A 112,399-nucleotide genomic window follows, 5' to 3' on the forward strand; every position below is an offset into this window, starting at 1 on the left:
GTGGTGAGCACTCCGATGACAGTATGTCCGGCTCGCAGCGGAAGTATCAGCGTCGGACCGAATTCGACAGGGGCATCAGGGAACGGGTTGTGTGCCAGTTTCTGGACCGACAAACTCTGTCCTCGGCGAAAAACCTCACCGGAATTCGATGCCACTACCGGCAGGCGTTGGCCGGTGAGTGCGTCGGCGTCGATCCCGGCAGCCGCGACCACCACCAACTCGGTGACCTCATCGGCCGGTATATCGGGATCCTCGGGCCGGGCGATGAAGGTGCACGACGATTCGGTCAGCGTCAGGGCTCGCTGGACGACGAGTGCGAGGACCTCGCTCGATTCACCGGCAACCAGCAGTTCGGTAGCCACATCCCTGGTCGCTTCGAGCCACTGCTGGCGGTCGCGGGACTGCTCGTAGAGACGGGCGTTCTCGATGGCGATGCCCGCGGCCGCGGCCAACGCCTGCACCACTACCTCGTCGTCCTCGGTGAACTCCAGTCCGCCCGCTTTCTCGGTGAGGTAGAGGTTGCCGAACACTTCGCCACGGACCTGGACCGGAACGCCGAGGAAGGTGTGCATCGGCGGATGGTGTTCGGGAAAGCCGACCGAGGAGGGGTGATCCGAAAGATTGGTCAGCCGAATGGGTTTCGGTTGCTCGATGAGCAGACCCAGCACCCCGTGCCCGCGTGGCAGATCGCCGATCAGGACGCGGGTGCGGTCATCGATGCCCTCGTACACGAATTCGGCGAGCTGATTGCTCATCGGATCGGTCTCCCGAACACCCAGCGCGCCGAATTCCGCATCGACCAGTTCGATGGCGGTGTGCACGATCGTACGCAGCGTATTGTCGAGATCCAGACCGGCCGTGATGACCAGCATGGCCTCCATCAACCGATCCATCCGGTCGCGCGCATCGACGATCTGCGTGATGCGGTCTTGGACCTCGATAAGCAGTTCACGCAGCCGCAGCTGAGACAGGGTCTCAGTCACTGGTGGCCTACTGCTGTGGGCCGCCCCGGGCGACTGGCGTTCCATACCGAACATTCTTTCACGGTCGGCCCACCGAATTCGGTCGACGGCCACGAATCGACCGGTAGGTCGCCTACTGTTCCTGCTGGTTCAGTTTCGAGGCCAGTACAGCTGCCTGCGTGCGGCGTTCGACACCGAGTTTGGTCAATAACCGCGAGACGTAGTTCTTTACCGTCTTCTCCGCCAGGAACATCCGGCTCGCGATCTGCCGATTCGTCAAACCCTCACCGAGCAGGGACAAAAGTGCGCGTTCCTGTTCGGTAAGGCTCGCAAGCGGCCCGGTCTTCGCCTCCGCTTCCGCACGCAGTTTCGCCATCAGCGCCGCAGCGGCCCGGTTGTCGAGCAATGATTTGCCCGCGCCGACCTCACGGATCGCATCGATCAGCTCCAGGGTCGTGATGTCCTTGACGACGTAGCCGCTGGCTCCGGCCAGGATGGCGTTGAGCATGGCCTGCTCGTCGGTGAATGAGGTGAGGATCAGACAGCGCGGCGCCGAATCGGCGGACAGCAGTTCACGGCACAGTTCGATGCCGTTGCCATCCGGCAGGCGGACGTCGAGAACGGCGACATCGGGACGCAGCGCGGGAATTCGGGCGAGTGCCTGCGCGAACGTACCCGCTTCGCCGACCACCTCCAGGTCTGATTCCAGGGCGATGAGGTCGCCGATACCGCGGCGGACGATCTCGTGATCGTCAACCAAGAACACCCTGATCATGTCTTGCACCTCTCGCTGCAACCGAACTCACTCAGCGTACGGAGCCGCCCGCTTCGGTGTGTCGGCATTGGACCCCACCCTGGTGACCAAAGTCCCTTGATCCGTCCGATTCGGCTGCCGCGCGGCCGTCGGTCCCACTCTCGGCCGATGAGCCGCCCGAAGTCCCGTCAAGAGGGGCCGTCGTGCTCTTATCGGTGGCGCCGCGTCGGTGAGACCGTTGGTCGAAATCGATGAAGGAAGGCGACATGGACCACGGATTGCCCGATGACAGCACTGTCAACACAGCACTGGCACTCGCAGTGCGGGCGCCGTCGGTACACAATGTTCAGCCGTGGCGGTGGCGGGTCGGTGCACGTTCCATCCACCTGTACCTCGACCCTGCGCGTACACCGACCGGGACCGACCCGGATCAGCGCGATCTAGTGCTGAGTTGTGGTGCGGCACTACATCATCTGCGCATAGCGTTCGCGGCGCTCGGCTGGTCCGCGGTGGTGCATCGGCTGCCGAATCCGGCGGATCCGAACCATTTGGCCGCGATCGAGTTGGTGCGGCATCGGCCGACATCACTGGATGCCGCATTGAGCGCGACGATTTCGAGACGCCAGACCGACCGCAGGCATTATTCGTCGTGGCCGATCCCGCATGGATATCTGGGGCTGGTGACCGAACGCGCCGCAACACTGGGTGCCATCGTGACGCAGGCCGGCGACCGCCCACGCGAGGTGCTGGTAGAGACAATGCGCACCGCAGCCGCCCGGCACGCCGACGATCCGGAATATCGCTTCGAATTGGTGAATCGGTCCGGCAGGCACAGCTCGGACGACGGTGTGCCGACCAGGAACGCTTGTCGTGCGCGACCGCGTGATGAACTGTCGGCCCGCGAGTTCGCGGCACCCGCGTCAGCCGACGGTGCGCACGAACCCGATTACGCCGAACTGCTGGTGATCAGCACATCGGCCGACAATCGGCTTTCGCGGTTGCGCGCGGGCGAGGCGATCAGCGCGGTGCTGCTGACCGCCACCAATATCGGCCTGGCCACCTGCCTGCTCACCGAACCGCTCGAGCTTGCGGACCTGCGCCGCAGGGTGCGCCACGAGGTGCTCGACGACATCGCACAACCGCAGGCGATCCTGCGGGTCGGCTGGCTCCCGACCAGTGCACTGTCGTTGCCGATGACACCGCGACGGTCGGTGGCCGATGTGCTCGACCCGTTCGAGTCGGCTGCTGCCGGCTGATCCCCGACCACCGAACCCAGTCGCGCAGGCGCCGCTAAGCCGATGCGGTGCAACGCTTTACGATCGCATCCAAGGCCGCGGCCAAACCAGCGCGGGCCTCCCGCGCGATCGGCCGCAATGCGGGCTGTCGCGTATGGACGACGAGGATGTCCGGGTCGACGACTTCGACGACGGTGGCATCGTTGTGGGTGCGCACCACCACATTGCAGGGCAGCAGTAGACCGATCTCCCGGTGGATGTCCAGTGCCCGGTGCGCGAGCTGCGGGTTGCAGGCGCCGAGGATCAGGTAGTCCTCCATGTCGACGTCGAGTTTCACTCGTAGGGTGGCGCGCACGTCGATTTCGGTCAGAACGCCGAAACCCTGTTCGGCCAAGGCCGCACGCACGATGGCAACAGTGTCGGCGAACGGGGTGGGCACCCGCACGAGGAGTTCGGCGGGCGCGACCGGAATGCGGATCTCGGTGACCAGGTCGCGCGCATCGACGACCTCGTCGGGAGCAACCAGGTACACCTCGGTCGGCGGTCCCACGGGTTGGAACGACGAGGTGCGCAACCAGTTCTCCAACGCTCGGTACGCATCGCCGATGTGCTGATAGTCGCCGCGATGGGTGGTGCGGGCGAACAGGCCCGGCTCGGTCCGACGCACCATCGCCTGATCGCCGTTGTCGCCGATGGGCCCGATGGTGACCGGTAGATCGAAGTCGACCTCGGTCGAGGTGTCCGCGCGGAGGTCACCGAGGTAGGTGGTCGATGGCGAACCGACCGGAGCCAGGCCGGTGGTGGTCGCCAGTTCGTACAGCGCCCGCATCCCGGCATCAATATCGTCGCCCGCGTGGTCGGCGCGGATGGCGCGCCGCAGTTCGAGAACGGTCTGCGGGGATGCTTCATCGATCAGGATGCGGTAGGGCATCGGAGTATCCTTCGGTCTCAGACCCGATTCGTGAGGCGATCGAGTTCGGTATGCGCCAAGCGCTCACCCCAGGTTCGAGCGCGTTCCAATTCACCTTGGGCGAGGGGGCCCTGCATACCATCGACCAGAAAGTCCACCGGATCGTCGGCGAGCTCATATCCCAAGCGCCGCAATCGTTTTCCAGCTCCACGTGCGGCCGATCCCGGCAGCCACCACGGGTTGGCGGCTTTCGTGCCGAAGGCCGCGGCCCGGGAACCCCGGGGGACCGGCAGCGCCGCGTCGAGCCATTCGCGGATTCCGATATCGACCGCGATCGGCGCGTCGGTCTGCTCCGCGGCATCGCGGCGGGTTCGCGTGCGACTCAGTCCGAAGGCGTGGGTGGGTCCGCCGACCACCAGCAGATCGATTGCCGGCTCCGACATCTCCGCGGCGGCGGCGACGCAGAGCAGCTCCACTTCGGCGTATGTGCGCAATCCGTCGGCGATCGCCCGGGCGACGGCGGCGGTATTGCCGAACATCGATTCGTATACGACCCGTGCCCGCATCTCAATCTCCCAAGTTACCTATGACCTGCGGAAATAATTTCGACACTACGTCCGGACCGCAGTGGCGCACAGAGCCGAACCGACACTTCCCGAGTGACCTTCGACCGTCGACGGAAATCCGACGACGAGTGCAAGCATGAGACCGCGAGCAGGGGCCACTCGACCCATCCGGGAAATGACCTTCTTCTCTGCTCGTGCCACTGTCGAAGCGCCATGCTCGAGTACATGGCAGACGAAAGCGCTTTGCACTCGAAACAATCCGATGCGCCGATCCTCGCGGCCGTGGATGCCTCGGCGAATTCGTATCAGGCGGTCGCGTGGGCGGCGGCCGAGGCCGCGATGCGTCATCGCAGGCTGCACATTCTCACTTCGGTGGGAATCCAGATGGGTTACGGCCCCGGTGTGCTGCTGACGGAATCCGACACCGAGTGGCTGCGTCGCGACGGCGAGAGCATCCTGGCCGAGGCCACCCGCCTCGCACGGATAGCCGCACCCGACGACAATCTCGCCATCACCACCGAGGTGACCTTCGACCTGATCATTCCGACACTGATCGAACGCTCCACGCACGCCCACATGCTGGTAGTCGGCAGCTGCGGTCGCGGCGCGTTCCAGCGCGGATTACTCGGCTCGGTGACCACCGCCGCCACCCATCACGCCCACTGCCCGGTCGCGGTGATCCACGCGATCGCGGCGATCGATCCAGTATCGGCGACCCGACCGGTGCTGGTCGGGGTCGACGGCACACAGAACAGCACGCCCGCCATCGAACTCGCCTTCGAGGAGGCATCGCAACGCAACGTGGACCTGATCGCCCTGCACGCATGGAGCGACACCAGCGCGGTCGATCTGCCGCTGGTCAACTGGGAGACCGCACGCGTTTCGGCGGAGGCGGTGCTCGCCGAAAGCCTCGCGGGCTTTGCCGAACGCTATCCAGATGTGAAGGTGCATCGAATCGTGGTGGCCGACAGATCGGTTCGCTCGTTACTCGACGCATCGGCCGACGTCCAACTGGTCGTCGTCGGCTGCCGTGGCCGTGGCGGATTCGCCAGCATGGTCCTCGGTTCCACCAGCAACGGACTACTGCATTCGGTGGAGGTGCCGATAATCGTGGTGCGTTCGAACTGATCTCGAGGCGAGAGCACGGGACCAGCCTCTCCCCAGAAGGAAACCCCTGATCAACGGCCATCCATGGGTAGCTTGCCGGACACCTCTAGTGCCGATCGGCCCTCAATCCAGGGACCGGCGGCCCTGCCCGGATATGACTACCCGGCAATACGGTGGACGACAATGTGACCCACGAGCAAGGCAGCCGCAAATGACATTGGTGAGATCCGAGAACACCCTCGCCGACTTCGTCGAACCAATCGATGCGATCGTGCACCTCAGGCAAGACTTTCCCACCGTTTCGACCGAGGCACTGTCTGCCGCCGTCAACGGTGCAGAGCGAGAGCTGAACGACGTGCCGCCCGAATGGCTGCCCGAACTCGCCGAACGATTGGCGTGGTGGCGTATCAGAACAGCCACCACGGCCTCGCGTTCATGGACTCCGGGTTCGTATACCACTGGCTCGGCAGGTCAATAGTCGTAGCGACCGTGGAAGGTGCCTGCCGAGCGTTGTGGGCGGTCCCGGCGTGTGCGGCCGCGCCGCCGAGCGGCAGATCCGGTCGGCTCCGATTACGGGACGATGGTATTCGACTGTGCGGCGGGCAGACCGAGTGATTGCGCGATGGTCGCGGACCAGGCGCGGATGGCGCCCCAGTCACGCAGATCGCCGTACCGGCCACCGCCCATCAAGCGATACAGCATCCTGGCTTTCAGCGACACGCCGACGTGTTCGTAGTGTCCGGAGAACGCCTGGTATTCCCGCGGCGCTATCGAGTCGCGCAGCGCGGCGATCTTCTTCGGCACAATCCGGCCGATTCGGCTTCCGATGGGGCCGCCGAGCGCGGGGCCGAGGCCGACACTGAAGAGCCAGACATTCTTTTTCCGCAATACCTCCCGGTGCGTTCGCACGAAGGTGACGGCCGCGGGTAGGAAGTCCATATCGTGGATCGCACTACCGAGCACGACCGTGTCGAAGCGGGACAGCTCCGGTGCGTGCTCGGCGTCACTGAGCTCCACCTCGGCGCCCTGCTCGTCCAGCTCTGCGGCAATGAACTCAGCGATATCGCGGGTCGATCCCTTTTCGGTCGCGTATACGACCGCGATGCGAGGTGCGTTCGATTCCATACCCTCAGCGTCGCGCAAAAGCCCGACCGCTGGTCAGAGCCGTGATACCCGCCGGTCGAGGACCAACGGCCCCATTCAGTGCGTCGCGGCGGCGGGCCCAAGAGCGCGATGGTGCCGCGCGACATGTCGGGTCGCCTGCGGGACGATGTGGGCCGGTCCCTCGGCGTGCAGAATCCGGTGTGCCTCCTGGGCCGCGGTAGAGGTCCGGTTCACGTCCGACGTGTCGATAGGGGTTAGCGCGCCGTGCCGAGTGGAGTGGCAGACCCGCCGCGGGCACCTCGCCCGCACGCGAACCCGACTTCGCGGAACTACTCTCGTATCCAGGGAGCTGTCGGTGGGCCGGCGTCGACCACGGCGCTGCTGACGGTGCCACTGATTCCGCCGAAGGCGCGAGTTCCGTGGTCACCCGCTGCCGACTCGGCTGGTGCGTCGGACACGGTAACGGCTTCTTCGGCCAGGGTTCGCTCGGCGCGCTGTTTGATGCCGAGCAGCATCTTGCGCTCCATAACCCAACTGCCGGGCTCCATGATGAACCGGTTGAACACGCGGGTGGGTAGCGCCGAGTCGGGCAGTGTGATGCGATTTCGGCTGACCAGTCGAGTGCCTTCGGCGCTCGGATAGAGCCCGAACGCCCATACCCAGTGCCCGTCCGCCGAGGCGAACACCAGTGCCCGCCCTGGTTCGAGAACGCCCACTCGCATCCGCGGACCCTTCTCACCGAGCGCGAAAGTGTCACCGACGGTGAGGTTTTGCAACTCCGGAACAACTGTATCGGCGCTGTGCATATTCAGTCCGAGCAGGTTCTCGATCCAGTCGTAGGTGTAGGCACCGCCTCGTCCGGGACCCATCTGGACCAGCCAGGGCCAGATCCGTGTTGGGTCGGCGTCGATCGTAATCGACCTGGTGGCAACGACATCCGGGGCGGTGATCAGGTCGTCGCCGGGCATCGGGCGCTCGACCTCGTCCTTGGTGGAGCCCCAGGTGAGGCAGCGATCACGGAGGATCACTTGATAGCCCACCGCCAATCCGGCCAGGTATGTGCCGATTCCGATCGTGCAAGCAGTGACTGTTTTCATATCCGGTAGCGTCCACCGAAATCAGCGGCGGGCACAGGGTCGTTCGGCAACGGAGGAGACGACCTTGGTCGCTGTTATGTCGACGGCATTGCCTGGCCAGCGACCGATCGTCGCGCGTCGCGATTCGGTCGACGCGAATCGGTGTCGTCCCGATGTCCCGTGGAATGCAGGGGCACTTCCCATTCTTGGCCCGAACAGAGCGTCGTCTCGATGTCCTCGATACATACGCGGATGGGGGACGCTGTGCTCGGCAACAGGCGAACTGTCGCCTGGGTGCGAGTGAGTGTGATGGTGAGCGGTTGCCCGCGGTAGCTGAGGGTGAATTCGGTTCTGGACAGTTCAGCGGGCAGCACCGGGTGCAGCCGCAGCACGTCGTGGCGGGTCTCGACGCCGCCGTAGCAGCGGATCACCATATCCGCGGTGCCCGCCATCGCGCCGATATGGACACCCTCGCGGGTGGTACCGCCTTGGGTATCGGCGAGGTCGGCGTCGAGTGCTTCAGTGAACAGCGACCAGGAGCGGGCGCGGTCGGTGCGGGCGAGGACCCAGGCGTGGGCCAGGCGGCTCAACGTCGAACCGTGACTGGTGCGCGTGAGGTAGTAGTCGACGGTGCGAGGGATGAGTTCCGGGGGGAGTTCGTAGCCGAGACGGTCGAAGAGTGCGCGCAACTCCTCGGCCGAGAACAGGTAGAACAGCATGAGCACATCGGCCTGTTTGGAGAGCTTGAACCGATTGGTGGTGTCGCCCTCGGCCTGTAGGATCAGGTCCAGGCGGCCGATTTCGCCGTACTTGGATCGGTAAGCGTCCCAGTCGAATTCGGCTAGCTTCTCGTAGCCTTCGAACTGGCTGATGACGCCGTCGTGGAACGGGACACGCAGGCGTGCGCTGATCCGATCCCACTGTGCCGGTTCTTGCGGCGTGAGCCGCAGCCGATCCCACAGTGGATCGCAATCGGTACCGTTGAGCAGCGCGACCGCATCGTGGGCACGCATGAGGACCCAAGCGGTCAGCACGTTCGTATACGCGTTATTGCGCACGCCACGTCCTGGCGCGTCCGGATAGCCGTCGTGGTATTCGTCCGGACCCATTACACCGGTGATATCGAAGCGGTCCTCGACCGGATCGTGCACGGCCAGACTCGCGAACAGGCGAGCCACTTCGACCAGGATCTCCGCGCCGCAATCGGTGAGAAAACCCAGATCCGCAGTGGCCTGGAAGTACTGCCACACGCTGTAGGCGAGCGCGAGCCCAACGTGGCGCTGGCGGTGCGAATTGTCCGACATCCATTGACCGTCCCGAATATTGAACAAACGGTCCGGGGTCTCCTCGCGCCCGTCGCTGCCGCTCTGCCAGGGAAACAGGGCGCCGGCCAGTCCCTCGGCCCTGGCCGCGGCCTGTGCTCTCGGCAACCGCCGGTGCCGGTAGCGCAGGAAGGCGCGGGTCAGCTCGGGCCGACGCAGTGTCAGCACCGGGTAGACGAATAGCTCGTCCCAAAAGATATGTCCGCGATAGGCTTCGCCGTGCAGACCGCGCGCGGGCAGACCCACATCGGCGTCCGGGCCAACCCCTACGGTCGCCTGCAACATGTGAAAGATGTGCAGATTCAGCGCAAGTCGACGATCGCGACCGTCCTCGAGGCGAATGCCGAACCGGTCCCACAGCCGCGCCCACGCGTCGACGTGCGCGGCAAGCAGATCCGCGAACGCGGGTGCCCGCGCGATCCGGTACTCGACATCCGACGTGGCCGTGGATAGACCGCGGTCTCGCGAGGTCGCCACCACCGCGATCTTCTCGATCGTGACCGGGTTGCCCGGGCGCAGCGTCACGGTGAATTCGTGTCCGGGACAAGACTTGTCAGCGAGCGATTCGCGAGCTGACACCTCGGCATCGGTGTGCGTGCGGGCGGCCACGGCGACGATAATGCTCGATTGATCGGTGATCGCCTCGTACAGCACAGTGTCGGAATCCAATTCCCGATATCCGATCGGCGCCAGATGATCGTGTGCCAATGCGCGGTCGGCCGCGACATTGCGATTCGCCACGTGTCCGTTGATCGTCGAGGTGATGACGACGGCTCCGGTCCAATTCTCGGCTTCGATGGTGAACTGCAGTGCCGCGAGTCGCGGATCGGACAGCGACTGGAATTGCCGGGAGATGACCCGGGTGGTTCGTCCGGCGTCGTCGCGGTACCGATCGACCCGGGTGAGTACGCCCGCCCGCAGATTCAGATTCTGATGATGGCTGAGCATATCGGGCATGCCAGGGCGCAGCGGCGGACCGCCGACCGGACGGACGGTCAGGAAGGTCCAGTCCGGAGCATTGACCAGATGTTCGGATTCGACTGTGCCGCCATGTAGTTCGGAGCAGTGGCGATTGTAGATACCGGCGAGATAAGTGCCCGGATAGTGGACCGAGTCGGCTGTGCTGCCAGGCACCGCAGCCCGCGTACCCCAGTATCCATTTCCCAACGCGCACAAGGCTTCCCGAGTCCCCTCCCGGGCCGGATCGAATCCGTCGTAGACCAGATTCCAGCCGCCGGCGCCCACGATGGTCGCGCCGGCGCACCACCGCGCGTTCGGATATTCGATCGCGGTCACGCCGTCGCCCGGTATGAGGTGCAGGTCGGCGAGATCGGTGACGATGACGTCCGCGCCCGCATCGGTCAGTTGCGCGCCGGCGCCGGTGTGGTCGACGCCGACGACGAGCCCGAACCCGCCCGCGGCAGCGGCCCGAACCCCAGCAGTAGCGTCCTGCATGACGATGGCGTCGATGGGCTCGATATGCAAGCGGTGGGCGGCCGCGACGAGCATTGCCGGATCGGGCTTGCTGGGCAGTTTCATGCGGAGCGCGTCGGTGCCGTCGACGCGCACGGTGAACAGCTCCGCGATGCCCGCCGCCTCGAGTACCGCAGCACAGTTGCGGCTCGCGGTAACCAAAGCCGTCGGAACCCGTACCGCGCGCAGTTGTTCGAGCAGCTTCCTGGCATCGGGGAAAACCCGCACACCCACCTGTGCCAGCGCGGTCGTGAACAGCTGCTGCTTGCGGGCGGTCAAGCCTGCGACAGTCAATTGGTCGCCGTCGTCGGTGATTTCACCTTCGGAAACCGTGAGTCCGCGTGAGCCGAGGAACGAGCGCACGCCGTCCTCGTGGCTGCGGCCGTCGACCCACTTGCGGTAGTCGAGTTGGGCATCGAACGGCGGCTGCACAGTGCTGGTGAGCTTCGGCAGCACCGCATCGAACAGCGATTTCCACGCCGCCGCGTGGACGGCGGCGGTATCGGTGACCACTGCGTCCATATCGAAGATGACCGCACCGTAGTCATTGGCGGTGCGCCCCGGGGCCGAGGGAAGGTTATCCAGCCGCATCGCCGGATTTCACCCCCTGGTTGTCGAGAAAAATCGGGTGGGGGCCCACACCGAGTGCACTACACCGATGGTCCGCATCCGACGCAGGCTCGGCAGGTGCCGTTGGTCCCGGTGACATGGGATTGAACGGACAAAGATCATCGCGTACGACGCCCTTCGGTCAGTCGGGCACGGGTTTGTCCTGACTGCGGCGCGCGTCCAGTTCGACCACGCTGTCCCGGTGCGGCAGGCGGCGGGCGGTGGCGTGGGCCAGCAGTTCGGCGATGCCTTCGCGGATGCCGTCAGCGATGACCTCGATATCGGGTGTGGTGTCGTAGTCGCCGGTGATGCCGAAGGCCAGGTTGTCGCCGTAGCTGAGGATGGCGATCGCGGTGCGCAGCCGCATGGCGATCGGTATGCACGGCAGCAGTTCCAGCACCTGACTGCCCTGCATGGTCAGCGGTCGCCGTGGGCCGGGCACGTTGGTTGCCAGCGCCCCGACGCCGCGCTGGGGGAATCGCGCCGCGAGCCGGACGGTCCATGCGAGGGGGGCGAACGGGAGCCGCGCGGCCAGCGCCAACATCGAATTCTCGGCCTGTGCCCCGCCTTTGGACTTGTGCTCGGCCATCCGGTCATGGATTCTGCCGAGTCGTTCGACAGGGTCGGCCATGTCGATCGGCAGATGTGGCAGCAGGACCGAAACCCGGTTGTCGAGTACATATTTCGCGTCCGCCGGGCGCATCGACACCGGCACCATGATGCGGAGTTTATCGCTGGTCGGCGCCTCGCCGCGGCGGGTGAGCAGGGTCCGGTAGGCCGAGGCGACCGCGGCCAGCACGATGTCGTTGACCGTCACACCGAACGCCGCGCTGATATCGCGCACCTCGGCGAGCGAGGTACGCACGGCAACGTATCGACGCTGTTGTCCGATGGGCCCGTTCAGCGAGGATTCGGCAGCCGGGCTGATAGCGGCCATCGCGATCGGGGCAAGGCTGCGCAGCGTGCCGACAACGAAGCGGGGTGCATCGAGCGGTATCCGCAGGGTCTTGACCGTCCAGTCGAATAATCCGGCCGCAGTATCGCTCTGGTGATCCTGTCTCGGCGCGCGAGTGGGCGCCTTGTCGGCGGGCCGGTCGCAAAAGCCCTCGAACAGCGAGATGCCCGAGACCCCGTCGACGAGGCTGTGGTGTGCTCGCACGATCAGCGCCCAACGGTCATCGGCTAGATGTTCGACGACGGTGCACTGCCACAGCGGATGGTCGCGGTCGAGCCGCTCCGCGAGTTCGGTCGCGATCAGCTCGAACAGCGTCGCCTCATCGCTCGGTTCGGGCAACGCGGCCCATCGGATATGGCGCGCCACATCGAAGTTCGGATCGTCTTCCCACACCGGTGCGACGAGGTCCAAGGGGGCGCGCCGGACCCGCTGCCGCAGCCGGGTGTTGTCCGCGAGTCGCTCAGCCATCGCTTCGGTGAATTCGGCTCGCTTCGGTGCGGTGCCGGAAATGATGGCGACCGCACCGATACCAAGGCTGATATGCCGGTCGGAATCCTCGAGTTCCATGAACCCCGAATCCAGCGGATGTAGTTCGGTCATACCGACCACCTTCGGCGGCAGCCGCCAACCATCACTGTGGTCGCCTGAGAAACTGCCTCTGCTACACCTCGATTGTCGTGATATCCCGGCTGCTCGTAGCAGATGCGAAGGTAACTCACCGAGGTGACCGTCGTCATGAATTCTGGCCGACCCGGCCGTTCATCCCGCGCCATTCCCGGTCCAAGGTCGCGCGGTCGCACGCGTCGGCCGCAGCAGATCACATCGGTCGACCCGATTGTCTCTCCTGCGCTGAGCGGTCCATAGGTGGTGTCCGGCGGGGCAGGTCCTTGCACGGCAACGCACCATTGCGGGTGTGGAGACGCCGCGCGCTCATTTCTCCTTGTGTGGTGGGTTGAGCTTGGTGGCCAGTACAGCGGCTTGGGTGCGTCGTTCGACGCCGAGCTTGGTCAAGAGCCGGGAGACATAGTTCTTTACGGTCTTCTCGGCCAGGAACATATGGCTTGCGATCTGTCGGTTGGTCAGTCCCTCGCCGAGCAGTTCGAGCAGCGTTCGTTCCTGGTCGGTGAGCGTGGCCAGCGGCCCGGTCTTGGCCGTGGCTTCCTCGCGCAGTTTCGCCATGAGCGCGGCGGCGGCCCGATTGTCGAGCAGGGATTTGCCCGCGCCGACTTCACGAATCGCGTCGATCAGCTCGAGAGTGTCGATGTCCTTGACCACGTAGCCGCTGGCCCCGGCCAGGATGGCGTCGAGCATGGCCTGTTCGTCGGTGAACGAGGTGAGGATCAGGCAGCGGAACTCGGGATGCTGGTTCAGCAGTTCACGGCATAGTTCGATGCCGTTGCCATCGGGCAGGCGCACGTCGAGGACCACGACGTCGGGACGCAGGGCCGGGATGCGCGCCATCGCGTGGGATACGCTCCCGGCCTCGCCGACGACTTCGAGATCGGGCTCGGCACTGATCAGGTCGGCCACACCGCGACGCACGATATGGTGGTCGTCCACTAGAAACACCCTGGTCATTGCGCTGTGTCTCTATGCAGCATTCACTCAGCGTAGGGTGCTGCTCGTGATCGCGGGCGGAGTTCGTCCGCTGATCAGCGACCGAAGGTGTCGTCCCGCCCGGGGGCGCGCAATCGTACGCATTCGGGGCCGTCAGAGCTGGATGCCGACTCGCGCGATGCCGTTCTGGCGGTAGGCCGTCACGGTGAAGTCCGTGTCGGCGACCAACCGCATCATCCTGGTATTCGCCGGAATCAACTCTGCGACGAATCGTGCGATGCCGCGCTCACGCGCGAGGTGCACCAGGCGGTGCAGGAGTTCGGGGCCGAATGCGCCGGTCCGGTCGTCCTGATGGTGGTCGATGACAATCGCGACCTCGGCAGTCTCGGTCGTGCCGAGCACGACGAAGCTACCGAGGCCGACGATCCGATCGCCGGCGAAAGCGCCGAGCACACAATGCGCCCCATCGCGCAGGGCGAGGGCGCGAGCGACGTTGGGTAACTCCGTCGGACGTGGCACGAGATTTCGGAAGAGACCGTCCGCATCGGGCATCCCAGCGTGCAGATCCGCGACGGTCGCGGCATCGGCTGGGCCGAGCGGGCGGATGGTGATCGTTTCGGTCGAGGTGATCATGCCGTGGACTCCCAGCAGCCGAGATCGAAGTCTTTCTCGAGCAAAGCATCGCTGAAGAGGGCCGGATCGGGGATGGGCCGAAGGTCCCCAATCGAAGGACCGAACAGCACTTTGAGCTCTGGGCCCGGTCCATGCTCGATCCGTTGCCTGTCCATCGAATCGCTCCATGAGCGCCAGCACGTCGGCGACGGCGGTGTCGACATCGACCGACGATCCAGGGCTGTGCGACCAAAGCCGCCCGCGGTCAGGACCTAAGACCGCATCGCCGCCCGGCCGGCCACGTGCATCGTGGACCCAGGAGATAATTATTAAGGAGCGATATGAGCAACTACGGCACGACGGTCCGGGACGAGCTGCGTACGCCCACCCGCGAGCTGCGGCGCGCGCTCCCGCAGGTGTACGCCGGTTACAAGCAGTTGCATGATGCGGCGCTCGCCGCCGGTGAGTTGGATACCAAAACCAAAGAGCTGATCGCTCTTGCCATCGCGGTGAGCAAGGAATGCGACGGCTGCATCGCCGCGCACGCGCACGCCGCGGTTCTACGCGGCGCGACCCCTGCGGAGGCGGCCGAGGCCATCGGCGTCAGCTTCCTGATGAACGGCGGCCCCGCAACCGTCTATGGCGCCCGCGCCTACGCGGCGTTTACCGAGTTCTACAGCGAACGCACGGACTAGCGGCGCCGTACATCCACCGAGAATTTGTGTTCGAGGTCGACATCGACGCCGAACTCGCCCGGCTCGGCATGCCTGCGCGGGGGGCGGTGAGCGTGTGCTGTCGTCTTGTTGCGCCGACCACCGCGATATCGCTCGAGTCGACGGCAGCCCAGCGAGCGGCCTCCATGGCGGTTTCGGAGAAATTTGCCGACGACGCGGAGAGCTGACGGCATTGGCGGACATAGGATGTCGCTACCTTCCCGCACAAGCGGGCCCTACTGCGGGTGCACGACCGTGACCGGACACTGCGCGTGCTGAACCAGCGCATTGCTCGTGGAGCCGAGCAGCAGTCCGCGGAATCCGCCACGTCCTCGGCTGCCCACCACGAGCAGTTGAGCGGACTTCGACCAGTCGAGCAGCGGTCGGCGCGGCCCGGATAGGTACACCTTTCGGATGATCTGGATGTTCGGGTACTTCGCCTGCCACTGCACGAGCTGCCCGGCCAGGAGCGCGTGTCCTGCGATCTCGATGTCGCGGTCGGAGGGGATGTAGGGGAATGGGGTGAAGATGTCGAGATACCGTTCGCTGCTGGCATGAACCGCGACGAGTTGGGTTTCACGCGCGTCCGCCTCGGCGAACGCGACCGCCATCGCGGCTTCGCTGACCGGGCTCCCGTCCACGCCTAGGACGACGGGACCGACGTTGCGAGTCTGCTGATCGGTGCCGGTGTCGCGGACTACCACTATGGGGCCGTGACCGTGGCTGGTCACCGCAAGCAGGGTGCTGCCGAGGTGGGCGAGTGTTCCGGCGGTGCCCGCCGCACCGATCGCGACAAGATGCGCGGTTTCGGATCGATGGATCAGCAACTGGGCCGGGTTTGCCTCGGAAACTTCGGTTTCCACGGCGAGTGTTGAGTCGACCCGATGGGCCAGGCGCTGGGCCGTCAGCACGTAGTCTTGCCCGCGTTGGCGGATCTTCTCGAGCATATGGGGCACTATCACCTCGTAAGCTCGCAACGCCGCACCGATCGAGGAGAGATCGAGGCCGTGCACGATGCGTAGTCGGCGTTGCCGTTGCGAGGCCGTTTCTGCCGCCCAGCGGACGGCGAGGTCGGATGCCGCTGAACCGTCGACGCCGACGACTACTTCGGCCGAGGTCAGTCGGTGCGGATCATCGTTGTTCGGGGTCATGAGCGCGCTGTCCCTTCGGTTCCAAAGGCTCGATCGCGGTGGTGCTGTCGATGTGGATGAGGGCGTCGAATTGGTCGGCGGGTCTGGTGTGCAAGTAGTGGCTCCGGCGTTCGGCGGCGGGGCGGTAGACCACGCCGATGGCACGCTGTAGGCGCGGTTGCCGCAGCAGGTCGGTAGCCTCGCCCGGAATGTCCATGCGGAGCAGGAATTCCGGGTTGCCGGTGTCGTGTAGCAGCTCTTCCATGCTGGATGACAGTGCGGGGCGGATGGTTTCGCGGATGGCGGGCCCGCCCCACTCCGGCGCGGCGGTAACCGTGCCCGAGCAGGTGCTGAAGCCGATAATGCGGCAGGCGTCGCCGTGGCGCTCACGGATCAGCTGGCCGAGGCTGAGTTCACCTTCGCTGCCCAGTTCGGTGGCGCGGGCATCGCCGACGTGGGAGTTGTTCGCCCACACCACGATTCGGGCTGGTGTACCGTCGTCGCGACCCAGATGAGCGACGAGCGCGTCGAGGGTGTCGGCCATATGCCGCTCGCGCAGATTCCACAAGGACATCCGGTCACCGAACATGGCCCGGTAGTAGGCCTCGGCGTCGCGCACCGACCAGGCATTGCGCAATGCGTTGAACAGTTCGTCGGCGCCGAAAGCTTCCAGTTCGCCGCGGGCGATCTCGACGCGCTGTAGTTCGAGCAGTTGCCGGATCACTTGTGCCTCACAGGATTTGCCCGCGCCGAAGGCGGCGGCGAATCCGTAGGCCTGGCCGTCGTCGCCCGCGACGTAGTCGAAACAGCCGTAGCGAATCTTGGCGCGCTGCGCAGCCTGCGGATCGCCCCGGTCGAGGTAGTCCACGACCTTGTGCATGGAGCGATGCAGGCTGTAGAGGTCGAGTCCGTAGAAGCCGGCCTGCGGCTGGTCGTCGTGTTGTTGCTCGCCGTTGTGCACGCGCAGCCAGATGACGAAGTCGTGGACCTCGGTGTTGCGCCACATCCAGGTCGGGAATCGATCGAACCCGCGCAGTGCCTGTTCGGCGGTGCTGTCGCTGCCGCGCCCGTGCACGTACTGGTTCACCCGGTAGGCGTCGGGCCAGTCCGCCTCGGCGGCGACGGCGGTGAAGCCCTTCTCCTCGATCAGCCAGCGCGTGATCGCCGCGCGGGCCCGGTAGAACTCGTGTGTGCCGTGCGAACTTTCGCCGATCAGCACGAACCGGGCATCGCCGATGATTTCCTCGAGCACCTGAGTGGTTGGGAGGCCCTCGGGTGCGTCGATGGCGGCGGCGCGGATGGTCGCCGCTGTGTCGACGGGCGGGACCGCGACGCCGGTGGTCGAGATGCCGAGCAGAGTACGCACCTGCGCGTCGGTGACCTGGGTGAAGTCCCAGAACCATTCACCGACCGCGCGGAACGGCGATGGCATTGTCGCGCAAACCATTTCGTCGACCGAGGCACCGAGTTCCAGGCAGGTCGACTCCGGCGCGGCGGGGAGCGCGACAACAATCCGCTTCGGCTCGCCCGCCCGGATCACTTCGATGGCCGCGAACATGCTCGCGCCGGTGGCCAACCCGTCGTCCACCAGGATCACCGTCCGCCCGGCCACCTCGATCGGGCCTCGGTCGGCGCGATAGGCGGCCTCGCGCCGGATCATCTCCTGGGCCTCGTCGCGGGCGATGCCACGCACCTGATCGGCGGTCAGCCGCAGTGCGCGCACCATATCCTCATTGAGGACGATGCGGCCGCCGGTGGAGAGTGCGCCGATCGCGAACTCGGGGTGGCCCGGGGCGCCGAGTTTGCGCACGACCAGTGCGTCCATCGGTGCGCTCAGCGCGGCGGCGACCTCCCAGGCGACCGAAATACCGCCGCGCGGCAGTCCGAGCACCAGGACATCTGGATCGCCGCGATAATGTTCGAGTAGACCGGCGAGCACCCGGCCCGCTTCATGCCGATTCCGGAAGATCGGCCGCGGCGTTTTTCGCTCGACTTGCGTAGGGCTCATCGAAAGCCTCCTATCACCGCAAATGGGCCGAATTATCGTGTCAGAGTGCCGTATTCGGTGCCCGAAATCATTCCGGTCGGCGGGCGGGCAGGCCGAGCGCGCTGCGCTGGACGGCGAGGCTGAGATCCGTCGCGGTGACCACTCCGATGAGTCGGCCGTGCGGGTCGATCGCGGTAATGACGTCGAAGTCGGGTCGCAGGACCACCGTAGACCAGTGCGCGCCGACTCGGATGCCCGAGACCCGGCTCAGCGGGATCGTTGCACGCAGCATGTCAGCGCTCGGGCGTCTCGGCGCCGACCAGACCTTCGGCGAGCAGAATGCGGTGTGCTTGCTGGGCCGCCTGCGTCGATCGGTCGCGGTCGGGTTCCTCGACGGGCAGCCGTTCGATGCCGCGCGCCAGCATGGCAACGGCGTCGCCGAGGGCTTGGACGCGGTCTTGGAGACTGGCAAGCGGATCGACCGTCTGCGTCTCGGCGACCGCCTGCCATTCGATCAGCGATTCGTCGATGGTCATTCGCGCACCGCACAGCACGCCGTACAGCTGCATCGGCAGGACCGCGAACATCCGGTCCAACTGTCCGGGAGAGAACAGGTCCGACAATGCCGCCGTGACCGCGCCCGCGACCGGGCCGACTTCGTCCTCGTCGACGCCCGACTCCCTGGCGAACTGCCTGAGGAATTCGGTGCTGCCATGCCGGACGGGCACATGGCTGGGCACCCAGCCCTCGTAGTAGGCACCGCGCAGTATCTCGGGCAATTGCGCCGCCAGATGCGCCGAGCTGCTGACGCCGATGCGGTCGCGCACAGTGTGCAGCCAGGCGCGCAGCGCCCGGTAGGCGAAAGCTCGATCGTCGGTATCGAGACTGTCGGCGACAGTGCGGAGCCAGTCGTGGGCAGTCTGCACGGCGGGCGCGAGGGGATCGTCATGGTGCGACATGGTTGGCCTCCTGAATGCTGACCGGGTGCGGTGGTGGGTTCTTATCGCTCAGCCTGTGTCCCGCGCGGCCATCATCCAAGGGCCGAAGGTTGCCCCTGTGTGAGCCGATGGTCCCGGTTTCGGCTCCGCCGCGTGAACGAGTGGGCTGATCGGTCTGTGCTCGGCTGGCCGAAGTCTCCTAGGTGGATGTTCCGAGTCGAATGCGGCGACAGGTGTGGCCCGGGACTCGGCCGCGGCCCAGCCGGCGGGCCTCCCGCGCTGGGCACATCGATGTAGACGGTTCGACCGCCGAACTGCTCAAGGCCATCGCACCCTACGACGTGGTTGACATTGTCAGCCATGAACCGGATCTCGAAGAGGTCTTCCTCACCTACTACGGACAGGAGTGAAGACCACGCGGCGCAACGTCTATCTGAAAAGTCTGCGCGATCCGGCATGGGCTGATCGGCTGGAGCATCGGGATCGTCGCGCTCGTACTGCTGGAAAGCGCTTTGTGGCCGTCGATCCCGGATGCGCGGCGAGCCGGTGGCGGCCACTCCCAAAGGTGAATGCGAGTTCGGAACGAAGTTGCGAACTCGCAGATAGAGATATGTTTTCCGACCTGTTCTCCGACGAAGTCGCACCCCGACAATGTGCCCGGCGTCACAGTCCGAATCGGCTGTGACGTATTGACCATCGCCGCTCGGTCCAGCATGGTGGCGGGAGGTTAACAAGCGCTCAGTAACTTGCGTGAAAGGTTCACACTCATGCCCGAAGCCGTCATCGTCTCTGTCGCCCGGTCACCGATCGGTCGCGCTGGCAAGGGGGCGTTGCGAGACCTCCGGCCCGACGACTTGGCGACGCAGATCGTGCAGGCCGCGCTGGCGAAGGTGCCGGCCCTCGGCCCGAACGACATCGACGATCTGATGCTCGGTTGTGGCCAGCCCGCCGGTGAGTCGGGCTTCAATCTCGGGCGCGTGGTGGCGGTTCTGGCGGGCCTGGATCGAGTGCCGGGCACAACGGTCAACCGGTACTGCTCGTCGAGTTTGCAGACAACCCGGATGGCGATGCATGCGATTCGCGCCGGAGAAGGCGACGTCTTCATCTCCGCCGGTGTGGAGACCGTGAGCCGCTACATCAAGGGCAACGCCGACGGCCTGCCCGACACCGAGAACCCGATGTTCGCCGACGCGGTGGGCCGGACCGCGAAATTCGCTGCGGGAGGTGAGTTCTGGACCGATCCGCGCACGGAGGATCTGCTGCCCGACATCTATATCGCGATGGGACAGACCGCCGAGAACGTGGCACAGCTGTGCGGTGTGACCCGTGCCGAACAAGACGCTTTCGGCGTGCGCAGCCAGAACCTCGCCGAGGTCGCCATCGCCAACGGGTTCTGGGAGCGTGACATCACTGCGATCACGCTGCCCGACGGCAGCGTTGTCTCGAAGGACGATGGCCCGCGGTCCGGAGTCACCCTGGACAGGGTCGCCGAACTGAAGCCGGTATTCCGGCCCGATGGCACGGTGACGGCCGCCAACTGCTGCCCGCTCAACGACGGTGCCGCCGCGGTCGTGATCATGTCCGACACCAAGGCCGCCGAGCTGGGCCTGACGCCGCTGGCTCGGATCGTTGCGACCGGAGTCAGCGCGCTGTCCCCCGAAATCATGGGCTTGGGGCCGGTGGAGGCGTCCAAGCAGGCGCTGGCTCGTGCCGGGATGACCATCGACGATATCGACCTGGTCGAAATCAACGAAGCCTTCGCCGCACAGGTTATTCCCTCGGCGCGGGAGTTGGGTGTCGACTTCGACAAGCTCAATATCAACGGCGGCTCGATCGCGGTCGGTCACCCATTCGGCATGACCGGCGCCCGCATCACCAGCACGCTGATCAACTCCCTGCAGTTCCACGACAAGCAGATCGGTTTGGAAACCATGTGCGTCGGTGGCGGTCAAGGCATGGCGATGGTGCTCGAGCGCCTGTCATAACCGGCACACATTCTTCAAAGGACATATTTGTGAACAGATTCGAAGGCAAGACTGCGATCGTCACCGGTGCCAGTCGAGGCATCGGGCTCGGCATCGCGCAGCGCCTGGTCGACGAGGGGGCCAGGGTCGTGATCACCGCCCGCAAACAGGACGCGCTCGATGAAGCGGTGAAAGTACTGGGCGGCCCCGACCGGGCGCTGGCCGTCGCGGGTCGCGCTGATGACGTCGACCACCAGATCGAGACCGTCGAGCGGGCGATCGACACGTTCGGTAGCGCCGATCTCCTCGTCAACAACACCGGCATCAACCCGGCTTTCGGGCCGATGGTCGATCTGTCGCTGGAGGTAGCCCGCAAGATCGTCGAGGTCAACTGTCTGGCCGCGCTGTCATGGGTTCAGCAGACGTATCGGGCCTGGATGAAGGACTACGGTGGCGCGATCGTGAATGTGTCGTCGGTGGCCGGTATCAAGCCCGCGCCGGGTATCGGCTTCTACGGTTCCAGCAAGGCGATGCTCACGCACATCACCCAGGAACTCGCGGTCGAGCTCGGCCCGAACCTGCGGGTCAACGCCGTCGCCCCGGCAGTGGTGAAGACGAAGTTCGCCACCGCTCTCTACGAGGGCAGGGAGGACGAGGTCGCTGCGGCCTACCCGCTGAAGCGGCTCGGCGTGCCCGAGGACATCGGCAGTGTGGTGGCGTTTCTGCTCTCCGACGACGCGAGCTGGCTGACCGGGCAGTTGCTGGTCGTGGACGGCGGCATCACTCTCACAGGTGGGGTCTGACATGGCGCGCGTTCGACGAGCATTCATGACCAATCCGATACCGCGGACCGCGGTCGTGACCGGTGCCGCTCGCGGTATCGGCGCCGACGTCGCCGGGCGGCTGGCTGGTGACGGCATGGCTGGCCGAGACGGTCGCGGTGCCGGTGCCGCGCGTGATTGCCGATCAGGAGGATGACAGATGACCAATCCCGACGCGGTTCGTAACGATCTGCGCCGCCGGGTGGAAGCCGTACTCGCGGAGCACGATCCGGCCACCACCGATGCTGTGACCTTTCACCGAGCCAGGTTCGACGCGGGTTTGGCCTGGGTTCACTTTCCGATCGGGCTCGGTGGCCGGGCCGTCGACCGGGAAGCGCAACCGTTCGTCGATGCCCTGTTCGAGCAGGCCGGATCTCCGGATAACAATGCGGCGATCAACGGTATCGGCCTGGGTATGGCCGCGCCGACGATCCTCGCCCACGGCAGCACGGAACAACAGCAGCGCTTCCTGCGTCCGCTGTGGAGCGGGGAGGAGATCTGGTGCCAGCTGTTCAGTGAACCGGGCGCCGGCTCGGACCTGGCCGCGATCGCCACCCGGGCAGTGCGCGACGGCGACGACTGGGTCGTCAACGGGCAGAAGGTATGGACCTCGGTCGCGCACAAAGCGCGGCTGGCAATCCTGGTGGCGCGCACCGATCCCAGCCAACCCAAGCACGCAGGGCTGACCTACTTCATCTGCGATATGACCGCCCCCGGAGTCGAGGTCCGGCCGCTGCGGCAGATCACCGGCGAAGCGGAATTCAACGAAGTCTTCCTCACCGACGTGCGGATCCCCGATGCGCACCGCCTGGGCAAGGAAGGGGAAGGCTGGCGAGTCGCGACCACGACGCTGAACAACGAGCGCGTCTCGATCGGGGGGCGCGCACTGCCCCGCGAGAGCGGAGTACTCGGTGTCGCCGCCGACCTCTGGCGAGAACACCCGGAAAAGCGCACCCCCGAACTGCACCACCGGTTGTTGCGATTGTGGGTGGATGCCGAGGTCTCCCGGCTGGCGGCAACCCGACTGCGTCAGCAGGTGGCCGGCGGCCAGCCCGGACCCGAAACCTCCGCCGTCAAGCTGTCGTTCGCCCGCGTCAACCAGCAGGTCGCCGGACTGGAGGTCGAACTGCACGGTGAGCACGGCCTGCGATACGACGATTGGACAATGGTGCGCCCGGACCGAGTCGATTTCGCCGGTCGGGGCGCCGGCTACCGCTTCCTGCGGGCCAAAGGCAATTCGATCGAGGGCGGAACCTCGGAAATCCTGCGCAACATCATCGCCGAACGGGTCCTCGGCCTGCCGAGCGAACACCGCGCGGACAAGGACATCGCCTGGAAGGACCTGAGCCGATGAGCGACATCCTGCTCCTCGACACCGATGTCGAGACGTCCCTGCGGAGCGCGGTACGTGACCTGCTCACGAGCCGATGTGACCCGTCCGCGATTGTGGGGGCCTACGAAGGCGATCGGACACTGACCCGGATGTTGTGGAAATCGATTGCCGACGACCTCGGGATCGCTGGTCTGCTCATCCCCGAGGACCGCGGCGGGGCCGGCGGTACGGCCCGTGACGCCGCTGTCGTACTCGAGGAGTTCGGCCGGTTCGTCGCACCGGTACCGTTTCTGACCAGCAGCGTGATCGCCGCGACCGTCCTGCTCGCGGGCGAGTCCGCGCTGGTCGGTCAGCTCGGCGGCGGTGAATGCAGCGCAGCGCTGCTGACGCCGTTCTCCACTGCGTCGGTGACGCAGGTCCCGACGCTGACAGCTGATGCGCAGGGCCGGGTGTCCGGCCGCGTCACCAGTGTCGCCGGTGCGCTCGATGCCGATGTACTGCTGGCCGCCGTGCAGACGGCGAACGGTACACAGGTGCATGCGTTGGCGGCTACCGCGGTGGCGATCGAGCCGGTGGTCTCGCTGGATATGACCCGTCCGCTGGCCGACGTCACTGTCGACTCTGTGCCCGGCCGGGTCGTTGTCGCTGCCGAATCCGGTTGGGCAGCACTGCAATCCGGTTTGATGATCGGTGCCGCACTCCTGGCGTCCGAGCAAGCGGGGATCGCGGCCTGGTGCCTGGAGACAACTGTCGAGTATCTGAAGCTGCGCCGTCAGTTCGGTCGGGTGGTCGGTGGATTCCAGGCGCTCAAGCACCGCCTTGCCGACCTCTACGTCGAGGTCGAGTCGGCTTCGGCCGCCGCGCGGTATGCCGCGGGGACATTCACGGCGGGCGACCCCGACAGTGGGATCGCCACCGCCGTCGCCGCGTCCTATTGCAGTGATATCGCGGTGCGGGCCGCCGAGGAAGCCATCCAACTGCATGGTGGGATCGGCATGACCTGGGAGCACCCGGCGCATCTGTACCTCAAGCGCGCCAAGGCCGACCAGATCGGGCTGGGAAGTCCCGGCCACCATCGGGGGGTGCTGGCCGGCCTCGTCGGGCTGCCGTTGGAATAAGGCTGAATCTGCCCAATTCCGAGAACGACCAATACAAAGGAGTAACCAGTGGCCGATCCGTATGTGGTGGTGGCGACCATGATTGCAAAGCCGGGGGAGGAGGAACTCGTCGAGCAGACCTTGACGACCGCGGCTGCGGCAGTGCACGCCGAACCGGGCTGCCTGATGTATGCGTTGCACCGGAAGACCGGGACAACGGGCCATTTCGTCATGATCGAGAAATGGGCGTCGAAAGAGGCCTTGCGTGCGCACGGTCGAAGCACCGCAATGCGCGAGATCGGGCAAGCGTTGGGCAACGCGCTCACCGGCCCGGCCGAGATCTCGGTCTTCGACCCGCTTCCGGCCGGCGACCCGGAACTCGGCGCCGTCTGACCCGGTCTGTTCTGCGTTCTGCGAAGAAGAGGAGTTTACGTGACAACAACCCAGCAGGTGCGGCTCGCGAAACGGCCGTCGGGGCTACCCGACGCGGGCACATGGAACCTGACGACCGAGGAGCTACCCGCGCTCTCCCCGGGGCAGATCCTGGTCAAGGTGGATTTCATCTCCCTCGACCCGGCGATGCGCGGCTGGCTGAACGACGTGCGATCGTATGTGCCGCCGGTCGGTGTCGGGGAGGTCATGCGATCGCTGGATATCGCGACGGTTGTCGAGTCGACGCATCCGGACTTCGCCGTCGGCGATGCCGTCAGCGGAATTTTCGGCGTGACCGAATACGCGATCCATAATGGCCGGGGGGTGCAGAAGGTCGATATGAGTACGGCGGCCGGCCCGACCTGGTTGGGGACGCTCGGAATGCCTGGGATGACAGCCTATTTCGGTTTGCTCGAGGTCGGTGGGCTGCAGGCCGGAGATACGGTGGTGGTTTCCGCGGCCGCGGGTGCTGTCGGCAGCATCGCCGGTCAGATCGCGAAGATCAAGGGCGCGAACGTGATCGGGATCGCGGGCGGCCCAGAGAAATGTCGGATGCTGACCGAGGAACTCGGTTTCGACGCGGCCATCGACTATCGGAACGAGAACGTCCTACAGCGGTTGCGGGAGGTCGCTCCGCACGGAATCGACGTCTATTTCGACAATGTCGGCGGTGACATCCTCGATGCCGCGCTTGCCAATCTTCGGCGCGGCGCCCGCGTCGTCATCTGTGGTGCGATCTCGGCATACAACGCGGAGAAACTACCTCCGGGACCTTCACGGTATATGTCGCTGTTGGTTCACCGGGCGTCCATGACGGGCTTCGTCGTTTTCGACTATGCGGACCGTTACGGTGAGGCGGTCGCGGAGATCTCCGGTTGGCTGGCCGAAGGCAGGATCAAGAGCAGGGAGCATGTCGTGGGCGGCGGGGTCGCCTGCTTCGGTGAAACCTTGAACATGCTGTTCACCGGTGCCAACACCGGCAAACTCGTGCTCACTGTGTAGAGCCATACTGTCCAGGTGACCGATACAGAGGACCTCTCGCGTGCGGACCAGACCCGCGCGCGGCTGCTCGACGCGGCGGTGGTTGCCTTCGCTGAACGCGGCTTCCACGGCTCGACGACCCGCGATATCACATCGATTGCCGGGGTGAGCACGGGTGCAATCTACGTGTACCACCGCTCCAAGGAAGAGTTGCTCTACCAGATCTCGCGCACCGGTCACCTGGACACCCTGGAGCGAATCCGCGCTGCCATCGCTTCGGCACAAGACCCCGCCGACCAACTGATCGCGTTGATGCGGGAGTTCACGATCCATCACGCACGCGCCCACACCGTGGCCCGGATCATCAACTATGAGCTCGCCGCTCTGAGCGCAGAACATCAACAGGAGATCAAGGAAATCCGGCGCTCGATCGAAGGAGAGGTCCGGAGCTTGATCCAGCGAGGTGTCGCCACCGGGGTTTTCGAGAACTCGAATTCCCACATGGCCGCCACTGCCCTGCTTTCGCTGGGAATAGATATCGCGCGCTGGTATCACGAGGGTGGCTCCTGGTCACCGGAGGACATCGGCGACTATTACGCGGAGCTTGCCCTACGGATTGTGGGCGGTCGGAAATCGAGCCCGCCCGGGCGCGCTCGATCGTGAATATCACAAGGTGATCACATGCAGACCGACGCCGCAGAATTGCTCGCGAGGATCGCGGGCGGACTGAGCCGGCATGCGCTGGGCTTGTCCGAACGTTTGACGGAGCAGATGCTCCAGATCGAGCCGGAGCTGCGCGGCGACAGCCGGGTGGAGTCACTACTGCGCGCCAGCGTCACCGGCAACGTCGTGATCGCGTTGCATATCTACGAACTGGGGCTGGACATCGACGAGATCGATGCGCCGGCGGAGGCGTTGGAGTACGCCCGTCGCATGGCCCAGCGCGATACCTCGATCACCGCGCTGCTGCGGGCCTACCGCATCGGGCAGCGGCTGTTCAACGACCACATGCTCGGCGAGGTCACCGCCGCGACGAACGACCTCGACCTGGTCACAGCGGCGGTGGCCGAAATGACCGACCGCTCGTTCGCCTATATCGATCGGGTCTCCCAACAAGTCGTGACCGCCTACCAGGACGAGCGGGAACGGTGGCTGCAGAACCAGATGGCTGTCCGCACCGCTCGGGTCCGCTCGATCCTGTCCGGACAGCGTTACGACCCGGGTGACAGCGAACGTGCGCTGGGATACCGGCTCGACCGAACCCACTTGGGCCTGGTTGTCTGGTCCGACGCGGGTGCCGATCAACTGCGTGCGGCCAAACAAGTGGCGACAGCCATCGCCGACCAGTTGGCCTGCCGAGGACAACCCCTGCTGATCCCGGCCGACGAATCGACCCTGTGGGCGTGGCTCCCGCAACCGGAACTGGGAATGGATTCCGCCGCGATGTGCACTCCGACGGCGACATGGGTGGCGGTGGGCAGACCTGCCAGCGGGCTGGAGGGCTTCCGACTGACTCATCGTCAGGCGACACAAGCGCAGGTGGTCGCGATGTCCGCGCCGCCACCGCAGCGTGCCTCGGTGTCGTGTTCGGCACAGGTCGGGCCGATCGCGCTGATGTGCTCGGATCTGGCCGCAACGCGAGCGTGGATCAGCGAAATCCTTGGGTCGCTGGCGCGTGACGACGATGCCACGGCACAGCTGCGCGAGACCGCGCGTGTCTTCCTGGAAACCAACGGCAGCTTCCAGACAACCGCCGAGCGGCTGGTACTGCACCGCAATACTGTCCAGTACCGGATCCGCAAGGCGGAGGCGGTACTGGGGCATTCACTGCGGGAGGGACGGCTGGACGTCGAGGTCGCCCTGCTGGCCTGCCGATGGTTGGGGTCGACAGTGCTGCAGCCCGTGAGTGACTGAGTCATCCGTCGTGCGGTGCGCACGATCACTCCGGCTATCTTCATGCGCTCGCGATATGGTCCACGTCACATCACCTTCCTAACGTTGCATTCACGCCAGCGAGCTGCTGCGTTAGCAAGGAGATCGACATGCACTTCGCCGCCCTCCCGGATGTACGCGCCGGGATCTTCCCCACCAAACCCTGTCTTACCGACGACGACCTGGGGCGGATCACCAACGCCGAGTTCCTCGACCTCGTGCAGAAGTACGCCGATCGGTTGTCGAAGGCGGGGATCGGTGTCGGCGATGTTGTCGCCGTAATGCTGCCCAACCGGCTCGAATTGATCGTGGCATTGTTCGCGACCTGGCGGCTGGGTGCCGCGGCGACGCCGATCGCCCCGTCACTGACCCCGGACGAGGTGGAATATCAGCTGACCGATTCCCGCGCTCGCGTACTGGTCTGCGCCGATAACGGTGAGTCCGGCAATGTCCGTGCACCGCAGCGGCTTTCGGTGCCAGAGCTGGATCGGCACGAAGGCCGCGTCGGTGGTGCGGAGGCGACCGAGTTCTCGAACGACGCGCTGGCGTTGATCATCTACACCAGCGGTACCACCGGACGCCCCAAGGGCGTCGAGCTGACGCACGCGAACATCATGGCGATGGCCGAGACGATGGTCGTGGGCATGCGGCTGACCGCTGACGACCATAGTCTGCTGATTCTGCCGCTGTTCCACGTCAACGGCATCGTGGTCAGCGTGCTGTCGCCGCTGCTCGCCGGCGGCCAGACCACTGTCGCGGGCAGGTTCTCGCCGCGGACCTTTTTCGACAGGGTCGAGGCGGCGCGGCCGACCTTTTTCTCCGCGGTGCCCGCCATCTACGCCATGCTGTCGGCGCTGCCGGTGGAGATCCGGCCCGACACCTCCTCGGTCCGGTTCGCCCTCTGCGGTGCGGCTCCGATGCCTGTCGAACTGCTCGCGCGGTTCGAGGAGCGCTACGGCGTCCCGATCTACGAAGGCTATGGCCTGTCGGAGGGGACGTGCGCGAGCACGGGCACTCCGCTCGACGGTGTCCGCAAACCCGGCACCGTCGGTATCGCCCTGCCAGGTCAGGAGATCGCCGTCGTAGACAGCGAGGGCAATTTCCTCGGTGACGGATCGGCGGGCGAGGTCGTGATCAAAGGCCCGACCGTAATGCGGGGATATTTGGGTCGGCCCGATGAGACGGCGAAGGTGATCGTCGATGGCTGGCTACACACGGGAGACGTCGGCCGCATCGACGCCGAGGGCTACCTCACCCTGGTCGACCGCATCAAGGACATGATCATCCGCGGCGGCGAGAACATCTACCCCAAGGAGATCGAGTCCGCGATCTACACCCACCCTCGGGTGCTAGAGGCCGCCGTGATCGGGCGACCGCACCCCATTTACGGCGAAGTACCCGTCGCCTTTGTGTCCTATCGCGATGGGGCCGGGATCGAGCCGGAACAGATGCTCGATCATCTTCGGAAGTCCTTGGCCGAGTACAAGATTCCCGAAGTGATCGTGGCCGTCGACGAGATCCCGAAGAACCCCGTCGGGAAGATCGACAAGCGGACTCTGCGCGCCCGCCCGGTCGAAGCGCACCTCTGACACCCCTCAGCTTCCACTCGAAAGAAATCTGCCATGGGATTCACAAAACCGGACCTTCCGGACATCGACTACGCCGAATGGAAGACCCGCCCGCGCGGCGAACGGCTCCGCACCGTCGCGGAACACTGGGTCGAGCACGGCTTCGGCACCCCTTATGCCGTCTACCTGCTCTACATCGTCAAGTGCGCCTTGTACGTCCTCGGCGCGGCAGCGGTAATCTCGCTGACCCCTGGTCTCGGAGTGCTCGCCGACATCACGTCGTGGTGGACCGAGCCGATCGTCTACCAGAAACTGGTCGTGTGGACCCTGCTGTTCGAAATCCTCGGGTTCGGGTGTGGGTTCGGGCCGCTCACCATGCGGTTCCTGCCGCCGATCGGCGGGCTGCTGCACTTCCTGCGCCCCGGCACGCTGCGCCTGCCGCCGTGGCCGGCGAAGGTGCCGTTCACCCGGGGTGACGAGCGCGGCACCATCGACGTCGTCCTGTATGCGGTCGTCCTCGGATCCGGAATCTGGGCGTTGCTCGCCCCCGGTCAGGGCACTGCACCGGTAGACGGCACTCACGTAGGCCTGCTCGATCCCACGATCGTCGTGGCTCTGGTCATCGCCCTCGGCGCGCTGGGGTTGCGGGACAAGACGGTGTTCCTGGCCGCCCGCCCCGAGCACTACCTGTTGATGCTGCTGATGTTCTTCGTCCCGTTCGCCGACATGATGATCGGATTCAAGCTGGTCATGCTGGCACTGTGGTGGGGTGCGGCCACGTCCAAGCTCAACCATCACTTCGGGCACGTGGTAGCGGTCATGATGAGCAACAGCCCGGTCATGCGGATCAAATGGCTGGAGCGCAAGATGTACCGCAACCCGCCGCAGGACCTGCGCCCGTCACGGGTCCCGGTCCTGCTGGCCCACGGCGGCACCGTCGTGGAATACCTGGTTCCCGCCTACTTGGTCTTCCTCGGCCATGGTGGCCCGCTGACCTGGGCGGCGATCATCTTCATGGCGGTCTTCCACCTGCACATCATCTCCACCGTGCCGATGGGCGTTCCGCTGGAATGGAACATCTTCTTCATCTTCAGCCTGTTCTACCTGTTCGGTCACTACGGTTACATCCATGTCTCGGGGCTTCGATCTCCGCTGGTGTTCATGCTGATCGGGTTCTCCACACTCGTTGTCATCCTCGGACATGTTCGGCCGCAATGGGTTTCGTTCCTGACGTCGATGCGCTACTACGCCGGCAACTGGGCCACCAGCACCTGGTGTTTCCGTGGGGACGCCGAGCTGAAGCTCGAGCAGCATGTGACCAAGAGCGCCGCGCTGCCGGTCATCCAGTTGACCAAGCTGTACGGCCCCGAGATCGCCGATATCCTGATCCAGACCGGGATGGGCTGGCGATCGATGCACACCCACGGCCGAGCGCTCAACGGTCTGATCCCACGGGCCGTCGACAACGAAGACGACTACGCCATCCGCGACGGAGAGATTGTCGCCGGCCCGCTGCTGGGCTGGAACTTCGGTGAAGGGCATCTGCACAACGAACAGTTGCTGGCAGCGCTGCAGCGTCGCTGCCAGTTCGAGGAAGGCGAACTGCGCATCGTCGTCCTCGAATCCCAGCCCATCCACCGGCAACGCCAGGCATATCGCATCGTCGACGCCAGGACCGGAGTCATCGAGGAGGGCTACGTGCGGGTCGAGGACATGCTGGCCCGCCAGCCGTGGCCGGAGCCGGGCGATCCGTTCCCGGTTCATCCTCTCCGCCGTGACAACCGGGTTCTGCCCTCGGCGCGTGTGCGATGACCACGGCGATCGTGGTCGGCTCCGGCCCGAACGGACTGGCCGCCGCCGTCACACTGGCCCGTCACGGCGTCGAGGTCACCGTGCTCGAGGGTGCCGCCACCATCGGCGGCGGCACCCGCTCCGGCGAGCTCACGCTGCCCGGGCTGCTGCACGACCACTGCGCGATGGCCCACCCCATGGCCGTCGGGTCGCCGTTCTTGACCGGAATCGATACGGCCCGATACGGATTGGAATGGGCGTGGCCGGAAATCGACTGCGTGCACCCACTCGACGACGGAACAGCGGGAGTGCTGTACAGGTCCCTCGAAGACACCGCCGTGGGCCTCGGCGCCGACGGCTCGATCTGGCACCGCCTGTTCGCCGGCCCCTCCGCTGGATACGATCTGTTGGCGGCCGATTTTATGCGACCGCTGCTGCGGATACCGTCACATCCGCTGCGGTTGGCACGATTCGGCATCCCGACCCTGATCCCCGCCGCCGCGCTCGGCCGGTTGTTCCGGACCGAGCGGGGACGGGCACTGTTCGCCGGGAACATGGCGCACGGCTGGCAACCACAGCACCGGATCCTCTCCGCGGCAATCGGTCTCGGCATCACCACCGCCGGCCATCGCTACGGGTGGCCGGTCGCGGTGGGCGGCTCGCGCGCAATCGCGGACGCCATGGCGGCCGCATTGACAGATCTGGGTGGAAAGATCGAGACCGGCCTGTGGGTCGAATCGCTCGATCAACTGCCGCCAGCCGACCTTGTGATGTTCGATCTCGCCCCGGCCGCGATCGCCGATGTCGCCGGTGACCGGCTGCCGTCGCGGATCTCCCGCGAGTACCGGCGATTTCAACACGGGCCCGCCGCCTACAAGGTCAGCCTGGCCGTCGAGGGCGGCATCCCGTGGACCAACCCGCACGCCCGCAAAGCGGGAAGCCTGCACGTCTGCGGCAGCGCCGCCGACGTGGTTCACGCCGAACGCGCAATCCATCGAGGCCGGCTTCCCGACCGGCCCTTCATCGTGGTCGGACAGCAGTACCTCGCAGACCCCACACGATCACGCGGAAATCTACACCCCATCGACCTGTATGCTCATGTGCCACAAGGCTATTCAGAGGACGCCACCGACGTACTGCTCGACGCGGTCGAGCGCTTCGCGCCCGGGTTCCGGGACCGCGTCGTCGCCACCACCGTGGTCGGCCCCACCGCCTTGGAGGCCTACAACCCCAACTATGTGGGCGGAGACATCCTCACCGGCGACAAGAACATTCGCCAACTACTCTTCGGCGGATCACGTATCACGCTGCGCCCCTACCATATAGCGGACCGGATGTTCATCTGCTCGGCCGCCGCCCCACCAGGGCCCGGAGCGCACGGGATGAGTGGATACAACGCAGCGGCCGCGGCGATGCGAACGTTCGCCGCCCCCAACCAAGCATCCGCGTAGCGCTCGATGTCGAGATCCATTATGACCATCGACAACAAATCGCCGCAGTGCCAGCCGGCCGGTCGGCACGACTACGGGGTGATGCCGTCGAATTGCATGACCCAGTAGGGGTTGTTCGTGGTGGTGTTCCATTGCGAGACATACAGAGTCACGTCGGTGGGTGAGGTGGAGCGGGGGTGGATGTAGCCGCCGTAGAGTTGTGGGAAGGAGCGGACCCAGAACTGCCACCACGGTACGGCGCCGTGGATCTGTTGTCTCGGATTGGTCCACACCTGGTCGATCGCCGCTGCGGTACGGGTGGAGATGCAGTAGCCGTCGACATCGAAGTAGGACATAACCCAAGTACCCGCAATGTTTTTCACACTCAGCTCCCCGATCGGGCCCATCCCCGCGAACAACGGGGTGGGGGTCGGGTTGCCCCACTGCCAGGCCGAGCCGTTGTAGCCCCAGTACTGGTAGCTGGCGCGGGTGGCGATCTGCTGCCACGGCACGCGCATCAGAATCGGCCCGTTTCGGTTGTGTGCGCGCCCCCATTCCTTGGACACGATGTAGAGGTAGCCGTCGCCGTTGTTGTTGCCGATGCCCGCGAAGGACTGCATCATGAACGGGCTCCAGCCGCCGTAGCCGTCGCTGCCGTCGTTGCGCCACACCGTCGCGTAGTCCGTCCAGGTGGTGCCGTCGTTATCGGAGTAGGCGAGCCCGCAGAACAGCGCCCCGTACCGATCGACGGAGGCGTTCCAGTCGTGGACGCTGGTGTAGGTCAACCAAGTGCGCCCGTTCGGGTCGACGAAGGCGTCGTTGGGGATGCGGGTGACCTCGATCCCGTAGCCATTGTCGGCGTTATGGGTGTAGGTGAGGACCTGTTTCGCCTGCGCCCCGCCGGCGGCGCCGGTGAAAATGGTGGTGGTGTCCGGGACGTTGGGGCTGAACAGCACGATCGGCGAGCCGAGCCAGGTGCCCGAACCTTCGCTGTCGCCGGTGAAGGCATCGCCGAACACGAATCCGGATCGCCCTGCTCCGAAATGGCTGCGGTCGTAGGGGATACCGAGATCGGCGCCACCTACCCCGAATTGCCGCGCGGTACTTCCGCTGTACCCGTTGATGGCCGTGCCCCAATGTGTCGACATCGCCGAGGTCCTCCCTGCTCATGCGTTCATTCGTTACTGGTGTGCCTAGGCGAGCGATCATCGTCACCGGGCTGACGGCCGACGTCCACCGCCAGCGCGTCGGACGGAACCGGTGCCGCAGAACCCACTGCGGCTGACCAGGTTTCGGCCGCTATGGATCCGGTCTATTTGGCTTCAGCGAGGACGAATCGGGAAAATGCCGCTGCCCGTCTGGAGTTGTCGTTGAAGACCTGCCCGGTGGTGAGATCGATGGCGTACACGCTGCGCTCGGGGACCCCGCCGTTGAAGGTGCCGAACCATGCGGTGGGCCCGGCTTGTGGTGTGTCGCAAGCTTGTACGTCCGTGAACGCTCCCTTCGGAAAGCTGAGCTCGGCGAGGTTGGTGGAGGTCAGGCCGGCCAGGGTGCCGCCGCCGGCGGCGGCTGTCGCGGCCGCCTGGACCTGTGGCACGCAGTCGGTGATCACGAAGAAGCGGCCGTTCGCGCTGGGGATTGTGGGCATGCGAGTACTCCGATCACGGCTATTGGGCGGGCGGCTGGAAGCCGGCGATGTCGAGTTTCTGCCCGATTGCCGCGACGGCGTCGACGAGGGACCGGCCGCCGAGTTGCGGCCAGCCGTTGCCTTGGTCACCGCGCATCTGGATCCACTCGTCGCGGATGCGGCCGTCGGTATCGCGAGGCAGCGGCACCTGGGTGGGCCCCGAGGGTGGCGCAAACCCGGGGAGACCGAGGGCTTGGCCGACAGTCGCAACGCCGTCGACGAGGGTGCGGCCGGCAAGTTGGGGCCAGCCGTTGCCACCGATGCCCATGAATTGAATCCACATGTCGGTGACCGGATCCGGCGCGACCACCCCGACGCCACACTGGTTGGCGAAGTCCTCCGGCGAGAATCCGTCGGCGGAGTTCATATCGCAGTTGCCGAAAGGCGAGGCGCCCTCGGGGAGGCCGCCGCCGTAGCCTTGGCCGTCGGTGTACTGGTGGGCGATCTGGCCGGGCAGGTTCGGGTTGCTGCCGTAGCCGGCGCCGATCATGTTGAGCCCGTCCGGGCGCACCGGCCACATGCTGTTGAAGTCGGACCGGTTGGCGTAGCCGATGATCCGGCGCGTCGAGCCGAGCCAGTCGGCCAGCCGCCAATAGGCGCGATTGATGCCGTCGGACTGGTCGCCGCCGGGATTGCCGCCCGATTCCACATCGATCATGGAGATCATCCTCGGGTGCGGACCGCCCGCCTGGCCGACCATGCTCCTGTGGGTGTCTGCGGTGTCGAGCCAGTTCGGTCGCCAGTAGAAGTAGACGATGAAGCAGGAAATTCGTCCGGCGTCGGCTGCGTCGGCGGCCCACGCATAGTTCGTGAAAAAGTTGTGGTCCCGGTACGTGCCATCGTTGGATCTGAACGAAAAGATTTGGTACGGGTAAGAGTCGTCGACCGGTACTTGGAACTCGGACACGTCGGCGAAAAGGGAATCAACCATGACTACCCTCCGAGAAGGTCGACCGGACCCGTGGGACCGGAATCGAGTGGTAGCTACCGATTTTCCGGCCCCGCGGCCGCGACGTCAGCAGTAGTGAACTACTGTGACCGCGTCGTAATCGGCGATGCCGCAACGAAGCCTGGTCGCCGCCTCCGGGTCAGCGGCCGCTGGTGCCCGCTACGACGGTGTGGATCCTCAGTTGGGTCGTGGTCGCCTGCGCGAGACTGCATGCTGTCCCGGCGCGTTCGAGGTAGAGCGATACGGTGTTGTCGGGCGGGTAGATTCGCAGCCCCGGCACCGACACCGGTTGACATTGCTCGGGCGGAACGTTGTGCACGTTGATTGCGAACACCAGCGCCGACGCCTGCCCACCGGGCGCCAACTGGACTGGGCCGGACGAGGCACCGTCACGCGTGGCGGGCGCGCCTACGGGTGCGCTGTCCGGGCCGATAACGTAGGAGACACCCGGGAATCCGTCGAGTACGCACGGACCGGACCCGTTGTTGGTGAACACGATCGGGAAGGCGACGGTTCCGGCGGCCGCGGTTTCCGGTCCGAGACCGGCCGCGAGATCCGACGTCCGACATTGCGTGGCAACGGCATCCGAAGTACGCGCGGCCGGTGGCGGCGCGGTCGACGGCGGCGAAACCGCATGCAGCGCCGAGTCCGCGCTGGGGCTGGTCGTCCCAGGCGGGGCCGACTGTTCGGAGCCACAACCGGTGATGGTCGCCGCCGTAGATGCGGTGAGCAGCCACCACGCCATCCGCCTTCTCCTCACAGCAGCTCACCGTACTCCGCGGGTGGACGAAAGCGCAGCGGAAACGCCATTGCCACAACCGAATACGGACCGGTCCCGGATGCTCAGGCCCAACGAGGGGCTCGTTTCGACATTTCGACAGCACCTGAACAACGGATCTAGCACCCTTTGCGCGATCAGTGATCGGTCGGGGCCGGTGCTGGCTTCCAGAAGACCAAGCCGTCACGGTGGTGGGCTTCGAGCCAGGGGGAAAGTTCCGTGCTGGAACGGATTCCGCCGTCGATGACGGCGCGGTAGATGTCGATGGAAGGGCGTTGTGGAATCGAACCGGCTTGGATCAGTGCTTTCAGTTCCAGGATCGTGCGCCTGGCCTCGGGTGTCAGTGCTGCTCGAATGGGGTCGATCAAGTCGGCGGAGCGGGGACCGGGATGATCACGGCGTAGCGACCACATGTCGATTTTCCATTCGGTGCCGTCGTCGGCGTGATAGCCGAGCCGCCAGTACAGGCCCTCGTCGGCGTCGGTGAGATGGTTGCCGAACCGCGCGTTGCGGACATCAGGGTGCAGCGCGCACTCGCGCAGCACGGCGAAGCCGTCTTCGATGCGCGGTTCGTCGCAGTAGATTTCGATATCGATATCGGGTGCCATGGCCAGTTCGTAGGCCAAGGCTCCTACCAGGACTGGTGTTCCGAATGCCCGCCAGTGCTCCAGGAGCCGGAGTCTCGCGAGAATTTCGTGTGCTTGCTGGGTTCGTTGCCGGCTCTGCTCGACAGCATCGGGCATACTTTTCTCCGCTTTCACGAGGGATTCGATGATTCTCTCGCGTTGGATCGTTCAGTCGCTCAGCAGGATTCGTTTTCGGAAGCGACCGCGCGCAACATCACGCTGATGAACCAATAGGCTTGCGCGGCAAGCAGATTCCAGTACGTGGAAGGTGGCGAAGAGGCCGACCGGTTCGCAGCCGTGCTGTTGCCCCGGCTCAACGGCGCCACCCGGAGCGTCAGGATATATCCCGCGTTCCGGCAAACCCGGCCTGCGCGTCCGGCTGGCCGGGGCCGACGCGGTCCACATCTGCACGCTGGGCGACGTGCCGATCGTCGAGGCCGGTTCGCCGCGCGACGGTTTCTATCTGTTGCGGCGACTTCTGCGTTCGGTCTCCGACGAGGGATAGCTCCGTATACGCCGATCTCGCAAATGTGCTGCCAGCCATCGGGGTTTTGGACCGTCGGTTTCGCACTGTATGCCTTCCCAGCTCAGCATCCCTTCCTTTGCTGTTTTCGGCATACGCTGGGGTTGGCGAAAGGTGAGCGCATGTTGCCTGGTTGCCGGAGAATGTCTCTTCGGATTGCCCCTACCGATGACCGATAATGATTCGCCGCGCACCCGTCGTGAGGTGATTACGCCGGTCACGGCGGAGCTGGCCGCTGCTGGCTTCGAGGATGCCGTGGAGATCGGACGCGGCGGTTTCGGGGTGGTGTATCGCTGCTGTCAGGTGTCGTTGCACCGGACAGTGGCGGTGAAGGTGTTGACAGTGCAGTTGGACACCGACAATCAAGCGCGATTCGTTCGCGAGCAGCGGGCGATCGGGCGGCTGACCGGGCACCCGAACATTGTCACCGTGCTGGAAACCAGCGCCACCGAAAGTGGACGCCGCTACCTGGTGATGCCGTATTACCCCCTGGATTCCCTGGATGCGCGGATCCGCCGGCATGGCCCACTTCCGGTGGAGCAGGTGTTGTCGATCGGGGTGAAGGTCGCCGGCGCCCTCGCCAGCGCGCATCGTCTCGATATCGTGCATCGGGACGTGAAGCCAGGAAACATCCTGCTCACCGAGTACGGCGAGCCGGTGCTGACTGATTTCGGTATCGCGCACATCGCCAGCGGGTTCCAGACCGCTGCGGGCACGTTGACCGGGTCGCCGACGTTCACCGCACCGGAGGTACTCGAAGGAGACACTCCGACGTCGGCCGTGGATGTGTACGGGCTAGGAGCCACGCTGTTCTGTGCGCTCACCGGGCATGCCGCTTTCGAACGTCGCAGCGGGGAGGACGTGGTGACGCAGTTTTTGCGGATTACCACCGAGCCGGTTCCGGACCTGCGGGACAGCGGCGTCGCGGACGAGGTGTCGGTAGTGGTGGAAGCCGCGATGAGCCGCGATCGCCATGAGCGGCCCTCGGCCGTGGCTCTGGGGGAGAGGCTTCGGCAGGTGCAGCGCCGCCTCGGATTCCCGGTGGGCGAGATGGCGTTGTGGGGCGAACCGATTCACGACGGCCCAGACCAGCAGCCACCAGCGCGGAAACCGCACTCGCCAGCGGTGAGCGGTGCTGATGGTGAAGGTAATCTGCCGCTCGAGCTGACCAGCTTTGTTGGTCGGCGCACCGAGATGTCCGAACTGAAGAATTCGCTGGTGGCGTCGCGGCTGGTGACGTTGACCGGGATCGGAGGTGTTGGGAAGACGCGGCTGGCGCTGCGGGCGGCATCGCAGGTGCGCCGCGATTTCCCCGACGGGGTGTGGTTGGTCGAGCTGGCCGATGTGTCCGACCCAGCCTTGCTGGTCGATGTGGTGGCGGCCACCCTCGGCATGCGGGACGCGGCGGCGAGTTCGTCGATTCTTGCCCGATTTCTGAGCTTGCGGGAAACACTGCTCGTGCTCGACAATTGCGAGCAAGTGGTGGCGGCCGTGGCAAAGCTGGTCGAGACGCTGCTGCGGACCTGCCCCGGGGTGCGGGTGCTGTGTACCAGTCGTGAACCGTTGGATATCGCAGGGGAAGCGGTGCTGCGCGTGTCGCCGCTGACGGTCCCGGATCCCGACCGGGAGCCGACGCTCGGTGGGCTGCCCGGTTTCGACGCGGTGACATTGTTTGCCGACCGCGCGGCAGCGGCGGTGCCGGGCTTCGAACTCGACGAGGACAACAAGGTCGCCGTGTCCCGGATTTGTGCCCGGCTGGATGGTTTGCCATTGGCGATCGAGTTGGCCGCGGCTCGGATGCGCGCGATGTCACCGGAGCAGATCCTGGCGCGGCTCACCGATCGGTACGCGCTGCTCACCCGTGGCAGTCGTACAGCCCCGACACGGCAACAGACGCTGCGGTGGTGTATCGACTGGAGCTACGGGTTGTGCACCCCGGTCGAACAGCGGTTGTGGGCCCGGCTGTCGGTGTTCGCAAGCAGCTTCGAACTCGACGCCGTCGAACAAATATGCGGCACCGACCTCGGCTCGGAACTCGACGCTGCCGGGCACAGTCCGCTCGATGTGCTGTCCGCCCTGGTCGACAAGTCGATCGTGGTTCGGAATGAATCGCATGCCGTCGTGCGTTTCTGGATGCTCGAGACGGTCCGCGACTACGGTCGGGAAAAGCTGCGTGCGTCCGGTGAAGACGCCGAGCTGCGCCGACGACACCGCGCCTGGTATCAACAATTGGCGCTGGACGCCGAGGCCGAATGGATCAGCCCCCGGCAGCTGGATTGGATCGTCCGGCTCGAACGTGAGCAACCCAATCTGCGTGAAGCGCTCGAGTCTTATCTATCCGAGAACACTCCGGCGGCGGCTGAAGCAGGGTTACGCATAGCCGCGGCGATGCACGAGTTCTGGAGCTTTCGCGGTCTGTACGGGGAAGGCCGATTATGGCTCGACCGGGTTCTCGCCCATCCCGGCGCGCAATCGACACCCGACCGTATCGCTGCGCTACGCGCCGCTTGTGAGGTTGCCGCGCCACAGGGAGATTTCCAGTCTGCCGCCGCCTTTCTGGCGGAGGGACGCGTGCTTGCCGCACAAACCTCAACCCCCACGATTCAGGGACAGCTCGCCTACGCCGCCGGCATTGTCGCACTCGCGAGCGGTAAAGCCGACGAAGCATCCACCTGTCTCGAACGCGCGGTCGAAATGCTCAGCTCGAACCAGGTGGGAGAGCTCTACGTCAGCGCGCTAGCCATCCTGGCTTGGTCATACGAACTGCGCGGCGACATGACCCGGGCGAGCGAGCTTTACAGCCGGGTATTTTCCATCACCGAAGCGCAAGGCGAACTGCTCTATCGTTCGACTGCGCTGCGCGGCTTGGGCGTTGCCGCCTGGCGACACGGCGAGCCCGACCGTGCCCGACAGTTGCTCGAGGAGGCTTTGCGCGTCAACCGACGGCCGAGCAGCCCGGTAATCGCCGCGTTCAGTCTCGAGGCGCTGGCTTGGACTGTCGCCGATCACGGCGACGTCGAGCGCGCGGCCGTTCTGATGGGAGCCGCGCAGGGCAACTGGCTGGTGGGCAGCAGCGTGCGGGCCGTCTTGCGGAGTATGTCGCGCTTTCACGAGGAATGTGTGCAATTGACGCGTCGTGCCCTCGGCGCTCGCGGATTCGATGCGGCCTTGCGGCAGGGCCGGGGGATGAGCTTGGGCGCTGCTGTCGCGTACGCGCTCGGGGAACAGTCCACCGACAAGGTGCCCGCGTCCGATGGGTCCGCGAGATTGACCAAGCGGGAGCGGCAGGTCGCCGAGCTTGTCGCCCAAGGACTCAGCAACAAGCAGATCGCCGCCAAACTGGTGATCTCGCAACGCACCGCACAAGGCCACGTCGAACACATCCTGGCCAAACTCGGATTCACCTCACGCACACAAATCGCGGCGTGGATCGTGAACGAAACCGAACAACAGAGTTCCCGACACCGATCTGAACGGTAGTGCTGCTGTATCGATCGCGAGAGCCTCAATGAATCACGTCGTGCCGCAACGTAATCCGAACCCGTCAGCGTGAGGTTCCTGAGGGATCGCCCGTTCGCGACGCTGCTTGGGGATTGCGGCAGCCCGCCCGCTAGCGGTGGCGTGGCAGCACCTGGGTACCGCGCTCCTGGTCGGCGATGCGCCGATGGACAACCGAGCCGAGTGGATGTACTCCGAGAAGATAGCGCGGATCCGTCCGCTGTGTCCGGAGGGGGTCGACCACTTCGCACAGTCTTCCAGAGGTGCGACCGGAATACGGCAGAAACCCGCCGTCAATACCGTAATGGCTGGTGAGAACCGGTGCCGATGCGGCGGACAGCACCGAGCCGGTCTGTGATGCGGTCGGTGGACCGGCGGGCGGTTCCCACCGGGAGGGGCTAGCCTCTGCGGGGTGAGCGACGGCTGTGAGCAGAACTGGTACCCGACTTCCGAGATCGGATAATTCACCGACATTGTGCGTGAAGGGATCTCGATCACGGTCGGCCAGATCGAACTGTTCGAGCCTGCGGTCGCGCAGCCGTACCGGTTGGACGACGCGACGGTGGACCACGCGATGCAGGTCTATTAGGTGACCGCCTATGAAACATCCCCGCCCTATCCTCGTCTTGGGTGAGGTAAGGATCGTGTCAGGAGCGGAAGTGCGCCACGAGATGGCAATCGGTGCACTGAGTTCGACCAACTGTCACGCCTGAAGCATTGTCACGGGAGTTGGCTCAGGATGGTTGGGTCGGTGATTTTTGTATCGTTGGCCAGAAGCAGGGCTTTGCTGAGGATCACCGACAGCATCCGGTCACCGTCGAACGGCAGGAACGAGTCCGGTTCGGTTGTTCGTGCCGAGGGGACGATGCACAGGTAGCGGTTGTTGGGGTCGATCAGGACGTTCCCTGAGCCCAGGTGGATCCGATACGAATGCTTGGTACCTCGCACGTGCAGGAATCTGTCTTCCACGGTGCATTGGTGGCCGATGGCCAGTCGGGGCAGCAGCCTGGTCAGCAGATCACGTCTGGTTTGTGCAGTCTGGTTCAGGTCGCCGAAACTGTAGTCGGTCCAGTAGTCGGCGAACCTGCCGTTCGGACCACCGTCGTACCATGTCGGATCGTTGCCGATACTGGCCACACCGACGAACAGGTCCACGTCGCGCAGTACTTCGCTCAGGACCAGTTCGGGCACGTCCGACAGTGGCAGTGGCTCGGCCGACCCATGGAAGCCGCCATGGAAAGCGCTGTTGGCAAGGTTCTGTGGTGCGTCGATCGGGTAGAACCGCACCTGGTCGGTGCGCAGGCGTAGGTAGCTGCCGGACTCCGTGATGTCGACGTCCCCAATGTCGTCGCGGTCGCCCTCCACCCAGTATTCCGCGCGCACACCCCACTGCGGCAGTTCACGGGTCGGTGGCGGCACGGAGGTGTCGGCATCCAGCAAGAGTTTGTTGCGCCATCCCCGGATAGCGGCCAACGCGTGGAACTGGTGTTGGCGCAGGATGTGCGCCGCGAAGCGGTTCGAGTAGGTGCCGGTGTGGCGTTCTGCGTCGGTGAGTAGGTAGACCTCGCGATGGGTTTGTTTGAACGGCTGCCGGATATTCTTGCATTCCAACCAGTCTCGCCATGCGAGGATCTCCTCCGTCGAGCGACCGAGCGGGTGCCACAGCTCCACGAGGTCACCACCCACCGGGTTGTCCGCCACGTCGCGCAGCGCGCCGTCTGCGTAGCCGCAGGCGACCCCGTCGACTGTCCACAACAAACGGCGGGCGATCGTGCCCACCAAGGGGTGGTCGATGTAATACTCCCGCCACGAGGGGTAATCCCAGGTGCGGCGCTCCAGGAACTGGCGATCCAGCCGTTCGACTTGCGCGGTCAGCATCTTGCCGATGTCCTTGGCCGTCGCCTCGAGTTCTTTCAATTCCTCGGCATGGTCGCGTTTCACCGAGGCCGGGACACTTTTCACCGGTTTGCTCGTGAACCAGCACAGCACCGCCTTGGTGCCGTCCACGGTCACCGTCGCCGACGCGGCGCCGAAGGCGAATTCCGCCGTGCCTACCGACGTCAGGCGGTAGTTGGGCACGGCCATCTCCTCGATCTGAGTGCGGGTCAGCCCGAGCGCGTGTGCCTTGGTCTCCAGCGCGGCGTTGATCAGCTTCAACGTGCCCTTGTAAGTCACCGTGGCGGCCAGGCGGGCCAGCTCACCCAGCGCCGCCTCGCCGCTCACCTGGCTCAGAGCGTAAACACCGGCGTTGGCCATCTTCGGGCTACGTGGTCCCAGACCCTTGATTTTGCGCAGCGACGTTTCCACCAGGCCGCCCAGGATGCGGGCGGTCGTCGACTGCGGAGGCCGATACGTCAGCAGCCACAGCAGACCGCGCACCGCGTTCGCGTTGAACGGATCGTACTCGTCGTTGAGGCCGGGATCTTCGGCGAGACGATGCCGCAGCGGCAATGTCCTGGGTCGGCCCACCAGTTCCAACAACGACAGCACCTTCTCGTCGAAGGAATCCACCGTCGCCAGCAGCGCTCGACCGGTCTTTTCCCACTGGGCGTTCGGTCTTCCCATCGTGGCGGTTGCGGCGAAGGCCAGCAGGTCGTGCCAACCCGGAGACAAGCACGCCAACTCCAGTGCATGGTCCGCCCATTGCTCACCCACATTGACCACTGGTTCGGGGCATTGCCGGGCGACCTCTGCAACACGAGAGTCCTGGTACCTCTCGCAGGCTCCGCGGCGGTACACCGCGACGACCTCAGGGCTCAAGATGCGTCCTGACGCCAGTTCCGCTAGGGCCAGAGACGAGTCGATCGCGAAAAGGCTCAACCTGCCGTGGTGGTTCGACAGGGTTTCCAGCACTGCTCGCCGTTCTTCGACCAGGATCGGCAAGGTGGGTGCGATGGTCGACGCCAAGAGCAGCAGAGAGTGCTGCTCGCGCTCCGAAGCGGTAGGGAACGCAACCGCGCAAGCGCGAGCAAGCCGTTCGACCGTCTCGGTCGGCAGTTCACGCACCTTGGCGAACAGGGCATGCCATAAGGCATAGTCGGACGCCATATGGGAGGACTCGGCGATCTGGTGTACCCGCACAATCTCGGCGCACAACCTGCCCATATCGTCCGCAGCGATGGCATCGAGGACCGCTGTCTTGTATTTGGAAGGGACGATGCTCCCCTGCAGATACTTGATCCCGTGTCGGATGTGCTCGGAAGCGGCCGGGGCCGCGGCGGCGCAGACGCGAGCCAACCGCTCGGAGGTCTCGTCCGGCAAGACGCGTGCCATGTCCGATACCGCACCCCACACGTACTTGTCGGTCTTCGTCTGATAAGCCTGCAGATACGCGCCGAAGAAGGCGTCCATATCGTCCGCGGCGACGGCGTCCCGCGCCGCGGTCTCGTACTCGGACCTCGACATTTCAGCCACCCACCAATGCGACGAGCTTCAGGAATGTGATTTCCACACCCAGTGGCAGCGCGACCACCTCGTCCAACTCCTCGATCTGTCGGTCGCCGACCAGGACCACGAAACCGTTGCGCCCGAAAGCCTGCAACGCCGCCTCGCACTGACGTTCCGGATCGACACGACCAGTCGTGCGGAACCCGCCGCGCACCACCTCGGCATCTGCCGGCCGTACCAGACCACGAAAGACACCACGAGACGCGCTGGCATTGTGCTCGGCGACCTCCTGGAATACCCGCCGCCGGATGATCTCCCGCAGTGGCAGCCGCTCCTCGGTCACCTCGAACATCCAGCCGTCGTCGCGACCCCCGGATGCCGTTTCGTCGACGACCTTCACACTCACCATGACGACAGGGTAGGCACGACCCCTGACAGAACTCGAGAACAGTTTCCCACCAGTGGCCTGCTCCAAGAATGCGTCGCTGCCACGGTGCCTGCCTCGGCCGAGGTCGAACGCGCGCCACGGCTGATGGCCGCTGGGACAGCACTTACACCCGGACAGAGGCCATCAAGACGCTTGTGAATAAGCCTCCCGCTCTCGATTCAGGTCCAGGCGGGTAGTCATGTCGAGCCGGAAGCTGGCCGGTGAGGTTTCCCGAAGAACGGCGCTCGCGGGCCATGTCAGACTGTGCCGGTGGGGAACAGGTCGCGGGGTTCGAGGTCCAGGCGCGTGACCGGCTCCCCCTCGGGTGGGGTGAGGTTGAGCACCCAGTCGCCGAAGCGGCGGATCGTGCGCGTGACGCCACAACGTCCGCTCCGACTCGTGGCCGGCCACAACTGAATCCGCGACACCGAGCATGCTGCGCACGTAGGAAACCACGGCATCGGTCTCGAAGGTGATTCGGTTGAGGTCGGGGACCCCGCGTACACCCTGTGTCCGGTGCGTCGGTGGCTCAGGGCTGCTTGCGGCGCGCGGCCGCCGCCGAGCGGGCGCGGTTCAGCTGATCCGATGACAATGCGGCGGGGCGCAGTGGCAACTCTGGGGCAGCGTCGGTTCGGAAGCCGTTGAGCTGCACGGCAAGATACCGCCGCCAGTTCTCCGGATCGACCGGTTCGGTGATTGCCGCGACGAAGTGGATCATGCCGATGATTGCGAGAACATCGACCGGTTCCATGCCTTGTACGACCACGCCGGCCTTTTTCGCGCGGTCGAGTAGCACCGCGATCGGGAGCATGAGCTCGCCGCGATGGATTTCGAAAAGGCCTGCGTCATTTTGCAACTCGGTCATCGCCGTGGCGAATCCGCGATTGCCCGCGATGATTTCGCAGGTGGCTTCCAGAAATCGCGTAAGCCCTCGCCAGGGGTCGGGGTCGCGAGTTGCCGCTTGGGCCGAGTCGATGATCTGCCGAAGGTATCCCTCGAACAACTCGTTGATCAGCTCCCGCTTGTTCGAGAACTGGCGGTAGACGGTGCCAACGCCGATACCTGCCGCGCCGGCAACGGCGTCGAGCGTAATTTCCATCCCGCGCTCGGCCAGCAACTGTTCCGCGGCGGTCAGGATGCGCTGACGGTTGCGAACCGCATCCGCCCGTTTGCGGCGAGGTTCGACGTCCCGATCGGCAGTCACGGTTTTGTGCCTACTTCGCGGTCACTGTCGGTTTCGCCGGGCGTGCCGCAAGCCCGCGGATGGCCTGGTCGACCATGAGTCGCATCCAAGATCGCTTGGCGACTCGATTCGGTTCGTACAGCCACATCAGGATGGTATCGCCAATTCTGTTCGGAACGAGCAATCAACAGGTGCCACGACGCTCCGATATGACACGAACCGTTTCGAACACACACTTCGCCGTTCGACGCTGCGGGGCTACGCGGTATCCACGCCTGCGTCGGCGCACGGTTGCCCGCGTAGAAGGTGAGACGACGATAGGTCGGCTGCTCGATGTGACATCGCTGTCGAGCAGAGGGCCCGCGGGTCGGACTCAGCTGCGGCGTTTCTCAGCGACGTCGGCCATGCCGTACATGAGTTTCTCGAGCAGGCCGATGAAGATCGTCTGTTCTGGTTTAGTGAGGGCGTTGGCCCACGCCTGCTCGCGCTCGTTGTGCTGACGGAAAGCGTCCGCGATGGCGTCATGACCCCCTTCCGTCAAGGCGATCCGCACCGCGCGGCGGTCGCGCTCGGCGCGTTCCCTCGTGACCAGGCCGTCGCGTTCCAGGGTGTTGACCAGGGCTGACACCGTGGCTCGGCTATTGCCGGACAGTTCGGCGATTCGCTTGGCCTCCAGCGGCCCGGCCAGCCACAGGACGAAGAGGATGCGGAAACCGGGCCAGCTCCAACCATGGGGGCGGTGGACCGACGCTTCGAGGTCGTAGACGAGTGCGCTGGTGACCCGGTGCAGGGTCAGCACCATCCGCATGGCCGTGGGATCGACTTGGGGGAGTTCGCGATTGGCCTTGTTCACCGCGTAGTCGACGAAGGTCAGGTAGTCGAGGTTGCGGGGTGACTCCGGAGCCGTGGTCATGAGCACAGCGTAATGACGTCCGCGCAGCCGGCGGGAGTGACGGGGAACGGGTCTTGCCAATGGTGTGGTTCAAGCTACACTCGGCTGAATTAATCAAACCATTTACTAATGGAGGGCTGATGACCACGAAGGCTTTCGCCTCTTCGGCGGATCTCGGAGAGAAGGTGCAGACGCTCGAGGTGCTCGCCGACGGCGTGTACGCGCTGACCGCCGAGGGGGATCCGAATATCGGCGCGATCGAGGGTGAGGATTTCGTCGTCTGCTTCGAGGCACTGGCCACGCCGGTCGCGGCGCGGCAGTGGCTGGCGAAGCTGCGCGAGCACACCGACAAGCCGGTCAAATACCTGATCCTGTCGCACTACCACGCGGTGCGCACACTCGGCGCCAGCGCCTACGACGCGGAAGTGGTCATCGCGCACGACAACACGCGCAAACTCATCGCCGAACGCGGACAACAGGATTGGGATTCCGAGTATGGGCGCATGCCGCGGCTTTTCAAAGAGCCCGACACCATTCCCGGACTGGCCTGGCCCACTCAGACCTTCTCCGACTCGGTCACCATCGACCTCGGTGGCAGCCGCGGCGACCTACAGCTGAAGTTCCTGGGCCGCGGACACACCGAGGGCGACATCGTGGCCTGGCTGCCCCAGCACAAGATCCTGTTCGCCGGGGACCTGGTCGAGGCCGAGGCCGCCCTGTACACCGGCGACGCCTTCCATCGAGAATGGGCCACCGGCACCCTCGACGCCGTCAAAGCACTGGGCGCCGAACAGCTCATCGGTGGCCGCGGCGCGGTGGCCCGGGGGCGCGATGCGTGCGAGGCCGCGATCGAGCAGACCCGGCACTTCCTGCGGGTCATGCTGACCGAGGTGGGCACGGTGCACCAGCGTGGCGGAACCCTGAAGGAGGCGTTCGAGGCCACGCATGTGGCGCTGTTCGACCGCTACGGGCGCTGGCCGATTTTCGAACACTGCCTGCCGTTCGATGTCTCCCGCGTGTGGGACGAATTGTCCGGTATCGAGCGGCCCGTCATCTGGACCGCCGATCGTGACCGTGAAGTCTGGAACCGGCTGCAGGACTGAGGAATTCGACATGACAACCGATAAGACGGTCGCCGTCGTCGGCAATGGGCCGGTCGGTCAGACCACCGCGCTGCTGCTGGCCCGCTGGGGTATCCCCGTGATCGTGCTGGACGCCCGGCCGCAGCGCGACGAGATCGGCTCCAAGGCCATCTGTCAGCAGCGTGACGTGCTCGATGTGTGGGAATCCATCGGTGCTGGACGCCGGATCGCGAAGGAAGGTGTCACCTGGACCACGGCCCGCACCTTCTACCGTAATCGCGAACTGTTCTCCTATGACCTGCCGGATTACGGCAAGTCGGCGTTCCCGGCGTTCGTCAATATTTCGCAGACCCGCACTGAGCAGATCCTCGACGAAGCCATCGCGGCGTCCGAACTGATCGACGTGCGCTGGGACCATACCGTCACCGGAATCGCGCAAGACGACACCGGTGTCCGCCTGCACTGCGCCACTCCGGCGGGGGAGGCGACCGTCACGGCTGCGTACGCTGTCGCGTGCGGCGGCCCGCGCAGCGATGACCTGCGCGGTGAGCTCGGCGTCGACTTCGGCGGTGAATCCTTCGATGATCGGTTCCTGATCTGCGATATCCGGGTCGATCTGCCGGACTGGGCCACCGAACGCCGCTTCTACTTCGACCCGGAGTGGAATCCCGGGCGGCAGGTGCTCATTCATCCCTGCCCGGACTCGACGTTCCGCATCGACTGGCAGGTGCCCGGCGACTACGACCTCGACGCGGAGCGAGCCAGCGGCGCGCTGGACGCGCGGATTCGCCGGATCATCGGCGACGCGGACTACGAGATCGTGTGGAACTCGGTGTACCGCTTCCACTCTCGCGTCGTCGACCGCATGCGCGTAGGCCGGGTACTGCTGGCCGGCGACTGCGCCCACCTGGTGTCGCCATTCGGCGCGCGTGGATTGAACTCCGGCGTCGCGGACGCCGAGAACGCCGCGTGGAAGCTGGCTTTCGTGCTCAACGGCTGGGCGCCGGCGGAACTGCTGGAGAGCTACCACGTCGAGAGGCACGCGGCCGCTCTGGAGAATATCGAGGTCACCACCGACACCATGAACTTCCTGGTGCCGCGCGATGACCAGCAGCGCCGGGTGCGCCGCGACACCCTCGAACGCGCGGCGGTGGATCCCGCTACCAGTGCGGCGGTCGACTCGGGTCGGCTGTCAGAGCCGTTCTGGTATGTCGATTCGCCGCTGACCACCCCGGATCCCGGCCGTCCCTTCCATGGTCGGCCGCCCCGTGGCACCGTTGCTCCCACTGCCCCGGGCATCATCGTGCCCGACGCGCCGGTCACCCTGCCCGATGGCGGGCACGGGCGGCTACGGGAGTTCGCTCGCGACGGCTTGCTGCTGCTGGCCGGACCGGGTGTGGATGTGCAGACCCTGGCGCGGTGCGCGACCACCGCCACGCTCGCGCCGATCCGGGTGCTGGAGATCGCGGCGATCGACCGCGACGGGACCCTTACTGCCGCACTGCGATCCGAACCCGGTGAAGTCTGGCTGGTGCGGCCCGACGCCTACATTGCCGCGGCACTGGTCGAACCGACTGTCGAGGAACTGACCGGTGCGATCCGGCGGGCCGGCGGTGCGCCGGCCGAGGTCGCCGTGGTGGCCTGACAGCGCGACCTTCGAGGGCTTCGTTTCAGCATGGCCGACCACCTAAACGGTCAATGCTTTGACTATAACCGAGGAGATTGACATGGCGTACTACCGCCAGGTGGGACAGATCCCACCCAAACGACACACCCAGTTCCGCACCGGCGGCGGTGCGCTGTACTACGAGGAATTGATAGGGGAGGAGGGCTTCTCCAGTGACTCGTCGCTGCTGTACCACCGGCATATCCCCTCGGCGATCCGGGAAGCGGCGACATGGGAGCCCGGAGACCTTTCGCTGACTCCCAACCATCCGCTCATCCCGCGGCATTTGCTGTTGCCCGCGCTGTTTGCAGGTGAGGAGTGGAAGTCGATCGACGTGGTGACGGGTCGTCGACTGGCACTCGGCAACGACGACGTCCGTATCTCCTATGTCGTCGCCGGTGCGGAATCACCGTTGTACCGCAACGCCATCGGCGACGAGTGTGTGTACGTCGAGTCGGGCGCGGGCCTCGTGGAGACCGTGTTCGGAGCGCTGCCGGTGCGGGAGGGCGACTACGTCGTCCTGCCCCGGGCGACCACGCACCGATGGCTGCCGGAATCAGGAAAACCGTTGCGCGCCTATGTTATCGAGGCGAACAGTCATATCGCGCCGCCCAAGCGCTACCTGTCGCGCTTCGGCCAGCTACTCGAACACGCCCCGTACTGTGAACGCGATCTGCACGGCCCCGCTGAGCCGCTGCTGTCGGAGAAGACCGACGTCGAAGTCCTCGTCAAACACCGGGGACCCAACGGGATCACCGGTACGCGCTATCTGGTTCCGCACCACCCATTCGACGTTGTCGGCTGGGACGGCTGCCTCTACCCGTATACCTTCAATATCTCCGACTTCGAGCCGATCACCGGCCGGGTGCACCAGCCGCCGCCGGTGCATCAGGTGTTCGAGGGGGACAAATTCGTCATCTGTAACTTTGTGCCGCGCAAGGTGGACTACCACCCGCTATCGGTGCCGGTGCCGTACTACCACTCGAATGTCGACTCCGACGAAGTGATGTTCTATTGCGGCGGCGACTACGAGGCGCGCAAGGGCACCGGAATCGGGCAGGGATCAATATCGCTACACCCGGGCGGGCACGCGCACGGCCCACAGCCCGGAGCGGTCGAGCGCAGCCTGGGTAAGGAATTCTTCGACGAACTCGCCGTCATGGTCGACACCTTCCGGCCGCTGCAGCTCGGCGAGGGCGCAATGGCCTGCGATGACGGCGTCTACGTCGGCAGCTGGTCGCGGGCGAACTCATGACCGGACTGCTGGACGGCCTGGTCGACGATGCCGGACTGTTCCCGCCGACCGCATTGAGCATGCCCGAAGCGGTCGCGCGGCACCGGGCCGACAGCCTTGCGACCAATCCGGTACTGACGCACCGATTCCTGTGCCCGGCGAGCCGTATCGGCGAACTTCGCGCCCAACTCGAAATCGACGACCGCATTCGCGTCGGCCTGATCGCGGACAAAGGCGTGTCCGGACTGGCCACCGTGCTGTCGGACATAGCAGCCGATCCGGCTCTCGATTTGGTGCTGATCGAGTTCCCACTCGCCGCGGCGAACGCGCCGGTGGCGGAGGCGGTCGCCCAGCTGCCGGACCGCGTGCCGATTTTCGTCGAGCCCGCGGCCTACTCCGACATCGCCGACCTCGCCCCCGAACTGGCACGGCTCGGCGTCGGCCTGAAGCTCCGTTGCGGCGGCATTCGGTCGGAATTGTTCCCCTCGGCGCCCGCACTGGCGCAGGCACTGGTCGCCGCTGCTGGAGCGGGCGTTCCCGTGAAAGCCACCGCTGGTTTGCATCACGCGGTTCGTTACACCGATGAGCGGACCGGATTCACCCACCACGGATTCCTGAATCTGGTGCTCGCCGCCGCGGCCGCTGCGGGGGGCACGGACGCGGAAGCGATCGAGGCCACCTTGCTGACCGACGACTCCCTGCGGTTGGTGCGCACCGCCACCACCCTGGATGGCGCGGCCATCATGGCCACACGCAGCCTGCTCACCAGCTACGGATCGTGCAGCACGACCATCCCGGTGGCCGAGGCCCAGGCCTTCGGACTTATTGACACGGAAAGGGTTTCACAATGACCACCACTTGGGCGCCGGTACCCGAGGGCTCCGGCTTCGGAATCGACAACCTGCCCTACGGAGTCTTCTCGCCATCGGGCGAAGTTGCCCGCGTCGGCGTCCGGATCGGCGATCACGTGCTCGATCTACGGGCCGCTCTGGGCGACCAGGTGTTCGAAAGTGCTTCGTTGAACGACTTCATGGCTTGTGGGCGGGAATTCTGGACAGCAACCCGCCGTCGGATCATCGACTTGCTCACCGACCCGATGCAACGAGCCCGCGCGGCCGAGATATTACATCCGGTGGACCAGGTCGGACTGCACCTACCGATAGAGGTAGCCGATTACGTCGACTTCTATGCCAGCGAGCACCATGCCACCAACCTGGGCACCATGTTTCGCCCGGATTCGGCTGCGCTGCTGCCGAATTGGAAGCATCTACCGGTCGGCTACCACGGCCGGGCGGGCACGGTCATCGCCTCCGGCGTTTCGGTGATTCGTCCCCGGGGGCAGCGCAAGGCTCCGTCGGATCCGGTGCCGATGTTCGGGCCGTCAGCGCGCCTCGATATCGAAGTCGAGGTGGGCTATGTGGTCGGCGCACCGAGCAAACTGGGAAAGCCGGTGTCCACCGAGGATTTCGCCGACCATGTTTTCGGGGTGTGCCTGGTCAACGACTGGTCGGCCCGCGATATCCAAGCCTGGGAATACGTACCGCTCGGGCCGTTCCTCGGCAAGTCGTTCGCCACCTCGATCTCGCCATGGATCGTTCCGTTGGAAGCACTGGCCGCCGCGCGGGTACCGACGCCGCCACAGGATCCGAAACCGTTGCCGTATCTCGCGGAGTCGGAGCCATGGGGACTGAATCTGCGGCTGGAATTCGCGCTGAACGGGCACACGGTGTCTCGGCCGCCGTACGCGCAGATGTATTGGTCTCCGGCGCAGATGCTCGCGCACATGACGATCAACGGTGCGAGCCTGCGTACGGGTGATCTGTTCGCTTCGGGCACGGTGTCCGGACCGGCTGTGGATCAGCGCGGTTCGCTGATCGAACTCACCTGGAACGGAACCGAGCCGGTGCACCTGCCCGATGGCGGCACCCGCACCTTCCTGGAAGATGGCGATATCGTGACGCTGAGCGGATCCGCCCCCGGTCCTTCCGGTGCGCTGATCAGCCTCGGCGAGGTCACCGCCCGCATTCAACCGCCGGAAGCGGCGGGTTCCTGACGCATTGTTCTGTGCGACGGCCAGTACCGCGAGTCAGTCCGGAGTACCCGCCGCTGATGCCGCGAGTCCACGGATAGCCTGGTCGACGAGCCGCTCCGCAAGCGAATCGTCTAGCGGGCCGGTACCGAAGAGCAAGTGAAAGTAGATCGGCGCGTAGATCATCTCGGCCGCATCGCCCGGTTCGATGTCGGAACGGAACACGCCCTCGTCGACCCCTCGGCGAATCAGCTTGTCCACCGCGGCGTATCGGTCGTTCCAGAACCGGGTCTTGAAATCGGCGAGGGTCGCCGGGTCGTACTGTCCCTCGGCAATGATCTGGGCGATCAGCCGCCCTTGCGGTCCGGCGTACCGCGCGACCAGTGACTTCACATGGGTTTCGAGGGCCTTGCGGACCGGAAGATCCTCCGGGATGCGGACCTGTGGCAGATGCCCCTCCATGAAGGCGTCTATGACCACGGCGGCCTTGTTGGGCCACCACCGATAGATGGTCGCCTTGCTGACCTTCGCCCGCTTGGCGATCATCTCGATGGTCAGCTTCTGGACGGTTGTCGCCCGTCTCCGATCCCGGACCAGTAGGTCCATGGTTGCGTCCAGGATCGCCTGTCGACTCGATTCGCTTCGTACAGCCACAAGTGGATGTTATCCCGAATCCATTGTCAAACACGGTATTGGCATGGTTCTATATCCATATACGATACGAAACGTTTCGGATGACATAAAGGGTGGTTAGCAATGAAGCTCAGCCGAATCTCCCGTTCGACGCCGGACGGCGACCAAACCAGGCTCGTAGCGGTCGAACCGGACCGAGACCGAGTGGTGGATCTGGCCCAGGCGTACCGCATCGGCCGTCAGCGCGGGTCGGCGTCCGACGCGGCCGCACGGCGGCTCGCGGCCGCGTACTTCCCGTCGAGCATGGCCGCCGCGATCGCGGCCGGTCCGGTATTCCTCGAGGCCGCGCATTGGGCGGTGGATCAGGCGGGTGACGATGCGTCGCTGCCGATCGGCGAGGTCGACTGGCAGCCCGCTGTCGATCCGCCGGTGATCCGCGACGGCCTGACCTTCCCGCTGCATATGAAGCAGTTCCACGAGAAGGTCGGCGGCGGTCTGCCGAACCCGCAGCTATTCAAGACTCCCGGCTACTTCAAGGGGTCCACGGGTGTGGTCTACGGGCACGACCAGGAGGTGCCCTACCCGGGCTACTCCGAATTCGTCGATTACGAACTCGAAATCGGATTGATCGTCGGAGGCTACGGCAGCAACCTCACGCCCGACGAGGCGCAGTCCAAGTTGTTCGGTCTCACCATCTTCAACGACTTCAGCGCCCGCGATGTGCAGGGCTCCGAAATGGGGATGGGTATGGGCCCGCAGAAGTGCAAGGACTTCGCCTACGGTATCGGCCCGTGGATCACGACCATGGACGAGTTCCAGGACTTCGACGCCATCACCGGCTCCGTCCATGTCAATGGCGAGGAGTGGACCAGCACCAAGGCCGACGGCATGATCTACACCCCCGCCGAACTGCTGGCCTACGTCTCCATCGGCGACAACCTGCAGCCGGGTGACCTCATCGGCTCGGGCACGCTACCCAACGGCTCCGGCCTCGAAATCGACAAGAAGCTGCGGCCGGGCGATGTCGTCGAACTCGAGATCAGTGGCGTCGGCGTGTTGCGCAACCGGCTGAGTGCCGAACCCGCGACCGCGCCGTGGTGGCCGGAGCCCCGTCCGTACCCCTTCGGCACGGCCACAGTCTGAGAGGAAACGCCCAATGACCGAAAACACCGTGATCGCGCCCGTTCGCCGGATCGTGACGGGCCACGACGAGAACGGCCGATCGATCATCGTCAGCGTCGGCGATTGCCCGAATATCTTTGTATCCGAGGATATTCCGGGATTCGGTGCGAGTGTCGCCTGGCTCACCGAACCCGGCGATATCTCCAATGCCGGCAACGAGGACACGGCCACCGCCGACACGCAGGTGCCCATGTACCCCAAGGTGGGCGGCAGCATCTTCCGGATAGCCACCTTCCCGCCGGATGCCGCATACAGCGACCGCGCGGCGAAGACGATGTTCAGCGAATTCGGTGGCGAGCACGCGCGCGCTGCGGCGCAGGAGGATTCCCGGCACTTCTGGTTCCACCGCACCGACTCCCTCGACTACGGCATCGTGCTCGACGGTGAGATCTGGCTGATGACCGACGAGGGTGAGTGCTTGATGAAACCCGGCGACGTCGTCGTCCAGCGTGGCACCAGCCATTCGTGGTCCAACCGCAGCGACAAGCCGTGCCGGATGGCGTTCATCCTGCTCGGTTCGCTGCCGCTGTTCGACGAGGCGCGGCCGTGACCAGTGATGTGGTGTGGCGGCCCAGCTCGGAGCGTGTGGCCGCCGCGGAGGTGACCCGCTTCCGGGCGGGTTTGCCCCCCGAACTCCGGGATGCCGAATACCTGGATCTGTGGCGCTGGTCGACCGAACATCCGGACCGGTTCTGGCTGGCCATCGCCGACTTCGAGGATGTCCGGCTGGGCGGCGCACCGACCGGTCCGGTCGCTCCGGACGAAATGATCGGTGGCGCTTGGTTTCCGGGCCGCACCGTCAACTACGCCGAGCACATGCTGCGCAAGGCCCCCGAGACTGCGCTGATCATTGTGGACGACGACAACCGGTCGCATGCCGTGTCGCGCGCCGAGCTGCACCGGCAGGTCGCGGCCCTGGCCGCGGCGCTGCGGTCGATGGGCGTGCTGCCCGGTGACCGGGTGGCCGCGGTACTGCCCAACCGATCCGAGGCCGTCGTCGCGCTGCTCGCGTGTGCGGCGGTCGGTGCCATCTGGTCGGTGTGTTCGCCGGAATTCGGCACCAGTGCAATCGTCTCCCGCTTCGCTCAACTGAGCCCGCGGGTACTCATCGCCGCGGACGGCTACCGGCACGGTGGGCGCGAGCACGAGCGAGCCGCCGAAATGACCGAGGTGGCAGCCGAATTGCCGGATCTCGAGCACGTGATCTGGGTGGATGATCTGCGTCCGGGGCAACGGCCCGCCTTCGATGTTCCGGTGCGAACCTGGGCTGCCGTCACCGACGCAGACATCGAACTTCAATGCACCGATCTGCCATTCGAGCATCCGCTGTGGGTGCTGTTCTCTTCCGGCACAACGGGAATCCCCAAGGGCATCGTGCACGGCCACGGCGGTGTGCTGTTGGAGCATCTGAAGATGCTGCGCATCCACAGCGATGTGCGGGCGGGCGATCACTATATGAATGTCGCCAGCACGGCCTGGGTGGTCTGGAACATGCTGATCTCCGGCCTTGGCGTCGGCGCGACGGTGGTGCTGCTCGACGGTAGCCCGGTCCGGCCCGAACTGGGCCGCGTCTGGCAGGTCGCGGCCGAACACGACGTCGACATCATGGGACTCAGCGCTGGCTATATCCACGCCTGCCTGAAGGCCGGCGTGCAGCCGCCCCGAAGCCGGTTGCGCACGCTCCAGGTGACCGGATCACCCCTGTCGGAAGCCGGATTCGATTGGGTCTACGAGCATTTCGACGATATGTGGCTGTCATCGATGAGCGGTGGCACCGACATCTGTTCCATCTTCGTCGGCGGCGTCCCGGAACTGCCGGTTCGCAAGCCGCGACTACAGGCACCGGCGCTCGGTGTCGCGGTCGCCGCATGGGACGCTGACGGTAATCCGGTGGCGGGGGAGCAGGGCGAACTGGTCATCACCAAGCCGATGCCGTCTATGCCGCTGCGATTCTGGAACGACCCGGACAACAGGCGTTACCTGGCCAGCTACTTCGAGATGTTCCCCGGCATCTGGCGCCACGGCGATTTCATCGAATTCGACGCTGACGGCAGTTCGGTGATCCATGGGCGTTCGGATTCCACATTGAACCGCCAGGGCATCCGGATCGGATCGGCGGAGATCTACCGTGTCGTCGAGGATTTCCCCGAAGTGCGGGAATCCCTGGTCGTGGGAGCCGAACTCGGCGCCGACGACTACGACATGGTGTTGTTCGTGGCGGCGATCGACGGTGTGGATCACGACGCGCTGCGGCCCCGGATCGCGGAAGCGCTGCGTACCTTGCTGTCGCCGCGGCATGTACCCGACGACATTGTGTTCATGCGCGCCATCCCGCATACGCGGACCGGGAAGAAGCTGGAGGTCCCCGTCAAGCGCATGCTCCAGGGCGCGGCCCTGACGGATGTGGTGGACCTGGGCGCGGTGGACGACAGCGGCCTGCTGCGGGAATACGAGGACTTCGCACACCGACGACACACTCTGGAGACAGTATGAGCAACGACGTCAGCTTTCACATCGGCACCTTCGCAGACGGAGACCAGCCGCCGTATCCGGGAATCGTCGTGGCCGGGCGCGTGTACGACACGCGCACAGTCCTGCCACATACGTCGACGGCGGCGATGCTTCGCGACTGGGAGCCCGTCCTACGGTCCTTGCAGGACTTCACGAATACGGTGACCGGCGACGGCCGCCCGGTGGAGGAATTGCGCGTGCTCGCGCCGGTGCAGCAGCCGGGGCAGATCTTCGCGGCGGGCGCCAACTACCGCGAGCACATCATCCAGATCACGGTCGCCCACCGCATCGGAACCCCCGGCGCGTCCGAGGCGGAACTGCGTGAGCAGGCAGCCCGGGAGACCGACGAGCGGGCCGCCCATGGCGACCCCTATGTCTGGGTCGGCGTGCCGACAGCCATCAGCGGTGCCTATGACGACGTGATCCTGCCGTCCGTGGGCGAAAACCACGACTGGGAACTGGAACTCGGCGTGATCATCGGACGCCGGACTCGCGATGTCGGCGTGGCCGAGGCCATCGACTCGGTCGCCGGATACACCATCTGCAACGACCTGACCACGCGGAGCCTGGTGCCCCGCAGCGATATTCCGATGATGGGCACCGATTGGATGCGGGCGAAGAACGCGCCCACCTTCTATCCGACCGGGCCGTATCTCACCCCGGCGAAATTCGTGTCGGACCCGCTCGATCTGGAGATCACCCTGCACCTCAACGGCGACCTGATGCAGAAGGGATCGACGAGCGACATGCTGTTCGGCCCCGCGCAGCTGATCTCCTATATCTCCCGCTACACCACGCTCGAGCCGGGCGACATGGTCATCACCGGTTCGCCTGCGGGCAACGGCTCACACCATGGGCGGTTCCTGCGCGCGGGGGACGTGATGGAGGCCGAGATCACCGGCCTCGGAAAGCAGCGCACCGTCTGTCGATCGGCCTCCACCCAGGGCTGATCGGGGGCGAGCGCACCGAGGGCCCGACCGCAGTACCACCGCGGTCGGGCCCTCGGTCGATGCCGCCGGGGCATCCAGTGCTCGGCCCCCGGCGGCACCGAATCTTCCAATGCGGCAACCGAAGAAGGTTTGGTCAGACGGTGCTGCCGCCGTCGCCGAGCAGCGTGCTGCCCGTCATGAAGGCCGACAGATCCGATGCGCAGCAGAGGACGACGCGGGCGATGTCGTCGGGAATACCGAGCGGCCACAGACCCCACATCCCGCGCGTCGAGTTCTTCATCGGCGCTAGCGCATCCGCACGCGCTTCAGCAGCAGTGCGCTACCCCCTCGATGGACAGCGCGTACCTATCGGCGGACGAGAAGGCTACCCGGGTGCTCGCGATGATGGACGGCCTGCGCATCCAATCCCTGCTCGATCCGTCTCGGGAAACCCTCGGGCTGCTCGAGGTGATCATGAAACTTGTCGTAACGCCCCGGGATCCGAAAAGGGCGGGGGCAGCGGGAAATTCGCTGCCTCCCGCCCGCTGACCGAGCCCGATATCTCACATAGGCGGTGCGACGAACTGGCCCTTGTCGGGGTCGTTGAACATCTGCTTGCTGATCCACTCGTCCGCGGTCTCCGCGATCCCCCACATATCGGAGGTTGCCGGATCGGAGACGTCGTAGATGCTGGGGTGCCAGGTGTCCTCGTCGATGGTGGCGAGCTCGGTGGTGTACTCCATAGTGTTGCCGTTGGGGTCGTGGAAGTACGTGAAGGTGTTGTCACCGGCGCGATGCCGGCCGGGGCCCCAGATCTTGGGGACTCCGGCGCGCATGAGACGCCCGCTGCCATAGAGGTATTCGTCCAGGCCGCGCAGTTCGAACGAGACATGGTTCAGCGCGGTATGCGGACCGCGGGAGACCGCGATGCTGTGGTGCTGGTCGCTGCAGCGCAGGAACCAGAACAGCCCGCCCATCCGGGGATGGGTATTCGTGTCGGACAGCCGGAAGTTCAGATGCTTCTCGTACCACGCCGTCATCTTCTCCGGCTCGGGCGAATTGAACACCACGTGCGACAGGCGCACCGGAATGTCTTCCTTCTCCTCGATCTTGCGATGCTTGCGGGTCTCCACATCCGACGACACCTCGATGGTGCGGCCCTCGAGGTCGAAGAACCGGAAACCGTAACCGCCACCGGGGGTTTGGAGGATATCCGGCTCATTGATCAGCTGCACGCCCTCCCTGCCGAGACGGGCGGCGAGTCCATCGACGGTCGCGCGGTCGGCCGCGCCGAGCGAGATCAGGTCGAGGCGTTTCTCCGCAGCCTTCCGGACCCGCACGATGTACTGCTCGGGTGAGCCTTCGGCGGCGAAGTAGCTCACGTCACGCTCGCCACCTGTGCTGGCCAAACCCCAGTGTTTCGCATAGAACTCGACTTGTTTGTCGTAGTCGGGCACGGCGATGTCGACGTGACGCAGATGGGTGATCGGACTGAACGACATTCATTTCTCCTTCGAAATTCGGTCCGCCGGCTACGAGGCCACAACGGGTGCGGCGGCCACCCGGGGCGCGGCGGTAAGGGCGGGGATTATGGTGAGCAGTTCCGCCAGTCGCGCTGCCGTATCGGCGGTGCCGAGCACGTAGCGGTCCGGCCGCACGACAATGGCCTTCGAGTCGACTGAGGCGAGGAGCTCTGCGACCTGTTCCGTGCCGGTCAGAACGACGATCTCGGGATTGGTCTCGACTTCGATCCGCGTATTCTCGGGGAGTCCGGCGAATATCTCGGCAGTGGTCGCGAGCAGAAAGCGCACGCCCACGATGTCGTCGAGGCGAGTCCCGTCGGCCAGCATGGGTTGCTGCGAGAGGTGTCCCGCATTCGGGTCGCCGGGACCGGTGTGCAGTCCCGGGCCGAGTGCCGGAAGCGGCGGATAGACGTCCTGGGGATGGCTGCGGATATGCGCATCGCGACCGGCCGCTGTCGCCGGATCGGTTGTCTGGACCAGATGCGCCATGGTGGCGGCCTTCTCCACCCAGTAGCGCGCATGGGGTAGCCGTTCGCTCTGGTAGGTGTCGAGTAGTTCCGGCGCAGCGGTGCCGCGTGCCACCGCCTTCAGCTTCCAGACCAGGTTGGTGACATCACGCATACCGGCACAGAGACCTTGGCCGAACAGTGGCGGCGCCTGGTGGGCGGCGTCGCCCGCGAGGAAGACGTTTCCGACGCGCCACTGTTCGGCGACTCGAGCGCGGAAGGTGTAGACGGCGATCCGGTCCGGCTCGAAATCGGCGACCGGCAGCACACCGCGGCTGATGCGCTCGATCGCCGGACGAGTCACGATCTCCTCGAGGTCGTCGTCCGGCATGACCTTGAATTCCATCCGGACGCGTTCGCCGGGCAGTCGAACCCACAGTCCCGGCCGGGAATGGTGTCCGAGGAAAGCCATCGTGCCGGGCAGGCCCGGGCTGTCGCGCAGCAGTCCGTCGACGACCAGCCACGGGTCGTCGGAACCCAGTTTCTCGGTCTCGATACCGAGCTGGCGCCGAACCTGGGAGTTGGCGCCGTCGCACGCGATCACCCAACGGACGCTGATGAACTCTGTTGTGCCATTGGCATTCTCGACTCGGCATCGCACGCCGTCGATGTCCTGTGTGAAGTCGAGGAGCGTGACACCCGAACACAGCCGCACGTTCGGGTATCGCTCGAGTTCGCCGCGCACAAGTGTTTCCATATCGGGCTGATGGAACATGAGATCGTCATGCCATGCCTGGGGGCCGAACTGACCGGTGGGCAGCTCGAACAGGAGCTCACCCGCCTCGTTCTCCATGCGGAATTCGGTCATCGGCTCGCAGAGCGCGCAGGCCAGCTCACCGATACCCAATGCCTGCAGTGTCCGCAGCGTTTCGCCGTCGAAATGCACGGCCCGGGCATGCGGCCAGGTTGTGGCTTCGCGCTCGATTCCGATCGCGGAGATGCCCGCACGTCCCAGCATGGCGAGAGCGATTGCCCCTACCGGTCCGCAACCGACGACAGCAACTTCGTAGTGGTACGACACCATCACTCCCTTGTGTACTAAACGTATCGTATCGAATCACAACTGTACGTCGGTGCGGCGCGGATCACAATCCCTTGGTGTCGATTCGAATTCGTGCAGGCCGCTGGGACTATTGCCCCGCACTCCGCTCACCGAGCAGGCTGCCGCGCGCCCGGAATTCGGCGATCACCTCGTCGCTACGTCGGATGGTTACGTCACAGACCAGCGTCCGCCCGGAGCGAGAGCGAACGGCCGCCTCGGCGGTCAGGACGTCACCGAGGTATGCCGGGCGCAGGTACTGGATGTCGGCGGCCGCCGTCACCGCGGGTCCGAAACTATTCGCCGCACACGCGAATACCGTGTCGGCCAGTGTGAATACCAGGCCGCCGTGCAGGATCCGGTGTCCATTGACCATGTCCGGGCGGACCGGCATGCGTGCCAGCGCGCTGCCCCGATCGGCGGACAGGATCTCGATGCCGAGCATTCTCGAGACCTGATCGGCATCCAGCAGTGCGCGCACCGTGTCGACCACGCGGCCGTTGTCGATGTCGTCGATGGCGGCGTTCACACGGACACCACGGCGGCCAGCGGAGCGGGCTCGAAAAGTTCGCCGGCTCCGGGTTCGCCGGGTGGCATCATCTCCAGCTCAGCGCGGATCGAGTAGAGGCGGCGCAGCCCGGAGGGTGCCGGGGTGAGCGACTCCGGGGTGGCGTGGAGGCTCGCGCGTGCCGAGGGTTCGGTGTATCCGCCCCGGACGAGAACATCGATCGCTTGCCCGGCCTCGGCCGTGGCGAGCCAGCGCCGGGCACGGTCCAGGCAGGACAGGTATTTGCTGATCGCTTCGGTGGATGCCAGCCCGGCGGTGCCGGCCACCAGACCCTGCCCCGGATAGTCGGGCACTTCGTCGCCAACCGCCAGCAGAACCGGCAAGCCCTCGGCTCGGGCCAGTTCGTCCAGGGGCGGGCCGAGCAGGGTTGCCGCGATGTCGCCGGCGAGCAGGGCGTCGTAACGTTCGCGCACCCCGCCCACCGGGATCAGGAGATAATCGTCGAAGTTGAGCCCGTGCGACCGCAGGACGTGCCGCAGTACGACGGCGAACCCGTTGTCGACGGCGTCCACGCCCAATTCAGCCCCCCGTAGCGAATCGATCGTGCCGAATCCCTTGCGCCCCACCAACTGCAGCGGTGTGGTCCGCTCCAACTGTGCGAGCAGCCGGACCTCGGCTCCGGTCGCATTCCAGACGATCAGATTGTCGATGGCGGTCACGGCCAGGTCGCAGTCGCCGCCGACGAGCTGGGCGCGCTGTTGGTCCGAGGATCGGGTGAGCGTGGTGTCGACCTCGACCCCGGCTTCCGTAAGGAAGCCGAGTTGGTCGGCCACGACATACAGCGGCGGGTGGACGAACACCGACTGGTGCAGTCGGACAGTCATAAGGATCTACCTTTCTGAGTCACCGGATGACGCATGGTCCTTATTCTGAACGATACGTCTAGTTCACTACCGGCTCGGCGGAGATCAGGTTCACGTTGGGCAATTTCTGCACACCGTCAGTGGGCCGCCGCCCGGAGGGAATCGTTGTTCCGGCGCCGCCACTGCGTGAATTCGCGGGGCATGCTCCAACCCAGCACCGCGGTGACGGCATCGTCACGGCGCTGGACCGCCACGAACCGGGCATCGTCGACAGCCCCCTCGACGATGTCGACCGGAAGATCCGCCTCGATTCGGCCGACCATTTGAATCCGATGGCCGAACTGGTCGGACCAGAAGTAGGGTGCGTCGAGATGCGGGGCACAAGGCGATCCGCCCGTGAGGTCAGCGAGCAATGTCCGCGCCGCGGTGGCCGCCATGCCCGAAGCTGTCGTCCAGTGCTCGATTCGGATCTGGCGGTCGCCGCGCTGGAAACGCGCCACGTCGCCAGCGGCCACGACGCCCGCGATATTGGTTCTGCCCCAGGGATCGGTCAGCACGCCGTTGTCGCAGAGCACACCGGAGCCCTCGAGCCACTCGGTATTGGGGATCGCACCGATTCCGACCAGGACCAGGTCGGCGGGCAGCCGTGTACCGTCGTCCAGTACGACTGCCGAGACCCGCTGTGCGCCATCGAATTCGGCGACGGTGTGACCGGTGATCATCTCGACGGTGTGATCGCTCATGGTCCGGCGAAGCAGATCGGAGGCCACTCGACCCAGATGGGCGTGGAAGGGCTGTTCCGCGGCTTCGACTACGGTCACCCGTTTACCCAGAGCGCCTGCTGTGGAGGCGACTTCGGCACCGATGAAGCCAGCGCCCACGATGACAACCTGCTGCGCGGACTCCATCGCCCCCCTGAGCGAGACGGCGTCGTCGAGGGTGCGCAGGACGTGAATTCCGGTCAGCTTGTCGCCCTTCGGAATTCGCCGGGCCCGCGCGCCGGTGGCGATGACGATACCGTCGACGGCCAGGGTTTCGCCGTCGCCGATGGTCACCTGCCCCGGCCGCAGGCTCGTCGCCGCCCAGCCGAGCACCCATCGTGCCGCAAGGGACTCGCGGGCAGCGCTGTCCGCCAACGCGATATCGACGGTCTCGATCTTGCCGAGAAGGAAGTCCTTGGACAGGGGCGGTCGATCGTAGGGTGGATGGGATTCGTCGCCGATGATCGTCATTTCGCCGTCGTACCCCTCCGCACGCAGGGTTTCGGCGGCGCGAAGGCCGGCCAGCGACGCGCCCACCACGGCGATATGAGTCACGATCGCTCCTCGAGGAGGAAGACTTCGCCATTCTCGACCACCACCGGGAAGGTGGCGATCGGCTCACGGGCCGGGGGGACATCGGGTGCCCCTGTCGCCAGATCGAAGCGCGATTCGTGCAGCGGGCACTCGACGCATCCGTCCTCGACCCAGCCGTCGGACAGTGCGGCCGTCTGATGGCTACAGGTGTCGGCGATACAGAAGATCTCGCCATCGGACTCGGCCACGGCCAGCGGGGTGTCGATGCCCGGCACATCGGTGACGCGGATGATGCCGTTCGCGGGGACGTCCGCGCGGTCGCACAGTTTGATTCGAATCATGGTGTCGCTCATTACTTCTCCGTCTGGTCGAACAGCACCGGCACGGATGCCGGACCCCGGAACTGCCAGCCGATGAACCGTGGTTCGGCGGCCGGCCGAATACCGGGCAGGTCGAGGATCAAGGGGACGGCGGCACGCATCATCGCGCGCACCAGGTGGCTGCCGAGGCAGAAGTGCGCGCCTACGGAGAAGCCGAGGTGATCCTCGAGTGCCGGGCGGTCGATGTCGAACTTCTCCGGATCGGCGAACTTCCGCTCGTCGTAGTCAGCGGACATGGCCAGCACCAGAACGGTGTCGCCGGCCTTCAAATCCGCTGCGGGGCCGGAGAAGTCCTGAATCAGAAGGCGCGGGTAACTGCCGACCGGTGTCAGCCACCGCACGGATTCGTCAATGGCGCGTTCGAATGCCGCACTGTCCTCGCGAACCCGCTGGCGGGTCTCGGGGTGGGTCATCAGCAGCCACGGCAGGGTAGCGATCGCGTCACGAGCGTCATTGAAACCGCCGGCGATCATGAGCTGGATATTGGCCGCGATCTCCTCGAGCGACAGCGGCTCGTCCGGGCTGGCGTGGACCATGGCCGAGACCACCGTAGCGTCGGGCTCGCGGCGAACACGTTCGATGGCCAGCCGGACCGCTTCGGTGTTCTCGGCGCGCGCGTTCTCGACGACCTTCCACACATCGGGGTCGTCGGTGTTGTTGATGAATCCGCCGATGTAGGCGTCGGACCAGCGGTGGATGTCCTCGGGTGTGGCGTCGAGGAGACCGAGCACCTCCCGCAGGCAGGCCCCGGTGAAGCCATTGGCGAAATCGGCCGCCAGCTCGGCCTGGTCGCGACCGCGAAGTGGCTCGAGGTACTGCCGGGCGAGGTCGTCGATGACCTCGGGCCAGGCGCGTTGGATCGAGCGGCGCTTGAGCGGCTCGTCACCGGAGCCACGGAGGCGTCGGTGGAGGTCTCCTTCACTGCGGATCATGGTCTGCCCGAGGGTGCGAGTGAGCAGCGCGCCCGGAATCTCGGTGGAGAAGATCTCCGGATGCGAGTCCACGAAGACGACGTCATCGAAACGGCTGACCAGCCACATTTTCATGGTTTCGGACCAGGTCCAGCGTTCGGCCTCGCGCAGGGTGGCGAAGGTGGGAAAGGGGTCGACCATCATGGCGTCGAGGTCGAGATCGATTTGCGGTGTCGGCACCGAATTCCTCCTCATCGAGGGTGTTGCACCCTCATGAGTGTGATCCGCGCCATCTCGTATGAAAAGCACATATATCGGGCATTTGACCTAAGTTATTCTTATGAAGTCGCTCGACGTCACCTTGCGCCAGCTCGAATTCTTCGTGGCAACCGTTGAACGCGGAACATTGAGCGCGGCGGCTGCGGAGTTCCACGTTTCGCAGACCGCGGTGTCATTGGCCATCAGTCAGCTCGAGAAAGCGCTCGGCGTTCAGGTGCTGGTCCGCCGACCTGCCAAAGCGCCTGCGCTCACGGCCGCGGGACGGCAGTTGCTCGTCGATGCCCGGCAGGTGCTGGGCCATGCGGGTGAGCTCGAAAGCGCCGTGCGCACCATCGGACAGGACATTTCGGGACAGCTTGCCATCGGCTGCTTCCCGACGATCACCCCGTTCGTCATGGGCAGGATTCTCGAGGAGGTGCCGATCCGCTATCCGGAACTGGAGATCGATCTCGTCGAGGACACCGTCGAGGGCCTGCAGGGGCGGCTCGCCGACGGACTGTGCGATCTGGCGATCATGTACGACATCGGCTTGGGCAGCGATGTCACGACGCTGCCGCTGTACTCCTGCCCGCCCTACGCGGTGCTGCCCGCCGGGCATCGATTCGCCACGCGACGCACTGTGGCGCTGTCCGAACTGATCGACGAGCCGATGGTGATGATCGATATGCCGCCCAGCTTGGAGTTCTTCACCGGCCGAATAACCGAGGCGGGCTATACCCCAGATATCCGCTTCCGGACCAGAAGCGTCGAGACGGTGCGCACGTTCGTAGGCCGCGGCATGGGATGGGCTGTGCTGCTGCACCGCCCGGGGACCGAGCGCAGTTACGACGGCAGCGAGGTCGCCTCGATCGATCTCGAGGGGATGGGAGCGCCGGTCGAGGTCCTGCTCGTCATGAACTCCACCGCGCGGATGACTCGACGGGCACGGGCTTTCGCGGACCTGGCTCGTGAACTGCTGCGCACCGGCCCTGCCCCGGCCCGCTGACCGGATGTCACAGCGCCACGACGCCCTTGTCGATGTCGATGCGCTGCGCATCGGTGTAGATGTTCATGGTCTCGCCGCGCAGGAAGCCCACAAGAGTGATCCCGGCGTCAGCGGCCAAGTCCACCGCCAGTGAGCTGGGGGCCGAGACCGCGCCCAGCACGGGAATGCCCGCCAGCACCGCCTTCTGCACCAGCTCGAACGAGGCCCTGCTGCTCACGATGAGGGCGAGATCCGCTGCGGGGATCCGGTTTTTGCGCACAGCCCAGCCGATCACCTTGTCGACCGCATTGTGCCGTCCGACATCCTCGCGGACCACGAGGGCGGTGCCGTCCCGCGTGAACAAACCCGCCGCGTGCAGTCCACCGGTGACGGCGAAGGCCGCCTGCTGTGACCGGAGCTCATCGGGCAGGGCGTACAGGACCGTCGAATCGATCGTGAAATCGCCGTAGCGCGGCCGGAATCGGGTGCGGGTTCGGACCTCGTCGAGCGAGGTCTTGCCGCAGAGGCCGCACGCGCTGTTGGTGATGAACCGTCGGCTCGGCAGCGGTGTGGGAGTGCGCAACCGGATATCGAGAACGTTGTACGTGTTGTGGCCGTCGGCGTCGGTTCCGGCGCAGTAACGGGCGGAGGCGATGTCATCGACCGAGTCGATGATGTTCTCGCTGAACAGGAATCCGTACGCCAGGTCGATATCGCTGCCCGGGGTGCGCATGGTGACGGTCAACGGTTCGCCGCCGATGCGCAGTTCGAGGGGTTCTTCGACGGCGAGGGTGTCGGGGCGGCGGACTTCCCCGGCGCGGGTTATCCGAATCACCTTGCGACGGGTCGTGATTCGACTCATGCTCGCACCTGACCGCTGGCTTCCAGCCGGATCGTGACGGCCTTGGAGACCGGTGTATTGGACCGTTCGGCGACGTGGTCCAGCGGGACCAGCGGATTGGTTTCGGGGTAGTAGGCGGCGGCATTGCCGCGCGGGGTGGAATAGGGGACCAGCCGAAAATCGGTGATCCGGCGTTCGATGCCGTCGGTCCACTCCGACACCAAGTCCACGAGGTCGTCCTCGGCGAAACCAAGGGCGGCGATATCGTCCGGATGCACCAGAACGACCTTGCGCCCGTTGTGGATTCCGCGATAGCGGTCGTCGAGTCCGTAGATGGTGGTGTTGTACTGGTCGTGGCTGCGCAAGGTCTGCAGGATGAGACGGCCCTCGGGGACTGGCAGCCAGTGCAGGTCGTTGACCGCGAAATTGGCCTTGCCGGTGGCGGTGTGGAACTCGCGGTTGTCGCGGGGTGGGTGCGGAAGCTGGAAGCCGTCGCGGTGACGCACTTTCTTATTGTAGTCGGCGCAGCCGGGCACCACGCGGGCGATGGCGTCGCGGATGGCGTCGTAGTCGTGCTGGAATTCCGCCCAGGGGACGGGGTGGTCGGAGCCGAGGAGTTCCTCGGCCAGTTCGCACACGATGGCGACCTCGCTGCGCATATGATCGCCGACCGGTCGCAGCCGTCCGGTGGACAGATGCACCATCGACATCGAATCCTCCACCGACACTTGCTGTTCGACTCCGGTGGCGGAGAGGTCGAGGTCGCTGCGGCCGAGAGTGGGCAGGATGAGCGCTGTGCTGCCGTGCACGACGTGGCTGCGGTTGAGTTTCGTCGAGACGTGGACGGTCAGCGCACAATTCCGCAGCGCGGACTCGGTGGCGTTCGTATCGGGAGCGGCGGACACGAAATTGCCGCCCATGCCGAAGAACACCGTGGCGCGCCCGTCCCGCATGGCGCGAATGGCGTCGACGGCGTCATAGCCGTGGCGGCGCGGGCTGGTGATGCCGAATTCGGAATCCAGTGCGGCGAGGAAGGTTTCGGGCATCTTCTCCCAGATGCCCATGGTGCGGTCGCCCTGCACGTTCGAATGCCCGCGGACCGGGCACACGCCCGCACCCGGTTTGCCGATCATGCCGCGTAGCAGCAGCAGGTTCGTGCCCTCCTCGATGGTGGCTACCCCGTGGCGCTGTTGGGTGAGGCCCATGGCCCAGCACAGAATGGTCGCCTTCGACCCGGCCAACAGTGCGGCAGCCTGTTCCAGCTGTTCGCGTGTCAAGCCGGTCGCTTCCTCGACGAGGGCGAGATCGACTGCGCGCATGTGCTTTTCGTATGAGGCGAAGCCGGCGGTCCGAGTGTCGACGAACTCCCGGTCGACCACGGTGCCAGGCGCGCGGTCCTCGGCCTCGAACATCAATCTGCCCAGCCCTTGGAACAGTGCCATATCGCCGCCGAGGCGGATTTGCAGGAATTCATCGGCGATGGTGACGCCGGTGGTGAGGCCCTTGACCGTCTGTGGATCACGGAAGCCGATCAGCCCGGTCTCGGGCAGCGGATTGATCGCGATGATCTTCGCCCCCGCCGCCTTGGCCTTCTGCAACGCCGACAGCATGCGCGGGTGGTTGGTGCCGGGATTCTGTCCAGCCACCACGATCAGATCGGCCTTCTCGAAGTCGTCGATCGACACCGAGCCCTTGCCGATACCGATGGAGCCGGTCAGCGCGGTGCCGGAGGATTCGTGGCACATGTTCGAGCAGTCCGGCAGGTTGTTGGTGCCGAAGCTACGCACGAGCAGTTGATAGAGGAACGCGGTCTCGTTGGCGGTGCGGCCGGAGGTGTAGAACAGAGCATCGTCAGGAGAAGTGAGGTCGCGCAACTTGGCCGCGATCAATCGGTAGGCGTCGGCCCAGTCGATGGGTGAGTAGTGAGTGTCGCCGGGCCGCAAGGCCATTGGATGGGTCAGGCGTCCCTGCTGGCCGAGCCAGTACCCGGTCTTCTCCGCAAGCTCCCGCACCGAATGCCGGGCGAAGAATTCCGGTCCGACGGTGCGCAGCGTCGCCTCTTCCGCGACGGCCTTCGCTCCGTTCTCGCAGAACTCGGCCCGGCGGCGGTGCCCGGCAGGCTCCGGCCATGCGCAGCCCGGGCAGTCGAAGCCGTGTCGCTGGTTGACGCGGGTCAGGGTGCGCGCCGTGCGGAGCACACCCATCTCCGCGACGGCACGGTCCAAGGCCACCGTCACCGCTGTCACGCCCGCCGCCTGGGTTTTCGGGGCGGTGACGGAGAGCTCGGACTCGTCGAAGTCCCGTGTCGGCGCGTTGCGGTTCATGGCGGGAATTCACTCTCTCTTTCGAAATGCGAAGGGGCGCTGGGCAGATCAGAACCCGCGGGCGATCCACTCCGCCAGGTGGGGTGCTTCGGCGCCGATGGTCGTGCCGTCACCGTGGCCGGTATAGACACGGGTGTGCTCCGGGAGCGTGAGCAGGCGATCGCGGATGGAACCGATAATGGTGGGGAAATCCGAGAAGGACCGGCCGGTGGCCCCCGGTCCGCCCGCGAACAAGGTGTCGCCCGAGAACAGGGTGTCGGCCTCGGGGATGTACAGGCAAACCGACCCCGGTGAGTGGCCGGGCGCGTGGATGACGTGCAGCTCCGTCCCCGCTATGGCAATGCGCTGTCCGTCGGTGAGCGGCCAGTATGACTCACCTGGGTGTGTCAGCTGCCAGAGCGAGTCGTCTCCGGGGTGCACCAGAACGGGCGCATAGACATCTTCGGCGAGTTGTGGGGCGAAGGTGACGTGGTCGTTGTGCCCGTGGGTGCATACGACGGCGACGACATCGCGGTCGCCGATGGCCTCCATGACTGGTTTGGCGTCATGGGCCGCGTCGATGACGATCACTTGGTCGTCATCGCCCACCACCCAGACATTGTTGTCGACATCCCAGGAACCGCCATCGAGTTCGAAGACTCCGGAAGTCACCACCCGCTCGATGCGGAGCCGGCCACTCACAGCACGACCACCGACCGCAGCACCTTGCCCTCGTGCATGGTGTGGAACGCCTGCTCCACCTCGCCGAGTGTGATGCGTTCGGTGACGAACTTGTCCAAGGGCAGGCGTCCCTGCCGATACAGGTCGATCAGCATCGGGAAGTCCCGGTCCGGCAGACAGTCGCCATACCAGGAGGATTTGAGCGCTCCTCCGCGGGAGAAGAAGTCGATCATCGGCATCTCCATCCGCATATCCGGGGTGGGGACGCCCACCAGCACCACGGTGCCGGCCAGATCGCGCGCATAGAACGCCTGCCGCCAGGTTTCGGGGCGGCCCACAGCATCGATGACCACGTCGGCACCGAACCCGCCGGTGAGCTCCTGGACGGCGGCTACCGTGTCGGTGGTGGCGGCATTGACGGTGTGGGTGGCACCGAGGTCGGTAGCCCACGCCAATTTCCGCTCGTCGCGATCCACGGCGATGATCGTGGACGCTCCAGCCAGCCGTGCACCGACGATGGCGGCATCCCCGACGCCGCCACAGCCGATCACCGCCACCGAATCCCCACGGCCGACATTCCCGGTATTGAGCGCGGCGCCGAGGCCGGCCATGACGCCGCAGCCGATCAAGCCGGCGACCGCCGGATCGGCGGCGGGGTCGACCTTGGTGCATTGGCCGGCATGGACGAGGGTCTTCTCGGCGAACGCGCCGATACCGAGCGCTGGGGTGAGTTCGGTTCCGTCGGTCAGCGTCATCTTCTGCGTGGCGTTGAAGGTGTCGAAACAGTACTGCGGACGGCCCCGCCGGCAGGCCCGGCAGCTGCCACACACGGCCCGCCAATTCAGAATCACGAAATCCCCGACCTCGACGGAATCGACTCCCGCGCCGACGCTTTCGACCGTGCCCGCCGCTTCGTGGCCGAGCAGGAAGGGAAATTCGTCGTTGATACCGCCCTCCCGATAGGTGAGGTCGGTATGGCACACGCCGCACGCGGCGACGGCGACGACGACCTCGCCCGGCCCGGGGTCGGGGATGATGATGTCGGTCAACTCGACCGGTGCCCCCGGTTTACGGGCGATGACTCCACGAACCTGCTGCGGCATAACTGGCTGTTCCTCCGATGAATGATCGAGCCATGCGTTCACGCGCATGCTTAGGCAGCGACGCTAGCTCCGGGCGATCCGATCGCGGACCTGGCCGGACGGATAGTGCGACCTATCCCTTTGGCGGGCTGACTCGTGCTCGACTCATTCTATACGGACCGTTTCGTTTTGCAATCGACGACGTGAGAACTCCGGTACCCTTGCCCCCTGTGGAGCGAGTGTGCGCCCTCGAAGGGCTGCGGAAAGTGGTCGATGGTCCACTCACCGACATCGCCCGCCGACTCTCGCGCTTCCTCGCCGAACAGTGGCCGCATCGCGCACTGGTGATCTTCACCCGGGAATGCACCGGCCGTCCACGCAAGCTCGCAGGTGCCGCCGACATCATCGATCGAATCACCATCGCTGAGCTCGAGGAGCTGAAATCGGCGGTCGCACCGGGCGGTTCCTATGCGGGGTCGGCCACCCTGAACGGCGAGGGCCGGTGGGTCTGGGCGATTCGGGACACCTCGAACACCTTGCTGGTGCTGGTCCCGCGCACGCCAGGGGAGCTACCCGACCAGGCGGAGTTGGCGGCGGCATTCGGGATCGTCGCGACATCGATTCGGCAACAGGTGATCCATGCGAGCCCGGAGTACCTTGCCGAATCGCGTGCGGCGTCGGATGCGAGGGCTCGCACCACCACGGAACTGACCGCCTCACATGAAGCAGCACTGGCGGGCATTCTCGTGGCCCTGCGATCGTCGGGCCTGGACGACCATCAGGCCCGGACAGTAGCGACGGGCGCCGCCTCGGATGCGCTGATCGCACTGCGGTCCCGGCAGGCCACTGATCGGGCATTCGCCGAGGAACCGCCGGTCGCGGCGTTCGAGCGGATGCAGCGCGAAATCGGATCCCTAGTGCGTCACCGGCGGGTAGAAACGGAATTCGTCGCGCCACCACTGGACGGACGACCGATTCCAGGTGAGGTCGCTGTCGGCGCCCGCGCGATGACGCAGGCCGCAGTGTTCGCCCTGGCCACTCAACCCGATCTCGACCGCCTGCGCATCGCCTGGGGATGTGAATCGGGTGCGCTCGTCGTCGATATCCGAGATCGCGCCGCGGGCCGCTGGAACTCGAACACGTTGCGACGCAACCTCGAAGGCCGGGTGCATACACTGCGCGCGGATCTGGAGATCGAGTCCGTGCCGGGCTGGGGGAGCCGGGTGCTGATCCGGCTTCCGCTCGACCCACCGCCGTCACAGCCCGACCAGCCGGAACTGGCGCGCTTGAACGCCCGCGAGCGAGAGGTGCTCGCGCTGGTCGCGGAAGGTAAGCGCAACAAGGCCATAGCGGTGCAGCTGGGTGTTGCCGAGAGCACGGTCAAATTTCATGTCACGGCGCTGCTCAGGAAGCTCGCGGTGTCCTCGCGTGGAGAGGCTGCGGCGATCGGCATGCGGGCCGGACTCGCTCCGTAGCCGCGCGACGTCACGCCGATACCGTTGGTTCCCAACCGGTTTCGAGCAGGGCGACTTCGAGTGCCGAACCCGGCGAAATCCGGTAGCCGTCCGGCATCACCCGCAGGTGGACCGCGAGCAGGTGATCACGGGTGGCCGCCATCGCCTCCTCGACTTCGCCTGCCGCACACGCGCCGAGTATGCGTTCGTGCTCGGCCACGGCATTGCCTCGCCGGAGGTCGAAGTGCATTCGGATGCGCTCGGCCTGCGAGGACAGGTCGCTCGTCATGCGCGACAGCGTCTTTGAGCCGCCCGCTTCGTACAGCGCCTGATGAAACGCGCAGTTGAACCGTCCGAAGGAGGTCTGCGCGGCAGTCGGGCCGGCCATGGCCCGGGTCAGTTCCGCATTGGCCTCCCGCATGCGGTCCAGGTTCTCCGGGCGCAGACGAGGCACCGCGATGCGGGTGGCGAACGTCTCCAGATGGATGCGCAGCGCGGCGATGTCCTCCGCCTCGGCCAGATCGATGCCGGTCACCACCACGCCCCGGTAGGGGAGTCGCTCGATCAGCCCTTGCGCCTCCAGTTGCAGGAGTGCCTCGCGCACCGGGGTGCGGCTGACGCCGAGGGATTCGGCGACTTCGGTCGGGTCGATGCGGTCTCCGGGAGCCAGTTCGCCACCGACGATCCGTTCACGCAGTCGATCGCAGACTTTGTCCGCGACCCGTCGATGGATCGAATCCATATTCACCACTCCCTGTGCTGTCGCCAGCTCGTGGCTGTCCAGCAGATCCAATATCCAATGTCCAACGCTATGGTGCATCATATCCGCATCCGATACGATCCGTTTAGTATCGCTACCGCTTGGAGAGGAAGGGGAGACGATTGACGCTCCTGCTGGATGACACCACGGTGCAGTCGGTCTTCGACTGGAAGACGGCGATCGCCGCGCTGAGTGAGGCGTACGGAGCGGCGTCCGAAGATTCGCGCTTCCCGGAGCGGACGATCGCACGCGGCGGCACCTCGATGCTGCGGACGATGAGCGGTGTGCCGGGCAGCGGTGGACTGATGGGCTCGAAGACCATCGCCGGTGCGATCGGCGTGCGTCAGTTCTCCTATCTCATCTCCCTGTTCGATCAGCAGTCCGCGGAACTGGTGGCGCTGCTCGACGGCAACTCGATCACCGGCTTCCGCACCGCGGCCACCTCCGCGCTCGCGGCCGACCTGCTGGCCGTACCCGGACCGGTGACCGTAGGCGTCATCGGTTCGGGCTTCGAGGCGAAAAAACACGTTCGCGCACTCGCCGCCGTACGCGAGCTCGATGCCGTGCGCGTGTTCAGCCCGCGCGCGCAGAGCCGCGCACACTTCGCCGAGGAATTGGCGGATCTGGACACCTCGATCGTTCTGGCAGAGTCGCCGCAGGCGGCCTTGGCGGGCGCGAATCTGGTGATCTGCGCGGCACGCTCCTATGACGAGTCGCCGATCCTGCTCGGTGAGTGGCTCCAACCGGGCACGACAGTCGTCTCGATCGGCTCCACCGTGCGGGAACAGCGCGAAGTCGATCCAGAGGTGATCGCGCGCGCTGATGTCGTCATTGCCGACGTACTCGAGGAAGTGCTGCACGACAGCGGCGACCTCATCGCCGCGGCCGCAGCGGGAATCGACGTGACCGACCGGATCGCCGCACTGTCGGACCTGGTGTCCGGGCGGCACCCCGGCCGCACGACCGCGGAGCAGATCGTTGTGTACAAGTCCGTGGGCTCCGCTGTCCAGGACCTGGCCGTCGCCGCCGTGTGCGCGGATGCCGCCCGCAAAGCAGGGCTCGGGTCTGAACTGCCGATCCGGATCCAGCCCGTTCGAAAGTAGGGACGCACCATGGGAATTCCTCTCACCGATAAGCCGACGCTCGCCGACGCCCCGCTCTCACGCAGCGCGGCCTATATCGACGGCGAGTGGGTCGAACACGGCGACTCCGGCAGCTTTACCGTCGAAAACCCTTCGACGGGAGAACAATTGGCCGAGCTTCCGTCCCTGAGCCGGGCCCAGGTGGCCGGTGCCATCGATGCCGCGCACCGGGCGCTGCCTGGGTGGCGGGCCAGGTCCGCGAAGGAGCGCGCCCAGATTCTGCGGAGGTGGTTCGACCTCGTGACCGAGCATGCCGAGGACCTGGCCCGGCTGATCGTCGTCGAAGAGGGCAAGCCGATGTCCGAGGCACAGGGCGAGGTCGCCTATGCCGCGTCGTTCATCGAGTGGTTCGCCGAAGAGGCCAAGCGGGTGCGCGGTGACATCTTCCCGGCGCCGGATCCCGCGAACCGAGTTCTGGTGCTCAAAGAACCCGTGGGTGTTTGTGTCGCGATCACGCCGTGGAACTTTCCCGCCGCCATGATCACCCGCAAGGCGGCGCCAGCGCTGGCCGCAGGGTGCACGATGGTGGTCAAGCCCGCGGAGCAGACGCCACTGACGGCGCTGGCGCTCGCGGAGCTGGCCCGGTGTGCCGGAGTGCCGGCCGGTGTGTTCAACGTGGTGCTGGGCAATGCGCGCGAGATCGGTCCGGAACTCACCGGCAATCCGCTGGTCCGGAAGGTGAGTTTCACGGGTTCGACGGAGGTCGGGCGGCTGCTGCTCGAGCAGTGCGCGGCGACTGTCAAGAAGGCGTCGATGGAGCTGGGCGGTAACGCGCCAGCGATCGTCTTCGACGACGCGGACCTCGAAGTCGCCGTCTCCGGTGTGCTCGCGGCGAAGTACCGCAACACCGGCCAAGCGTGCATCAGTGCGAACCGCGTGTATGTGCAGTCGGGCATCTACGAGCGCTTCACCGCGCGGCTGGCCGCGCGAGTCGCCGAGCTGACGGTCGGCGACGGCTTCGAACCCGGTGTCGCGCAAGGCCCCATGATCGATCGTGCGGCGATCGCCAAAGTCGAGGAGCACGTCGGCGACGCCGTCGAGCACGGTGCGCGGGTGGTGTGCGGCGGCGCGAGGCACGAGCGCGGCAACCTGTTCTATCAGCCGACCGTGCTTGCCGATGTCGCCGCGGGCATGAAGATCACCCGCGAGGAGACCTTCGGCCCGATCACTCCGCTGATTCCGTTCACCGACGAGGCCGATGTGATCCGGCAGGCGAACGACACCGAATTCGGTTTGGCCGCTTACCTTTTCAGTCGCGATGCGGAGCGGATCTGGCGCGTCGCGGCGGCCCTCGAAGCCGGCATGGTCGGCATCAACTCCGGCCTGATCTCCAACGAGACCGCGCCCTTCGGCGGCATCAAACAGTCCGGCCTCGGCCGGGAGGGATCGATCTACGGCATCGACGAATACCTGGAGATGAAGTACCTGGCATGGGCGGGCAGCGGAGCGCTCTGATCGCGGCCGCTCGAGAAGTCGCCCCCATCTATCGAAACAGCGGCAAGGAGGCCCACATGGCCGAGTACAACCTTTCTGAAGTCCGGGACTGGGCTCGGGAAAAGCTTGTCGGTGCGATCAACTGCACCATTCCGTCGTTCACCAACGACCTACGCGACATCAACGAGAAGGGCATCCGCCACGACATCCGGCTGGCGAAGGAGCACGGCTTCATCGGCAGCCTGGGGATTTCCGAAGTCAGCATCACGCTGCCGGAATACGTGAATTTCCTGCGGATCGCCAAGGATGAGGGCAGTAATGACTTCTACATCGTCCACCACGCGAGCTGGAACGACCTCGAGCAGAACATCGAGGCGGTGAAGCGAGCGGAGGAAGTCGGCGCCGACCTGGTGCTGCTGTCGTACCCACCGAACTTCTATCCCGAGTCCGAGCAGGAGATCTTCGACTACACCAAGGCGGTGGCCGATGCGACGAATCTCGCCATCATTCTGTTCCCGATGGTGTCCTGGGGCTTCAGCAGCCGGATCCACCCATCCGATATCCCCACCCGGCTCATCCGCCGCATGATCGACGAGATTCCCAATGTCGCGGTGATCAAAGCCGAGGGCGGATTCCCGAGCATCCAGAGCGTCATCGAATGCACGCGGCTGTTCGGCAAGGAAGTCGTTATCTCGAACCCGATCGAGGGTGAGCTCATCCCACTCTCGCAGGTCATGCCCATTCAGCTGTCGGCCACCAGCGATCACGAGTTCTTCGGCCCGATGATTCCCCGGGTCATGCAGTTGCTGCGGGACGGCAAGTACGACGAGGCCACCGAGATCTATTGGCAGCTGCACCCGGCCCGCAAAGTCAAGGCCGGCCTGTTCGGCGCAGTGCACGGCGGCTCCGTGCTGAACCGCCAGGCGTGGAAATTCCAGGGGTGGCTCCAGGGCTACAACGGCGGGCCGCTGCGCATGCCCACCATGCGCATCCATGACAACCAGATGGCCGCGCTGCGCAAGGGCCTGATCGATTCCGGCCTGGAGCCGAGCATGGACCCGTTCCGGGACTTCTTCATCGGCCGCAACCCCGCGTAGAAAACGTCCACTGATCAGTGGCGTCGGCCGACCGGAGGGTGGCATTTCCGGTCGGCCGCGCCCTTCAGGCACTAACGGACGAGACGACTCCGAACCGATCAACGGCATGCCGTCTACGTAGTTGCGGATCGCGCAGGACGGCCAGGATGACATGTTCCTCGCGGACCCTGGAGTGTCCGCTGGTACAGGCGAGATCGGTGGCACACGACAGGATGTGGTCGAGCCGCAGGGTTCGGGTCGGTTTCGGCGCTGCCATGGTGGTGCCCCATCTCAGTCGGGCAGTGTTACGCCGCGGGTTTCGGGCGCGGCGCGGACCAGGCCGATGCCCAGCACGAATACCAGCGCGGTTGCGCTCAAAGGGATGGTGAGAGATCCGGTTTCGTGGATGCCATAGCCGATGAGGAACGTGCCGGCGGCGGCGAACCAGCGAGAGAACGTAGTGGTGAAGGCGAATGCGGTGGCGCGCATCCGAGTGGGGTATTGCTCGGGCAGCCAGATGGTGAAGACCGCGAAGTTCGCTCCGCCCAGGCCGAGGATCGGCAGGAACACGAAGATCAGTGGGATCGAGTGGAGCGGGTACGCGACGGCATACGCACCGACAGCGCCGATGATCATCAGAACGTACAGCCCGGCCAGGGTGGCCCGGCGGCCGTACCGATTGGCGATGCCGGGGACGAGGAAGCAGCCGAGAATAGTGAACGCGGCAACAGTCATGGAGGACACGCCGGCAAGGCGGACGGTCGCCTCTTTGGTCCATCCGGCGTGCTGGGCGAGCTCGGTTACGGCGGTGGGTACGTAGGTGGATCCGGCCCACAGGCCGATGACACAGACCACCAGCAGAGACAGGTTGCCGAGGGTGCGTGCCCGATACGGGGGAGTGAGGACCTCGATGACCGGCTGCCAGAACGATCGGCGGGTGTTCTCGGTCGATTCCTGTTGCCAGCGTTCAGGTTCCGGGGTCGTTTTGCGGATAAGGAATACCGCCAGCGCAGGCAGTCCGCCGATGAGGAACATGCCGCGCCAGCCGAGCTCCGGCCCGGCCAGCAGGTACAGCGTCGATACCGCGAGCACGCCGACATAGGCGGCCGAATGCATGGCGCCGCCGAAGCGGGCACGCACGCGTTCGGGGAGCACCTCGGCCAGCAGAGTTCCGGCCATGGCCCATTCGCCGCCGACGCCGATGGCGGCCAGGAAGCGGAAGGCGTTCCATTCCCAGATGTTGGTGGCGAGGCCTGCCAGTGCGGTGAATACGCCGTATATCAGGATGGACAGTGTCATCGCGGGTTTGCGGCCGAAGCGGTCGGCGATCGGGCCCCAGATTGCCGAGCAACCCCAGCCGAGGAGGAACAGGGCGGCGCTGATCTGGCCGTACCAGCCGATGTTGGCGGCGGTGGGCTCGATGCCGGCGCGTGGCAGCAGGGCGGTCATGGTTGGGGCGAGGACGAGTCCGAAGACAGTCCAGTTGAATCCGTCCATGGCCCAGCCGCCGAAAGAGCCCCAGAAGGCGCGACGCTGGGTGGAGGTGAGCCGGACGGGGTCGTCGGCGGTGGTGGTCTGTATGGGATCGTCGTTGATCTGCACTGTATTCTCGATTCGCAGGTGGAACTGGAGATAGCCCTGGGGCGCAGGGACATTCGGTAAGCTGCCGGGTCAGCTCGCGGTGTCGATCCGGACCAGAAACTGGCGCATTGTCTTCTCCTGACCGAGAGGAGAGAGGAGTCGGGCGGCCAGTCCGACTGCCCTCGAATCACGTACCCACGCCGGCGAACAGGTCGGCGTAGCGCTTCCGCAGTTCGGCTTTCTGCACCTTCCCCATGACATTGCGGGGCAGCGACTCTACGACGCGGACCGCACGGGGCTGCTTGAATCGGGCGAGGTCGCCGGCGATGAATTCCAGCAACTCCCCGGCCTGGGGCGCCCGGCCCGGAGCTGGGACGACGACGGCGACCACGGTCTCCCCGAAGTCCGGGTGGGGGACTCCGATCACGGCGGATTCCAGCACGTCGGGGTGGGTGTCGAGCAGCTCCTCGATCTCCTTGGGGTATACGTTGTAGCCCCCGGAGATGACGAGGTCCTTGTCGCGGCCGACGATGCACAAATAGCCGTCCTCGTCGATACGGCCCAGATCGCCGGTGATGAAGAAACCGTCCGCACGAACCTCGGCTGCGGTCTTCTCGGGCATCTGCCAATAACCGGCGAAGACATTGGGGCCGCGGACCTCCACGACGCCGACCTCGCCGTCCGGCAGTGCCTGACCGCTCTCGCGGTCTACTACTCGAATCTCGGTGCCGGGGAACGGTTTTCCGACGGTGCCGGGTTTGCGCGGCCCGCCTTCGTAGGGGTTGGTGGTGTTCATGCCGGTCTCCGTCATGCCATAACGCTCCAGGATGGCGTGGCCGGTACGGGTTTCGAAGGCCTCGTGGTCGCTCGCGAGCAGCGGGGCGGAGCCGGAGACGAACAGCCGCATCGAGGCGCAGGTCTGCGGGGTGAGCCGGTCGTCTTTCAGCAGGCGGGTGTAGAAGGTGGGCACACCCATGAGCACAGTGGCCCGGGGCAGCAGATCGATGATCGCCTCGGAGTCGAACTTGGGTAGGTAGTACATGCTGGCACCCGCCGCCAGAGTCATGTTCGCCGCGACGAACAGCCCATGGACGTGGAAGATCGGCAGGGCATGGATCAGCCGGTCCTCGGCGGTGTACTGCCAGGTCTCCAGTAGCGCACGGCAATTGGAGGCGAGGTTGCCGTGGGTGAGCACCGCACCCTTGGAACGACCTGTAGTGCCGGAGGTATAGAGGATGGCCGCCGGGTCTTCGGCTGTGGCGTCGTAGACCTCTTCGTAGCGGTCGTCGCCCTCGAGGAGGGTGCCGTCGCCGGAGACGCCGAGGGTCTCGACAATGAGCCCTTCTCCGTCGCGGTGGGCGTGGTCGGTTCGGCGATCCGGGGAGCAGACGAGCACGCGCGGCTGTGCATCGCCGAGGAAATAATCCATCTCCGCCCCGGTGTAGGCGGTGTTCAGTGGCAGGAAGACGGCTCCGATCCGCAGGGTGGCGAGGTACAGCGCGATGGCCTCCGGAGATTTGTCCACCTGCATTGCGACCCGGTCGCCGGGGGTGACGCCGTCGGCGACGAGTCGGGCGGCAATCCGTCGCGCAGTCTCCGCGGTCTCGCGGTAGGTGATGCACCGGTTGTCGGGCAGTTCGAACAGTGTCTTGTCCGGCCGCCGCCGCGCCTGCTCGGCGAAGGATCGGTAGATGGTCGGGAAGGGCGACATCGGGGATGTTCCTCTCACGTCGTCTGTGGTGATGGTGGTATCTCGAAGCTGGGACGCTGCCGGAGAATCGGTGAACATGTCCCGCAGTGGCCCGTCGAGTGCCACGGTGCGGCGGCGAACGAAGTCCTCGTGCTGGCGCTCCAGCTTCGCCGGTTCATAGCGGTAGTTGATCATCGCGCCGTAGGACTGCCGCCAGGCCTCCGATGAGGTGTTTGCCGGCCAGTTCAGCCGCCAGGCCGTGGCTCCATTGCCCAAGTGGAATCGCGCCACCGGGTCGAGAGGTCGTCCGTCGTTATCCCGCTCGCCGGCGATGTAGTGGGCCAGCGCGTGGCAGAGCCGGGAATGGATCTGCTCGATGTCCGCCGCACCCAGATCCGCCGGCGCTGCCATGTCCGCCAACTCCCGGACGATCAGCCGCAGATCCTTATCCTGTTCGGCCTGCCTGTCGAGCCAGCGCCGGAATCCGGGGATGGGGGAGAGCGTGACGAATTGCGTCAGATGTGGCAATTGCTCCCCGATCTGCTCGATGACCTGCTTGATGAGGAAACTGCCGAAAGAGACTCCAGCCAATCCGTCCAGGGCATTGTTGATCGAGTACAGCGCCGCCGTATCCGCTGCCCAGGGGTTCAGCTCCGGGCCGGGCTCCAGCAATGGGGTGATGGTGTCCGGTATGCCGCGCACCAGGGCGACCTCGACGAATATCAGTGGCACGTCTGCGGTCGCTGGATGGAAGAAGGCGTAGACGCGGCGATCCTGGGGCTCGAGACGGCGGCGGAGTTCGGCCGCGCTCGCCATCGGGTGGACCTTCTCGTAGTGCAGGAGATGCTGGTGCAGCTCCTGCGGTGAATCCCAGGTGAGTTGCTCCATACGGAGGAAGCCGCGATTGAACCAGGAGGTGAGCAGATGGTGGAAGTCGTGGTCGAGGGGCCGCAACTCCGGGTGACGGTGCAACAGCCGCCGCAGGTCCGCGCGCATCTCGACCAGGGCCAGGGTGGCGTCGGGGGCGTGGTTCATCCGGCGGAGCAATTGCTGGCGGGCCGGTTCGACTACGTCGAAGAGCCGGACCAGCTCCTCCTCGCTCCGGGATCCGGCGTTGCGTGCGTCATCCCACCGCCGGAAGGCGGCCCGGACCTGATCGCCGTCGACGTCGTAGGTCGTGGTGATGTGGGTGAAGAAGCCGAGTTTGTCGTTATCGCCCAGCTCGGCGTAGGCGGCGAGGGCCCGAGTCGCGACCGCGCGCATCGAGGCCTCGCCCATATCGCTCATCAGCACCTCGCAGGCGGCGAGCAGCTGGTCCAGCGGGGATACCAGCGAATGTCTGTCCGCCGGATCGCTGTCGTGCTGTCGCCCGAGAGCTCGGAACAGGTCGGTCAGCAGCCAGCCGTCTTGTTGCCCCATCGCGATTTCCTTCCCACGGCCTCGGTATGCATTAGAGGCCGTGATGTATACAACAGGGACGATAGAGTATAAATGTGAGGCGCGCCACCCCTGGCGGTCGAGTAATCTGCTCTCGGAGGTGTACATGGCTCGAGTCCCGGAATCCCAGCGGGTACGCGACGCGCTCGAGGACGCCGTCGTCCACGGCCGTTACCGACCCGGCGAACGCCTGGATGCCCTACAGCTCGAGCAGCAGTTCGGATGCTCGCGCACGCCGATCCGAGAAGCCCTGCTGGCCCTGGAGCGCTCCGGACTGGTGCAGATCCGCCCCAAACAGGGCACCTACGTCACCGAGCTCAGCATCTCCGAGCTGGCCGAACGCTTCGAGGTCATGGCCGAACTCGAAGGGATGGCGGCACGGCTCTGCGCACGCCGCATCGAACGGGCGGAGCTGGATGAACTCGAACGCGCGCTGAAGGAGTGCGAAAACCACGCGACGACCGGCGATGCCGACGGCTACTACTACGCCAACGCCCGGTTCCACGGCGTCGTCTACGACTCCTGCGGCAACGAGTATCTGCGGCAGCAGGCCCTTACTCTCAAACGAGCCCTACAGCCGTACCGGCGGCTACAGCTGCGAGTACCGGACCGCATGCGTAGATCCTTGACCGAACACCGTGAGATCGCCGACGCCATCGCTTCCGGAGACTCCGAAGCCGCGGAGAACGCCGCCCGTGAACACGTGCTCGTGCAGGTCAAAGAGTTCAGCCAACTGGTGCGGACTTGGCGGCAGCTGACCGGGCGCTGACCGAGGCCGAATCAAGAAGTGCTTCAACAAGATTCGACTCGAAGGCGGGTTGGCTTCGGTCGCTGTCGTGGCAGCTAGGTGTCCCAGTAGTAATCATGCGGAAAACAACGACAATGGCTTGACCAGCGGTGATGGGGTGCCGGTAAGAACGTGTCACCTGGTACGTGGCGCGGTGGGGCCCGTTCTAGGCGCGAGGGGGGCTGTACCGCTGATGATGCGATGAATTGTGGAGCGGCCGACGCTGTATTCCTCGGCGAGGTCGGCCAGGCTCGCGTCGTCGTCAGGGTCGTGGTAGCGGCGGTGGATCGTTTTCCGCGCTGCCAAAGGCAGTTTCGGCTGTTTGCCTTTGAGTCGGCCCTTCGCGCGGGCCTTGGCCATGCCTTCGCGGGTGCGCAGATGGTTCAGGTTCGCTTCGAATTCGGCGACCATGGCAAGGGTTTGCAGGAACAACCTGAAAATCGTCACCGCCCTGCAAGCCCGCACCGAGGCCGCGACCCGGTACACGCTGATCGCCCGCCACGGCGAAGAGCAGACGTCGGCACTGTGGAACTACCAGAACTCGATCAGCCTGTTCTGCGCCTACCTGATCGATCCCGCCTATCAATGGGCTGGCGAGTGCGAGCAGCGCTTCGGCACACATCCGATTCAGGTTGTCCACGAATGGAATACCGCCGTGCACGTCCAGGAGGCCGAGGCCGATGCCGGGAAGCGAGCGTTCACCCGAGACGAGTTGCAGGCGTTCTTCGACCATGCCGACGCCCAGATCGACGAGGTCCGCGGCCGCGGCCGCAAGGGCTGGCTTCCGGCGTTCCGGGACGCGGTGCTGTTCAAGACCGCCTACGCATTCGGGTTGCGCCGCAACGAAACTCGCATGCTCGACGCGGTCGACTTTCGGGCGCAACCCCGAGGGCGCGGAGTTCGGCGACTACGGCGTCGTCTATGTCCGCCACGGCAAGGCCAAGAAGGGCTCCCCGCCGAAACGACGCAGCGTGTTGACGGTCTGGCCCTGGTCGGCCGAGATCCTTGAGCAGTGGAAGGAGGAGGTCTGGCCACTGCTGACCACTGCAGCCCAGGGCGCATGCTGGCCATCCGAACGCAGCGCCCGGATCGGGTTCACTCGGATGAACACCCGCTTAGCCGCCTATCGTGACGCGGTCGGGCTGGACCCGGCGCTCGATTTCCACTCGCTGCGTCGCTCCTATGTCACCCATCTGATCGAGGACAACTGGGACCCGCGGTTCGTCCAGGAACAGGTCGGCCACGAGCACGCGTCCACGACTTCGCTCTACACGGTCTCCGCCCTGCGGCAGCTCGTCCTGCAAGTACCCGCACCTGTCATCGCCGACGCCCTCGGCATCCACTACACGACCGCCCACCGCCACCGAGACCACGTCGGCGGCACCTGGAACCGCTACGCACCAGGCGACCACATTCGCTGATCGTTACCGACCCAATGGCTGTGCTAGTGAGATCGGACGTCGATCATCGGCCAACTGTGACGTCGCGCAGCACAGTCGGGATCCGTTGGTATCGACTAAAATTGACGTCGCCAGTTGGCATGTCCTGATCGTTCGGCGCGGCTGTCGAACGCACTCTTCTGCCGATGATCGTGCCCTCTCCGGGCGGTGTCGCTGCATCGATTTTTGATGGCACGTGCATATCAAATACGTGATGCGTTCGTACGCAGGGGTTGCGGATCTGTCGCAGGTGAAGCGGTACCGCCTGACACCGAGTAAGCCCTCCGCTCTTGAAGCTTCCTCACGGCGCTGGTACGGCGCCGATCTGTTGCATGACCCCGAGCAGATCGGGCAGGCCCCGCTCTTTGACGATCCGGCCGTTGGCGAGGTAGTAGAAGTTCATGGCCTGGACCGCGATCTTGTTGCCCGTGGCAGGGACCCCTAAGAACTCGCCTTCATGGGTTCCGCGCATGGTGAACCGCGCGGCCACTGTGCTTCCCTCGGTGACGCTCTCGTCCAGCGTCCACCGCACATCAGGAAACGCGCCGCGCATCATCGCGATGATCTCCAGATAGCCCGCAGGGCCGCGCAGGGGTTCGGCGTGACTGGGTGCATGAAACACCGCGTCGGGAGCGATGACCTCCCGGGCAAGATCCTCATCGGCTGTGTTGATGAACTCGACGAAGCGATGCATCACTGATTCAACAGATTTCGACGACATTTAGACTTCTCTCTCCCCGCCTGCGATGTGGTGTTCGAAACGAAGCCGGCAGGACCATCGCCACGATAACATCGATTCGATGTACACATCGAATCGATGTGCGACACTGGAGGAGTGTTGGAACTCTCCCTCCTCGGATTCCTGGCCGCCGGCCCCCTTCTGGGACACGAGCTGCGCCGTCGCATTACGCAGCTCACCGGATACAGTCGGCCGGTCAGCGACGGCACCCTCTACCCGGCGGTCAACCGCCTGGTCAAGGCGGGACTGATCGAGCGGCGACCCGCGCCGGAAGCAGGGGCCGGCCGGTATGTGCTGAATCTGACCGACGCGGGCCACGAGGACATGCTTCGGCGCCTGCGCGAGCCGGCCGCGCATGAGCTCACCGACTTCTCCCGCTGGTTCACGATCCTGGCGTTCCTGTCCCTGTTGCCCGATGTCGCCGACCAGCACGCGGTACTCCGACGTCGGCTGGCCTTCTTGGAGGAATCGGCGAGCTTCTTCTACGACGGTGACAGGCCGCTGCGCGCCGAGGATGTCAGTGACCCCTACCGGCGCGGCATGCTGCTCACCGCCCGCGCCACCAGCCAAGCTGAACGCATCTGGATCCGCGAGGTCCTCGGCGATGGCAATCCCCAGCCAGACCCTTAGGGCCAACCCACACGATCTCCTCGCCGCTGAGCGGATCGGCGAGCTGCAGACAACGAAAGGCACCACCATGCTTGCTTCCTGGTACGACGAACAGGGCCCCGCCGCTGAGGTACTGCAGGTCGGTGAGGTGCCCGACCCCGCTCCCGGCCCCGGGGAGGTCCGCGTCCGCGTCGCCGTCTCAGGTGTCAACCCCGGCGACACCAAGAAGCGCGCTGGCTGGACAGGGTCAGGTATGCCCTACCCGCGGGTGATCCCGCACAGTGACGCCGCCGGCGTTGTCGACGCGGTCGGCGACGGCGTCGAGGCGCGCCGTACCGGGCAGCGTGTGTGGATCTACGGCGCCCAGTCCTACCGGCCCTTCGGTACCGCCGCCCAGTACGCCGTCGTACCCGCGGACCTGGCTGTCCTGCTGCCCGACCATGTCTGCGACGATCTGGGCGCAAGCCTGGGCATCCCCGGCATCACCGCGCACCGCACCGTGTTCGCAGACGGCCCGGTCGACGGGAAGGTCGTTCTGGTCAACGGTGTCCTCGGTGGGGTCGGGTCGCTGGCCGCTCAACTCGCCGCCTGGGGCGGGGCCACCGTCATCGGCACCGTCCGCCGCGCCACCGAATTGGACCGGGTCGATCCGTCGGTCGTCCCCCACGCCGTCGCCCTCGACGCTGACGATCCCGCCGCCGAGATCCGCGCCCACGCCCCCGGGAGAGTGGACCGGATCATCGAGGTGTCCCTGTCTGACAACGCCGACCTGGACAACGCCGTCGCTGCGAACGGTGCAACCATCGCCGCGTACGCAACTCGCGCCGACCGCACTGAAATCCCCTTCTGGACCTTGCTGTTCAACAACGTCACCCTGCGCCTGATGGGCAGCGACGACTTCCCCACCGCCGCCAAGCGACTGGCCGCCCGCGACCTGACCTCTGCGGCCGCCGTCGGCGCTCTCACCGTCGATGTCGGCGACCGCTACCCGCTCACCGACATCGCCAAAGCCCACGACCGCGTAGATGCTGGCAGCCGCGGCCGCGTCCTCCTCACGATCCCACGCTGACAGGGGAGCACCCCGAACGGCGAAATTCCGGAGGAATGCACCGACACCAGTCTCTAACTAGCCGCATAGTGCGCGGTTCGAAACGGCCACCGACGACTGTCAAGTCCGATCGTGACGTTGCCCGCCGACACCGCCGTCGAGATTCTCCGATGAACGACGTCACGGTTCACCGATGTAGCCAGACCCAACGAGTCCGAATTCCGCCTACTTGAATACCGGGCCCCGCCAGTCCGGAACCCCGAGTACCTGGACTACGCGTTGGGCTTTGCGGCGCAGCCGTCGGAGTCGTTGCGCTCCGCAGCGTGGTGTCTTGCCGGCCGGGGTGGTGAGCTGCCCAGGGAACCGTGATCGCCAACGCGGTTGATCATCCGCCTCGTGATCAGGACGCGGCGGTCAATACATTCAGCCGAACCATCGGCAGCGTGGCGACCGGCCTGCCGGTTGCATGTTCGATGGTCTCGCGCAGCTTGTCCCAAGCGCCGGGATGGTGGTCGACGTAACGCTCGAGCGCGGTCGCTGACTCGTCGTCGGTCATCGGAGTCGCGATCGCGGCGATGTTGCGCCGCAGGCCGGTGGAGAGCCGGACTTGTGGATGAGCCTGAATATTGCGGTACCACTGGGCTTTCGTGCCGAACCCGGAGACGATGACGAACTCGTCCGGCGCGGGCCGGTCGACGACCTCGAGTACGACGAATCGGCGTTCGCCGGATGTGTTGCAGCATGAGCATCCGCGTGCCGAACAGGAACCCGAGCCCGGCTCGGTAGAGCCAGATGGGTGCGCGCGCCAGCCATCGGGTCTGCAGGGCGCGGGCGCCCACCTTGGCGACGAGGTTTGGTGAGGTCATTTCCGTTCCTCCCGTAGGTTGCAGCAGCCAGGCGCACCGGGCTCGTTCCCGTACCACGCGGGCGACGTCGATCCGTTCGACGAGCCGGCGGCGGGTCATTGGTGCTCGAACACGATGGATCGCCGCCCAGTGCGGTGCCCATGCCGATCAAGCCGTAAGCGCGGCATTGCCCCGAGTATCACCCCGCCTTGTGGAAGCCCTGAACGCATTCACCGCGGACGACGGGGTTCGGCGGGAACTTCCGCGACTCATAGCTGAAAGGCGATAGACCGAACTGACAAACCTGTCGTACATTCGGCCCCACACAGGACCGGACAAACCGGACACACTTCTGTCCTAGTGGAAGCTAGGGTGGTTCGGGTGAACGTTGAGGTGACTCCCTTGCCGGGTATCGGTATACGCAAAGATTTTCCGCTCAGAGGGGGGCGCCGCCGGATAGGAATCATCGACCACAAAGACGGCTCGATCGATCTGATCGTGAGCAAGGCCGACAACTCCGAAGCAACCGAACAGATTCCGCTTGCCGCCGAGGAAGCCGCGGCACTGGCGAACCTCCTGGGGGCCCCGCAGTTGGTGGCGCAGTTGCGGGAGGAGCATCGGGAATTCGATGGAGTGACTACCCGGCAGTTGCCGGTCCGCAAAGGTTCCCCCTACGACGGGCGTCGCCTCGGTGATACCGAGATGCGGACGCGCACAAAGGCATCCATCGTGGCGGTGATGCGGGCTGGGAACCCGTTACCTTCGCCCGGCCCCGATTTCGTTTTCACTGCGGCGGACCTGCTGGTTATTGTCGGTACCGCGGAGGGGCTAGACGCCGCCGCCAGAATTCTGACCGACGGCTGATCCGATGGTGGCACACGAAACCGCGCTCGCGTTGATTCAGCTGGGCGCGGTAATTTTCGGTTTGGGTCTGCTGGGCCGCGTCGCCGCACGGATCGGTTTGTCACCGATTCCCCTGTATCTGGTCGGGGGGCTGGTGTTCGGCTCCGGTGGGCTGGTCGAGCTGCGGCAAATCGATGAGTTCATCCACCTGGGTAGCGAGATCGGCGTAGTACTGCTGTTGCTGCTACTCGGCCTCGAATACAGTGCCGCCGAACTGGTCACCGGCATGCGAAGATCCTGGGCCGCCGGTGTTCTCGACATCGTGCTCAACGCCACCCCTGGTGTGATGGTCGCCCTGATGCTCGGATGGGGTATCACCGGCGCGATCGCCATGGCCGGTGTCACCTACATCTCCTCCTCCGGCATCGTCGCGAAAGTTCTCAACGATCTCGGTCGCCTCGGTAACCGGGAAACCCCGACGATCCTGTCGATCCTGGTGTTCGAAGACTTGGTGATGGCCGGATATCTGCCAGTGCTGACCGCGGTCCTGGCCGGACTCGGATTCCTCGCCGGACTCGAGACCCTGGGTATCGCACTGGCAGCGGTCATGATCGTACTCATCGTCGCATTGCGGTACGGCAGATACGTGTCGATGCTGGTCGACAGCGAGGACCGCGAGATCTTCCTGCTGCAACTCCTCGGCTCCGCGCTACTGGTGGCCGGTGTCGCCTCCGCGGTGCAGGTGTCCGCGGCGGTGGGTGCGTTCTTGCTCGGAATCGCGATCTCGGGCTCGACCGCCCACAACGCCACCAAACTCCTCGAACCACTGCGGGACCTATTCGCGGCGTTGTTCTTCGTGCTCTTCGGGTTGAGTACCGATCCTGCCAGTATCCCTCCGGTGCTGGGCTGGGCGTGTGTGCTGGCGGTGGTCACGGTGGCGACGAAGATCGCGACCGGATGGTGGGCGGCCAAGCAGGCCGGGGTAGCCAGGTACGGGCGGGCACGCGCGGGAACCGCGCTGGTCGCCCACGGTGAGTTCTCGATCGTGATCGCCGGTCTCGCTGTCACCGCTGGCGCGCTACCAGCCGAGTTCGCAGCGATGGCGACCACGTATGTGTTGTTGATGGCGGTGCTCGGTCCGATCGCAGCGCGAGTGGTGGAGCCGATCATGGTGTGGGCCGACCGGCGAAAGGTGCCGACAACCTGATCCTGTGCGGCTGGTGTGGTGGTGAGGGTTCGATGAGCCCGGCGCGGATGGCGTAGTGCCACAATCTGTCCACGTTCGGTGCCGCAGGCCCGAATCCACCGATGTGGCGTCACGTCGTTTGCGTCGAAGGTTGGATTCGGACTGTTGCGGTTGCGGGTTAGTGCACGGCTGCGGCCGCGGCGGTCGGTGTGGTCGCGATGATCGCGGTGCGGATGCCGGGCACCGTGCGGGTGAGGGCGACGGTGATTCGCCGTTCGGATTCGTCGGCGAACCGGCCGGAGATGGTGGCGTCGCCTTCATCGACGGTGACGTGCCAGCGCCGTGCGCCGGTGTATTGATCGAGGAGGTTTTGTGCACCGGCGGTGAGTGCGTCGTCGGGGGTGAGCATGATTCGCAACGCGTCGCCACGGCTGAACATGCCGATCACGCGGCCCTCGGCATCAACGACTGGCACACTGCGCAGTCCGTGCGTTACCAGCCTGCTCATGACCTCGGCCAGTGCCGCGTTATCGGGGACCGAGATCGCTGGTGTGGTCATCACCGCACTGACCGGGTCGTTGAGTTCGCCGGCCCGCAAGAGGTCACCGCTGGTGACTACCCCGATGAGGCGATCGTCCTGGTCGAGAACGGGCAACGCAGCGTAGCCCAGTTCGGCGAGCATCAGCGCCGCCTCGCGTGCCGTGTTGTTGTGCCGCACGGCGATGATCGGTCGTTGCATGACCTCGCGTACCCGCATGTTCTTCATTCCGTTCAACTCCGTTCAGCTAGTTACCGGTTGGGCACGACAGGGCAGATCCTTCGCTGGACTGTTCTCGTGTTTTCCGGGGGCTGGGTTCGTCAGTCCGTAGGGGACCGCGTGTAGCAGCGTCACCGCCATGATCGCGCCACTGGGTGTGTGGTAGATACGGCGTTCGCCTGGTCGCGCTCCGGTGATGGCGCTGCCCAGTGGCGATTGCGTGGAGTAGACCTCCATCTCGCTGTCTTCGGCTTCACGTTCCGCGAGCAGGGACGTCTCGACCTGTTCGGTGTCGTCGTAGCGGACAGTCAAGACCATGCCGGGCTCGGCGATTCCGTCGTCGGGTGGGTTCTGGCCGATGAGGGCGTTGCCGAGCAGGTGTTGGATCCTGCGGATGCGTGCCTGGCGTGCGGAATGCAGAGCCTGGTTGCGTGCGTAGTCGCCACTGTCCCCATCGGGTAATTCGATGTGGCGTTGCGCGAGCAGTTCCCGCAATTCGGTCTGCAGCTGATCATGGGCTCGAGATGTCATCCAGACACCTGCCGTGCTGGTCATGTGTTTGTGCTTCCTTCCTATGAGGCTGGGTTGGAGACTGTCGTCAGGGGCGGGCCAAGGCGGCGGCGCCGCCCCTGACAACGCGCAGGCCGTGATGTCGGGCCGGGTCTGAGTCGCTGGGACCCGCGTCGATCGCGGGTGCTCGTGCCGAATCGGATTGGATTCGTGCGGCGCGTCAGGTCTGTGGCTGGCTGTGTCTTCAGCGGCGCGGGCGGGCTATGGTCGGTTGTCGGGTCGATCGATGCTCACCATGTCGCTCCTGCTACCTGCGGCGTTCTTGTCAACTCCATGATGGCGTGGTTGTCGAGGCGATCAGTTGCGCTGATCCGACAATCGAGGGGTCGAGATTTGTGGCGATGGCACAGCACGGTCAGTCGTTGTCGGTGACGGCGAGTTCGATCATCATGGCGAGTCGTTTGCGGGGGTCGTCCAAGCCGAGGTTGGTCACCTCTGCCATCTTGCGCAGACGGTTACGGACAGTGTTCTCGTGCACGCCGAGCTGCGCGCCCGCCTGGGCGGGGTCGCCTTGGGCATGCAACCAGGCGCGCAGCGTTGCCACGTACTCGGTGGAGTTTGCGCGGTCGTGGCGGCGCAACTGCGACACCGGCCCCCGTGCGGGGATACGTTCAGAAAGCCCCGCGGCGCGCAACCGTTGCAGCAGGATCTCGTCCCACGACTCGTCATAGGCGGGGGGCACCGCATCCGCTGAGCGGGCCTCGTGCAGCGCCAGACATTCGTCGGCCTCTCGGCGTGCCAACGCCAATTCCGTGGCCCGGGCGACACCACTGATGCCGGCCAGAACCGTTATCTGCGCAGGCAGCGCCGCCTGTAGCTCGCTTATCCAGCGTCGTGCGGTCGCCGCCTGATCGGCGGGCAGCACGGTGTAGATGGTGTCACCGACCAAGGCGCTGCGGCTCGAACGGGACCAGCCGAATCCGGTTGTCGCTCGCTCGAAAACCTGGAGCAGCGCGGCGTGCTGCTCGTCGGCGATTCGTGCGCGCAGCGCGATCGCCCGTAAAGTCTCCGGCGCCAACCCCAGCCTGCTGGCCACCGTCGCCGCGTCCGCGGCGCCCTCCAGCAAACTGATCACCAGTTCGGATTCCACCTGACGTTCCAGGTCCGCGCTGGCCCGCGACCGCAACAGATGCAGGGCCACCGTGTGCGCGCCGTCGGCCAAGGCGATCCGTCGAGCCCCGTGCAACGGTGCCGGGCACGACACCCATACCGAGCCCAGCAATTGCCGGCCCACGCGCACGGCCACGACCATCCGCCCCGTCACACTATGTTCTTCCTGCGCGGGAACGAACAACGGTTCCTCCGAGGCCGCCAAATGTGCGAAGACACCACGCGCGTCGAACAAGTCCCGCAACCACTGCGGCATTTCCCGGCTCAGGATCGTCTCGACCCGTGCGGGGTCGAGGTGCTGCTGCGGCCTCGAATACGCCAGCACCCGAGACCGGCGGTCCTCGATCGTCACCGCACCCCCGACCGCGTCGGCCAGACTGTCGGCCAAGGCGAACAAATCGGTCGGGCCGCGACCGGCCGCGGTCTCGCGGCCTTCCAGCACCATTCCATAGACCACCGCAGCCACCTCGCTCCAGGTCACCGCAGGATCGACCACCATCACCGCCACCCCCTCGATCTCCGGCTCGTCCGCGGTCTGCTCACCCCCACGGACGAGCGCGACAACAGCCCGCGCCGACACCGCCCAGTCCACCACCTCCGACACTGAGCGTGCCCCGATCCCCAGCAGCACATCACCCACTTCCGTGGGGTCCTGATCGGCCCCGTGGATCACCACACTCCGCAATTGGGTGGACCGTGGAACCGAACACAACCGCAAACGGATCCCATAGCCACCCAGTACGTTCGCCAACCGGTCCAACGTCACCATGAGCCGCTCCTGTGTCGAACCAAAGGTGCAGTGCAATCAGGCGGCCGACAGAAGTTCGCGGACAACGAATTCGGATTTCGTCGAACGCTCCATCGGGATGAACACCAGCGTCGGCGACCCGCGTCGCATCGACGAGAGGAGATTCCCAGTGCCGCGCCCTATGCGACATAGTCTCTACCTGTAGACGTCGGCGATGCGTATGGCGTGGCTGCGTTTCCGCAGCCCAACCTGGGGCGCGTCGTAGCCTGTCACTTTCTGGGGGATCTGCCCGGTCGTGCGACGATATCGGCAAGTACGGCTGCTTCGCTGATGTCGGTGTTCTTGGTGCCGGTGAGCAAGGTGAGTTTGTTCTGGCCTGCCAGTTCGCGCAGGTGGGCGAGCGCTTCGACGCGCTCGGGTTCGGTCAGTTCGTCGCGGTAGCGGCGGGCGAATTCGTCGAAGAGTTTCGGGTCGTGGCCGTACCATCTGCGCAGTTCGGTGGATGGGGCGATCTGTTTGCACCATTCGTCGAGGTGGGCCCTGGTTTTGCTGACGCCGCGGGGCCAGAGCCGGTCTACCAGGACACGGGTGCCGTCATGCGGGGTCGGGTCGTCATAGATTCTGCGGATTTGCACATCGTGTCGAGTCGACATCATCGATCCCCGGGTTATCGCTGCTCGAGTTGGCGGGTTTTGGTGTGTAGTGCGGTCAGCACATCGGCGAAGGAGGCGTGGAAACTGGCGACTCCTTTGGTTTCGAGGGCGCGACCGACATCGTCCATGTCGACTCCGAGGGCGGCAAGCTCACGCATGACCCCGGCGGCTGCCTGAGGTGCGCCTTCGGTGTCAACGCTGCGGGTGAGCGTGCCGTGGTCCTGGAAGGCCGCGATGGTGGTTTCGGTCAGTGTGTTGATGGTGTCGGGGGCGATGAGACGGTCGACGTATTTCGTGTCGGGGTAGGCGGGATTCTTGGTGGACGTCGAGGCCCACAGCGGCTTCTGCGGATGCGCGCCGTGAGCGGCAAGGTAGTCCCATCGTGGGCCGCTGAAGCTGTCGCGGAAGATCTGGTAGGCGAGTTGGGCTTGCGCGATCGCCGCTCGCCCCCGCAGCGCGAGCGCGTCGGTGGTGCCGACGTGTTCGAGACGGTGGTCGACTTCGGTGTCGACGCGGCTGACGAAGAACGACGCGACGCTGTGGACGGTGGCAGGGTCACCGCCGTGTGCGGTGAACGTCTCCAGACCTTGCAGGAAGGCCTCGATCACCTGCTGGTAGCGGGCCAGGGAAAAGATCAGGGTGATGTTGATACCGACGCCTTCGGCGATCATCGCCGTTATCGCCGGTATTCCTGCGGCCGTGGCCGGGATTTTCACGAACACGTTCGGGCGGGCGACCCGCTGGTGCAGCATGCGCGCCGCAGCGATTGTTGCGTCGGTGTCATCAGCCAGTTCCGGTGCGACCTCGACAGAGACGTATCCGTCGGTACCGCTGGAGTCGTCGTAGGTCGGTCGCAGGACGGTCGCCGCATCGAGGACGTCATCGACGACCAACTCCCAATAGGCGTCTTCGACGGTGGAGCCCGCGGCGATGAGGGCGGCGAACTGGTCGTCGTATGCGTCGGAGGCTTCGATGGCGCGAGCGAAGATCGTCGGGTTGGCCGTCACGCCACGGATCCCATCGGCCACCATTGCCGCGAGAACACCGTCACGCAGGTAGGGACGGGTGAGGTTGTCCAGCCACGGGCTTTGACCGTGTTCGGTGTAGAGCCGAGCCAATCTGTTCATCGCTGCTGCTCCTGCCCGGAAGACACGTGGAGTCCGCAAGGGGGGCGAGCGGGGGGATCGCCGTACTGCAACCCGGGACGGCCGAGTTCCGCACGCAGCAACAACGCCATCAACCCGCTGCCGAAGAAAAACGAAAACGACGTGAATAGAGACATGATCCCCAACTGCTTGGGATCGGTCGTCGTGACGAACTCGACGATGTAGGAGCTCTCGAGGCCGACCCTGCGCGGATACGGCCTCGCGACCAGACCATTAGCCTCGACGGGCGTCATAAGCCCTCCAGCGGTTGTTCATCTCACCGATTGCGCCTGCGGAGTCTCAGCGGGGACAGCACCGCGGCCGGGCCGCGCGCCCGCTGCCGAGCACCGGTCACCGGTCACCGGTCACCGGTCACCGCGGCCGGGCCCTTGCCACATATCGAACGGTACGCGCCCGACCGACCAAACTTTTACGATTTGCGTTGGGCGAGCACATCATGGGTTCAGGCGGTATCGGCAGGCCCAGGATGGCAGCGGGCGCTCGATGTGAGGAAGGCGCCGACACCCTGGGTGGGATCCTGGCGATTCTGCGGGCTGCCGACCCCAGCAGATCCCCTTCAACCGGCGATAGGATTGAAGTCGCAGTCCGCGACTACTCGTTGGCGGGGCGGTGAGATGTGGGGTAAGCGCAAGGACATGATTGTGCGGGGACGGCTGCCGTTCAACGCCGAGCCGCCGCCATCGGTGCTGGCGAGCAGCGAAATCACCGCGGTGGACGCGTTCTATGCGCGCAATCACGGTCCATTCCCCGACATCCCCACCGAGCAGTGGCGGTTGGGCGTCGATGGCCGGGTGGACAATCCGCTCACCGTGACCTACGACCAACTGACGACCGGTTTTGAGCAACACAGCGTGGTAGCGACGCTGGCGTGTGCCGGCAACCGGCGCGCTGAACTGCTGGCGGTGCGCCCGATCCCCGGCAAGGAGCCATGGGAGCACGGCGCGATCTCGACCGCCGAGTGGGTCGGGCCCAGGCTGGCCGATGTGCTGCAGGCGGCCGGGGTGGACCACGATGACCGTCTGCACGTCGCATTCGCTGCGCCCGACGTGGCCCAAGAGGCCCGGCCGGTCCAGTCCTACGGCAGCTCCATCCCGCTGTCCAAGGCGCTCCGCGAGGAGGTGTTGTTGGCCTGGCAGATGAATTCTCAGCCACTTCCGCGCGCTCACGGTGGCCCGGTGCGTGTGGTGGTGCCTGGCTACATCGGGGCTCGCAGCGTCAAATGGGTCACCGCCCTCACCGTGCAATCCATGCCATCACAGAACTATTTTCAGGCCTTCGACTACCGTATTCTTCCGCCCGAGGCCGACCCAGAGGCGGTCGCACCGGGCGAGGGCATCTCGCTATCGTCGCTGGCGCTCAACTGCGACATCCTCGTGCCCACCGAGGGCGATCAGATTCCGCGTGGCTCCCGTACCGTTCGTGGATGGGCAATCGCCGGCGACGGCCACGGCATCGAACGGGTCGACGTCTCCGTCGACGACGGCCGCAGCTGGCGGCAGGCCGACCTGCACCCCGCACCCAGCCGGTGGGCGTGGCGGCCGTGGTCACTGACCGTCGACATGCGACCCGGGCCACTCAACATCACCGCTCGCGCCTGGGACGATGCCGGAGCCACACAACCCGAATGCCCAGCATCCATATGGAATCCCCGCGGATACGGCAACAACGCCTGGGCCCACATCAAACTGACGATCCTGTAAGTGAGCGTCTGACAACTGTGTTAGATGCGGGCGAAGCGGCGTGACATGACGGCGATCATGGCGATGCAGATCATGGCTTTGTGGTGGCCGGGGCGGGATTCGTAGTCGCGCTTGCGAACGATGCGGCTCCACCCACAAGGTCGAGGTCTACCACTCGAGAGCATTGAAGGACCTCAACCCGAAAAGCCGGAAATCACAACCGGATTGGGTCAAGCAGATGGCGGCTCGTCGCGGCAAGACCCGCCTCGTCTGCCGCGCCTGCCACGCCGCATGCCCAACTGGCAGGCCACGATGAGCACTGGAGAGCAAGCCGCCACGGAAATCGGGCACGGCTGGTTCGGAGGGGGCCGTCGGAAAAGGGCCAGAACCACTGGCACCCCCGCCGTGCGGCCGACCCATCGGCCTGGATCAGCAAACACCGCCGCTGCGTCCCTAGCGATTGCGATTCGGCACCGGCGACTATTTCGCCGCGCAGCGGGTCGCGACCTTCTAGCCGGAGGTCACCATCGCTGACGAACGGCACTGTCACGGACCGCTGCCGCTGTCACCGTTCTCGTATTCGCCGTACGGGGGGAGCTGAGCGTCACGGCTGCTGATTCCGGACCGTTCGCAGCCAGTCCCCGATCGCGACGAGATCTGCGTCATCGAGACCGCGGACGGCATCGACGAGGTGGAGCAGAGCATGCCCGGGATGGTTCGCGCTCACCCAGTGCCGGTCGGCATCGGTGATCTCGTCATCGATCCAGGCGAATGGGCGTCCGGCCGCCCAGTCCACCAGATTTCGTGTCTTCCAGTGCAAGCCGATCCGCCGGTCTTCTCGATATTGACGTTCGTCGGTGGACCGCGACCACGCGACCCGCGGCAGCGGCGGTAGTCCGATCCGCGTCGCGATCTCCGTATTCGCCTCCTCTTCCCACGCAGTCGCCCAGACGAGCACACACGGCAGCGCCGAAAGCGCAAGCCCGGCCGCGCGTTTCAGCCCCGCGAAGTGCCACTCCGGATCCGGAATCGGGGGTCGCGGGCGTGGATCCCCGCCGATCGGCAGCAGCGGTCCGTCGATATCCAGGAAAAGTAGGGGGAGGGCCGTGCGGTCGCTCACCCGCATCACCTGCCGTCGAGCGAGCCGATCAGTATCCAACCGGCGACGCCGATGCACAAGGCGCCTAACGCGATCTCTATGCCGAGACCGACCCCGGGCCGCAGGCCGTAGGCCAAGGCATCCGTCGTCATGCCTACCGGCACGAAGCCGATGAACATCCAGGCGAACGTACGGAAGGCGAGCATGAACAACCCGTCCCACCAGCCGAACAACAGTCCCCACAGCAGAACACCGAGGCCGAAAAAGGCCAGGAACAGCCAGTAGCCGAGCGTCTTACCGGACTTCGGCAGGAACCACTCGCTCCCGTCCGTCACCTCCACGCCGACGACCTCCCCGCGCCAGAGTCGCAGTGTGGCCGGTTGTCCCTCCCGTGCCTTACCGTAGAAGCTCGACGACACCTCGCAGGTCTGCCGGGACCCGTCGGTCCGCTGCCAGGTGACCTCGTAGTGGGTGGTCGTGGTCGTGCTCATGTGGCCGTTGGAGTCGGTCTCCGTCGTCGTCGTGGTGTAGGTGCGCCGCTCCGCAATGGAACCCCGCTCGCTGGCCAAACAGTCGCCCGCACTCGCCCCGCACCCCACGGCCGCCCGGAACTCCCGGGTCTGCCGGTATGGGCCAGCGGCGGAGGCGAGCGCTATGACAAGCACACCCAGACCGAGCGCGACGACGATCCACTGCGGAAGAGAACGCCCACACAAGGATCCTCCGTACGGCAGTCGACGGAGCCTCACAACCCACCCCCACACGATCCCGCGCAACGTCGCGACCATGTCCGCCCCTGCTCGGTTCGGCCACTGTTCATCGGCGCACCTCCAGTGAAAGTCATTGGCATCGACCTCCTTACAGGAAACAACCACCACGCATGCCGAAAGGTTGGGCCGCCCGTTGCGAGCCATCCGCCCCGCGCAGCCCAGCCGTCGAGCGGGTCGCGACCTTCTACCCTGAGGTCACCATTGCCTTCACCGTCGCCGACGAACGGCACTGTCACGTGCCGTTGCTGTTGTCGCCAGCGGAGCCCCTGTCCAAGCCCAATTCACGCCCACGAATACGGTGACGCGCAAGCCCATGCCCATTCCCATGCCGACACCCACGGTGACACTTCCAGGGACCGTCGTCACGATCGCCGCACCGCCCTGGCCGCCCACGAAGTCTCACGGCCAACCGGAAAAGCGGTCGACGTGTCAGAAATATTCATGCGGCGACGTTCACGTTCCGTCACCACAGTCACCGATGCCCGCAGGGAACACATGGATACAGCTGTCCTGGTTGCGCGCGGCGGTGACCCGTCGCGGGGGCCGTGGCCGGCGTCGACGGTGGAGCGGTTCGAGCCGATCGCGGCGAAGCGTGCCGAGGAGTGGCCGGTGTGGGGGCATCGCAAGATCGCGGCGTTGATGCGCGCCGACGGCTATGAAGTTGTCCACGTCGATAGTGGAGAGGGCGCTGCGGCGTCGCGGGCTGCTGCCGCCGCGGGGATATCGCGCCGACCGCAAGTCGTGGGCCATGTTGCGGCGCAAGGTGTTCCATGACCCGCCCACGGACCGGAACCGGGTGTGGCAGACCGACTTTGCCATGGGCGGATGTTCGGCCGTCAGGCACGCCCAGCTCGTCCGTCGCGATCGCTGATGGCCGACTGTCGCGATGGTGGCATCACGGTTGCACGATCTGGACCAACTGCTTGCCGAGGTTGCCGCCCTCGAAGACCGCGCGCAACGCGCTCGGTGCGGATTCCAGTCCGCTGCTTACGGTTTCGGCGATCGTAATGTTTCCCTGGTCGTGCCAGTCGCGCAAGGCTGTGAAGGCTTCTGGGAATCGGTCCACATAGTCGAGGAAGATGAAGCCTTCCATGCGTGCTCGATCGAGGGCCAGGCGCATGTAGTTCCGTGGGCCGTGTGAAGGGTCGGAGCCTTGATAGCCGGACGAGATGGCTCCGGCCAGCACGACACGAGCGTGGCGTGCGAGGTGCGCCAGACCACATTCGAGGATGTGACCACCGACACCGTCGAAGAAGACGTCGATGCCGTTCGGGGCCAAGCGGGTCAAACAGGCGTCGACGTCGTCGTGCTTGTAATCGATGGCGGCGTGCAAGCCCGCACAATCGGTGATCCACGAGCATTTGCGCGGGCCGCCCGCGATCCCGATAACCGTGCACCCTAACGCTTTCGCGATCTGGCCCGCGATGGATCCGGTCACGCCGGCTGCGGCCGATACCAGCACCGTCTGACCCGGCTCAGGGCGACCGACGTCCGTCAGGCCGAAGTACGCGGTCAGGCCAGGTGCTCCGAACAGGCTCAGCATGAGCGTGGGCGGCACACCGTCGGGAATCACGTTCAGCCCGAACAATCCGCTTTCGGACGCCCTAGCGTAGTCCTGCCACCCCACCATTCCCGCAACCCAGCTTCCGACCGGATAGCGCGGATCATTCGAGCGGACCACCTCGCCGACACCGCTACCACGCATCACCGCGCCGACCGGTACGGCGTCGATGTAATTGTCGGCCTCGTTGAGCCAGCCACGCTGGGTGGGATCAATACCCAGGGAGTGCACCCTGACCAGGGCTTCCCCCGGCCCCGGAACCGGCACAGGCCCCGTTCGCAGCTCGAAATCCTCGTCACGCAAAGCGCCCTCCGGCCGCCGCCGTACGACCCACTGCCGATTCACCACATCCGCCACCGGGCGATGCTAGTTCACTGTCCACATCGCCTTCGAACCATTTATCGCCCCGGTCAACTCATACGAAACTCGGCACTACCGGACATCCTGCGGCGCAGTCGATCTCACCGTGACGACCGCTCAACCAACGGCAATACAGGACGTTCCCTTCGAGGACAGGAGACCGCCGTCTCCCGTAGGGAACGGAGTGACAGTACGTTGGTGGCGCCGAACAGCCCAGGACGCAGGTCGCCCGCATCCAATTCGTTCATACTCGCACTGTCAGCAGCTCCGAATCGGTTGATGAATTGGCCGAAACCCTCCGTTCCGCTGCACGCGTGCGGATCTGGAATTGGCCACCGCACCCTCGAAGCCCGTTGTCGGATGTCTCGAGTCTGCCGACCCAGGTCGGTCAGCCTCCGGAATGCCGTGGTTTGCGCACGGACGGTCAGAACGATTCCATTCCGATGCCGGTCAGCAGTGTGGTGATCACCGACGCCGCCGAAACCGGGGACGTTTGGCGGGCACCGCCGGGAAGGAGCGCTGCCAGCACCTCGTCGTGGCAGATCCCGACCAGGATGGTGACGGTGGCGTCGAGATCCGCGTCGGGGGCCAGGCGCCCGAGATCGCGTTCGGCGTGCAGGTAGTCGGCCAGTACGTCGCGCCAATCGCGTTCGCGGCCTTGGGCCGCACCGAATTTCGCCAGAATCGCGGGCTGGGCGAGCAGGCCGACCATGACCGGGAGGATGGCGCGGTGCAGGGCCAGCCCCTGCTGCAGGTAGGCGGTCAGGTTGTCGGCCACCGAGGTGGTACCCGGCGCGGGCAGCGGCGGCAGTCCGCGATGCACGGCGTCGACGTGGGCGCGCAGCGCGGCCGCCAGCAGTTCCTCCTTGTCGGCGAAGTGGTTGTAGAGCACACCGTCGGCGACCCCGGCGGCCCGCGCGATCGCACGCACGGTCAGGCCCGCGCCGCCCTGCTCGGCGAGCAACCGCTCGGCCGTCGCGATCAGATGCTCGCGCAGGTCGGAATCGTCGCGATCGCGCAGGACCGCCGCCTTTCTCGGTGACATACGACCCTACGGTAGCGGCGTCACCGCGGTGACCAGCCAGGCGGTGGCATTCAGATGCACACCGGCGGGACGGGCGAATGGTTCCAGCGCACCGGCGATCGCGGTCCGTACCCGGTCGTCGGTAGCGAAGTCGTGCCTGCCTCGGTGATACCGTACCGGGCCCCAGTCCATGATGAACTCGGCGGCGTCGGCGATGTCGCGGCCCCAGATGCTGTCGGCGACGATGTGCTGCGCCCGGACCGCGGTGAAACCCGCGGCGGAGAGCAACTCCCGCACCGCGTCGGGATCGGCGAATCCGCTGAAGCCGTGCCCGATCTCGAAGCCCGGCAGGTGCACCGCTGCCGCCCCGAACACGACCCCGATGTCCGAGTCGGCCAGCGGCGGCATGGACACGAACGCGAGCCGACCACCGGGCCGCAACGCGCGGGCGATGTTGGCGAAGGCCGCTACCGGGTCGGCGAAGAACATGATGCCGAACCGGCTGAGCGCCACGTCGAATGCCGCGTCCGGGAACGGATGGACCTGCGCGTCGCCCTGCGCGAAGGACACGGTGCCGACCCCCTCGGCGAGAGCGCGTTCCCGCGCCCGGGCCAGCATCGGCCCCGACAGGTCGATCCCGGTCACCGCGGCCGCGCGCCCCGCCGCCAGCCGCGTCAATTGTCCGTTACCGCAGCCGATCTCGAGCACTCGGTCTCCCGCGCCCACCTCGGCCGCGGCCAGTAGCGGCTCGTTGAATCCGCTGTTGACCGCGTCGTATCGGTCGTAGTTCGCGGCCCAGTGATCACCCTCGTATCCGTTCCAGGCCTCGGACTGGGCGGTGTTGACGATATCGGTCATTGCATCGATCTCCTCACATACATCATGAACACACATTCATGAACTTATGTTCATAATGCTCCGGAGCGGCCACCGAGTCAACCGGCGCTGGCCTTGTTCACCAGTGCACCAATCGCGAAGTGCGGGCGATGATCTCGTCGGCCAGCCAGTCCACCTCCGCGAGTCGCGACAGGTCGGCCAGGATGATTTGTGGCGCGTGTCCGCTCACGGCTGCGACCTCGGCCGCGACTGCTGGGCGTTGATCGCGGCCGAGGTCACCTCCAACCGGGGCCCTCGCGTTCATTCGGCACGCGACTGGACCACTGCGGTTCGTCGATATTGGCACTTTTCCTTGCAAGTTCGGAAATATATGGTGCATCCGTACGAGGAAAGAAATAGCGGACCGGGTGGGCGAATTCTTGTCCACCGCGCCGGGAAACAACACCGTCCGCTCCGGTGCACGACCGTATTCCGAGCGCCTCGTCCATGATGGAAATCATAATTGTCAGGATATGAATATGGTCGGATCCGAACAGTGGTACGGCGGCAGTAATTGTGACAGGCTTCGCGCTATTACGGCCGAAGTGCTCGAGATGAACATCGATGGTGTGGACGTGCGGGCGCATTTCTACGAGGATCTGGGCGCTTCCTCGCTGGAAAAGGCCGAAATACTCGCCCGTATAGAACGCGAATTCTCGGTTACGCTTTCGGACGGTTCGATCGCGCGCCTGGATTCACTTGGCGACGCGTTGGCGGTCGTCGAGGGCTCGGGTGGGGTGCACCGGTGAACCTCGTCGAATTCTTCGTCGGAAGTCACCTCGATTCGCTCGGAAAAGACGCGCCCGCCTATATCGATTCCGATATCGGCGAGGTCGGTTACACCGAGCTGTTCCGGGCTGCGGGCGCATTCGCGAATCTGCTTTCCGACAATGGAGTCGTGCCGGGCAGCCGGGCCATGGTGTTGGCGGACGACTCGGTTGCCACGGTGGTGGCGGTGCTCGGGCTGTGGTGGCACGGCTGCGCAGCGGTCCCGGTGAATCCGGCGCTGTCGGACAAGGAGATCGGGTTCATCGCGGCCGACGCCGGGGTGAAGTTCGGATACGTCGACGTCCCCGGGACGCGTCGCAACAGACTTGCCGCGGTGCTGCCGGATATCGGGCAGCTCGACGGGGACCAGATCCGCGAGTCGGTATTGCGGCAACGGCGCTCCGGCGAGCGGGCCGCGCTGCCGCCGCAGCAGCAGTGGCTGCCCGATCAGGAAGCCCTGGTGCAGTACACCTCCGGCAGCACCGGCGTGCCGAAGGGGGTCGCGCATCGGGCGAGCGCGCTGCAGTGGGTGCCCTCCGGGTTCGGGCGGATAGCCGCGCTGGCTCCCAGCGACACCGTGCTGTCGACGGCCAAACTCTCATTCGCGTACGGGTTCGGCAATTCCCTGTTATTGCCGCTGCGCGCGGGTGCGACGACCGTGCTGCTCAACGGCGGCGTGGACGCCCAGGTCGTCGCGAGCGCGCTGCGCCGCCACCGTCCGACCGTGCTGTTCTCGGTGCCGCGCCTCTACGCCGCGCTGGCCGAATCGTTCGAGGACCCCGACAGTAGGCTGCGCCTGGCGGTCTCGGCGGGCGAAGCGTTGCCTGCGGACCTGAGCGAACGGGTCATGCGGCGACTCGGGGTTCCGCTGGTGAACAGTCTCGGGACGACCGAAGCGCTGTACATCATGCTGGCAACGACACCCATCGAACCGGGTCCCGGCACCATCGGTGTGCCCGTTCCCGGGGTGCGGGTCACGGTGCGCGACCAGGACGGCGAGATTCTCGAAGGTGACGAGGTGCAAGGCCGCCTGCACATCGCGGGCCCATCCATCGCGGCCGGGTATCTCGACCGGGCGGAGGCGACGCGGGAAACCTTCGCCGACGGCGGCGCGTACACCGGCGATATTGTCCGGCGTGCCCGCGGCGGTCCGATCCAGTATGTCGGTCGAGCCGACGACTTTCTGAATCTCGGCGGCTACAAGGTGGCGCCTGCCGAGATCGAGAGTGTCGTCCGCGCTGTCGCAGGCGTCCGCGATTGCGCCGTGGTCGGGGTGTCGGACGGCCATGGGCTGCAGGAGGCGCTGCTTTTTGTCGTCGCGGACAGTGACCGGGAGCCCGGTACCGTCCGTCGCGCTGTCATCGCATGTCTGCGTGCCGAACTCGCGTCGTTCAAGCGCCCCGGCCGCATCGAGCTGGTCGATGCCCTGCCGACGACATGGACCGGCAAGCTCGCGCGAAACCGGCTCCGGGCGATCGGAGCGAACTGATGGCCTGGGATGTCACCGGGATGGCGGCTGTCGCGTCCGTCGGGGAGACGCCCGACGCGATCTTCGAGTCGCTGTGCGCACGGCGGAGCGGGATCTCGAAGCTGCGCGCGTTCGACGCGGCGAAATACCGGACGTGCCACGCGTACGAGGTCGACGACCGCACGGCAGCAGGCGACCGGCCGTTCCGCGCTACCGAGTGGCTGCGCGCCGTGATCGAGGCGGCGCTGGCCGACGCGGACCTCGCGGCGGCTGCCGAGCGGTATCCGGTGGTGGTCGGAACCACCCTGCGCGAACAGCGGTCCGCCGAACTCTGGTGGCGCAAAACCGGCGGAAAGACCGGGGATGTGCTCGATCCCGATCGACTCGACTTCTCTGCCGCCTTGCGGGACCTTCCCCAGGTCGGACGTGTGCACACCGTTGCCTGTGCCTGTGCGGCGTCGCTGTATGCGCTGGGAATGGCGACCGACATGATCGAACTGGGCCTCGCCGAGACCGTGGTGGTCGCGGGCACCGACTCGATCACCGAGAGCGCGTTCGGCACCATCGACCGCGTTCAGACCAGGACGCCGCAGGCGCTGCGTCCGTTCGACGCCGCGCGCGCGGGCATGATCATGGGCGAAGGCGCGGTGGCAGTCGTCGTGCGCCGGGCGGGGACCGACACCGCACCACACGCACGCCTGCTCGGTATCGGCATGAACTGCGACGCCCGCCATGCCACGGCGCCGGACCGGGACAGCATCCGCGAGGTCATCGCCGACGCCCATAAACGGGCCCGCATCGACGCCGCCGATGTAGACCTGGTGATGTTGCACGGCAGCGGAACGCAACTCAACGATGCCGTCGAAGCGTCCGTGCTGACGGACGTGTTCGGCGGGCCCGCCGCGCCACCGGTGATGACCGCGATCAAGTCGATGACCGGGCACACGCTCGGCGGGTCCGGGCTGCTGAGTCTGATCGTCGCGGCCATCGCCATGCGGCGCGGGCTGGTGCCACCGATTCTGGGTCTCACCGATCCGATCGCCGAGGCGGCTGGGCTGCATTTGGCTCGCGACGTCGTGCGGGCGGACCCGGCCGTCGCGCAGATCGACTCGTTCGGCTTCGGTGGCATCAATGCGGTCGCCGTGATCGGGAAGGGGACGCGATGACGAGCCGGGCGGTCGTGGTCACCGGAGTCGGCCTCGCCGTCACGGGCTTGCAGACCGCTGCCGATCTGCTGTCGACCGATCCGGTCGTGCCGGGAGCCGGACCGGCACCCGACCTCACGGGACGGCACATGCGACACAAGGACCGTGCCTCGCGACTGGCGCTGCGCGCGGTTGAGCAGGCGCTCGCCGACGCGAGCCTGGCCATCGACTCGACCGACCGCGCGGACACGACGACAGCCACCGTGGTCAGCTCCAACTTCGGCAATCTCGACAGCGTCTGCGAGTTCGCCGACCGGATCGCCGAGCAGTCAACTGCCGCACTCAGTCCGCTGGGTCTGCCGCATGTGTCGTCCAATGCCATCGCCGGGTGGATCGCGATCCGGCACGGGCTGCGCGGACCGAATATCACCCTGTGCAGCGGGCGCGCCAGCGGGTTGGACGCACTGTTGTGGGCCGCAACGCTCATCGGTGCGGGTCGGGCCGACGCTGCGGTCGTCGTCGGGGTCGAACCGGACACCGGACCGGTGCGCAGCTTGTTCGGACCGGGTCGACGGGTCCTCGACGGAGCCGCAGCGGCGGTCCTCGAATCGGAAGCGCACGCGGCGAATCGGCAGGCAATCGTCCGGGCGTTGGTCGGCGGTGGTTACCACAGCGACGGTGTCGATCAGGTGGTCGCCGCCATCCGCACGGCGGCCCGCCCGCCGCGATTGTGGCTGACACCGGCGGATGTGTCGCCGGAATTAGGTTCGCCGATTCGGGTCCTGGATTTGACCCGACGGCTGGGGGAGTGCTCGGGGGCGCTCGGAGTGCTCCAGTGCGTGGTGGCGGTGGCGCAGTTCGACGGCGGCGACCGGAACCCGGTGTACGCCACCTGTGGCGATCAGCACGGCGGCGAGGTCATGACCCTACACCTGCGCGCGCCGCATGCGGCGGCATCCGTTCCGGTCGGACGCAGCGTCGGAAACCGCGAGTTCGACCTGGAGCAACGATGACAAGAAGCATCCCCGAGCGGGTGGACCCGGAGGACCTGCGGCAATTGGTGGCGCGCGTGTTGGAAGTGCCCGCCGCCGAAATCGGTGAGCACACAAACTTCGTCGACGAATGGAACGTCGATTCGCTGCTCGAACTCGAGCTCGCGACACGCATCGAGGAGCGCTACCGCATAGCGATTCCGGAGACCGAGCTCGCTTCGCTGACATCACTGGCGAATGTCCGCGAACTCGTCGACCGCATGCTCGGTGCGGACCCGAATTCCTGAAGATGGAGAACCAAGTGACCACCCCGGAATCCGTCCGAATAACAAGCGCGGTCGATCCCGTGACCGCGGTGTCGCGGCTGGCCGGCTCCGGCCGCTTCGGTGACCACGTCGTCTATGAGCGGCCCGGTCGATGGGTGTTCGCCGCCGACCCGCTCGGCCGGGTCGAGCTGGACACCGACGAGCTGCGGGTGAGCGCAGCCGGAGGGTCCACTCGCGAACGCTGGACCGGCAGACCCGTGGACGCGCTGGAGCGAGGGTTCGACTCGCTGCGGGTGGCCTGCGGCGCAGGAGCCTCCGGCACCGCCTACGGCTGGATCGCCTTCGAGTTCTGCGCCGATGCGTTCGGCGCGCAACGGCACCTCACCGAGCGAACCAGCTTGGCACATATGATCATTCCGCGAATCGAGGTGACGGTCACCGAATCGGAGGTCACCGTCGACGGCGCGACCGCCGCCGATGTCGAGGTGATCGAGCAACTGCTGCGCTCACCGGCCGAGCCGCTGCCGACACCGCATCCGGTCGACGTGCGCACCGACGTCAGCGGCTACCGTGCACGGGTCGCGACCGCTGTCGCGGAGATCGCCGCGGGCGACTACCAGAAGGTGATCCTATCTCGCCGGGTCGAGCTGCCCTTCCGGGTCGACCTGCCTGCCAGTTACCGCCTGGGCCGGGCACACAACACACCCGCCCGGTCTTTCCTGCTGCGGCTCGGTGGGCTGGCCGCGGCTGGATTCAGCCCGGAGTTGGTGGTGTCGGTCGACGACGAGGGTGTCGTCACCACCGAACCGCTGGCGGGTACCCGGGCGCTGGGGCAGGGCGTCGCGGCAGACCTGGCCGCCCGCAATGAGCTGGAGTCGGACCCGAAGGAGATCGTGGAACACGCAGTGTCGGTGCGAACGTCGTTCACTGAGGTCGCCTCCATCGCCGAACCGGGTTCCGCGGCGGTGACAGACTTCATGACGGTCCGCGAGCGCGGCAGCGTCCAGCATCTGGCCTCCACGGTGCGTGGCAGGCTCGCCCGGCACCGGACCCGGTGGGATGCGCTGGACGCGTTGTTCCCGGCGGTCACAGCGTCCGGCATTCCGAAGCGGGCGGGTGTCGACGCCGTGTTCCGCCACGACGCTGCCCGCGGACTGTATTCCGGTGCGGTGGTGACACTTTCGGAAATCGGCGCACTGGAAGCGACTCTGGTGTTGCGGGCGGTGTACCAGGACGAGGACGCGGCGTGGCTGCGAGCGGGCGCCGGTATCGTGTCCCAGTCGCAGCCGGACCGGGAATTCGAGGAAACCTGTGAGAAGTTGGGCAGCGTCGCTCCGTATCTGGTGCCCGTGGTCTCTCGTGGACCTGGGTCTACTCCGCGATCACCGATGGTGACGGGTGGCTCGCGCCACCCGCGGCGTTAGGGAATCGTCGAGTTTCGCATCCGGCGTTGTCGGTATAGCGGAGAAGTTGCGTCGCCCGTGCATGCCTGATTACTCTCAGGCATGCTCGGCTGGATTCACCTGTGATCGCGGCGCTTTCGGTTGCCCCGCGTGACGCCGGGCAGGCTTGGCGGGCTACCGGCCCTGCCCATCCTCCGTCGTCGGCCCAGCGCTGAGGCCGACTGTGGACTTGCATGTGAGCCTCACCGGCCGCGGGGACCTCGGCGGGCAGATATACCGGCAGATCAAGGACGCCGTGCTGGACGGGCGGCTGGCGCCGGGCCAGCCGTTGCCGCCTTCCCGGGAACTGGCGCGCAGGCTGGCGGTGTCGCGCAATACCGTGACCGGCGCCTACGACCGACTGGTCGCCGACGGTTTGGCCGAAAGCCGGGTCGGCGCAGGCATTTTCGTGCGCGCTATGGTCGCGCGACAGCGGCGTCGCCCGCCCGTGCCCACATCGGTCGCGGTGGTCCACCCGTCGCCGTCGTGGATGGATATCAAGGTGCCCACGCCCGGCTTCTTCACCGACGCGCCGCCGTACGACCTACGGCCCGGCATCCCGGACGTGCGGTTGTTTCCGTATGAGGCGTGGCGGCGGTTGACCTCGCAGGCGTTCCGGGCATCATCGATCGGCACCGGAATGCCCATCGATCCGGCGGGGCTGCCCGCGCTGCGGGCGGCCATCGCCCGGCACATCGGGGTCTCGCGTGCCGTGCAGGTGACCGCGGACAACATCATCATCACGCAGGGCATCCAGCAGGCGCTGGACCTGGTGGGGCGGGTGCTGCTGCGGCCGGGCGACTGCGTGGCGATCGAGAATCCGTGCTATCCGCTTGTGCGGGAGCTGTTTCGAAGCCTCGGAGCCGACGTCGTGGGGGTCGACGTGGACGCGGAGGGCATGCGGGTCGACCTGCTGCCCGATCACACGCGGATCGTATACGTCACCCCGTCGCATCAGTTTCCGCTCGGCATGCCGATGTCGGCCCAGCGCAGGCGGGCGCTGCTGGAGTGGGCGAGTAGCCGCGACGTGGTGGTGATCGAGGACGACTACGACACGGAGTTCCGATACGGTGGCCGTCCGCTCGAGCCGCTGCACAGCATCGACCCCGCAGGCCGGGTCATCTACGTGGGAACGTTCTCCAAGGTCATGCTTCCGGTGCTGCGGATCGGTTTCGTCGCCGCCCCCGCGCCGCTCTTCGCGGCATTGCGCGCCGCGAAGTACGTGACCGACTGGCATTCGCCGCAGCCCGCGCAGGCCGCGCTTCTCGGCTTCATCGAGGAAGGGATGCTGGCAAAGCACATCCGGCGGATGCGCCGGGAGTACCAGGCCCGCCACGACCGGATAGTCGAACTGTTGACCACGCGTTTCGCTGACTTGCTGACGGTCATTCCGTCGGCGGTGGGCCTGCACGTGTCGGCGTTGACCCAACCTGGTGTCGACGCGGCTTCCGTCGCGGCTCACGCGCGGACGGACGGCGTCGGCATCTTCCCGATCTCCCGGTATCGCATGGGCGACGGTCCCGACGGCCTTATCGTCGGATACGGGGCCATCGCCGCGACCGACGTCGACCACGCGCTCGACCTGCTGCACACCGCGCTGGAGCGGAACCGGGCGACCGCGCAGCGAAGCCGGGACTGCCCCGCCCAGCGGCGGTGCAGTTGATCGAGACCTCCAGCCTCGTAGGGCATTTCAGCGAGAAGCTGGGTCGGGCCTATCTGAACATCTGCTCGTGCCGACGATTCGACGCCGAACTTGCGCTGCGGTTCAGCGCGGACTGGTTCGGCTAGGTCCGCTCCATCGCCGCCGCGGTCCCCGGTCCTGATCGGTCGCGTCATCGACCGCATCGGTCCCCGCAAGATCATGACGGCGGGGTCCGTGCTCGCTGTCCCGCGTTGACCGCCGTCGCCACCGCGCCGAATCTCGTGGTGTTCTATGGCGGTTGGCTTGTCGCGGGCGTGGTACTTACCCGCCAGCCTTCGCGGCCCTGACCCGCTGGTACGGCACCAGCCATGTCAAAGCGCTGATGATCCTGCCCCTTGCCGCCGGACTAGCGAGCACCGTATCGCGCCACTGACCGCCGCTCTTGTGCAGCACACCGATTGGCGCGCAATCTATCTCCTGCTTGTCACCATTTTGGCGGTCGTCACGATCCCGGCCCATTGGATCGGGTTGCGCGGCCCATGGCCACAGGCACCGACACCCCCGAACCGCGCCTACGCCAACCACGACGCCATCTCGTGTAGCCCCGCATTCCTGGCGCTGGTGGTCGCGCTGAGCCTGGGCGCGTTCACCGCGTTCGCCCGCGTATTCAATCTGGTCCCGCTGCTGCTGGAACGTGGGTTCTCTCCATCGCTGGCCGCGCTGGTTGAGTTCCGCGGCATATCCGCTAATATAAGCAAACACTTATAGAGAAGACTGTCACGCTCTTCCTGACCGATCCGGGCAGCGAGCACCGCCTGGCGGTTGTCCCGGTGTAGGGACTTCGGTCGGTTACACAGTCCCGTCGAATCCTCCTCCGCGACGCTCGTGGCCGGTCGTCGACCCGGAACGAGCACCAAGCAAGCTGGCGGTCCGGAGGTAGAAGGGGAGGCCGAGGGTTGAGTTCCGCGATATATCCGCTAACGTAAGCATCCACGAATATAAGTACAAATTTATATAGGAGACTGTCATGCCGCTACTGACCGACCCTGCCGCCATCGCCGGGCTCGTGGCCCGCGAAATCCGCACCGGCTCCCGCGACGGCGCGCCGACGAAGATCGCCGTCGCCCGGCGTGCCTACCCCACCGACCAAGCCGATCTGTGGGATGCGCTGACCAATGTCGAGCGGATACCGCGCTGGTTCTTGCCGGTGAGCGGGGATCTGAGCGTCGGCGGTCACTACCAGATCGAGGGCAACGCAAGCGGTGTGGTCGAGCAATGTGAGCCACCGCAGCGGTTCGCCGTCACCTGGGAGATGGGGCCGCAAGTCTCGTGGCTGGATGTCAGCCTCGCCACCACCGATGGCGGCACCCTCCTCGAGCTGGTACACGAAGCGCATGTGGATCCCGAGCTGTGGACGCAGTTCGGACCAGGTGCCATCGGTGTCGGCTGGGATCTTGCCCTGATGGGGTTGGGTCTGCACATCTCGACCAGAGAGGAAGTCGACCAGGCTGTAGCGATGACGTTTCCGGCCACACCCGAGGGAGTCGAGTTCATCCGGGCCTCGGCGCTCAGCTGGGCGGGCGCGGCGATCGCCGACGGTGATGACTCGGCTGCCGCGCACAGGGCCGCCGAGCAGACGGTGGGCTTCTACACGGTTGCGCCCGAGGAAAGTCCCGAATCCTGATGAGCGCCACTGTGGCGAGGATCTTCGAGGCACTGGGCGATCCCGTTCGCCGCTACATCCTCGAACTGGTGGCCGCCGACGAGCAGTCGGCCGGCACGATCGTCGCCGCAGTGCAACAGCGCGCGGCGATCTCCCAGCCCGGCGTCTCCCAGCACCTCAAAGTGCTACGCGATGCCGGACTGGTGAGCGTCCGCGCCGAGGGCACTCGACGGCTCTACCTGCTCGACCGCAGCGGTCTGGACGCGGCCTGCTTGTGGCTGACCAGATTGGCCGACCCCATCGAGCAGTTCGCCCAACCACTCGACGCACTCGCTACGGAGATCGCCCGCGGTAAACGACCACGACGCGCAGCGAATTCTGGCCAATCCGTCGAGGAAGCAGCAGGCCCGGACGCACGACACGCCTGACGCATCCAGGGTTTCTGAGCCCTGGAGACCCGCCCGTCAGCTCGTGACCTCCGTTGGGCGTGGTGCCGACCGGAACCCGATGACGAAGCCATCACCGTCACCGCAACGCACCGAGTTCCCAGCGCTTCGGCGCCACCCGCAGACGCCGGCAACGCAACTTATCTGGTTTCGGTACAAATGCTCGTGACGTGACGTCTACAACAGTGAGTATGGGGAATCCGTTCGGTCACAGCGAATTTAATTCCCACAACCGCGAGCACGGCAATTTTGGAAGGTCTTCTGTCACGTTGTCATCGACCGTGACAACGACCTCCGGCGATCCGTGGGCCAGCTCATCGGCGACATTCTGGGCCTGTTCGGCCGACCCCTGGTAGTCCAACCTCAGCGCACCGGATTCGATCCGGATGTGTCGCGGCCTACGCATGTCCACCACTCCCGTTCCGTTTACGGCCGAAATTGCCTGGTAACGAGGGTGAATCCGCATCCGGGACCAATCCATATCGTGACCCGTTGGTCGGTATACGTTCGGTGTATATCGCACCGATGACGGGAGATCTAGGCTCGGTGCGTTCAGGGGCTCAATGCATCAAACAACCAGTTCAACCACTACGAGAGGAGACAACCAACCGATGACTGACACAACGACCGCACTCGCCCGAGAAGCAAAGCCGCAGCGGCACAAGGTGACTGGTGACGTTCACCTGCTGCTGCGCCGAGGGACTGAAGTGCTGTTCGGCCGGCGCCAGAACACCGGCTTCGAGGATGGAGCCTGGCACCTGCCGAGCGGTCATCTCGAAGCCGACGAATCGGTGGTCGACGCCCTGATCCGCGAAGCCAGGGAAGAAATCGGCGTGAGCATCGCGCCGGAGGATGTGCACTTCAGCCACATCATGCACAACTCGTCCTCAGGCGGGCGGATAGCGTTCTTCTTCACCGTGGACACATGGCAGGGGGAGCCAACCAACCTGGAACCTGAAAAGTGCAGTGCGCTCGAATGGTTCGCGGCAGATGCACTGCCCGATCACATGATCCCCTACTGCCGCACAGCAATAGAGCGCATCGCGGCTGGCGATTCCTTCTCGGTCTACGGCTGGTAGTTCACTGTGCCTCCGTCTGGCCCGGTGATATGCGTCAGCTACCTGGCGCAGGCGGAATTATGGACGGTGCCCGTATTTCCCCTCGCCAACCACGGAGCGGAAATCCGCACCATCGAATGGTCGGTAGCGGCTGACGGGCCAATGACAGCGGCGGTGCTCGCATCTCTGGGAGCACCGACCCTGCTGATTGCCAACGACATTGGCGACGATGAGCACGGCCGAGGGGTTGCCCGCTGGCTGGAACAACGCGAGGTCCAGCCTTCGCGATCGGGCCGGATGTCGTCACACCACGAAT

The 112,399-nt window shown here is 65.6% G+C and carries 111 protein-coding genes and 1 pseudogene (1 of these 112 running past the window's edge); 57 read left to right on the forward strand and 55 right to left on the reverse strand.

Going from position 1 to position 112,399, the window contains the following annotated elements; genetic code table 11:
- A protein-coding gene (locus ACIBI6_RS16795; RefSeq protein WP_396956850.1) for a GAF domain-containing protein crosses the window boundary here: on the reverse strand, positions 1 to 1,037 show its 5' portion. 718 nt of this gene lie to the left of the window's left edge; 1,037 of the gene's 1,755 nt are visible here — the first part of the coding sequence; it begins with the start codon at positions 1,035 to 1,037; its stop codon lies off the left edge, out of view.
- 58 nt (positions 1,038 to 1,095) lie between these two features.
- Positions 1,096 to 1,737, reverse strand: a complete 642-nt coding sequence (locus ACIBI6_RS16800) for a response regulator transcription factor (RefSeq protein ID WP_364351630.1) — start codon at positions 1,735 to 1,737, stop codon at positions 1,096 to 1,098.
- A gap of 245 nt (positions 1,738 to 1,982) precedes the next feature.
- On the opposite strand from ACIBI6_RS16800, the gene ACIBI6_RS16805 reads away from it, so the two are divergent.
- Entirely contained in the window at positions 1,983 to 2,972 is a 990-nt protein-coding gene (locus ACIBI6_RS16805) for an Acg family FMN-binding oxidoreductase (RefSeq protein ID WP_396956851.1), read from the forward strand.
- Positions 2,973 to 3,006: 34 nt separating this feature from the next.
- On the opposite strand, the gene ACIBI6_RS16810 is transcribed toward ACIBI6_RS16805, so the two are convergent.
- Positions 3,007 to 3,882 carry a DUF302 domain-containing protein gene (locus ACIBI6_RS16810; protein WP_396956852.1) on the reverse strand — a complete coding sequence of 292 codons (876 nt, stop codon included), beginning with the start codon at positions 3,880 to 3,882 and terminating at the stop codon, positions 3,007 to 3,009.
- 17 nt (positions 3,883 to 3,899) lie between these two features.
- Positions 3,900 to 4,427 (reverse strand): flavodoxin family protein, encoded by a 528-nt coding sequence (locus ACIBI6_RS16815; protein ID WP_396956853.1) that lies wholly within the window; start codon positions 4,425 to 4,427, stop codon positions 3,900 to 3,902.
- Between the two features lie 225 nt (positions 4,428 to 4,652).
- Between ACIBI6_RS16815 and ACIBI6_RS16820 the strand changes: the two genes are divergently transcribed.
- A complete protein-coding gene (locus ACIBI6_RS16820; RefSeq protein WP_364351639.1) occupies positions 4,653 to 5,555 on the forward strand; it encodes a universal stress protein in 903 nt (300 codons plus the stop codon).
- 190 nt (positions 5,556 to 5,745) lie between these two features.
- Positions 5,746 to 6,012 (forward strand): hypothetical protein, encoded by a 267-nt coding sequence (locus ACIBI6_RS16825; protein WP_364351642.1) that lies wholly within the window; start codon positions 5,746 to 5,748, stop codon positions 6,010 to 6,012.
- A 92-nt stretch (positions 6,013 to 6,104) separates the two neighbouring features.
- On the opposite strand, the gene ACIBI6_RS16830 is transcribed toward ACIBI6_RS16825, so the two are convergent.
- The 6 genes from ACIBI6_RS16830 to ACIBI6_RS16855 all read right to left on the reverse strand — a co-directional run bounded on the left by ACIBI6_RS16830 (position 6,105) and on the right by ACIBI6_RS16855 (position 14,263).
- Entirely contained in the window at positions 6,105 to 6,659 is a 555-nt protein-coding gene (locus ACIBI6_RS16830; protein WP_364351645.1) for a flavodoxin domain-containing protein, read from the reverse strand.
- A gap of 308 nt (positions 6,660 to 6,967) precedes the next feature.
- On the reverse strand, positions 6,968 to 7,735 hold the full coding sequence (locus ACIBI6_RS16835) for an SRPBCC family protein (protein ID WP_396956855.1): 768 nt from the start codon (positions 7,733 to 7,735) through the stop codon (positions 6,968 to 6,970).
- Positions 7,736 to 7,809: 74 nt separating this feature from the next.
- A complete protein-coding gene (locus ACIBI6_RS16840) occupies positions 7,810 to 11,100 on the reverse strand; it encodes an HAD-IA family hydrolase (RefSeq protein WP_396956856.1) in 3,291 nt (1,096 codons plus the stop codon).
- 160 nt (positions 11,101 to 11,260) lie between these two features.
- Positions 11,261 to 12,673, reverse strand: a complete 1,413-nt coding sequence (locus tag ACIBI6_RS16845; RefSeq protein WP_396956858.1) for a wax ester/triacylglycerol synthase family O-acyltransferase — start codon at positions 12,671 to 12,673, stop codon at positions 11,261 to 11,263.
- Between the two features lie 330 nt (positions 12,674 to 13,003).
- Positions 13,004 to 13,651, reverse strand: a complete 648-nt coding sequence (locus ACIBI6_RS16850; RefSeq protein ID WP_396956859.1) for a response regulator — start codon at positions 13,649 to 13,651, stop codon at positions 13,004 to 13,006.
- A 132-nt stretch (positions 13,652 to 13,783) separates the two neighbouring features.
- Entirely contained in the window at positions 13,784 to 14,263 is a 480-nt protein-coding gene (locus tag ACIBI6_RS16855) for a GNAT family N-acetyltransferase (protein WP_396956861.1), read from the reverse strand.
- Positions 14,264 to 14,583: 320 nt separating this feature from the next.
- Between ACIBI6_RS16855 and ACIBI6_RS16860 the strand changes: the two genes are divergently transcribed.
- Both ACIBI6_RS16860 and ACIBI6_RS16865 read left to right on the forward strand, forming a co-directional pair.
- Positions 14,584 to 14,937, forward strand: a complete 354-nt coding sequence (locus ACIBI6_RS16860; protein ID WP_364352543.1) for a carboxymuconolactone decarboxylase family protein — start codon at positions 14,584 to 14,586, stop codon at positions 14,935 to 14,937.
- Positions 14,938 to 14,963: 26 nt separating this feature from the next.
- On the forward strand, positions 14,964 to 15,143 hold the full coding sequence (locus tag ACIBI6_RS16865) for a hypothetical protein (protein WP_396956862.1): 180 nt from the start codon (positions 14,964 to 14,966) through the stop codon (positions 15,141 to 15,143).
- Positions 15,144 to 15,191: 48 nt separating this feature from the next.
- On the opposite strand, the gene ACIBI6_RS16870 is transcribed toward ACIBI6_RS16865, so the two are convergent.
- From ACIBI6_RS16870 to ACIBI6_RS16885, 4 genes are all read right to left on the reverse strand, one after another.
- Positions 15,192 to 16,106: a universal stress protein gene (locus ACIBI6_RS16870; protein ID WP_364352549.1), complete on the reverse strand. Its 915-nt coding sequence runs from the start codon at positions 16,104 to 16,106 to the stop codon at positions 15,192 to 15,194.
- Positions 16,087 to 18,093 (reverse strand): erythromycin esterase family protein, encoded by a 2,007-nt coding sequence (locus ACIBI6_RS16875; RefSeq protein WP_364352552.1) that lies wholly within the window; start codon positions 18,091 to 18,093, stop codon positions 16,087 to 16,089. The genes ACIBI6_RS16870 and ACIBI6_RS16875 overlap by 20 nt, the downstream gene beginning before the upstream one ends.
- 67 nt (positions 18,094 to 18,160) lie before the next feature.
- Entirely contained in the window at positions 18,161 to 18,364 is a 204-nt protein-coding gene (locus ACIBI6_RS16880) for a hypothetical protein (RefSeq protein WP_364352555.1), read from the reverse strand.
- Between the two features lies 1 nt (position 18,365).
- Complete coding sequence (locus ACIBI6_RS16885; RefSeq protein WP_364352558.1) at positions 18,366 to 19,031, reverse strand: DUF2267 domain-containing protein; 666 nt, start codon at positions 19,029 to 19,031, stop codon at positions 18,366 to 18,368.
- Positions 19,032 to 19,231: 200 nt separating this feature from the next.
- Here ACIBI6_RS16885 and ACIBI6_RS16890 point away from each other — a divergent pair, with 200 nt between their 5' ends.
- The 12 genes from ACIBI6_RS16890 (at position 19,232) to ACIBI6_RS16945 (ending at position 32,380) form a co-directional block, all read left to right on the forward strand.
- On the forward strand, positions 19,232 to 19,420 hold the full coding sequence (locus tag ACIBI6_RS16890) for a hypothetical protein (protein ID WP_364352562.1): 189 nt from the start codon (positions 19,232 to 19,234) through the stop codon (positions 19,418 to 19,420).
- A 357-nt stretch (positions 19,421 to 19,777) separates the two neighbouring features.
- A complete protein-coding gene (locus ACIBI6_RS16895) occupies positions 19,778 to 20,995 on the forward strand; it encodes an acetyl-CoA C-acetyltransferase (protein ID WP_364352565.1) in 1,218 nt (405 codons plus the stop codon).
- Positions 20,996 to 21,024: 29 nt separating this feature from the next.
- Entirely contained in the window at positions 21,025 to 21,777 is a 753-nt protein-coding gene (locus tag ACIBI6_RS16900) for an SDR family oxidoreductase (RefSeq protein ID WP_396956866.1), read from the forward strand.
- 178 nt (positions 21,778 to 21,955) lie between these two features.
- Complete coding sequence (locus ACIBI6_RS16905; RefSeq protein WP_396956868.1) at positions 21,956 to 23,149, forward strand: acyl-CoA dehydrogenase family protein; 1,194 nt, start codon at positions 21,956 to 21,958, stop codon at positions 23,147 to 23,149.
- Positions 23,146 to 24,246 (forward strand): acyl-CoA dehydrogenase family protein, encoded by a 1,101-nt coding sequence (locus tag ACIBI6_RS16910; RefSeq protein WP_396956869.1) that lies wholly within the window; start codon positions 23,146 to 23,148, stop codon positions 24,244 to 24,246. The genes ACIBI6_RS16905 and ACIBI6_RS16910 overlap by 4 nt, the downstream gene beginning before the upstream one ends.
- Positions 24,247 to 24,294: 48 nt before the next feature.
- Positions 24,295 to 24,618: a putative quinol monooxygenase gene (locus ACIBI6_RS16915; protein WP_364352577.1), complete on the forward strand. Its 324-nt coding sequence runs from the start codon at positions 24,295 to 24,297 to the stop codon at positions 24,616 to 24,618.
- A 39-nt stretch (positions 24,619 to 24,657) separates the two neighbouring features.
- Positions 24,658 to 25,659 (forward strand): NADP-dependent oxidoreductase, encoded by a 1,002-nt coding sequence (locus ACIBI6_RS16920; protein ID WP_396956870.1) that lies wholly within the window; start codon positions 24,658 to 24,660, stop codon positions 25,657 to 25,659.
- 15 nt (positions 25,660 to 25,674) lie between these two features.
- Positions 25,675 to 26,301 (forward strand): TetR/AcrR family transcriptional regulator, encoded by a 627-nt coding sequence (locus tag ACIBI6_RS16925; protein ID WP_364352583.1) that lies wholly within the window; start codon positions 25,675 to 25,677, stop codon positions 26,299 to 26,301.
- 18 nt (positions 26,302 to 26,319) lie between these two features.
- Positions 26,320 to 27,552, forward strand: a complete 1,233-nt coding sequence (locus tag ACIBI6_RS16930) for a PucR family transcriptional regulator (protein ID WP_396956871.1) — start codon at positions 26,320 to 26,322, stop codon at positions 27,550 to 27,552.
- 128 nt (positions 27,553 to 27,680) lie between these two features.
- Positions 27,681 to 29,159 (forward strand): class I adenylate-forming enzyme family protein, encoded by a 1,479-nt coding sequence (locus ACIBI6_RS16935; protein ID WP_396956872.1) that lies wholly within the window; start codon positions 27,681 to 27,683, stop codon positions 29,157 to 29,159.
- Positions 29,160 to 29,192: 33 nt separating this feature from the next.
- Positions 29,193 to 30,950, forward strand: a complete 1,758-nt coding sequence (locus ACIBI6_RS16940) for a DUF3556 domain-containing protein (RefSeq protein WP_396956873.1) — start codon at positions 29,193 to 29,195, stop codon at positions 30,948 to 30,950.
- Positions 30,947 to 32,380 carry a phytoene desaturase family protein gene (locus ACIBI6_RS16945; RefSeq protein WP_396956874.1) on the forward strand — a complete coding sequence of 478 codons (1,434 nt, stop codon included), beginning with the start codon at positions 30,947 to 30,949 and terminating at the stop codon, positions 32,378 to 32,380. Before ACIBI6_RS16940 ends, ACIBI6_RS16945 begins: the two co-directional genes overlap by 4 nt.
- A gap of 71 nt (positions 32,381 to 32,451) precedes the next feature.
- Here the strand turns inward: ACIBI6_RS16945 and ACIBI6_RS16950 are convergent, their stop codons facing one another.
- The 5 genes from ACIBI6_RS16950 to ACIBI6_RS16970 all read right to left on the reverse strand — a co-directional run bounded on the left by ACIBI6_RS16950 (position 32,452) and on the right by ACIBI6_RS16970 (position 36,516).
- A complete protein-coding gene (locus ACIBI6_RS16950; protein ID WP_364352598.1) occupies positions 32,452 to 33,507 on the reverse strand; it encodes a DUF4185 domain-containing protein in 1,056 nt (351 codons plus the stop codon).
- Positions 33,508 to 33,671: 164 nt separating this feature from the next.
- Positions 33,672 to 34,007, reverse strand: coding sequence for a hypothetical protein (locus tag ACIBI6_RS16955; protein ID WP_396956875.1), 336 nt, complete (start codon positions 34,005 to 34,007; stop codon positions 33,672 to 33,674).
- A gap of 19 nt (positions 34,008 to 34,026) precedes the next feature.
- Positions 34,027 to 34,977: a hypothetical protein gene (locus ACIBI6_RS16960; protein ID WP_396956876.1), complete on the reverse strand. Its 951-nt coding sequence runs from the start codon at positions 34,975 to 34,977 to the stop codon at positions 34,027 to 34,029.
- Between the two features lie 157 nt (positions 34,978 to 35,134).
- A complete protein-coding gene (locus tag ACIBI6_RS16965; protein ID WP_396956878.1) occupies positions 35,135 to 35,740 on the reverse strand; it encodes a DUF4232 domain-containing protein in 606 nt (201 codons plus the stop codon).
- 170 nt (positions 35,741 to 35,910) lie between these two features.
- Positions 35,911 to 36,516 (reverse strand): hypothetical protein, encoded by a 606-nt coding sequence (locus ACIBI6_RS16970; RefSeq protein ID WP_364352610.1) that lies wholly within the window; start codon positions 36,514 to 36,516, stop codon positions 35,911 to 35,913.
- Positions 36,517 to 36,667: 151 nt separating this feature from the next.
- On the opposite strand from ACIBI6_RS16970, the gene ACIBI6_RS16975 reads away from it, so the two are divergent.
- Positions 36,668 to 36,904: a hypothetical protein gene (locus ACIBI6_RS16975; protein ID WP_396956880.1), complete on the forward strand. Its 237-nt coding sequence runs from the start codon at positions 36,668 to 36,670 to the stop codon at positions 36,902 to 36,904.
- Between the two features lie 186 nt (positions 36,905 to 37,090).
- Positions 37,091 to 40,402 carry a protein kinase gene (locus ACIBI6_RS16980; protein ID WP_396956881.1) on the forward strand — a complete coding sequence of 1,104 codons (3,312 nt, stop codon included), beginning with the start codon at positions 37,091 to 37,093 and terminating at the stop codon, positions 40,400 to 40,402.
- 738 nt (positions 40,403 to 41,140) lie between these two features.
- On the opposite strand, the gene ACIBI6_RS16985 is transcribed toward ACIBI6_RS16980, so the two are convergent.
- From ACIBI6_RS16985 to ACIBI6_RS17000, 4 genes are all read right to left on the reverse strand, one after another.
- Positions 41,141 to 43,468: a DUF4132 domain-containing protein gene (locus ACIBI6_RS16985; protein WP_396956882.1), complete on the reverse strand. Its 2,328-nt coding sequence runs from the start codon at positions 43,466 to 43,468 to the stop codon at positions 41,141 to 41,143.
- Positions 43,469 to 43,826: 358 nt separating this feature from the next.
- Entirely contained in the window at positions 43,827 to 44,216 is a 390-nt protein-coding gene (locus tag ACIBI6_RS16990) for a hypothetical protein (RefSeq protein ID WP_396956884.1), read from the reverse strand.
- A 547-nt stretch (positions 44,217 to 44,763) separates the two neighbouring features.
- Positions 44,764 to 45,438: a TetR/AcrR family transcriptional regulator gene (locus ACIBI6_RS16995; protein WP_396956886.1), complete on the reverse strand. Its 675-nt coding sequence runs from the start codon at positions 45,436 to 45,438 to the stop codon at positions 44,764 to 44,766.
- A gap of 352 nt (positions 45,439 to 45,790) precedes the next feature.
- On the reverse strand, positions 45,791 to 46,330 hold the full coding sequence (locus ACIBI6_RS17000) for a MarR family transcriptional regulator (protein ID WP_364352622.1): 540 nt from the start codon (positions 46,328 to 46,330) through the stop codon (positions 45,791 to 45,793).
- A gap of 119 nt (positions 46,331 to 46,449) precedes the next feature.
- On the opposite strand from ACIBI6_RS17000, the gene ACIBI6_RS17005 reads away from it, so the two are divergent.
- The 5 genes from ACIBI6_RS17005 (at position 46,450) to fahA (ending at position 52,344) form a co-directional block, all read left to right on the forward strand.
- A complete protein-coding gene (locus tag ACIBI6_RS17005) occupies positions 46,450 to 47,412 on the forward strand; it encodes an MBL fold metallo-hydrolase (protein ID WP_364352625.1) in 963 nt (320 codons plus the stop codon).
- A 10-nt stretch (positions 47,413 to 47,422) separates the two neighbouring features.
- A complete protein-coding gene (locus ACIBI6_RS17010) occupies positions 47,423 to 49,036 on the forward strand; it encodes an FAD-dependent monooxygenase (protein WP_364352628.1) in 1,614 nt (537 codons plus the stop codon).
- An 82-nt stretch (positions 49,037 to 49,118) separates the two neighbouring features.
- A complete protein-coding gene (locus ACIBI6_RS17015) occupies positions 49,119 to 50,312 on the forward strand; it encodes a homogentisate 1,2-dioxygenase (protein ID WP_364352631.1) in 1,194 nt (397 codons plus the stop codon).
- Positions 50,309 to 51,142 carry a hypothetical protein gene (locus tag ACIBI6_RS17020; protein ID WP_364352634.1) on the forward strand — a complete coding sequence of 278 codons (834 nt, stop codon included), beginning with the start codon at positions 50,309 to 50,311 and terminating at the stop codon, positions 51,140 to 51,142. Before ACIBI6_RS17015 ends, ACIBI6_RS17020 begins: the two co-directional genes overlap by 4 nt.
- Positions 51,139 to 52,344, forward strand: a complete 1,206-nt coding sequence (fahA, locus tag ACIBI6_RS17025; protein WP_364352637.1) for a fumarylacetoacetase — start codon at positions 51,139 to 51,141, stop codon at positions 52,342 to 52,344. The genes ACIBI6_RS17020 and fahA overlap by 4 nt, the downstream gene beginning before the upstream one ends.
- Positions 52,345 to 52,377: 33 nt before the next feature.
- On the opposite strand, the gene ACIBI6_RS17030 is transcribed toward fahA, so the two are convergent.
- Positions 52,378 to 52,974: a TetR/AcrR family transcriptional regulator gene (locus ACIBI6_RS17030; protein WP_364352640.1), complete on the reverse strand. Its 597-nt coding sequence runs from the start codon at positions 52,972 to 52,974 to the stop codon at positions 52,378 to 52,380.
- 102 nt (positions 52,975 to 53,076) lie between these two features.
- Between ACIBI6_RS17030 and ACIBI6_RS17035 the strand changes: the two genes are divergently transcribed.
- From ACIBI6_RS17035 to ACIBI6_RS17050, 4 genes are read left to right on the forward strand one after another with little or no spacing between them, the layout of a single operon-like run.
- The gene (locus tag ACIBI6_RS17035) at positions 53,077 to 54,096 is read left to right on the forward strand and encodes a fumarylacetoacetate hydrolase family protein (RefSeq protein ID WP_364352643.1); all 1,020 of its coding nucleotides are present in this window, start codon (positions 53,077 to 53,079) and stop codon (positions 54,094 to 54,096) included.
- 13 nt (positions 54,097 to 54,109) lie between these two features.
- Positions 54,110 to 54,685 carry a cupin domain-containing protein gene (locus ACIBI6_RS17040; protein WP_364352646.1) on the forward strand — a complete coding sequence of 192 codons (576 nt, stop codon included), beginning with the start codon at positions 54,110 to 54,112 and terminating at the stop codon, positions 54,683 to 54,685.
- A complete protein-coding gene (locus ACIBI6_RS17045; protein WP_364352649.1) occupies positions 54,682 to 56,628 on the forward strand; it encodes an acetoacetate--CoA ligase in 1,947 nt (648 codons plus the stop codon). The genes ACIBI6_RS17040 and ACIBI6_RS17045 overlap by 4 nt, the downstream gene beginning before the upstream one ends.
- Entirely contained in the window at positions 56,625 to 57,596 is a 972-nt protein-coding gene (locus ACIBI6_RS17050) for a fumarylacetoacetate hydrolase family protein (protein WP_364352652.1), read from the forward strand. The genes ACIBI6_RS17045 and ACIBI6_RS17050 overlap by 4 nt, the downstream gene beginning before the upstream one ends.
- Before the next feature lie 133 nt (positions 57,597 to 57,729).
- Here the strand turns inward: ACIBI6_RS17050 and ACIBI6_RS17055 are convergent, their stop codons facing one another.
- A complete protein-coding gene (locus tag ACIBI6_RS17055; protein WP_364352655.1) occupies positions 57,730 to 57,876 on the reverse strand; it encodes a hypothetical protein in 147 nt (48 codons plus the stop codon).
- A gap of 50 nt (positions 57,877 to 57,926) precedes the next feature.
- Here ACIBI6_RS17055 and ACIBI6_RS17060 point away from each other — a divergent pair, with 50 nt between their 5' ends.
- A complete protein-coding gene (locus tag ACIBI6_RS17060) occupies positions 57,927 to 58,124 on the forward strand; it encodes a hypothetical protein (RefSeq protein WP_364352658.1) in 198 nt (65 codons plus the stop codon).
- Between the two features lie 14 nt (positions 58,125 to 58,138).
- Here ACIBI6_RS17060 and ACIBI6_RS17065 read toward each other — a convergent pair whose 3' ends face one another.
- The 7 genes from ACIBI6_RS17065 to ACIBI6_RS17095 form a co-directional block, all read right to left on the reverse strand.
- Entirely contained in the window at positions 58,139 to 59,077 is a 939-nt protein-coding gene (locus tag ACIBI6_RS17065) for a VOC family protein (RefSeq protein WP_364352661.1), read from the reverse strand.
- 30 nt (positions 59,078 to 59,107) lie between these two features.
- On the reverse strand, positions 59,108 to 60,625 hold the full coding sequence (locus ACIBI6_RS17070; protein WP_364352664.1) for a bifunctional 3-(3-hydroxy-phenyl)propionate/3-hydroxycinnamic acid hydroxylase: 1,518 nt from the start codon (positions 60,623 to 60,625) through the stop codon (positions 59,108 to 59,110).
- Positions 60,626 to 60,734: 109 nt separating this feature from the next.
- Positions 60,735 to 61,172 (reverse strand): PaaI family thioesterase, encoded by a 438-nt coding sequence (locus ACIBI6_RS17075; protein ID WP_396956893.1) that lies wholly within the window; start codon positions 61,170 to 61,172, stop codon positions 60,735 to 60,737.
- Positions 61,169 to 62,035 carry an ABC transporter substrate-binding protein gene (locus tag ACIBI6_RS17080; RefSeq protein WP_364352667.1) on the reverse strand — a complete coding sequence of 289 codons (867 nt, stop codon included), beginning with the start codon at positions 62,033 to 62,035 and terminating at the stop codon, positions 61,169 to 61,171. The genes ACIBI6_RS17075 and ACIBI6_RS17080 overlap by 4 nt, the downstream gene beginning before the upstream one ends.
- Positions 62,036 to 62,151: 116 nt before the next feature.
- Positions 62,152 to 63,330, reverse strand: a complete 1,179-nt coding sequence (locus tag ACIBI6_RS17085) for an FAD-dependent oxidoreductase (RefSeq protein ID WP_364352670.1) — start codon at positions 63,328 to 63,330, stop codon at positions 62,152 to 62,154.
- Entirely contained in the window at positions 63,327 to 63,662 is a 336-nt protein-coding gene (locus ACIBI6_RS17090) for a non-heme iron oxygenase ferredoxin subunit (RefSeq protein WP_364352673.1), read from the reverse strand. The genes ACIBI6_RS17085 and ACIBI6_RS17090 overlap by 4 nt, the downstream gene beginning before the upstream one ends.
- On the reverse strand, positions 63,662 to 64,840 hold the full coding sequence (locus ACIBI6_RS17095; RefSeq protein ID WP_396956895.1) for a cytochrome P450: 1,179 nt from the start codon (positions 64,838 to 64,840) through the stop codon (positions 63,662 to 63,664). Before ACIBI6_RS17095 ends, ACIBI6_RS17090 begins: the two co-directional genes overlap by 1 nt.
- 100 nt (positions 64,841 to 64,940) lie before the next feature.
- Here ACIBI6_RS17095 and ACIBI6_RS17100 point away from each other — a divergent pair, with 100 nt between their 5' ends.
- Complete coding sequence (locus ACIBI6_RS17100) at positions 64,941 to 65,864, forward strand: LysR family transcriptional regulator (protein ID WP_364352679.1); 924 nt, start codon at positions 64,941 to 64,943, stop codon at positions 65,862 to 65,864.
- 7 nt (positions 65,865 to 65,871) lie between these two features.
- On the opposite strand, the gene fdhD is transcribed toward ACIBI6_RS17100, so the two are convergent.
- The 4 genes from fdhD to ACIBI6_RS17120 are packed head-to-tail and all read right to left on the reverse strand — an operon-like array spanning position 65,872 to position 70,771.
- Entirely contained in the window at positions 65,872 to 66,705 is an 834-nt protein-coding gene (fdhD, locus tag ACIBI6_RS17105) for a formate dehydrogenase accessory sulfurtransferase FdhD (RefSeq protein ID WP_396956896.1), read from the reverse strand.
- Positions 66,702 to 69,008 (reverse strand): FdhF/YdeP family oxidoreductase, encoded by a 2,307-nt coding sequence (locus tag ACIBI6_RS17110; RefSeq protein WP_396956897.1) that lies wholly within the window; start codon positions 69,006 to 69,008, stop codon positions 66,702 to 66,704. Before ACIBI6_RS17110 ends, fdhD begins: the two co-directional genes overlap by 4 nt.
- Positions 69,009 to 69,056: 48 nt before the next feature.
- Positions 69,057 to 69,689: an MBL fold metallo-hydrolase gene (locus ACIBI6_RS17115; protein WP_396956899.1), complete on the reverse strand. Its 633-nt coding sequence runs from the start codon at positions 69,687 to 69,689 to the stop codon at positions 69,057 to 69,059.
- Positions 69,686 to 70,771, reverse strand: coding sequence for an S-(hydroxymethyl)mycothiol dehydrogenase (locus ACIBI6_RS17120; RefSeq protein WP_396956901.1), 1,086 nt, complete (start codon positions 70,769 to 70,771; stop codon positions 69,686 to 69,688). Before ACIBI6_RS17120 ends, ACIBI6_RS17115 begins: the two co-directional genes overlap by 4 nt.
- 182 nt (positions 70,772 to 70,953) lie before the next feature.
- Here ACIBI6_RS17120 and ACIBI6_RS17125 point away from each other — a divergent pair, with 182 nt between their 5' ends.
- Complete coding sequence (locus tag ACIBI6_RS17125; RefSeq protein ID WP_396956903.1) at positions 70,954 to 72,225, forward strand: response regulator transcription factor; 1,272 nt, start codon at positions 70,954 to 70,956, stop codon at positions 72,223 to 72,225.
- 10 nt (positions 72,226 to 72,235) lie between these two features.
- Here the strand turns inward: ACIBI6_RS17125 and ACIBI6_RS17130 are convergent, their stop codons facing one another.
- Entirely contained in the window at positions 72,236 to 73,027 is a 792-nt protein-coding gene (locus tag ACIBI6_RS17130; RefSeq protein ID WP_396956904.1) for a GntR family transcriptional regulator, read from the reverse strand.
- A 59-nt stretch (positions 73,028 to 73,086) separates the two neighbouring features.
- Between ACIBI6_RS17130 and ACIBI6_RS17135 the strand changes: the two genes are divergently transcribed.
- The 3 genes from ACIBI6_RS17135 to ACIBI6_RS17145 are packed head-to-tail and all read left to right on the forward strand — an operon-like array spanning position 73,087 to position 76,637.
- Positions 73,087 to 74,067 (forward strand): ornithine cyclodeaminase family protein, encoded by a 981-nt coding sequence (locus tag ACIBI6_RS17135; protein WP_364352701.1) that lies wholly within the window; start codon positions 73,087 to 73,089, stop codon positions 74,065 to 74,067.
- A 9-nt stretch (positions 74,068 to 74,076) separates the two neighbouring features.
- Positions 74,077 to 75,561: an NAD-dependent succinate-semialdehyde dehydrogenase gene (locus tag ACIBI6_RS17140; protein ID WP_364352704.1), complete on the forward strand. Its 1,485-nt coding sequence runs from the start codon at positions 74,077 to 74,079 to the stop codon at positions 75,559 to 75,561.
- A gap of 56 nt (positions 75,562 to 75,617) precedes the next feature.
- Positions 75,618 to 76,637 carry a dihydrodipicolinate synthase family protein gene (locus tag ACIBI6_RS17145; protein ID WP_364352707.1) on the forward strand — a complete coding sequence of 340 codons (1,020 nt, stop codon included), beginning with the start codon at positions 75,618 to 75,620 and terminating at the stop codon, positions 76,635 to 76,637.
- 64 nt (positions 76,638 to 76,701) lie between these two features.
- Here ACIBI6_RS17145 and ACIBI6_RS17150 read toward each other — a convergent pair whose 3' ends face one another.
- The 3 genes from ACIBI6_RS17150 to ACIBI6_RS17160 all read right to left on the reverse strand — a co-directional run bounded on the left by ACIBI6_RS17150 (position 76,702) and on the right by ACIBI6_RS17160 (position 81,306).
- Entirely contained in the window at positions 76,702 to 76,893 is a 192-nt protein-coding gene (locus ACIBI6_RS17150) for a hypothetical protein (protein ID WP_396956905.1), read from the reverse strand.
- A 14-nt stretch (positions 76,894 to 76,907) separates the two neighbouring features.
- Entirely contained in the window at positions 76,908 to 78,218 is a 1,311-nt protein-coding gene (locus ACIBI6_RS17155) for an MFS transporter (RefSeq protein ID WP_364352710.1), read from the reverse strand.
- Positions 78,219 to 78,384: 166 nt separating this feature from the next.
- A complete protein-coding gene (locus ACIBI6_RS17160) occupies positions 78,385 to 81,306 on the reverse strand; it encodes an AMP-binding protein (protein WP_396956906.1) in 2,922 nt (973 codons plus the stop codon).
- Between the two features lie 124 nt (positions 81,307 to 81,430).
- Between ACIBI6_RS17160 and ACIBI6_RS17165 the strand changes: the two genes are divergently transcribed.
- The gene (locus ACIBI6_RS17165; protein WP_396956908.1) at positions 81,431 to 82,093 is read left to right on the forward strand and encodes a GntR family transcriptional regulator; all 663 of its coding nucleotides are present in this window, start codon (positions 81,431 to 81,433) and stop codon (positions 82,091 to 82,093) included.
- Between the two features lie 153 nt (positions 82,094 to 82,246).
- Here the strand turns inward: ACIBI6_RS17165 and ACIBI6_RS17170 are convergent, their stop codons facing one another.
- Complete coding sequence (locus ACIBI6_RS17170; RefSeq protein WP_396956910.1) at positions 82,247 to 82,543, reverse strand: recombinase family protein; 297 nt, start codon at positions 82,541 to 82,543, stop codon at positions 82,247 to 82,249.
- Here ACIBI6_RS17170 and ACIBI6_RS17175 point away from each other — a divergent pair.
- Together ACIBI6_RS17175 and ACIBI6_RS17180 are read left to right on the forward strand one after the other, a co-directional pair.
- The gene (locus ACIBI6_RS17175) at positions 82,521 to 83,120 is read left to right on the forward strand and encodes a hypothetical protein (protein ID WP_396956912.1); all 600 of its coding nucleotides are present in this window, start codon (positions 82,521 to 82,523) and stop codon (positions 83,118 to 83,120) included. The genes ACIBI6_RS17170 and ACIBI6_RS17175 overlap by 23 nt on opposite strands.
- The gene (locus tag ACIBI6_RS17180; RefSeq protein WP_364352731.1) at positions 83,083 to 83,532 is read left to right on the forward strand and encodes a tyrosine-type recombinase/integrase; all 450 of its coding nucleotides are present in this window, start codon (positions 83,083 to 83,085) and stop codon (positions 83,530 to 83,532) included. The genes ACIBI6_RS17175 and ACIBI6_RS17180 overlap by 38 nt, the downstream gene beginning before the upstream one ends.
- A 319-nt stretch (positions 83,533 to 83,851) precedes the next feature.
- Here ACIBI6_RS17180 and ACIBI6_RS17185 read toward each other — a convergent pair whose 3' ends face one another.
- Complete coding sequence (locus ACIBI6_RS17185) at positions 83,852 to 84,271, reverse strand: ester cyclase (RefSeq protein ID WP_364352734.1); 420 nt, start codon at positions 84,269 to 84,271, stop codon at positions 83,852 to 83,854.
- A gap of 114 nt (positions 84,272 to 84,385) precedes the next feature.
- Here ACIBI6_RS17185 and ACIBI6_RS17190 point away from each other — a divergent pair, with 114 nt between their 5' ends.
- Both ACIBI6_RS17190 and ACIBI6_RS17195 read left to right on the forward strand, forming a co-directional pair.
- Positions 84,386 to 84,919 carry a PadR family transcriptional regulator gene (locus ACIBI6_RS17190; RefSeq protein ID WP_364352737.1) on the forward strand — a complete coding sequence of 178 codons (534 nt, stop codon included), beginning with the start codon at positions 84,386 to 84,388 and terminating at the stop codon, positions 84,917 to 84,919.
- Positions 84,894 to 85,967, forward strand: coding sequence for an NADPH:quinone reductase (locus tag ACIBI6_RS17195; RefSeq protein ID WP_396956915.1), 1,074 nt, complete (start codon positions 84,894 to 84,896; stop codon positions 85,965 to 85,967). The genes ACIBI6_RS17190 and ACIBI6_RS17195 overlap by 26 nt, the downstream gene beginning before the upstream one ends.
- Before the next feature lie 379 nt (positions 85,968 to 86,346).
- Here ACIBI6_RS17195 and ACIBI6_RS17200 read toward each other — a convergent pair.
- Positions 86,347 to 86,616 (reverse strand): annotated as a pseudogene (locus ACIBI6_RS17200) (nitroreductase family deazaflavin-dependent oxidoreductase); the annotation flags it as partial.
- Between ACIBI6_RS17200 and ACIBI6_RS17205 the strand changes: the two are divergent.
- The 3 genes from ACIBI6_RS17205 to ACIBI6_RS17215 all read left to right on the forward strand — a co-directional run bounded on the left by ACIBI6_RS17205 (position 86,560) and on the right by ACIBI6_RS17215 (position 88,841).
- Positions 86,560 to 86,691: a hypothetical protein gene (locus tag ACIBI6_RS17205; protein ID WP_396956917.1), complete on the forward strand. Its 132-nt coding sequence runs from the start codon at positions 86,560 to 86,562 to the stop codon at positions 86,689 to 86,691. The pseudogene ACIBI6_RS17200 and the gene ACIBI6_RS17205 overlap by 57 nt on opposite strands.
- A gap of 481 nt (positions 86,692 to 87,172) precedes the next feature.
- A complete protein-coding gene (locus ACIBI6_RS17210) occupies positions 87,173 to 87,655 on the forward strand; it encodes a TrkA C-terminal domain-containing protein (protein ID WP_364352746.1) in 483 nt (160 codons plus the stop codon).
- Between the two features lie 4 nt (positions 87,656 to 87,659).
- Positions 87,660 to 88,841 carry a cation:proton antiporter gene (locus ACIBI6_RS17215; protein WP_396956919.1) on the forward strand — a complete coding sequence of 394 codons (1,182 nt, stop codon included), beginning with the start codon at positions 87,660 to 87,662 and terminating at the stop codon, positions 88,839 to 88,841.
- A 157-nt stretch (positions 88,842 to 88,998) separates the two neighbouring features.
- Here ACIBI6_RS17215 and ACIBI6_RS17220 read toward each other — a convergent pair whose 3' ends face one another.
- The 6 genes from ACIBI6_RS17220 to ACIBI6_RS17245 all read right to left on the reverse strand — a co-directional run bounded on the left by ACIBI6_RS17220 (position 88,999) and on the right by ACIBI6_RS17245 (position 94,057).
- On the reverse strand, positions 88,999 to 89,586 hold the full coding sequence (locus tag ACIBI6_RS17220; RefSeq protein ID WP_396956921.1) for an HPP family protein: 588 nt from the start codon (positions 89,584 to 89,586) through the stop codon (positions 88,999 to 89,001).
- A 15-nt stretch (positions 89,587 to 89,601) separates the two neighbouring features.
- Positions 89,602 to 90,132: a GreA/GreB family elongation factor gene (locus ACIBI6_RS17225; protein ID WP_396956923.1), complete on the reverse strand. Its 531-nt coding sequence runs from the start codon at positions 90,130 to 90,132 to the stop codon at positions 89,602 to 89,604.
- A gap of 370 nt (positions 90,133 to 90,502) precedes the next feature.
- Positions 90,503 to 92,026, reverse strand: a complete 1,524-nt coding sequence (locus ACIBI6_RS17230) for a PucR family transcriptional regulator (RefSeq protein WP_396956925.1) — start codon at positions 92,024 to 92,026, stop codon at positions 90,503 to 90,505.
- 248 nt (positions 92,027 to 92,274) lie between these two features.
- Positions 92,275 to 92,658 carry a DUF488 family protein gene (locus ACIBI6_RS17235; protein ID WP_364352761.1) on the reverse strand — a complete coding sequence of 128 codons (384 nt, stop codon included), beginning with the start codon at positions 92,656 to 92,658 and terminating at the stop codon, positions 92,275 to 92,277.
- Between the two features lie 14 nt (positions 92,659 to 92,672).
- Positions 92,673 to 93,785, reverse strand: a complete 1,113-nt coding sequence (gene tal, locus ACIBI6_RS17240; RefSeq protein WP_396956927.1) for a transaldolase — start codon at positions 93,783 to 93,785, stop codon at positions 92,673 to 92,675.
- Positions 93,782 to 94,057 (reverse strand): hypothetical protein, encoded by a 276-nt coding sequence (locus tag ACIBI6_RS17245; protein ID WP_396956929.1) that lies wholly within the window; start codon positions 94,055 to 94,057, stop codon positions 93,782 to 93,784. Before ACIBI6_RS17245 ends, tal begins: the two co-directional genes overlap by 4 nt.
- 381 nt (positions 94,058 to 94,438) lie before the next feature.
- Here ACIBI6_RS17245 and ACIBI6_RS17250 point away from each other — a divergent pair, with 381 nt between their 5' ends.
- Both ACIBI6_RS17250 and ACIBI6_RS17255 read left to right on the forward strand, forming a co-directional pair.
- Complete coding sequence (locus tag ACIBI6_RS17250; protein ID WP_364352978.1) at positions 94,439 to 95,524, forward strand: sulfite oxidase; 1,086 nt, start codon at positions 94,439 to 94,441, stop codon at positions 95,522 to 95,524.
- Between the two features lie 97 nt (positions 95,525 to 95,621).
- The gene (locus tag ACIBI6_RS17255; RefSeq protein WP_396957059.1) at positions 95,622 to 95,819 is read left to right on the forward strand and encodes a hypothetical protein; all 198 of its coding nucleotides are present in this window, start codon (positions 95,622 to 95,624) and stop codon (positions 95,817 to 95,819) included.
- Between the two features lie 288 nt (positions 95,820 to 96,107).
- Here ACIBI6_RS17255 and ACIBI6_RS17260 read toward each other — a convergent pair whose 3' ends face one another.
- Together ACIBI6_RS17260 and ACIBI6_RS17265 are read right to left on the reverse strand one after the other, a co-directional pair.
- Complete coding sequence (locus ACIBI6_RS17260) at positions 96,108 to 96,623, reverse strand: HAD domain-containing protein (protein WP_396956931.1); 516 nt, start codon at positions 96,621 to 96,623, stop codon at positions 96,108 to 96,110.
- A gap of 5 nt (positions 96,624 to 96,628) precedes the next feature.
- The gene (locus tag ACIBI6_RS17265; protein ID WP_364352776.1) at positions 96,629 to 97,318 is read right to left on the reverse strand and encodes a hypothetical protein; all 690 of its coding nucleotides are present in this window, start codon (positions 97,316 to 97,318) and stop codon (positions 96,629 to 96,631) included.
- 164 nt (positions 97,319 to 97,482) lie between these two features.
- Here ACIBI6_RS17265 and ACIBI6_RS17270 point away from each other — a divergent pair, with 164 nt between their 5' ends.
- Both ACIBI6_RS17270 and ACIBI6_RS17275 read left to right on the forward strand, forming a co-directional pair.
- The gene (locus ACIBI6_RS17270; protein WP_396956933.1) at positions 97,483 to 97,674 is read left to right on the forward strand and encodes a hydroxyisourate hydrolase; all 192 of its coding nucleotides are present in this window, start codon (positions 97,483 to 97,485) and stop codon (positions 97,672 to 97,674) included.
- A 193-nt stretch (positions 97,675 to 97,867) separates the two neighbouring features.
- The gene (locus ACIBI6_RS17275; protein ID WP_396956935.1) at positions 97,868 to 98,146 is read left to right on the forward strand and encodes a hypothetical protein; all 279 of its coding nucleotides are present in this window, start codon (positions 97,868 to 97,870) and stop codon (positions 98,144 to 98,146) included.
- A gap of 121 nt (positions 98,147 to 98,267) precedes the next feature.
- Here ACIBI6_RS17275 and ACIBI6_RS17280 read toward each other — a convergent pair whose 3' ends face one another.
- The 3 genes from ACIBI6_RS17280 to ACIBI6_RS17290 form a co-directional block, all read right to left on the reverse strand.
- Positions 98,268 to 99,290, reverse strand: a complete 1,023-nt coding sequence (locus ACIBI6_RS17280; RefSeq protein ID WP_396956936.1) for an NADP-dependent oxidoreductase — start codon at positions 99,288 to 99,290, stop codon at positions 98,268 to 98,270.
- Positions 99,291 to 99,717: 427 nt separating this feature from the next.
- Positions 99,718 to 100,338 carry a TetR/AcrR family transcriptional regulator gene (locus ACIBI6_RS17285; RefSeq protein WP_396956937.1) on the reverse strand — a complete coding sequence of 207 codons (621 nt, stop codon included), beginning with the start codon at positions 100,336 to 100,338 and terminating at the stop codon, positions 99,718 to 99,720.
- Positions 100,339 to 100,344: 6 nt separating this feature from the next.
- Positions 100,345 to 101,175, reverse strand: a complete 831-nt coding sequence (locus ACIBI6_RS17290) for a class I SAM-dependent methyltransferase (RefSeq protein ID WP_396956938.1) — start codon at positions 101,173 to 101,175, stop codon at positions 100,345 to 100,347.
- 497 nt (positions 101,176 to 101,672) lie between these two features.
- Here ACIBI6_RS17290 and ACIBI6_RS17295 point away from each other — a divergent pair, with 497 nt between their 5' ends.
- The 10 genes from ACIBI6_RS17295 to ACIBI6_RS17340 all read left to right on the forward strand — a co-directional run bounded on the left by ACIBI6_RS17295 (position 101,673) and on the right by ACIBI6_RS17340 (position 111,007).
- Complete coding sequence (locus tag ACIBI6_RS17295; RefSeq protein WP_396956939.1) at positions 101,673 to 101,942, forward strand: acyl carrier protein; 270 nt, start codon at positions 101,673 to 101,675, stop codon at positions 101,940 to 101,942.
- Positions 101,939 to 103,450, forward strand: a complete 1,512-nt coding sequence (locus tag ACIBI6_RS17300) for an AMP-binding protein (protein ID WP_396956940.1) — start codon at positions 101,939 to 101,941, stop codon at positions 103,448 to 103,450. Before ACIBI6_RS17295 ends, ACIBI6_RS17300 begins: the two co-directional genes overlap by 4 nt.
- The gene (locus ACIBI6_RS17305; RefSeq protein ID WP_396956941.1) at positions 103,450 to 104,595 is read left to right on the forward strand and encodes a beta-ketoacyl synthase N-terminal-like domain-containing protein; all 1,146 of its coding nucleotides are present in this window, start codon (positions 103,450 to 103,452) and stop codon (positions 104,593 to 104,595) included. The genes ACIBI6_RS17300 and ACIBI6_RS17305 overlap by 1 nt, the downstream gene beginning before the upstream one ends.
- Positions 104,592 to 105,587, forward strand: a complete 996-nt coding sequence (locus ACIBI6_RS17310) for a beta-ketoacyl synthase N-terminal-like domain-containing protein (RefSeq protein WP_396956942.1) — start codon at positions 104,592 to 104,594, stop codon at positions 105,585 to 105,587. Before ACIBI6_RS17305 ends, ACIBI6_RS17310 begins: the two co-directional genes overlap by 4 nt.
- Positions 105,584 to 105,853 carry an acyl carrier protein gene (locus tag ACIBI6_RS17315; protein ID WP_396956943.1) on the forward strand — a complete coding sequence of 90 codons (270 nt, stop codon included), beginning with the start codon at positions 105,584 to 105,586 and terminating at the stop codon, positions 105,851 to 105,853. Before ACIBI6_RS17310 ends, ACIBI6_RS17315 begins: the two co-directional genes overlap by 4 nt.
- Positions 105,854 to 105,855: 2 nt before the next feature.
- Positions 105,856 to 107,256, forward strand: coding sequence for a salicylate synthase (locus tag ACIBI6_RS17320; RefSeq protein WP_396956944.1), 1,401 nt, complete (start codon positions 105,856 to 105,858; stop codon positions 107,254 to 107,256).
- 214 nt (positions 107,257 to 107,470) lie between these two features.
- Positions 107,471 to 108,937, forward strand: a complete 1,467-nt coding sequence (locus ACIBI6_RS17325) for a PLP-dependent aminotransferase family protein (protein WP_396956946.1) — start codon at positions 107,471 to 107,473, stop codon at positions 108,935 to 108,937.
- A 423-nt stretch (positions 108,938 to 109,360) separates the two neighbouring features.
- Positions 109,361 to 109,684 (forward strand): hypothetical protein, encoded by a 324-nt coding sequence (locus ACIBI6_RS17330; RefSeq protein ID WP_396956948.1) that lies wholly within the window; start codon positions 109,361 to 109,363, stop codon positions 109,682 to 109,684.
- Between the two features lie 259 nt (positions 109,685 to 109,943).
- A complete protein-coding gene (locus tag ACIBI6_RS17335) occupies positions 109,944 to 110,600 on the forward strand; it encodes an SRPBCC domain-containing protein (protein ID WP_396956950.1) in 657 nt (218 codons plus the stop codon).
- A complete protein-coding gene (locus ACIBI6_RS17340; RefSeq protein ID WP_396956952.1) occupies positions 110,600 to 111,007 on the forward strand; it encodes an ArsR/SmtB family transcription factor in 408 nt (135 codons plus the stop codon). Before ACIBI6_RS17335 ends, ACIBI6_RS17340 begins: the two co-directional genes overlap by 1 nt.
- A gap of 226 nt (positions 111,008 to 111,233) precedes the next feature.
- Here ACIBI6_RS17340 and ACIBI6_RS17345 read toward each other — a convergent pair whose 3' ends face one another.
- A complete protein-coding gene (locus ACIBI6_RS17345; RefSeq protein WP_396956954.1) occupies positions 111,234 to 111,431 on the reverse strand; it encodes a hypothetical protein in 198 nt (65 codons plus the stop codon).
- A 205-nt stretch (positions 111,432 to 111,636) separates the two neighbouring features.
- Between ACIBI6_RS17345 and ACIBI6_RS17350 the strand changes: the two genes are divergently transcribed.
- Complete coding sequence (locus ACIBI6_RS17350; RefSeq protein WP_364352794.1) at positions 111,637 to 112,104, forward strand: NUDIX domain-containing protein; 468 nt, start codon at positions 111,637 to 111,639, stop codon at positions 112,102 to 112,104.
- Positions 112,105 to 112,399: the final 295 nt, after the last annotated feature.

This window comes from Nocardia sp. NPDC050412, from assembly GCF_044458825.1.
In the GTDB taxonomy this organism is placed as follows: Bacteria; Actinomycetota; Actinomycetes; order Mycobacteriales; family Mycobacteriaceae; genus Nocardia.

Coding starts and splice junctions, on each gene's coding strand:
- ACIBI6_RS16990 (WP_396956884.1), bottom strand. CDS start 44,216: ATGGTGAGTGTGAAGGTCGTCGACGAAACGGCATCCGGGGGTCGCGAC.
- ACIBI6_RS17345 (WP_396956954.1), bottom strand. CDS start 111,431: ATGCGTAGGCCGCGACACATCCGGATCGAATCCGGTGCGCTGAGGTTG.
- ACIBI6_RS16815 (WP_396956853.1), bottom strand. CDS start 4,427: ATGCGGGCACGGGTCGTATACGAATCGATGTTCGGCAATACCGCCGCC.
- ACIBI6_RS16955 (WP_396956875.1), bottom strand. CDS start 34,007: ATGCCCACAATCCCCAGCGCGAACGGCCGCTTCTTCGTGATCACCGAC.
- ACIBI6_RS16830 (WP_364351645.1), bottom strand. CDS start 6,659: ATGGAATCGAACGCACCTCGCATCGCGGTCGTATACGCGACCGAAAAG.
- ACIBI6_RS16935 (WP_396956872.1), top strand. CDS start 27,681: ATGCACTTCGCCGCCCTCCCGGATGTACGCGCCGGGATCTTCCCCACC.
- ACIBI6_RS16960 (WP_396956876.1), bottom strand. CDS start 34,977: ATGGTTGATTCCCTTTTCGCCGACGTGTCCGAGTTCCAAGTACCGGTC.
- ACIBI6_RS17060 (WP_364352658.1), top strand. CDS start 57,927: ATGGACAGCGCGTACCTATCGGCGGACGAGAAGGCTACCCGGGTGCTC.
- ACIBI6_RS16800 (WP_364351630.1), bottom strand. CDS start 1,737: ATGATCAGGGTGTTCTTGGTTGACGATCACGAGATCGTCCGCCGCGGT.
- ACIBI6_RS16985 (WP_396956882.1), bottom strand. CDS start 43,468: ATGGCGTCCGACTATGCCTTATGGCATGCCCTGTTCGCCAAGGTGCGT.
- ACIBI6_RS17185 (WP_364352734.1), bottom strand. CDS start 84,271: ATGTCGTCGAAATCTGTTGAATCAGTGATGCATCGCTTCGTCGAGTTC.
- ACIBI6_RS17055 (WP_364352655.1), bottom strand. CDS start 57,876: ATGAAGAACTCGACGCGCGGGATGTGGGGTCTGTGGCCGCTCGGTATT.
- ACIBI6_RS17270 (WP_396956933.1), top strand. CDS start 97,483: ATGCCGAAAGGTTGGGCCGCCCGTTGCGAGCCATCCGCCCCGCGCAGC.
- ACIBI6_RS17050 (WP_364352652.1), top strand. CDS start 56,625: ATGAGCAACGACGTCAGCTTTCACATCGGCACCTTCGCAGACGGAGAC.
- ACIBI6_RS16885 (WP_364352558.1), bottom strand. CDS start 19,031: ATGTCGCACCATGACGATCCCCTCGCGCCCGCCGTGCAGACTGCCCAC.
- ACIBI6_RS17295 (WP_396956939.1), top strand. CDS start 101,673: ATGGTCGGATCCGAACAGTGGTACGGCGGCAGTAATTGTGACAGGCTT.
- ACIBI6_RS16950 (WP_364352598.1), bottom strand. CDS start 33,507: ATGTCGACACATTGGGGCACGGCCATCAACGGGTACAGCGGAAGTACC.
- ACIBI6_RS17340 (WP_396956952.1), top strand. CDS start 110,600: ATGAGCGCCACTGTGGCGAGGATCTTCGAGGCACTGGGCGATCCCGTT.
- ACIBI6_RS17150 (WP_396956905.1), bottom strand. CDS start 76,893: ATGGCAGCGCCGAAACCGACCCGAACCCTGCGGCTCGACCACATCCTG.
- ACIBI6_RS17035 (WP_364352643.1), top strand. CDS start 53,077: ATGAAGCTCAGCCGAATCTCCCGTTCGACGCCGGACGGCGACCAAACC.
- ACIBI6_RS16810 (WP_396956852.1), bottom strand. CDS start 3,882: ATGCCCTACCGCATCCTGATCGATGAAGCATCCCCGCAGACCGTTCTC.
- ACIBI6_RS17110 (WP_396956897.1), bottom strand. CDS start 69,008: ATGAACCGCAACGCGCCGACACGGGACTTCGACGAGTCCGAGCTCTCC.
- ACIBI6_RS17195 (WP_396956915.1), top strand. CDS start 84,894: ATGGCAATCCCCAGCCAGACCCTTAGGGCCAACCCACACGATCTCCTC.
- ACIBI6_RS17225 (WP_396956923.1), bottom strand. CDS start 90,132: ATGACCAGCACGGCAGGTGTCTGGATGACATCTCGAGCCCATGATCAG.
- ACIBI6_RS17020 (WP_364352634.1), top strand. CDS start 50,309: ATGACCGGACTGCTGGACGGCCTGGTCGACGATGCCGGACTGTTCCCG.
- ACIBI6_RS17160 (WP_396956906.1), bottom strand. CDS start 81,306: ATGGGGCAACAAGACGGCTGGCTGCTGACCGACCTGTTCCGAGCTCTC.
- ACIBI6_RS17335 (WP_396956950.1), top strand. CDS start 109,944: ATGCCGCTACTGACCGACCCTGCCGCCATCGCCGGGCTCGTGGCCCGC.
- ACIBI6_RS16860 (WP_364352543.1), top strand. CDS start 14,584: ATGAGCAACTACGGCACGACGGTCCGGGACGAGCTGCGTACGCCCACC.
- ACIBI6_RS17090 (WP_364352673.1), bottom strand. CDS start 63,662: ATGAGCGACACCATGATTCGAATCAAACTGTGCGACCGCGCGGACGTC.
- ACIBI6_RS17175 (WP_396956912.1), top strand. CDS start 82,521: ATGGCAAGGGTTTGCAGGAACAACCTGAAAATCGTCACCGCCCTGCAA.
- ACIBI6_RS16870 (WP_364352549.1), bottom strand. CDS start 16,106: ATGACCCCGAACAACGATGATCCGCACCGACTGACCTCGGCCGAAGTA.
- ACIBI6_RS17015 (WP_364352631.1), top strand. CDS start 49,119: ATGGCGTACTACCGCCAGGTGGGACAGATCCCACCCAAACGACACACC.
- ACIBI6_RS16880 (WP_364352555.1), bottom strand. CDS start 18,364: ATGCTGCGTGCAACGATCCCGCTGAGCCGGGTCTCGGGCATCCGAGTC.
- ACIBI6_RS16895 (WP_364352565.1), top strand. CDS start 19,778: ATGCCCGAAGCCGTCATCGTCTCTGTCGCCCGGTCACCGATCGGTCGC.
- ACIBI6_RS16980 (WP_396956881.1), top strand. CDS start 37,091: ATGACCGATAATGATTCGCCGCGCACCCGTCGTGAGGTGATTACGCCG.
- ACIBI6_RS17000 (WP_364352622.1), bottom strand. CDS start 46,330: ATGACCACGGCTCCGGAGTCACCCCGCAACCTCGACTACCTGACCTTC.
- ACIBI6_RS17205 (WP_396956917.1), top strand. CDS start 86,560: ATGAGCCTGAATATTGCGGTACCACTGGGCTTTCGTGCCGAACCCGGA.
- ACIBI6_RS17005 (WP_364352625.1), top strand. CDS start 46,450: ATGACCACGAAGGCTTTCGCCTCTTCGGCGGATCTCGGAGAGAAGGTG.
- ACIBI6_RS16890 (WP_364352562.1), top strand. CDS start 19,232: ATGCGGCGACAGGTGTGGCCCGGGACTCGGCCGCGGCCCAGCCGGCGG.
- ACIBI6_RS17080 (WP_364352667.1), bottom strand. CDS start 62,035: ATGACTGTCCGACTGCACCAGTCGGTGTTCGTCCACCCGCCGCTGTAT.
- fahA (WP_364352637.1), top strand. CDS start 51,139: ATGACCACCACTTGGGCGCCGGTACCCGAGGGCTCCGGCTTCGGAATC.
- ACIBI6_RS17250 (WP_364352978.1), top strand. CDS start 94,439: ATGTGGGGTAAGCGCAAGGACATGATTGTGCGGGGACGGCTGCCGTTC.
- ACIBI6_RS17220 (WP_396956921.1), bottom strand. CDS start 89,586: ATGAAGAACATGCGGGTACGCGAGGTCATGCAACGACCGATCATCGCC.
- ACIBI6_RS17315 (WP_396956943.1), top strand. CDS start 105,584: ATGACAAGAAGCATCCCCGAGCGGGTGGACCCGGAGGACCTGCGGCAA.
- ACIBI6_RS16855 (WP_396956861.1), bottom strand. CDS start 14,263: ATGATCACCTCGACCGAAACGATCACCATCCGCCCGCTCGGCCCAGCC.
- fdhD (WP_396956896.1), bottom strand. CDS start 66,705: ATGAGTCGAATCACGACCCGTCGCAAGGTGATTCGGATAACCCGCGCC.
- ACIBI6_RS17235 (WP_364352761.1), bottom strand. CDS start 92,658: ATGTCGACTCGACACGATGTGCAAATCCGCAGAATCTATGACGACCCG.
- ACIBI6_RS17305 (WP_396956941.1), top strand. CDS start 103,450: ATGGCCTGGGATGTCACCGGGATGGCGGCTGTCGCGTCCGTCGGGGAG.
- ACIBI6_RS17285 (WP_396956937.1), bottom strand. CDS start 100,338: ATGTCACCGAGAAAGGCGGCGGTCCTGCGCGATCGCGACGATTCCGAC.
- ACIBI6_RS16875 (WP_364352552.1), bottom strand. CDS start 18,093: ATGAGCCCTACGCAAGTCGAGCGAAAAACGCCGCGGCCGATCTTCCGG.
- ACIBI6_RS17120 (WP_396956901.1), bottom strand. CDS start 70,771: ATGCCGCAGCAGGTTCGTGGAGTCATCGCCCGTAAACCGGGGGCACCG.
- ACIBI6_RS17215 (WP_396956919.1), top strand. CDS start 87,660: ATGGTGGCACACGAAACCGCGCTCGCGTTGATTCAGCTGGGCGCGGTA.
- ACIBI6_RS17230 (WP_396956925.1), bottom strand. CDS start 92,026: ATGGTGACGTTGGACCGGTTGGCGAACGTACTGGGTGGCTATGGGATC.
- ACIBI6_RS17310 (WP_396956942.1), top strand. CDS start 104,592: ATGACGAGCCGGGCGGTCGTGGTCACCGGAGTCGGCCTCGCCGTCACG.
- ACIBI6_RS16970 (WP_364352610.1), bottom strand. CDS start 36,516: ATGCCCGATGCTGTCGAGCAGAGCCGGCAACGAACCCAGCAAGCACAC.
- ACIBI6_RS17010 (WP_364352628.1), top strand. CDS start 47,423: ATGACAACCGATAAGACGGTCGCCGTCGTCGGCAATGGGCCGGTCGGT.
- tal (WP_396956927.1), bottom strand. CDS start 93,785: ATGAACAGATTGGCTCGGCTCTACACCGAACACGGTCAAAGCCCGTGG.
- ACIBI6_RS17320 (WP_396956944.1), top strand. CDS start 105,856: ATGGAGAACCAAGTGACCACCCCGGAATCCGTCCGAATAACAAGCGCG.
- ACIBI6_RS17245 (WP_396956929.1), bottom strand. CDS start 94,057: ATGACGCCCGTCGAGGCTAATGGTCTGGTCGCGAGGCCGTATCCGCGC.
- ACIBI6_RS17350 (WP_364352794.1), top strand. CDS start 111,637: ATGACTGACACAACGACCGCACTCGCCCGAGAAGCAAAGCCGCAGCGG.
- ACIBI6_RS16940 (WP_396956873.1), top strand. CDS start 29,193: ATGGGATTCACAAAACCGGACCTTCCGGACATCGACTACGCCGAATGG.
- ACIBI6_RS16825 (WP_364351642.1), top strand. CDS start 5,746: ATGACATTGGTGAGATCCGAGAACACCCTCGCCGACTTCGTCGAACCA.
- ACIBI6_RS17100 (WP_364352679.1), top strand. CDS start 64,941: ATGAAGTCGCTCGACGTCACCTTGCGCCAGCTCGAATTCTTCGTGGCA.
- ACIBI6_RS17165 (WP_396956908.1), top strand. CDS start 81,431: ATGGCTCGAGTCCCGGAATCCCAGCGGGTACGCGACGCGCTCGAGGAC.
- ACIBI6_RS17275 (WP_396956935.1), top strand. CDS start 97,868: ATGGATACAGCTGTCCTGGTTGCGCGCGGCGGTGACCCGTCGCGGGGG.
- ACIBI6_RS16910 (WP_396956869.1), top strand. CDS start 23,146: ATGAGCGACATCCTGCTCCTCGACACCGATGTCGAGACGTCCCTGCGG.
- ACIBI6_RS17065 (WP_364352661.1), bottom strand. CDS start 59,077: ATGTCGTTCAGTCCGATCACCCATCTGCGTCACGTCGACATCGCCGTG.
- ACIBI6_RS16945 (WP_396956874.1), top strand. CDS start 30,947: ATGACCACGGCGATCGTGGTCGGCTCCGGCCCGAACGGACTGGCCGCC.
- ACIBI6_RS16840 (WP_396956856.1), bottom strand. CDS start 11,100: ATGCGGCTGGATAACCTTCCCTCGGCCCCGGGGCGCACCGCCAATGAC.
- ACIBI6_RS16845 (WP_396956858.1), bottom strand. CDS start 12,673: ATGACCGAACTACATCCGCTGGATTCGGGGTTCATGGAACTCGAGGAT.
- ACIBI6_RS16905 (WP_396956868.1), top strand. CDS start 21,956: ATGACCAATCCCGACGCGGTTCGTAACGATCTGCGCCGCCGGGTGGAA.
- ACIBI6_RS17130 (WP_396956904.1), bottom strand. CDS start 73,027: ATGATGCACCATAGCGTTGGACATTGGATATTGGATCTGCTGGACAGC.
- ACIBI6_RS16930 (WP_396956871.1), top strand. CDS start 26,320: ATGCAGACCGACGCCGCAGAATTGCTCGCGAGGATCGCGGGCGGACTG.
- ACIBI6_RS17145 (WP_364352707.1), top strand. CDS start 75,618: ATGGCCGAGTACAACCTTTCTGAAGTCCGGGACTGGGCTCGGGAAAAG.
- ACIBI6_RS17290 (WP_396956938.1), bottom strand. CDS start 101,175: ATGACCGATATCGTCAACACCGCCCAGTCCGAGGCCTGGAACGGATAC.
- ACIBI6_RS16805 (WP_396956851.1), top strand. CDS start 1,983: ATGGACCACGGATTGCCCGATGACAGCACTGTCAACACAGCACTGGCA.
- ACIBI6_RS16820 (WP_364351639.1), top strand. CDS start 4,653: ATGGCAGACGAAAGCGCTTTGCACTCGAAACAATCCGATGCGCCGATC.
- ACIBI6_RS16965 (WP_396956878.1), bottom strand. CDS start 35,740: ATGGCGTGGTGGCTGCTCACCGCATCTACGGCGGCGACCATCACCGGT.
- ACIBI6_RS17040 (WP_364352646.1), top strand. CDS start 54,110: ATGACCGAAAACACCGTGATCGCGCCCGTTCGCCGGATCGTGACGGGC.
- ACIBI6_RS16835 (WP_396956855.1), bottom strand. CDS start 7,735: ATGAAAACAGTCACTGCTTGCACGATCGGAATCGGCACATACCTGGCC.
- ACIBI6_RS16850 (WP_396956859.1), bottom strand. CDS start 13,651: ATGACCAGGGTGTTTCTAGTGGACGACCACCATATCGTGCGTCGCGGT.
- ACIBI6_RS17140 (WP_364352704.1), top strand. CDS start 74,077: ATGGGAATTCCTCTCACCGATAAGCCGACGCTCGCCGACGCCCCGCTC.